The organism is Streptomyces sp. NPDC007808 (assembly GCF_042868655.1).
Lineage (GTDB): Bacteria > Actinomycetota > Actinomycetes > Streptomycetales > Streptomycetaceae > Streptomyces.
The window spans coordinates 1-114,975 of record NZ_JBIAEQ010000006.1 but is presented as its reverse complement, the minus strand read 5'-3'; the positions used below and the strand labels follow the sequence as shown (position 1 = coordinate 114,975).

General features: G+C 71.6%; 95 protein-coding genes and 3 pseudogenes (1 of these 98 only partly in view). 58 read left to right on the top strand and 40 right to left on the bottom strand.

What is annotated here, in order from left to right; translation table 11 throughout:
- Positions 1–400, top strand: partial view of an extracellular solute-binding protein gene (locus tag ACFYNL_RS22880; protein WP_388806443.1) — the final stretch only. 1,298 nt of this gene lie to the left of the window's left edge; only the last 400 of its 1,698 coding nucleotides appear in the window; the start codon falls outside the window, past its left edge; the stop codon is at positions 398–400.
- Positions 401–657: 257 nt separating this feature from the next.
- Positions 658–1,764, top strand: a complete 1,107-nt coding sequence (locus ACFYNL_RS22875) for a ricin-type beta-trefoil lectin domain protein (RefSeq protein WP_388806442.1) — start codon at positions 658–660, stop codon at positions 1,762–1,764.
- 230 nt (positions 1,765–1,994) lie between these two features.
- Here ACFYNL_RS22875 and ACFYNL_RS22870 read toward each other — a convergent pair whose 3' ends face one another.
- From ACFYNL_RS22870 to ACFYNL_RS22860, 3 genes are all read right to left on the bottom strand, one after another.
- Positions 1,995–3,641 carry a glycoside hydrolase family 27 protein gene (locus tag ACFYNL_RS22870; RefSeq protein WP_388806440.1) on the bottom strand — a complete coding sequence of 549 codons (1,647 nt, stop codon included), beginning with the start codon at positions 3,639–3,641 and terminating at the stop codon, positions 1,995–1,997.
- A 92-nt stretch (positions 3,642–3,733) separates the two neighbouring features.
- Positions 3,734–5,146, bottom strand: a complete 1,413-nt coding sequence (locus tag ACFYNL_RS22865) for a non-reducing end alpha-L-arabinofuranosidase family hydrolase (protein WP_388806438.1) — start codon at positions 5,144–5,146, stop codon at positions 3,734–3,736.
- A 146-nt stretch (positions 5,147–5,292) separates the two neighbouring features.
- Positions 5,293–7,602 (bottom strand): beta-L-arabinofuranosidase domain-containing protein, encoded by a 2,310-nt coding sequence (locus ACFYNL_RS22860; RefSeq protein WP_388806436.1) that lies wholly within the window; start codon positions 7,600–7,602, stop codon positions 5,293–5,295.
- A gap of 526 nt (positions 7,603–8,128) precedes the next feature.
- Between ACFYNL_RS22860 and ACFYNL_RS22855 the strand changes: the two genes are divergently transcribed.
- From ACFYNL_RS22855 to ACFYNL_RS22845, 3 genes are all read left to right on the top strand, one after another.
- On the top strand, positions 8,129–10,114 hold the full coding sequence (locus ACFYNL_RS22855) for a TIM-barrel domain-containing protein (protein ID WP_388806434.1): 1,986 nt from the start codon (positions 8,129–8,131) through the stop codon (positions 10,112–10,114).
- Positions 10,115–10,167: 53 nt separating this feature from the next.
- Entirely contained in the window at positions 10,168–10,704 is a 537-nt protein-coding gene (locus ACFYNL_RS22850; protein ID WP_388806432.1) for a cysteine hydrolase family protein, read from the top strand.
- A gap of 78 nt (positions 10,705–10,782) precedes the next feature.
- Complete coding sequence (locus tag ACFYNL_RS22845) at positions 10,783–11,223, top strand: hypothetical protein (protein ID WP_388806431.1); 441 nt, start codon at positions 10,783–10,785, stop codon at positions 11,221–11,223.
- Positions 11,224–11,254: 31 nt separating this feature from the next.
- Here the strand turns inward: ACFYNL_RS22845 and ACFYNL_RS22840 are convergent, their stop codons facing one another.
- Positions 11,255–12,553 (bottom strand): MFS transporter, encoded by a 1,299-nt coding sequence (locus ACFYNL_RS22840; protein WP_388806429.1) that lies wholly within the window; start codon positions 12,551–12,553, stop codon positions 11,255–11,257.
- Between the two features lie 162 nt (positions 12,554–12,715).
- Between ACFYNL_RS22840 and ACFYNL_RS22835 the strand changes: the two genes are divergently transcribed.
- Positions 12,716–14,767, top strand: a complete 2,052-nt coding sequence (locus ACFYNL_RS22835; protein WP_388806427.1) for a phosphocholine-specific phospholipase C — start codon at positions 12,716–12,718, stop codon at positions 14,765–14,767.
- An 18-nt stretch (positions 14,768–14,785) separates the two neighbouring features.
- Here ACFYNL_RS22835 and ACFYNL_RS22830 read toward each other — a convergent pair whose 3' ends face one another.
- On the bottom strand, positions 14,786–15,754 hold the full coding sequence (locus tag ACFYNL_RS22830) for a hypothetical protein (protein WP_388806425.1): 969 nt from the start codon (positions 15,752–15,754) through the stop codon (positions 14,786–14,788).
- Entirely contained in the window at positions 15,751–16,608 is an 858-nt protein-coding gene (locus tag ACFYNL_RS22825; protein WP_388806424.1) for a phosphatase PAP2 family protein, read from the bottom strand. Before ACFYNL_RS22825 ends, ACFYNL_RS22830 begins: the two co-directional genes overlap by 4 nt.
- 200 nt (positions 16,609–16,808) lie before the next feature.
- Between ACFYNL_RS22825 and ACFYNL_RS22820 the strand changes: the two genes are divergently transcribed.
- Positions 16,809–17,423: a TetR/AcrR family transcriptional regulator C-terminal ligand-binding domain-containing protein gene (locus ACFYNL_RS22820; protein ID WP_388806423.1), complete on the top strand. Its 615-nt coding sequence runs from the start codon at positions 16,809–16,811 to the stop codon at positions 17,421–17,423.
- 141 nt (positions 17,424–17,564) lie between these two features.
- Here the strand turns inward: ACFYNL_RS22820 and ACFYNL_RS22815 are convergent, their stop codons facing one another.
- Positions 17,565–18,569 carry a DUF2510 domain-containing protein gene (locus ACFYNL_RS22815; RefSeq protein ID WP_388806421.1) on the bottom strand — a complete coding sequence of 335 codons (1,005 nt, stop codon included), beginning with the start codon at positions 18,567–18,569 and terminating at the stop codon, positions 17,565–17,567.
- Between the two features lie 574 nt (positions 18,570–19,143).
- On the opposite strand from ACFYNL_RS22815, the gene ACFYNL_RS22810 reads away from it, so the two are divergent.
- A complete protein-coding gene (locus tag ACFYNL_RS22810) occupies positions 19,144–21,819 on the top strand; it encodes an ATP-binding protein (RefSeq protein ID WP_388806419.1) in 2,676 nt (891 codons plus the stop codon).
- A 15-nt stretch (positions 21,820–21,834) separates the two neighbouring features.
- Here ACFYNL_RS22810 and ACFYNL_RS22805 read toward each other — a convergent pair whose 3' ends face one another.
- The 8 genes from ACFYNL_RS22805 to ACFYNL_RS22770 all read right to left on the bottom strand — a co-directional run bounded on the left by ACFYNL_RS22805 (position 21,835) and on the right by ACFYNL_RS22770 (position 29,141).
- Positions 21,835–22,626 carry an SDR family NAD(P)-dependent oxidoreductase gene (locus tag ACFYNL_RS22805; RefSeq protein WP_388806418.1) on the bottom strand — a complete coding sequence of 264 codons (792 nt, stop codon included), beginning with the start codon at positions 22,624–22,626 and terminating at the stop codon, positions 21,835–21,837.
- Positions 22,627–22,689: 63 nt separating this feature from the next.
- A complete protein-coding gene (gene pcaD / locus ACFYNL_RS22800; RefSeq protein WP_388806416.1) occupies positions 22,690–23,823 on the bottom strand; it encodes a 3-oxoadipate enol-lactonase in 1,134 nt (377 codons plus the stop codon).
- Complete coding sequence (gene pcaB / locus ACFYNL_RS22795; RefSeq protein WP_388806415.1) at positions 23,820–25,133, bottom strand: 3-carboxy-cis,cis-muconate cycloisomerase; 1,314 nt, start codon at positions 25,131–25,133, stop codon at positions 23,820–23,822. The genes pcaD and pcaB overlap by 4 nt, the downstream gene beginning before the upstream one ends.
- On the bottom strand, positions 25,130–25,735 hold the full coding sequence (gene pcaG / locus ACFYNL_RS22790) for a protocatechuate 3,4-dioxygenase subunit alpha (RefSeq protein ID WP_388806413.1): 606 nt from the start codon (positions 25,733–25,735) through the stop codon (positions 25,130–25,132). Before pcaG ends, pcaB begins: the two co-directional genes overlap by 4 nt.
- A 6-nt stretch (positions 25,736–25,741) precedes the next feature.
- The gene (gene pcaH / locus ACFYNL_RS22785) at positions 25,742–26,515 is read right to left on the bottom strand and encodes a protocatechuate 3,4-dioxygenase subunit beta (RefSeq protein WP_388806412.1); all 774 of its coding nucleotides are present in this window, start codon (positions 26,513–26,515) and stop codon (positions 25,742–25,744) included.
- Positions 26,516–26,542: 27 nt separating this feature from the next.
- The gene (locus tag ACFYNL_RS22780) at positions 26,543–27,745 is read right to left on the bottom strand and encodes a thiolase family protein (RefSeq protein ID WP_388806410.1); all 1,203 of its coding nucleotides are present in this window, start codon (positions 27,743–27,745) and stop codon (positions 26,543–26,545) included.
- On the bottom strand, positions 27,742–28,386 hold the full coding sequence (locus tag ACFYNL_RS22775) for a CoA transferase subunit B (protein WP_388806408.1): 645 nt from the start codon (positions 28,384–28,386) through the stop codon (positions 27,742–27,744). Before ACFYNL_RS22775 ends, ACFYNL_RS22780 begins: the two co-directional genes overlap by 4 nt.
- Positions 28,386–29,141 (bottom strand): CoA transferase subunit A, encoded by a 756-nt coding sequence (locus tag ACFYNL_RS22770; protein WP_388806406.1) that lies wholly within the window; start codon positions 29,139–29,141, stop codon positions 28,386–28,388. Before ACFYNL_RS22770 ends, ACFYNL_RS22775 begins: the two co-directional genes overlap by 1 nt.
- Positions 29,142–29,352: 211 nt before the next feature.
- On the opposite strand from ACFYNL_RS22770, the gene ACFYNL_RS22765 reads away from it, so the two are divergent.
- Positions 29,353–29,817: a MarR family winged helix-turn-helix transcriptional regulator gene (locus tag ACFYNL_RS22765; RefSeq protein WP_388807282.1), complete on the top strand. Its 465-nt coding sequence runs from the start codon at positions 29,353–29,355 to the stop codon at positions 29,815–29,817.
- A 16-nt stretch (positions 29,818–29,833) separates the two neighbouring features.
- Here the strand turns inward: ACFYNL_RS22765 and ACFYNL_RS22760 are convergent, their stop codons facing one another.
- A complete protein-coding gene (locus ACFYNL_RS22760; RefSeq protein ID WP_388806404.1) occupies positions 29,834–30,838 on the bottom strand; it encodes a DUF3048 domain-containing protein in 1,005 nt (334 codons plus the stop codon).
- A gap of 217 nt (positions 30,839–31,055) precedes the next feature.
- Here ACFYNL_RS22760 and ACFYNL_RS22755 point away from each other — a divergent pair, with 217 nt between their 5' ends.
- Positions 31,056–32,246, top strand: a complete 1,191-nt coding sequence (locus tag ACFYNL_RS22755; protein ID WP_388806402.1) for a zinc-dependent alcohol dehydrogenase — start codon at positions 31,056–31,058, stop codon at positions 32,244–32,246.
- Between the two features lie 12 nt (positions 32,247–32,258).
- Here ACFYNL_RS22755 and ACFYNL_RS22750 read toward each other — a convergent pair whose 3' ends face one another.
- Positions 32,259–33,329 (bottom strand): ATP-dependent DNA ligase, encoded by a 1,071-nt coding sequence (locus ACFYNL_RS22750; RefSeq protein WP_388806400.1) that lies wholly within the window; start codon positions 33,327–33,329, stop codon positions 32,259–32,261.
- Positions 33,330–33,562: 233 nt separating this feature from the next.
- Positions 33,563–33,787 (bottom strand): hypothetical protein, encoded by a 225-nt coding sequence (locus tag ACFYNL_RS22745; protein ID WP_388806399.1) that lies wholly within the window; start codon positions 33,785–33,787, stop codon positions 33,563–33,565.
- 114 nt (positions 33,788–33,901) lie between these two features.
- Between ACFYNL_RS22745 and ligD the strand changes: the two genes are divergently transcribed.
- A complete protein-coding gene (ligD, locus tag ACFYNL_RS22740; protein ID WP_388806397.1) occupies positions 33,902–34,936 on the top strand; it encodes a non-homologous end-joining DNA ligase in 1,035 nt (344 codons plus the stop codon).
- Here the strand turns inward: ligD and ACFYNL_RS22735 are convergent.
- Together ACFYNL_RS22735 and ACFYNL_RS22730 are read right to left on the bottom strand one after the other, a co-directional pair.
- Positions 34,923–37,076 (bottom strand): OmpL47-type beta-barrel domain-containing protein, encoded by a 2,154-nt coding sequence (locus ACFYNL_RS22735; protein ID WP_388807281.1) that lies wholly within the window; start codon positions 37,074–37,076, stop codon positions 34,923–34,925. The genes ligD and ACFYNL_RS22735 overlap by 14 nt on opposite strands.
- 56 nt (positions 37,077–37,132) lie before the next feature.
- Positions 37,133–39,619: a ThuA domain-containing protein gene (locus ACFYNL_RS22730; protein ID WP_388806395.1), complete on the bottom strand. Its 2,487-nt coding sequence runs from the start codon at positions 39,617–39,619 to the stop codon at positions 37,133–37,135.
- 178 nt (positions 39,620–39,797) lie between these two features.
- Here ACFYNL_RS22730 and ACFYNL_RS22725 point away from each other — a divergent pair, with 178 nt between their 5' ends.
- The 4 genes from ACFYNL_RS22725 (at position 39,798) to ACFYNL_RS22710 (ending at position 42,947) form a co-directional block, all read left to right on the top strand.
- Positions 39,798–40,811, top strand: a complete 1,014-nt coding sequence (locus ACFYNL_RS22725; protein WP_388806393.1) for a multicopper oxidase domain-containing protein — start codon at positions 39,798–39,800, stop codon at positions 40,809–40,811.
- Between the two features lie 128 nt (positions 40,812–40,939).
- Positions 40,940–41,206, top strand: a complete 267-nt coding sequence (locus tag ACFYNL_RS22720) for a hypothetical protein (protein WP_388806391.1) — start codon at positions 40,940–40,942, stop codon at positions 41,204–41,206.
- 169 nt (positions 41,207–41,375) lie between these two features.
- Positions 41,376–41,678, top strand: coding sequence for a hypothetical protein (locus ACFYNL_RS22715; protein ID WP_388806389.1), 303 nt, complete (start codon positions 41,376–41,378; stop codon positions 41,676–41,678).
- Between the two features lie 231 nt (positions 41,679–41,909).
- On the top strand, positions 41,910–42,947 hold the full coding sequence (locus ACFYNL_RS22710) for a LacI family DNA-binding transcriptional regulator (protein WP_388806387.1): 1,038 nt from the start codon (positions 41,910–41,912) through the stop codon (positions 42,945–42,947).
- 137 nt (positions 42,948–43,084) lie between these two features.
- On the opposite strand, the gene ACFYNL_RS22705 is transcribed toward ACFYNL_RS22710, so the two are convergent.
- The gene (locus ACFYNL_RS22705) at positions 43,085–43,876 is read right to left on the bottom strand and encodes a VOC family protein (protein ID WP_388806385.1); all 792 of its coding nucleotides are present in this window, start codon (positions 43,874–43,876) and stop codon (positions 43,085–43,087) included.
- A 281-nt stretch (positions 43,877–44,157) separates the two neighbouring features.
- Here ACFYNL_RS22705 and ACFYNL_RS22700 point away from each other — a divergent pair, with 281 nt between their 5' ends.
- On the top strand, positions 44,158–44,418 hold the full coding sequence (locus ACFYNL_RS22700) for a WhiB family transcriptional regulator (RefSeq protein ID WP_388806383.1): 261 nt from the start codon (positions 44,158–44,160) through the stop codon (positions 44,416–44,418).
- A 408-nt stretch (positions 44,419–44,826) separates the two neighbouring features.
- Here ACFYNL_RS22700 and ACFYNL_RS22695 read toward each other — a convergent pair whose 3' ends face one another.
- The 5 genes from ACFYNL_RS22695 to ACFYNL_RS22675 all read right to left on the bottom strand — a co-directional run bounded on the left by ACFYNL_RS22695 (position 44,827) and on the right by ACFYNL_RS22675 (position 51,569).
- Entirely contained in the window at positions 44,827–45,801 is a 975-nt protein-coding gene (locus ACFYNL_RS22695; RefSeq protein WP_388806381.1) for an acyl-ACP desaturase, read from the bottom strand.
- A 218-nt stretch (positions 45,802–46,019) separates the two neighbouring features.
- Positions 46,020–46,796, bottom strand: coding sequence for a dimethylargininase (gene ddaH / locus ACFYNL_RS22690; RefSeq protein WP_388806379.1), 777 nt, complete (start codon positions 46,794–46,796; stop codon positions 46,020–46,022).
- 101 nt (positions 46,797–46,897) lie between these two features.
- The gene (locus ACFYNL_RS22685) at positions 46,898–49,153 is read right to left on the bottom strand and encodes an ATP-binding cassette domain-containing protein (RefSeq protein ID WP_388806377.1); all 2,256 of its coding nucleotides are present in this window, start codon (positions 49,151–49,153) and stop codon (positions 46,898–46,900) included.
- 10 nt (positions 49,154–49,163) lie between these two features.
- Positions 49,164–50,843 carry an ABC-F family ATP-binding cassette domain-containing protein gene (locus tag ACFYNL_RS22680; protein WP_388806375.1) on the bottom strand — a complete coding sequence of 560 codons (1,680 nt, stop codon included), beginning with the start codon at positions 50,841–50,843 and terminating at the stop codon, positions 49,164–49,166.
- Positions 50,844–51,152: 309 nt separating this feature from the next.
- Entirely contained in the window at positions 51,153–51,569 is a 417-nt protein-coding gene (locus tag ACFYNL_RS22675; protein ID WP_388806373.1) for an SsgA family sporulation/cell division regulator, read from the bottom strand.
- A 242-nt stretch (positions 51,570–51,811) separates the two neighbouring features.
- Here ACFYNL_RS22675 and ACFYNL_RS22670 point away from each other — a divergent pair, with 242 nt between their 5' ends.
- Together ACFYNL_RS22670 and ACFYNL_RS22665 are read left to right on the top strand one after the other, a co-directional pair.
- On the top strand, positions 51,812–52,927 hold the full coding sequence (locus tag ACFYNL_RS22670) for a WD40/YVTN/BNR-like repeat-containing protein (RefSeq protein WP_388806372.1): 1,116 nt from the start codon (positions 51,812–51,814) through the stop codon (positions 52,925–52,927).
- 48 nt (positions 52,928–52,975) lie between these two features.
- A complete protein-coding gene (locus ACFYNL_RS22665; RefSeq protein ID WP_388806371.1) occupies positions 52,976–53,299 on the top strand; it encodes a plasmid stabilization protein in 324 nt (107 codons plus the stop codon).
- 3 nt (positions 53,300–53,302) lie between these two features.
- Here ACFYNL_RS22665 and ACFYNL_RS22660 read toward each other — a convergent pair whose 3' ends face one another.
- Positions 53,303–53,599 (bottom strand): YciI family protein, encoded by a 297-nt coding sequence (locus tag ACFYNL_RS22660; RefSeq protein ID WP_388806369.1) that lies wholly within the window; start codon positions 53,597–53,599, stop codon positions 53,303–53,305.
- Between the two features lie 63 nt (positions 53,600–53,662).
- Between ACFYNL_RS22660 and ACFYNL_RS22655 the strand changes: the two genes are divergently transcribed.
- The 6 genes from ACFYNL_RS22655 (at position 53,663) to ACFYNL_RS22630 (ending at position 58,792) form a co-directional block, all read left to right on the top strand.
- Positions 53,663–54,358 carry an endonuclease V gene (locus ACFYNL_RS22655; protein WP_388806367.1) on the top strand — a complete coding sequence of 232 codons (696 nt, stop codon included), beginning with the start codon at positions 53,663–53,665 and terminating at the stop codon, positions 54,356–54,358.
- A 62-nt stretch (positions 54,359–54,420) separates the two neighbouring features.
- Positions 54,421–54,567: a morphogenic membrane protein MmpA gene (gene mmpA, locus ACFYNL_RS22650; protein ID WP_388806365.1), complete on the top strand. Its 147-nt coding sequence runs from the start codon at positions 54,421–54,423 to the stop codon at positions 54,565–54,567.
- Between the two features lie 99 nt (positions 54,568–54,666).
- On the top strand, positions 54,667–55,128 hold the full coding sequence (locus ACFYNL_RS22645) for a DUF6325 family protein (RefSeq protein WP_388806363.1): 462 nt from the start codon (positions 54,667–54,669) through the stop codon (positions 55,126–55,128).
- 60 nt (positions 55,129–55,188) lie between these two features.
- Positions 55,189–55,479: an SHOCT domain-containing protein gene (locus ACFYNL_RS22640; protein WP_388806361.1), complete on the top strand. Its 291-nt coding sequence runs from the start codon at positions 55,189–55,191 to the stop codon at positions 55,477–55,479.
- 16 nt (positions 55,480–55,495) lie between these two features.
- Entirely contained in the window at positions 55,496–56,893 is a 1,398-nt protein-coding gene (locus tag ACFYNL_RS22635; protein WP_388806359.1) for a chloride channel protein, read from the top strand.
- A gap of 1,059 nt (positions 56,894–57,952) precedes the next feature.
- A complete protein-coding gene (locus tag ACFYNL_RS22630; protein ID WP_388806357.1) occupies positions 57,953–58,792 on the top strand; it encodes an SDR family oxidoreductase in 840 nt (279 codons plus the stop codon).
- A gap of 38 nt (positions 58,793–58,830) precedes the next feature.
- Here ACFYNL_RS22630 and ACFYNL_RS22625 read toward each other — a convergent pair whose 3' ends face one another.
- Positions 58,831–60,669, bottom strand: a complete 1,839-nt coding sequence (locus tag ACFYNL_RS22625) for a glycoside hydrolase family 15 protein (RefSeq protein WP_388806355.1) — start codon at positions 60,667–60,669, stop codon at positions 58,831–58,833.
- Between the two features lie 289 nt (positions 60,670–60,958).
- Between ACFYNL_RS22625 and ACFYNL_RS22620 the strand changes: the two genes are divergently transcribed.
- A complete protein-coding gene (locus ACFYNL_RS22620; RefSeq protein ID WP_388806353.1) occupies positions 60,959–62,032 on the top strand; it encodes a YhjD/YihY/BrkB family envelope integrity protein in 1,074 nt (357 codons plus the stop codon).
- Here the strand turns inward: ACFYNL_RS22620 and ACFYNL_RS22615 are convergent.
- Together ACFYNL_RS22615 and ACFYNL_RS22610 are read right to left on the bottom strand one after the other, a co-directional pair.
- Complete coding sequence (locus tag ACFYNL_RS22615; RefSeq protein WP_388806351.1) at positions 61,959–64,397, bottom strand: FUSC family protein; 2,439 nt, start codon at positions 64,395–64,397, stop codon at positions 61,959–61,961. The genes ACFYNL_RS22620 and ACFYNL_RS22615 overlap by 74 nt on opposite strands.
- A gap of 487 nt (positions 64,398–64,884) precedes the next feature.
- Positions 64,885–66,063 carry a saccharopine dehydrogenase family protein gene (locus ACFYNL_RS22610; RefSeq protein ID WP_388806349.1) on the bottom strand — a complete coding sequence of 393 codons (1,179 nt, stop codon included), beginning with the start codon at positions 66,061–66,063 and terminating at the stop codon, positions 64,885–64,887.
- Positions 66,064–66,154: 91 nt separating this feature from the next.
- Between ACFYNL_RS22610 and ACFYNL_RS22605 the strand changes: the two genes are divergently transcribed.
- The 5 genes and pseudogenes from ACFYNL_RS22605 to ACFYNL_RS22585 all read left to right on the top strand — a co-directional run bounded on the left by ACFYNL_RS22605 (position 66,155) and on the right by ACFYNL_RS22585 (position 73,162).
- A complete protein-coding gene (locus tag ACFYNL_RS22605; protein ID WP_388806347.1) occupies positions 66,155–66,535 on the top strand; it encodes an MmcQ/YjbR family DNA-binding protein in 381 nt (126 codons plus the stop codon).
- Positions 66,536–66,774: 239 nt separating this feature from the next.
- Positions 66,775–67,896: pseudogene (locus tag ACFYNL_RS22600) on the top strand (CaiB/BaiF CoA transferase family protein); the annotation flags it as partial.
- A gap of 656 nt (positions 67,897–68,552) precedes the next feature.
- Positions 68,553–69,695, top strand: a complete 1,143-nt coding sequence (locus ACFYNL_RS22595) for an acyl-CoA dehydrogenase family protein (protein ID WP_388806346.1) — start codon at positions 68,553–68,555, stop codon at positions 69,693–69,695.
- A 40-nt stretch (positions 69,696–69,735) separates the two neighbouring features.
- Entirely contained in the window at positions 69,736–70,950 is a 1,215-nt protein-coding gene (locus ACFYNL_RS22590) for an acetyl-CoA C-acetyltransferase (protein ID WP_388806344.1), read from the top strand.
- 34 nt (positions 70,951–70,984) lie between these two features.
- Positions 70,985–73,162: a 3-hydroxyacyl-CoA dehydrogenase NAD-binding domain-containing protein gene (locus tag ACFYNL_RS22585; RefSeq protein ID WP_388806342.1), complete on the top strand. Its 2,178-nt coding sequence runs from the start codon at positions 70,985–70,987 to the stop codon at positions 73,160–73,162.
- Between the two features lie 110 nt (positions 73,163–73,272).
- On the opposite strand, the gene ACFYNL_RS22580 is transcribed toward ACFYNL_RS22585, so the two are convergent.
- Positions 73,273–73,992 carry a MerR family transcriptional regulator gene (locus ACFYNL_RS22580; RefSeq protein WP_388806340.1) on the bottom strand — a complete coding sequence of 240 codons (720 nt, stop codon included), beginning with the start codon at positions 73,990–73,992 and terminating at the stop codon, positions 73,273–73,275.
- Positions 73,993–74,238: 246 nt separating this feature from the next.
- Here ACFYNL_RS22580 and ACFYNL_RS22575 point away from each other — a divergent pair, with 246 nt between their 5' ends.
- The 3 genes and pseudogenes from ACFYNL_RS22575 to ACFYNL_RS22565 all read left to right on the top strand — a co-directional run bounded on the left by ACFYNL_RS22575 (position 74,239) and on the right by ACFYNL_RS22565 (position 77,143).
- Complete coding sequence (locus ACFYNL_RS22575) at positions 74,239–75,705, top strand: amino acid permease (RefSeq protein ID WP_388806338.1); 1,467 nt, start codon at positions 74,239–74,241, stop codon at positions 75,703–75,705.
- A gap of 39 nt (positions 75,706–75,744) precedes the next feature.
- Positions 75,745–76,235 (top strand): annotated as a pseudogene (locus tag ACFYNL_RS22570) (macro domain-containing protein).
- Positions 76,232–77,143, top strand: a complete 912-nt coding sequence (locus ACFYNL_RS22565; protein ID WP_388806336.1) for an adenosine kinase — start codon at positions 76,232–76,234, stop codon at positions 77,141–77,143. The pseudogene ACFYNL_RS22570 and the gene ACFYNL_RS22565 overlap by 4 nt, the downstream one beginning before the upstream one ends.
- 67 nt (positions 77,144–77,210) lie before the next feature.
- On the opposite strand, the gene ACFYNL_RS22560 is transcribed toward ACFYNL_RS22565, so the two are convergent.
- A complete protein-coding gene (locus ACFYNL_RS22560) occupies positions 77,211–78,752 on the bottom strand; it encodes a M1 family metallopeptidase (protein ID WP_388806334.1) in 1,542 nt (513 codons plus the stop codon).
- 208 nt (positions 78,753–78,960) lie between these two features.
- On the opposite strand from ACFYNL_RS22560, the gene ACFYNL_RS22555 reads away from it, so the two are divergent.
- The 5 genes from ACFYNL_RS22555 (at position 78,961) to ACFYNL_RS22535 (ending at position 87,056) form a co-directional block, all read left to right on the top strand.
- Positions 78,961–80,925 carry a Xaa-Pro dipeptidyl-peptidase gene (locus ACFYNL_RS22555; RefSeq protein WP_388806333.1) on the top strand — a complete coding sequence of 655 codons (1,965 nt, stop codon included), beginning with the start codon at positions 78,961–78,963 and terminating at the stop codon, positions 80,923–80,925.
- Positions 80,922–82,193 carry a M14 family metallocarboxypeptidase gene (locus ACFYNL_RS22550; RefSeq protein WP_388806331.1) on the top strand — a complete coding sequence of 424 codons (1,272 nt, stop codon included), beginning with the start codon at positions 80,922–80,924 and terminating at the stop codon, positions 82,191–82,193. The genes ACFYNL_RS22555 and ACFYNL_RS22550 overlap by 4 nt, the downstream gene beginning before the upstream one ends.
- A gap of 89 nt (positions 82,194–82,282) precedes the next feature.
- Positions 82,283–83,983, top strand: coding sequence for a BCCT family transporter (locus ACFYNL_RS22545; protein WP_388806329.1), 1,701 nt, complete (start codon positions 82,283–82,285; stop codon positions 83,981–83,983).
- Positions 83,984–84,130: 147 nt separating this feature from the next.
- Positions 84,131–85,153, top strand: a complete 1,023-nt coding sequence (locus ACFYNL_RS22540) for an oxidoreductase (protein ID WP_388806328.1) — start codon at positions 84,131–84,133, stop codon at positions 85,151–85,153.
- Between the two features lie 205 nt (positions 85,154–85,358).
- Positions 85,359–87,056 carry an ABC-F family ATP-binding cassette domain-containing protein gene (locus tag ACFYNL_RS22535; RefSeq protein WP_388806326.1) on the top strand — a complete coding sequence of 566 codons (1,698 nt, stop codon included), beginning with the start codon at positions 85,359–85,361 and terminating at the stop codon, positions 87,054–87,056.
- A gap of 73 nt (positions 87,057–87,129) precedes the next feature.
- Here ACFYNL_RS22535 and ACFYNL_RS22530 read toward each other — a convergent pair whose 3' ends face one another.
- The 4 genes from ACFYNL_RS22530 to ACFYNL_RS22515 all read right to left on the bottom strand — a co-directional run bounded on the left by ACFYNL_RS22530 (position 87,130) and on the right by ACFYNL_RS22515 (position 91,711).
- Positions 87,130–87,684 carry a putative glycolipid-binding domain-containing protein gene (locus ACFYNL_RS22530; RefSeq protein ID WP_388806324.1) on the bottom strand — a complete coding sequence of 185 codons (555 nt, stop codon included), beginning with the start codon at positions 87,682–87,684 and terminating at the stop codon, positions 87,130–87,132.
- 71 nt (positions 87,685–87,755) lie between these two features.
- Positions 87,756–90,128 carry a Tex family protein gene (locus ACFYNL_RS22525; RefSeq protein WP_388806322.1) on the bottom strand — a complete coding sequence of 791 codons (2,373 nt, stop codon included), beginning with the start codon at positions 90,126–90,128 and terminating at the stop codon, positions 87,756–87,758.
- A 104-nt stretch (positions 90,129–90,232) separates the two neighbouring features.
- Positions 90,233–90,364 (bottom strand): LPFR motif small protein, encoded by a 132-nt coding sequence (locus ACFYNL_RS22520; RefSeq protein WP_252100478.1) that lies wholly within the window; start codon positions 90,362–90,364, stop codon positions 90,233–90,235.
- Positions 90,365–90,841: 477 nt separating this feature from the next.
- Positions 90,842–91,711: a hypothetical protein gene (locus ACFYNL_RS22515; protein WP_388806320.1), complete on the bottom strand. Its 870-nt coding sequence runs from the start codon at positions 91,709–91,711 to the stop codon at positions 90,842–90,844.
- Positions 91,712–91,824: 113 nt separating this feature from the next.
- Here ACFYNL_RS22515 and ACFYNL_RS22510 point away from each other — a divergent pair.
- Together ACFYNL_RS22510 and ACFYNL_RS22505 are read left to right on the top strand one after the other, a co-directional pair.
- Positions 91,825–92,788, top strand: a pseudogene (locus ACFYNL_RS22510) (GlxA family transcriptional regulator).
- 25 nt (positions 92,789–92,813) lie between these two features.
- Positions 92,814–93,449 (top strand): DJ-1/PfpI family protein, encoded by a 636-nt coding sequence (locus ACFYNL_RS22505; RefSeq protein ID WP_388806318.1) that lies wholly within the window; start codon positions 92,814–92,816, stop codon positions 93,447–93,449.
- Here the strand turns inward: ACFYNL_RS22505 and ACFYNL_RS22500 are convergent.
- The gene (locus tag ACFYNL_RS22500) at positions 93,436–94,194 is read right to left on the bottom strand and encodes an enoyl-CoA hydratase/isomerase family protein (RefSeq protein WP_388806316.1); all 759 of its coding nucleotides are present in this window, start codon (positions 94,192–94,194) and stop codon (positions 93,436–93,438) included. The two genes, ACFYNL_RS22505 and ACFYNL_RS22500, sit on opposite strands and share 14 nt — an antisense overlap.
- A gap of 123 nt (positions 94,195–94,317) precedes the next feature.
- Between ACFYNL_RS22500 and ACFYNL_RS22495 the strand changes: the two genes are divergently transcribed.
- Both ACFYNL_RS22495 and ACFYNL_RS22490 read left to right on the top strand, forming a co-directional pair.
- Complete coding sequence (locus ACFYNL_RS22495) at positions 94,318–94,959, top strand: HdeD family acid-resistance protein (protein ID WP_388806314.1); 642 nt, start codon at positions 94,318–94,320, stop codon at positions 94,957–94,959.
- Positions 94,960–95,133: 174 nt separating this feature from the next.
- Positions 95,134–95,643: an ATP-binding protein gene (locus ACFYNL_RS22490; RefSeq protein WP_388807280.1), complete on the top strand. Its 510-nt coding sequence runs from the start codon at positions 95,134–95,136 to the stop codon at positions 95,641–95,643.
- 24 nt (positions 95,644–95,667) lie between these two features.
- On the opposite strand, the gene idi is transcribed toward ACFYNL_RS22490, so the two are convergent.
- The 3 genes from idi to galE form a co-directional block, all read right to left on the bottom strand.
- On the bottom strand, positions 95,668–96,261 hold the full coding sequence (idi, locus tag ACFYNL_RS22485) for an isopentenyl-diphosphate Delta-isomerase (RefSeq protein WP_388806312.1): 594 nt from the start codon (positions 96,259–96,261) through the stop codon (positions 95,668–95,670).
- Between the two features lie 187 nt (positions 96,262–96,448).
- Positions 96,449–97,390, bottom strand: coding sequence for a cation diffusion facilitator family transporter (locus tag ACFYNL_RS22480; RefSeq protein WP_388806310.1), 942 nt, complete (start codon positions 97,388–97,390; stop codon positions 96,449–96,451).
- A gap of 158 nt (positions 97,391–97,548) precedes the next feature.
- Positions 97,549–98,520: a UDP-glucose 4-epimerase GalE gene (galE, locus tag ACFYNL_RS22475; RefSeq protein ID WP_388806307.1), complete on the bottom strand. Its 972-nt coding sequence runs from the start codon at positions 98,518–98,520 to the stop codon at positions 97,549–97,551.
- A gap of 281 nt (positions 98,521–98,801) precedes the next feature.
- On the opposite strand from galE, the gene ACFYNL_RS22470 reads away from it, so the two are divergent.
- From ACFYNL_RS22470 to ACFYNL_RS22395, 16 genes are all read left to right on the top strand, one after another.
- Complete coding sequence (locus tag ACFYNL_RS22470; RefSeq protein WP_388806305.1) at positions 98,802–100,619, top strand: DUF5941 domain-containing protein; 1,818 nt, start codon at positions 98,802–98,804, stop codon at positions 100,617–100,619.
- Positions 100,616–101,368, top strand: coding sequence for a sugar phosphate nucleotidyltransferase (locus ACFYNL_RS22465; RefSeq protein ID WP_388806303.1), 753 nt, complete (start codon positions 100,616–100,618; stop codon positions 101,366–101,368). Before ACFYNL_RS22470 ends, ACFYNL_RS22465 begins: the two co-directional genes overlap by 4 nt.
- Positions 101,356–102,417, top strand: coding sequence for an iron-containing alcohol dehydrogenase family protein (locus ACFYNL_RS22460; protein ID WP_388806301.1), 1,062 nt, complete (start codon positions 101,356–101,358; stop codon positions 102,415–102,417). The genes ACFYNL_RS22465 and ACFYNL_RS22460 overlap by 13 nt, the downstream gene beginning before the upstream one ends.
- A complete protein-coding gene (locus ACFYNL_RS22455; RefSeq protein ID WP_388806299.1) occupies positions 102,395–103,174 on the top strand; it encodes a CDP-alcohol phosphatidyltransferase family protein in 780 nt (259 codons plus the stop codon). The genes ACFYNL_RS22460 and ACFYNL_RS22455 overlap by 23 nt, the downstream gene beginning before the upstream one ends.
- 5 nt (positions 103,175–103,179) lie before the next feature.
- A complete protein-coding gene (locus tag ACFYNL_RS22450) occupies positions 103,180–104,076 on the top strand; it encodes a glycosyltransferase family 2 protein (RefSeq protein WP_388806297.1) in 897 nt (298 codons plus the stop codon).
- Positions 104,077–104,172: 96 nt separating this feature from the next.
- A complete protein-coding gene (locus ACFYNL_RS22445) occupies positions 104,173–105,108 on the top strand; it encodes an ABC transporter permease (protein ID WP_388806295.1) in 936 nt (311 codons plus the stop codon).
- The gene (locus ACFYNL_RS22440; protein WP_388806293.1) at positions 105,101–105,883 is read left to right on the top strand and encodes an ABC transporter ATP-binding protein; all 783 of its coding nucleotides are present in this window, start codon (positions 105,101–105,103) and stop codon (positions 105,881–105,883) included. Before ACFYNL_RS22445 ends, ACFYNL_RS22440 begins: the two co-directional genes overlap by 8 nt.
- Positions 105,884–106,270: 387 nt before the next feature.
- Positions 106,271–107,170, top strand: a complete 900-nt coding sequence (hpnC, locus tag ACFYNL_RS22435) for a squalene synthase HpnC (RefSeq protein ID WP_388806291.1) — start codon at positions 106,271–106,273, stop codon at positions 107,168–107,170.
- Complete coding sequence (hpnD, locus tag ACFYNL_RS22430; protein ID WP_388806289.1) at positions 107,167–108,129, top strand: presqualene diphosphate synthase HpnD; 963 nt, start codon at positions 107,167–107,169, stop codon at positions 108,127–108,129. Before hpnC ends, hpnD begins: the two co-directional genes overlap by 4 nt.
- Positions 108,129–108,272 (top strand): DUF6380 family protein, encoded by a 144-nt coding sequence (locus ACFYNL_RS22425; protein ID WP_388806287.1) that lies wholly within the window; start codon positions 108,129–108,131, stop codon positions 108,270–108,272. Before hpnD ends, ACFYNL_RS22425 begins: the two co-directional genes overlap by 1 nt.
- On the top strand, positions 108,269–109,696 hold the full coding sequence (gene hpnE, locus ACFYNL_RS22420; protein ID WP_388806285.1) for a hydroxysqualene dehydroxylase HpnE: 1,428 nt from the start codon (positions 108,269–108,271) through the stop codon (positions 109,694–109,696). Before ACFYNL_RS22425 ends, hpnE begins: the two co-directional genes overlap by 4 nt.
- On the top strand, positions 109,696–110,832 hold the full coding sequence (locus ACFYNL_RS22415) for a polyprenyl synthetase family protein (protein WP_388806284.1): 1,137 nt from the start codon (positions 109,696–109,698) through the stop codon (positions 110,830–110,832). The genes hpnE and ACFYNL_RS22415 overlap by 1 nt, the downstream gene beginning before the upstream one ends.
- A 143-nt stretch (positions 110,833–110,975) precedes the next feature.
- On the top strand, positions 110,976–113,018 hold the full coding sequence (gene shc, locus ACFYNL_RS22410) for a squalene--hopene cyclase (protein WP_388806283.1): 2,043 nt from the start codon (positions 110,976–110,978) through the stop codon (positions 113,016–113,018).
- Positions 113,018–113,659 (top strand): 1-hydroxy-2-methyl-2-butenyl 4-diphosphate reductase, encoded by a 642-nt coding sequence (locus tag ACFYNL_RS22405; protein ID WP_388806281.1) that lies wholly within the window; start codon positions 113,018–113,020, stop codon positions 113,657–113,659. Before shc ends, ACFYNL_RS22405 begins: the two co-directional genes overlap by 1 nt.
- A 5-nt stretch (positions 113,660–113,664) precedes the next feature.
- Positions 113,665–114,687, top strand: coding sequence for an adenosyl-hopene transferase HpnH (hpnH, locus tag ACFYNL_RS22400; RefSeq protein ID WP_388806279.1), 1,023 nt, complete (start codon positions 113,665–113,667; stop codon positions 114,685–114,687).
- Positions 114,688–114,691: 4 nt separating this feature from the next.
- On the top strand, positions 114,692–114,975 hold a 284-nt coding region (locus ACFYNL_RS22395; RefSeq protein WP_388806277.1), incomplete at its 3' end, for a flavodoxin-dependent (E)-4-hydroxy-3-methylbut-2-enyl-diphosphate synthase.

Below are 114,975 nucleotides of genomic sequence, written 5' to 3'. Positions count from 1 at the left end.
CTACGGCGTCGAGGGCACCCACTACACGATCGACGACGGCGTCCCGGTCAAGAACGACCGGGGCAACTCCGAAGTGGTCAACGCCTGGTCGTCGCTGGCGGCGCCGGCTCCGTACTTCGCCCACCCGGACTTCCCGGACGTGGCCCGCAAGCAGGTCGAGTGGCAGCAGCGGATGGGCGTCTTCATGAAGAAGACGTCCACGTACGGCATGAACATCGTCGAGCCGAGCCGCTACGCCAACCTCCGGAGCCAGTTCGAGCAGCTCGAACTCGACTACGTACGGGGTCACAAGAAGCTGTCCGACGTGCAGGACGCCATCGCCACCTGGAAGTCCTCCGGCGGCGACAAGCTGCGTGCCTGGTACCAGGAGCTCCTCGACAAGAACGGCAGTGGCAATTGATGCCTCTGACGGCCGGGACAGGCCGGACGGGACACCACGGCACCACTGGACCGGAGCCGCCATCACCGGTGACCCACGCGTGTACAGCCGGGTCCACGTCTCCACCCACGGACGCGGCGTGCAGTGCGGAGACCCCGCCTGACGCCGCAGCCGGCAGCCGGCAGCCGAGGGGGCGTAGTCGCGCATCACACCCTGGTACGGCCGTGCGCCGATCAGCCCCGCCGATCAGTAATCACTCACGAAAGAGAGAGCACCGCATGAGAAAGTCCTGGGTTCTTCCCCTGATCACGCTCGTCGCCGCCACGCTCGGGGTGACAGCGGCAGGGGTGGCCCCTGCCTCCGCCGCCTCCGACACGCCATTGCGGGTGATGCCGTTGGGTGACTCCATCACGTGGGGTGTGGGAAGCAGCACGGGCAACGGCTACCGGGGGCCGTTGTGGAACAAGCTCGCGGCGGACGGTCATCCGCTGGACTTCGTGGGCACGGTGCGGGGCGGTTCGATGTCCGACCCCGACAACGAGGGCCACTCCGGGTACCGCATCGACCAGATCGCCGCACTCGCCGACGCCTCGCTGACCCGCTACCGGCCCAACGTCGTGACGTTGCACATCGGTACCAACGACCTCCAAGGAGCCTCGGAGGTCGACACCGCCATCGCCCGGCTGAGGTCGCTGGTCAGCCAGATCACCGCCGACGTCCCCGACGCGACCGTCCTCGTCGCCTCCCTGGTCGTGTCCACCAGCAGCTCGGAGGAGCAGTGGCGGGGCACGTACAACCAGGCCGTCCGCCGCATCGTCAGCGACGCCCAAGCCGCGGGCAAGCGGGTCGCGTTCGTCGACATGAGCAGCCTGACCACGGCCGACCTGGCCGATCCCCTGCATCCCAACGACTCGGGCTACGAGAAGATGGCCGAGGCCTTCCGCCGCGGGGTCCAGGCCGCGGACAGCGCCGGGTGGCTGAAGAACCCCGCCCCCGCCCCCGCCCCCGTGCGGTCCGGCATCGCCGGCAAGTGCATGGACGTCAACGGCGCCGGCACCGCCGACGGGACCACCGTCCAGACCTGGGGCTGCAGCGGCGGCCCCAACCAGATCTGGTCGCTCTACACCGACGGCACCCTGCGCTCCATGGGCAAGTGCCTCGACGCCGCCGGCGGCAGCACCGCCAACGGCACCAAGGTGCAGATCTGGTCCTGCCACGGTGGCGCCAACCAGGTCTGGCAGCCCTACAACGGCGGCTACCGCAACCCCGCCTCCGGTCGCTGCCTCGATGTCCCGGGCTCTTCCACGACCGACGGCACACAGCTCGTGCTGTGGGACTGCAACGGCCAGAACAACCAGAAGTGGACCGCTCTGACCGCCGGATGAACCCCGCGCCCGGGGTCTGAGCCCCCTCCGGGCTCAGACTCCGGCAGGACAACCTGCCTCAGTCACGGCCGACCGACCCCCTCCGATCGGCGGGGGTCGGCGACGGGCGCGAAGTCCCGGTCCCGGCGCAGGAGGGCAGTCCCCCCGCAGCCAACTGCCTGCGGGGGGACTGCCCTCCTTCCGGTCGGATGTCGTGCTGCGTGGTGCAAGGGGTGGCGCGGGGTGCGGGGTTACCGGAGCGTGGTCCACTTCTGGTTGTTCTGGCCGTTGCAGGTCCACAGGATGACCGGTGTCCCGTTGGCGGTGCCGGCCCCGTTGACGTCGAGGCACAGCCCGGCGTGGACGTTGCGGACCGAACCGTCGGCCTGCATGGTCCACTTCTGGTTGTTCTGGCCGTTGCAGGGCCAGATGACGACCGGTGTGCCGTTGGCGGTGCCCTGCCCAGAGGCGTCCAGGCACTTGTCGCCGTAGACGCGGATCTCGCCTCCGGCCCAGCTGGTCCACAGCTGGTTGGCGGAGGTGTGGCAGTCCCAGATCAGCGTCTTCGTCCCGGCCGCGGTGGCGGCGTTGTCCACGTCCAGGCAGCGGCCGGAGCCGGTACCGCGCAGGCGTGCGGTGGTGGCGGCCAGCGGGCTACCGCCGGTCATCCTGAACACGGCGACACCGTGTGCGGGGACGCTCGCGGATATCTGGCCGGAGGTGCTGGACGTGCCGCCGGTCCACAGGTCGGTGAGCGTGAACGGTCCGCCGGTGAGGCCGACTTGGGCGGCCGTGGCGGTGATGGTCGTGGTGCTCCCTCCCCGGTTGAACAGGCCGACCGCGACCGAGCCGTCGGACAGGGGCTTGGCGAACACCTCGGTGTCCCCGTCGTCGCGCACCCGTCGCCCGCCCGCGCCCAGGGAGTCCTGGTTCACCGCCAGCAGACGCGGGTTGCGCAGGATCGCGCTCACGTCGGCGGACATGGTGCGGATGTCGTTGCCGGCCATGAGCGGGGCCGAGAGCAGCGACCACAGGGCGAAGTGGGAGCGGGACTCGGTCAGGGACAAGCCGGGACGGCCGACGACGAGCATGTCGGGATCGTTCCAGTGGCCCGGACCCGACTGAGCGGCCAGCGGCGCGGTGATGTCCAGGACGTTGCCGACGCCCATCGGATAGCTGTTGGTGTTGTTGTTCTGCCAGATGTCGAGCAGGTCCTCGGTCGTCCGCCACAGGTCGGCGACCTCGCCCCAGTTGAACTTGTCACCGGTGGGAGCGTGGAAGCTGTTGGGGTTGATGCTGTAGACGATCGGGCGGCCGGTGGCGCGCAGGGCGTCGCGCATGAGCGTGAACTGCGCGACCTGCTCGCTGAGGGTGCCGCTGCCTGAGCACCAGTCGTACTTGAGGTAGTCCACGCCCCATGAGGCGAAGGTGTTGGCGTCCTGGACCTCGTGGCCCTTGCTGCCGGTGGAGCCGGGGTAGGTGCCCACGCCCTGCGCGCAGGTCTTTTCGTTGGGCGCCTGGTAGATGCCGAACTTCAGGCCCTTGCTGTGGATGTAGTCCCCGAGCGCCTTCATGCCGCTGGGGAACTTGGTCGGGTTGGCCCGCAGGTTGCCGGCCGCGTCGCGCTGCGGGTCGAACCAGCAGTCGTCGACGACGACGTACTGGTAGCCGGCATCGCGCATGCCCGAGGACACCATCGCGTCGGCGGCCTGGCGTACCTGGGCCTCGGTGATCCCGCATCCGAAGCTGTTCCAGCTGTTCCAGCCCAGCGGCGGGGTGAGCGCGGGGCTGCCCGGCGCGGCCTCGGCGGTCGTGCCGACCGAGGAGGTGACACAGGCGGTGAGCGTCAGTGCGGTGGCCGCGAGGAGGCGCACCAGTCGTCTGTGCAGGGGGGCCATGGGGGGTTCGTTCCTTCCTGGGAGACGGGGCGAGCGGCTGGTGACCGTGCCTGACAGGCACGGTCACCAGCTTCCGGTCGTGTGCTCGCGGGTCAGCGCTGCAGGGTCAGCAGGCCCGGCCGGTACGGCAGTTTGATGTAGTCGGTGCCCGACGGGGTGTCGGGGGACAGGCCCTGGTAGAGGAACTGCAGGTTGCAGGGGTCGACGGTCATGGTCTGGTCGGGGTTGTTGCGGACCAGGTCACCGTGGCTGATGCTGTTGGTCCAGGTGGCACCGCTGTTGGCCTTGCCCGCGAAGGGGTTGGACTCGGTGGCGGCCTGCGGCGTCCACGGTCCGTTCAGGCTGGAGGCGGTGAACGAGCGGAAGAAGCGGTCCTCGTTCACACCGCGAGCCTCAACGATCATGAGGTACTGGTTCTGGCCCTGGACCTTGTAGACCTCCGGCGCCTCGAACAGGTTCTTCACCGTGTCGGTCATGATCGTCGTGTACGAGGAGCCGAAGCTGGCCGGGAAGTTCCCGAGCGGCATGGTCGACTTGTAGATCTTGCCGTTGTCACCGGCGAAGAACATGTGCATGCTCTGGTCGTCGGCGATCAGAGTCGGGTCGATCGCGCTGCCGTCGGGGAGGCTGCCGGTGAACAGCGGTTGCGGGGCGGACCAGCCGTTGGGGTTGGTGGGGTCGCTCGACGTGCGGTAGACGAAGGGCCACTGGGTACCCCACCCGTTCGAGGCCAGCACCCAGATGTTCTTGGTCGAGAGATAGAAGAGCTTGGGAGCCACCGCGCCCTGGCTCATCCCGGTCTGGGTGGCCGATGCCATGTCCGACCAGTTCGTGAACGGGCTGAACGCCATCGACTTCCACGACGATCCGTCGGAGTAGGTCGCGTAGACGAGGTGCCGGCCGTTGTGCGTCACGGTGGTGAAGTCCTTCAGCGAGGCCCACCCGTTCGACGGTTGGGCCAGCGGACCGGTCGAGGACCAGCGGTACGTCGACGGAAGAGCACACGTGTTCGGCGTCCCGGTCAGGCCGGTCCACTTCTGGTTGTTGCCGCCGTTGCAGTTCCACAGCTGCACGGCCGTGCCGTTGGCCGTGGCGCCGCCCGAGACGTCCAGGCACAGCCCGGACTCCACGGCGACGATCGTGCCGTCGGAGTTGACCCGCCACTGCTGGTTGGTGCCGCCGTTGCAGGACCAGATCACCGGCCGCGTACCGGCCGTGTTGGCGTGGCCCGGAACATCGAGGCACTTGTTGCCGTACACGGTCAGCTGGTTGTTGTCCGTCAGCGTCCACCGCTGGTTGGTCCCGCCGTTGCAGTCCCAGATCTGCAGGTTCGTGCCGTCCGTCTGGCTGGCGTTCGGCACATCGAGGCATCGGCCGGAGCCGGTGCCGCGCAAGGTGCCGCTGGTGGCCGCCTGAGCCGGGTCGGCGATGAGCGTCGCCGCCGAGGCGACCAGGGCCGCGACCATCACAGGCAGATGCCTGCGGCTGAAAGTGCGTCTGAGCATGGGGACCTCATTTCTTGGGTGAGCGGTTCCGGTCGGCCCCGGCGGAGGCTGTCCGGACTGTGGTGCTGCGACCCGACCCAGTTGTTCGTTATGTCGAACAATGGTCGAAGCGTCGAGCAAACTGAAGGGCGGAGCGTGACCGGTTCTCAGTTCCTCAGCAGGCGCCACCGGTTGTCGGCGGTGCCGTCGTCCGAGTCCTGAACCGCGAACGCACCGACAGCGGTGGAGTTGTCCGCGATGGCGAGCAGCTTTCCACTGTGCTCGTTACGGATCTTGAAGGTGCCGTCCCCCTGGTCGAGCAGCGTCCATCGGTGGTCGGCGGTGCCGTTGTCCGACCACTGCAGTACGGTCGCGTCGTCGGCCGTGGACATGTTCAAGACGCCGAGCACCTTGCCGCTGTGGGCGTTGCGGAAACGGACCGCGTTCCCGTCGGTGATCATGTACCAGTCGTGGTCGGCGGTGCCGTTGTCCGACCACTGCAGGGCGCGGCCCCCGTCGGCCGTCGACATGTTCTGGATGCCCAGCAGAAGACCGCTGCCCACGTTGGCCAGGCGGACGCTGCCGCCGGCGTTCCAGTAGACGGTGTAGTTGTGGCCGTGCGCGTCGTGGAAGGGGCCCAGGTTGACGGTGGAGCCGTTGGCCGTGGCGGTGAAGGCGAGCGAACTGCCGCTGGACCGTCGAATCGAGGACGTCTCGAGCTTCGGCAGGGAACTGAGCGCGGAGTTGCCGTAGTTGCCGGACAGGACCACCGGGCCGTAGGTGATCGCGGCGACGTTCGCGTTGTCGTTGGCCGCTCGCATGACGACCCGCATGGGCAGGCGGACGGTCACAGTGTCGCCGGAGGTCCAGGACCGCGTCACGGTGGCGTAGCTGCCGGGGGTGGTGGTGATGTTCTGCGCCGCGCCGTTGACGCTGATGGTGGCCCCGGTGGTCCAGTCCGGGATGCGGATGCGCATCGCCCAGGTTCCGCTGACGTTGCCGGTGACCTGCAGGGTCGTGGTGTCGCTGACGGGGTACGTGGTGGTCTGGGTGACCGTGATTCCGCGCTCCGACCAGTTGAGCACCGAGGGCACGAACAGGTTCACGATCAGGGTGTCGTCACTGCGGTAGTAGATGGAGTCCATCAGCCTGGTGTGCATCTCCAGGCCGGTGCCCTGGCAGCACCAGAAGGTGCCGTAGTCCGTGCTCCAGGTGCCGCCGCCCCACGCCGGGCCCACACCGCGCCGGCCTCCCGGGTTGAGCGGCGTGAAGTAGGTGACATGGCCGTGGTCGTCGGCCGGGTTCTGCTGGCCGATCATCTGGTTCAGCCATGCCCGCTCGTAGTAGTCGAACAGCGCGGCGCGGTTCGGGTCCAGCGCGAACAGCTCCCGGGTGAGGAGGAGCATGTTGAAGGTGTTGCAGCTCTCGCACGTGTCGTTGTTCAGATAGCCGGCGATGGCGTTCGGGGCGCGGAAGTGCTCGGCCTGGCTGTTGCCGCCGATGGCGTAGGTGTGCGTGCCGACGCAGAAGTTCCAGGCGTTGGTGGCGATGTCCCGGTACCGGGTCGTGCCGGTGGCCTTGTACTCCCGGGCGGCCCCGATCCACTTGGGCACCTGGGTGTTGGCGTGCAGTCCGTTGAGCCGGTCCTGGTTGGAGGCCAGGGGGTCGAACACCGCGGCGTGGTCGAACCGCCGGGCGACGGTGAGCCACCGTGCGTCGCCGGTCTGCTGGTAAAGATCGGTCAGCACGGCGTTCATGCCGCCGAACTCGGTCTGCAGCATGGCCTGCATCTGCTGGCTGCTCAGCCGGCCGGTGCGCCGGTCCACCCATCCCGCGAGGGCGAGCAGGACGTCCCGGGCCTGCGTGCTGCCGATGTGGCGCCATACGTCCAGCAGGCCGGCGAGGGTCTTGTGGATGGTGTAGTACGGCACGTTGCCGTTGTTCAGGGTCCGCTGCTCCAGAGCGGTGAAGTCGGACTCGGGGTAGCCGGAGAGGTACCCGGTGTCGAAACCGGCGGCGCTGTTGTTGGCCTGGCACTTGGCCAACTCCGCGACCATGTACGTCGCCTTGTCCCGGCAGACGGTGTCGCCGGTCACCGCGTAGAGCTGCGCCCAGGCCGTGAGGAAGTGCCCCTGCACGTGGGTGCGGAAGGGGAACGACGGCTCGTCCCACCCGCCGTTGGCGGTGGCGCCGTTGGTGGAGAGCCGGTGGTTGGCGCGGAAGTTGTACAGCAGCCGGTCGACATCGACGAACCGCAGGTAGTTCCGCGTACGGTCCTGGTTGTCCAGCCACCGGCTCGCGGTGAGCCGGACCTGGCCGAGTTCGAAGGGGTGCGCCAGGGCCCCGATGTCGGCCCTGGCGGGGGGAACGGCCGCCGCGTGGGCGGCCGACGCCCCGACGAAGGACCCGGTGGCAGAGGCGGCGGCGGTGGCCCCGGCCACCTGCAGCAGACGCCGTCTGCTGAAGGAGGAAGACATCTTGAACCTTTCGGTGGGGGGAGAGGGACTGCTTGGCCGTCGATGCCTTCGCCCGCCAGTCGGACGGTCGGGCGCGGTGGGTCACGGGCTGGTCCGCTGCCGATGCGGCGCCGTACGTCGCAGGCCGACGACATCACAGCGGAGCCGTTGGCGGCCCCTGTCAGCCAGGCGGCAGCCCTGCTGGACAACGAGGCCTGGCATTCATAGGAGGTCTCGATCCCATCAGCACTCTCCACTGATACATGGGATGGATTAACGAATACGAACGTTGCCTCTGTCTAGTCTTGCGACACGAAGAACTTTATTACCTGCGGGTATGTGTTCGGCCGGTCGTCTGACGCTGTGTCAGACATTGGAGTGCTGTGACGAGTGTGAGGAGGGGGAGAGCTGGAAAAGGTCAGCTCGAACTGTCGACAGGGCTCCCGCCCCGCCTGCGCCGCTTCGGATGAAGGCGTGGACACCGACAGCAGCCCCTGCCCGCACGGACCATGTGCCCGGGCACTTGAGCCGAACCGAGGAATTCCCCTTGTCCTACCGTGTCCGTGAAGGCGGCTTGGAACGGCACACCGCCGAAGAAGTCCTCCGCATCGAGCCCTGGGGGCCGGACGCCGTCCGGGTCCGGGCCTCATCGGGGAGCATCGACCCCACCGCCCCGAGCGCGCTGGAGAGCCCGCCCTCGCCCTCCCCGCAGGCCGAAGTGCTCGTACCGGACGACGGCCGTGCCCGTCTCCGCAACGGCCGCCTCGCCGTCGAGGCCTCGGCCGACGGCCGGCTGAGGTTCTGCCACGCCGTCTCGGGCCGTGAACTCCTCGCGGACAAGGCGCCCTACACCCATCACGCCGGCCCTCGCGTCCACGCGGCGGGCGGCCGCACGGAGCAGCATTTCGAGGCGTACGAAGGGGAACGGCTGCACGGCCTCGGGCAGCATCTGCACGGGCGCCTGGACCAGAAGGGCTGTGTGATCGACCTCGTCCAGGGCAACACCGTGGCCGCCATCCCCTTCCTGCACTCCTCGCGCGGCTACGGACTGCTGTGGAACAACCCCGCCACCGGCCGCGTCGAGCTCGGCGCCGACACCACCCGGTGGACCGCCGACGGCGGCCGGCGGATCGACTACTGGATCACCGCCGGGGACACCCCGGCCCAGATCCTCGACGCCTACACCCTGGTCACCGGGCGCCCGCCCCTCCTCCCCGAGTGGGCGTCCGGTTTCTGGCAGTCGAGACTGCGCTACCGCACTCAGGACGAACTCCTGGCGGTGGCGCGGGAGTACAAGGAGCGAGGGCTGCCGCTGTCCGTCATCGTCTGCGACTTCTTCCACTGGCCGAAGATGGGTGACTGGCGCTTCGAGGAGAGCGAGTGGCCCGACCCCGCGGCCATGACCGAGGAGTTGGCGGGCCTCGGGGTGAAACTCGCGGTCTCGGTGTGGCCGACCGTCGAACCCGGCAGCGACACCTACGACGAGCTGCGCACCCGCGGACACCTCGTTCGGGACGCGGACGGCGCTCTGCTCACCTGCGCGTGGCCGTCCCGGGAGGCCGGGCAGGCGCTGACGCTCCCCATGGCGTACTACGACGCCACCCATCCCGGGGCCCGCGCCGCGCTGTGGCAGCGGCTGGCCGACAACTACCGTGCGCTGGGGGTGGGTTGCTTCTGGCTGGACGCCTGCGAGCCCGATCTGCCCCGGGAGGTCGCCGACCGCGCCGTCTACGCGGCCGGGCCGGCTGCCGAGGCCGCGAACCTCTACCCCCTGCTGCACACCCGCGCGGTGGCCGACGGCCTGCGCGCGGCGGGCGAGGACCGGCCGCTTTCGCTGGTCCGTTCCGCGTGGGCGGGCAGCCAGCGGCACGGGGCCCTGCTGTGGTCCGGTGACGTCCCCACCACCTTCGACTCCCTCGCACGCCAGATCAGGGCCGGGTTGAACGTCGCGATGAGCGGCATCCCCTGGTGGAACACCGACATCGGCGGCTTCGCCGGCGGCGACCCGGACGACCCCGCGTACCGCGAGCTGCTGATCAGGTGGTTCCAGTACGGCACCTTCAGCCCCGTCATGCGGCTGCACGGGGACCGCCGGCCCAACCATCCCGCGTTCTCCACGGACATGACCGGGGGTCCCAACGAAGTCTGGTCCTACGGCGAAGAGGCGTACGGCATCCTCCGCGACCACCTGATGCTCCGCGAGCGGCTGCGCCCGTACCTGACCCGGCTGTCCGAGGAGGCCCACCGCACCGGCGCCCCGGCGATGCGCCCGCTGTTCTTCGACTTCCCCGAGGACCCACGGGCGTGGGACGTGGACGACCAGTTCCTGCTCGGCCCCGATGTGCTGGTGGCACCGGTGTACGAGGCGGGCGCGCGGGCCCGCCAGGTGTATCTGCCGGTCGGCGCGCGGTGGCTCGACGCGATCACCGGGCGCGTGCTGACGGGCGGTACGCGGCTGGACGCGCAGGCCCCGCTGGAACGGATCCCCGTGTACCTAAGGGAAGGGGCCGACGTCGCAGCGTGGCTCCGGTGACCTCCTGGGGCCGTGTGAGGCGCGTCGGCGTGTTTCGGGGCACCCTGGAGAGCATGGGCACGACCGCGCTGATCGTCATCGACATGATCAACACCTACGATCACGCCGACGCCGACCTGCTTCTGCCCGCCGCGGCGAAAGTGGTGCCGAACGTCGCCGCACTTCTCAAACGGGCGCGCGGGAGCGGCGCCCCCGTCATCTACGTCAACGACAACTTCGGCGAGTGGCGCTCGCACCACGGTGAGCTCCTGGACAAGGCGCTCGCCGGGCCGCACGCCTCGCTCGTCGATCCGCTGCGGCCCGACAGCAGCTCCCTCTTCGTCGTCAAGGCCCGGCACTCGATCTTCTTCGAGACCCCCCTGGGGTACCTGCTGTCCCAGCAGGGCATCGACCGGCTGGTCCTCACCGGGCAGGTCACCGAGCAGTGCGTCCTCTACTCGGCGCTGGACGCGCACATCCGCCACCTCGACGTGACCGTCCCCCGGGACGCGGTGGCCCACATCCACTCCGACCTGGCCGACGCCGCGCTCCGCATGATGGAACGGAACATGGGCGCCCACGTCTGTGCGAGCGACGACCTGTGGAAGTGAGGGCGGCCGTCGGGGGCCCGGCGCACATGGGCCGGCCCGAACGTGTTTGGCGTCGAAGGGAGCGGCAACGCGTTGTCCATGAGCCCTTCGAACAACGACACGAATCAGCAGTCCGGATCGACGCGCGGGACGGCGTCCAAGGCCCGAAGCACCGCGGCGAAGGCGACCGCACCGGCGTCCAGGGCGGCGGAGAAGGCGGCCGACAAGACCGGTGACGCGGCGTCCGCGGCGGCGGACACGGCGGGACGTGGCGCGGGGCGCGCGGCCGAGGTGACCACCAAGGTCGCCCACACGGCGGCCGAGCGTGTCGAGTCCGGCCGGCAGGCCGTCGTCGCCGCATCGGGTCAGGCGGTGACCCTCGCCAAGACGGCCTGGACGGTCATTGCCCAGCGCAAGGTGCTCGCCGCGGGGCTGGGCGCGGGACTGACCGCCCTGGGCGCGACGTCGTACGCGGCCGGCCGGCGTGCGGGCCGCCGGACGCTGGGTCCGATCACCCGGCTGACCGGCGGACGGATCTGACGACCGGGTCCCGGACGGCGCGGAGGCGGGCTCAGCGCCGCAACGCCTTGTGCGCCGTCTCGGGAAGCCGCAGGTACACCAGCGAGGAGCCGAGGCACAGGGCGGCGACGTACCAGGGGAAGAGATCCGCGTGCCCGAGTTCCTTGAACTGCGTCCCCACGTACGGCGCCGTGCCCCCGAACAGCGCCACCGTCAGCGAGTACGGGAACCCGATACCGGCCGCCCGCACCCGCGGCGGAAACAGCTCGGCGTTCACGGCCGCGCTGATCGACGTGAACCCGGTCAGCAGCACCATGCCGGCGCACTGCACCAGCAGCAGCACCGTGAAGGAGTCGCGCAGGGCGTGCAGCAGGGGGACGGTCAGGAGGGTGAACCCCAGGCCGGAGAAGAGGAGCAGGGGACGGCGGCCGAAGCGGTCGGAGAGCAGTCCGCCGACGGGCTGGAGCAGGGCGAAGAAGGCCAGCGATATGGTGCCCGCGAGCAGCGCGTCGGACTTCTCGACGCCGGCGTTGAGTTCGGCGTACGTCGGCAGGTATGACGTCCACGTGTAGTACGCGATCGTGCCGCCCGCCGTGATCCCGCAGATCAGCAGGGACTGGCGCGGATGGCGCCGCAGCGCCTCCAACAGGCCGGGACGGGGAGCCTGTTGCTGCTCGGCGCTCCTCGTCTCCTGGGCGCCCTGCCGGATCCAGAAGCCGACCAGGCTCAGCACGGCCCCGAGGACGAACGGCACCCGCCACCCCCAGCCGTTCATCTGGTCCTCGCTCAACGTGTCCACCAAGAGGGCCGTGATGCCGGACGCCACCAGCTGCCCGGTGGTCGTCGACACGTACTGGAAGCTGGAGAACAGCCCGCGGCGGCCCGGTCCGGCCGACTCGACCAGGAAGGTCGTCGACGCCGCGAACTCGCCGCCGACGGACAGTCCTTGCAGGAGCCGGGCGAGGACCAGGATCACCGGGGCGAGGACGCCTGCCGACGCGTACGTCGGGGTCAGGCCGACCAGCAGGCTGCTGCCGCCCATCAGCAGGATGGTGACCGTCAGGGCGGTCCGCCTGCCGCGGCGGTCCGCGATCGCACCCATGAGCAGCCCGCCCACCGGCCGCATGAAGAAGCCCACCGCGAAGACCGCGAACGTCGACAGCAGCGGCACCAGGGAGTTGCCGGCGCCCTTGGGGAAGATCTGGGCGGCGATGAAGGTGGCCAGGAAGGTGTAGGCGTACCAGTCGTACCACTCCACGGCGTTGCCCACGGAGGCCGCGAGAAGCTGACGTGCGGGCCGGTTCGCGGGCGGGGAACCCGTGCGCGTCGTCTGTGTCATGGTCGCGACCATCCCCGTGGACCGGCGCCGGCACACCTCCCGTACCGGCGACTTTCACACGAGCGCCACCGGACCCTTCCCTGACGTTTGGTGCTCCTGGAACACTCCTTCCGCGCGCATTCCGTCACCAACGGCCGGTCACACCACCCCCCTATGGGAAGAGGGCCCTCACTCATGCCCGAAGTCAACCGGCGCAGATTCCTCCAACTCGCGGGCGCCACGACGGCGTTCACGGCACTGTCGAGCAGCATCCAGCGGGCCGCCGCCCTCCCGGCGAACCACCGCACCGGGTCGATCCAGGACGTCGAGCACATCGTCGTCCTGATGCAGGAGAACCGTTCCTTCGACCACTACTTCGGCAAGCTGCGCGGCGTCCGCGGGTTCGGCGACCCGCACCCGGTGAAGCACGGCAACGGCACGTCCATCTGGCACCAGTCGAACGGCACCAAGGACGTCCTGCCGTTCCACCCGGACGCCGACGACCTCGGGATGCAGTTCCTGGAGGGCCTGCCGCACGGCTGGAACGACGGCCAGCAGGCCTACAACGGCGGCAGGTACGACCAGTGGATTCCCGCCAAGGGCACCACGACGATGGCGTACCTGACCCGCGAGGACATCCCCTTCCACTACGCCCTCGCCGACGCCTTCACCGTCTGCGACGCCTACCACTGCTCCTTCATCGGCTCCACCGACCCGAACCGCTACTACATGTGGACGGGTTGCACGGGCAACGACGGCACCGGCGGCGGCCCGGTGCTCGGCAACGACGAGCTCGGCTACGGCTGGACGACCTACCCCGAGCGCCTGGAGCAGGCCGGCATCTCCTGGAAGATCTACCAGGACATCGGCGACGGACTCGACGCGGCCGGCTCCTGGGGCTGGATCGCGGACGCCTACCGGGGCAACTACGGCGACAACTCGCTGCTGTACTTCAACAAGTACCGCGAGGCGAAGCCCGGCGACCCCTGGTACGACAAGGCCCGCACCGGGACCGACGTCAAGAACGGCGACGGCTACTTCGACCGGCTGCGCGCCGACGTCAAGGCCGGCAGGCTGCCGCAGATCTCCTGGATCGCCGCCCCCGAGGCCTTCTCCGAGCACTCCAACTGGCCCTCGAACTACGGCGCCTGGTACATCGCCCAGGTGCTGGACGCCCTCACCTCCAACCCCGAGGTCTGGTCGAAAACCGCTCTGTTCATCACCTACGACGAGAACGACGGCTTCTTCGACCACGTGGTGCCGCCGCTCCCGCCGAAGGACGCCTCGCGGGGCAGGTCCACGGTCGACGTCTCCCTCGACCTGTACCCCGGCGACAGCAAGCGCCCGGCGGGTGCCTACGGCCTCGGCCCGCGCGTGCCCATGCTGGTCGTCTCGCCGTGGAGCAAGGGCGGCTACGTCTGCTCCGAGACCCTCGACCACACCTCGATCCTGCGGTTCATGGAGCGCCGCTTCGGCGTCCGGGAGACCAACATCTCGCCGTGGCGCCGGGCCGTCTGCGGCGACCTGACCTCGGCCTTCGACTTCTCCCGCAAGGACAGCCGCCCGGCCGCGCTGCCGGGGACCGAGGCGTACGAGCCGCCGGACCGCGAGCGTCACCCCGACTACCGGCCCACGCCCCCGGCCGACCCGGACATGCCCGGGCAGGAGCCCGGCCTGCGCCCGTCGCGCCCGCTGAAGTACGCCCCGCACGTGGACGGCTCGGTGGACGTGGCCGCGGGCGGGTTCACGCTCACCTTCGCCTCCGGCGCCAAGGCCGGTGCCGCCTTCCACGTCACCTCGGGCAACCGCGCCGACGGCCCGTGGACGTACACCACCGAGGCGGGCAAGAGCATCGCCGACACCTGGAACTCGGCGTACTCGAACGGCTCCTACGACCTGACCGTGCACGGCCCGGGAGGCTTCGTGCGCTGGTTCAAGGGCTCGAACAAGGTCGGCGGGCCCGAGGTCACCGCGCGGCACCGGGGCGACGACATCGAGCTGACCTGCACCAACAACGGGAAGGGGAGCGCCCGCCTGAAGATCGTCGACGGGTACGGCGGTCGCCCCACGACGGTGACGGTACGACCCGGCGCCACCGTGTGCCGCAGGATCGACCTCGCGGCGAGCAGGCGCTGGTACGACCTGACCGTCACCTCGGACACCGACCCGGCGTTCCTGCGGCGGTTCGCGGGGCACGTCGAGAACGGGCGGCCCGGGGTCAGCGACCCGGCGATCATCACGGAGTAGTCCCCACCGGAGGTCCGTTCACAGCGCGCTGAGGTGCCCCGGTTCCGGCTGCCGGGGCACCAACGCCGGTTCCGGGGCGGCCGACCCGGGCTCCAGGGCCAGGACCGCGGCCACGGGGTGGTCCGCCCCGGAGGCGGGGTCGATCGGCTCACCGTCCATGCCGGTCGGCTCCGGCGCGGCCCGGCTGAGCAGCACCACGCCCCAGGACGCGAGCCCCGCACCGGCCGACGCGAGGAGCACGCCCACCGCGCCGCCCTGTAGGCGCTCGCCGAGCAGGACGAGGCCGATCAGCGCGGCGGCCAGCGGGTTGGCGAGGGTCACCACCGCCAGCGGGGCGCCCAGGCCGCCCCGGTAGGCGGTCTGCGACAGCAGCAGTCCGCTCGCCGCGAAGGCCGCGACCAGCAGGGCCACCCCGACCACCTGCACGCTGAGCAGCGAACCGGCACGGTCGGACGCGGCCACCGTCACGGTCTGCGTGAGCGCCGAGGCGACCCCGGAGGCGATGCCGGACGCGGTCGCGTGCCGAAGGCCGGGCCGGGCGCCCGGCCACGAGAGCATGCCGATCAGCGCCGTCGTCACCGCCGCGACCGCAAGCGCCTGGGGCGCGCTCAGCACGTCCTGGGGGGCGGGTCCGGACGCCGTGACGAGGATCGCCGACAGCCCGGCCAGGGTCAGGGCCGTACCCCGCCACTCGACCGCGCCGACCCGCCGCCCCGCGAGTCGCGCGCCCAGCGGTACCGCGGCGACCAGGGTGAGCGCACCGAGCGGTTGGACCACGGTCAGCGGGCCGTAGGTGAGCGCCACGACGTGCAGCAGGGCGCCGGAGCCGTTGAGCAGGACCGACCCCCACCAGGCACCGGAGCCCAGCAGCCTTACGAGGCCCGTGCCGGGGGCGCGGGCGGCCAGCCGCTCCTGCGCGACGGCCGCGGCGGCGTAGGCGGCGGCGGAGAACAGCGACAGAGTGACGGCGAGGACGGTGGCGTTCATCGGGTCGCTCCCGCGAGTATGACGTCCTTCTCGGCGCTCTTCCCGCTGCGGGCCGCCTCGGCCGGGGCGAACCGGTCGGCGCCGCGCCCGGCCGTCGCGGCCGTGAGCCCGGGACGGCCGACCGCGGCGAGCGCCAGGCCGAGCAGGGCCGTCGCCACGATCGCGTCGAGCCAGTAGTGGTTGGCCGTGCCCACGATGACCAGCAGGGTCACCAGGGGATGCAGCAGCCACAGCGGACGCCACCGCGACCGGGTCGCCACGATCAGCCCGATCGCCACCATCAGGGCCCAGCCGAAGTGCAGTGACGGCATCGCCGCGAACTGGTTCGACAGATGGTCGGTCTCGGGGGAGCCGTACACGGAGGGGCCGTAGACCCGCCCGGTGTCGATCAGGCCGGTCGCGGCCGGCATGCGCGGCGGGGCCAGCGGGAACGCCAGATGGACCACGAGGGCGGCCGCGGTGACGGTGGCGAGGACGCGGCGGGACCAGACGTAGTGCGCGGGGCGCCGCAGCCAGAGCCAGATCAGGAAGGCGGCGGTGGCCGGGAAGTGGACGGTCGCGTAATAGGTGTTCGCGAGGCGTATGAGCGTGTCGCCGTGCAGCAGCAGGTGCTGCACCGAGCCCTCGCCGGGCAGGTGGAGGGCTCTTTCGAGGTCCCAGACGCGGTCGGCGTTGCGGAAGGCCTCGCCGGTGTGGCCGGTGGCCAGTTGTCGGCCCGACTTGTAGACGACGAAGAGCCCGGCGACCAGCAGGAGTTCACGGACGAGCGGGGGCCGCGTCGTTGGTGCGGTCTGCGTCGGTGCGGTCTGCGTCGGCGCGGTCCGCGTCGGTGCGGGCTCGGTGCGGCCATTCATTCCCCCGGCCCTTTCGCCGAACGGTTGGTGCGTGTGGCATCGATACGTCTGCGTACCGAAACGCATCTGTACCGATACGCCACTGTACCGATACGCGACCGTTCCGGTACAGTGGCGTATCGATAGACGTGCGACACACTGGAGTCGGGGCCACCCACCGCCGGTCGTACCGGTCGTCGCACCGAGTGAGGAGAAGAGTCATGACGTCCCAGGCAGCGGACGGACCGGAGACGGTCATCGCCTCGCGCCGCTCCAAGATCACGCCCGAGCGTGAGCGGGAGTTCTTCGACGCCGTGCTCGAACAGATCCGCGCGTGCGGCTACGACGCGGTCACCATGGAGGGCGTCGCCGCCAGCACGCGCTGCAGCAAGTCCACGCTCTACCGGCAGTGGAAGACCAAGCCGCAGTTCGTGGCGGCCGCCCTGCGCGCCAGCCGCCGGAGCCGCTTCGAGGGCATCGACACCGGCACGCTCGCCGGGGACCTGCGCCAGGCCGCGCGGGTCGCGGGCGCCTGGTCGGGCAAGGACACCCGGCTCTTCCAGGCACTCGGTCACGCGGCGACGCAGGACCCGGAACTCAGGTGCGCCCTGCGCGAGGCGCTCATCGAACCCGAGATCGACGCGCTGAAGGAGCTCCTGCGACGGGGAGTGGCCCGAGGCGAGGTGGCCGCCGACCACCCGGCGCTGGAGTACGTCCCGGCCCAGATCTTCGGTGTGTTGCGCGCCCGTCCCGTCCTGGAGGGCGAGGACGCCGACCCCGACTACTTGGTCGGCTTCGTGGAGGCGGCCGTGCTGCCCTGCCTGGGACTGACCTGAGACTCAGGCCGCCGTCCACGGGATGACTGGGCGGCGACCTGTTTCCGCGCCGCACCGTGGGGACGGGGGCGGCGCGCACCCCCCGGCCGGGTGGGGTTCCCCTTGAGCGGAGGGGCACCCCACCCGGCCGCCCGGGACTCCCTAGACCTCCTGGCCGTCGCCGCCGCCCGTGGACACCTTGATGCCCTTGGTGATCTCGTCCAGGACCGCCTGCCCCTCGTCGACGTCGACGCCGAACCGGACCACGACGAGCTGCTGTTCGTTGACGGGCGACGGGAAGGCGAGGGACTCGACATAGCCGTCGGCACCCTTGCTGGTGACGGCCTTCCAGCGGACCATGTAGCCCTTCTGCCCGGCCACCGTCACCGCCTTGGAGGCCAGCACCTGGTGCGAGGTGATCTCGCCGTACCCCTTGCCGTAGGACTGCTCCGCGTTCTCGGAGATGTCCGCCTTGGCGATCTCCTCGGCCGTGTCGCCCTTGGTGCCGAGCACGAGTGCGGGCGCCGAGTAGGCGCCGCCCTTCGTGCAGCGGTCGGAGGTGCCGTCGGGGCACTTGTAGCTGTCGTCGGACGACACCTGCGCACCCCAGTTGATCTTCTCGCCGTACCAGCCGTCCGGCACCGGCAGGCTGATCCCGTTCACCGAGTCCGTCACCGCGCCGCTCTCGACCCGCGGCCCTTGGGACCCGTCCGGAGAGGGCGAGCGCCCGCCGCCCCCGCCACCGCCGCCGTCCGGGTCACCGAAGGGCCCGCCGGGCCCACCGGGGCCCCGCCGCTGCGACTCGGCGCCACCGCCTCCCGAGCCGCCGTCGGCGGTCAGCGCGTACACACCGACGCCGATGCTCGCGAGCACCACGGCCGCCACGCCCACGGCTATGCCCGTACGCAGACCACGCCGCCCACCCGACTGCACCTGACCGGGATACCCCGGGTGCACCGGATACCCCGGGTAGGCCGCAGGCGCCCCGGGGGCCGTCGGCTGCCCCACGGGCGGGCCCGGCGGCTGCGGAGGGGCCCACGCCGCGGCCGACCCCGCGGGCCGGACCTGGTCCGTCCATGCCTTGCCGTCCCACCAGCGCTCGGTGGGCGGACCGTCACTTTTCCGGCCGGGGTCGGGGTACCAGCCGGGTGGAGTCACCTGCGTCATGGGCCCACCGTATGAGGTCTCGGTGAAAGCCGGATGAGAGGACCCGGGTCACGGGCCCGCGGATCCCGGCCGACCACACTCCACGACAGGCCGCACAGGCCACTGCCGAGCAGGTGGTGGCCGGGGTGCAGGGCGTCGCGTCCCGGCGTGATCACACGGCCCGCCACCCGAGGCGATCACCTCCGTCGCCCGCGGCGCCCGCACGGCCACGGCGATCGTGCGGGCCGTGGGCGAGGTCAGCGAGGCGACGACGTCATCCGCCGGCAGCGTCACGGACCCGGCCCGGGCCCCGTCCGCGCCGTGCACCGCCGACCCGCCGCTGGACCCCCGCGCCGCCCGTCGACCGGTGGGCCGGGCCACGGTCACGGACCGCGGGAATCGTGCACGCGCCTTGCCACCGACGGTTTTTGACTATGAGTAAGTTTCAGCCGGGCAGGTCGGGGACCCTGCGCGTCGCCCGTCCGACCCGCCGTCACCCTTCACGGCAACAGCTGCCCCGAGCACCCTCCGCTCGGTCGACCGGACGGCTACGCTCGACCTGAACGTCGTTCGGGCTACTTGGGGAGGGAGCGAGATGACGGAGGTACGGCCCACACCGGCCGCCTCGGCCGCCCTGTGGGAGCGTGACGAGGAACTCGCCGTCGTCGAGCGGGCGCTCGACACCCTGTGCACGGACAAGTCCTCCTCGGGCAGTCTCCTGGTGCTCCGGGGCGAGGCCGGACTGGGCAAGACCGCACTGCTGGCCGAAACCCGCCGTATCGCCGAAGCCCGTGGCTGCACGGTGTGGGCGGCCCGCGGCAGCGAGACCCTGAGCTCCGTCCCCTTCAACGTCGTACGGCAGCTGATGCAGCCCGCGCTGCTGTCGCTGATGCCGGAAGAGGCACGCGAGTACCTCGGCGACTGGTACGACATCGCCGGACCCGCCCTGGGCATCACGGACCCCGGTGAGCGCCAGGCCGATCCGCAGGGCGTGTGCGACGGCCTCGTGGCCGCGGTGCGCCGCCTGGCCCGGCGCGACTGGCCGCTGGTGCTGCTGATCGACGACGCCCACTGGGCCGACCAGGAGTCCCTGCGCTGGCTCGCCGCGTTCGCCGAACGGGTGGGCGAGCAGAACGTCCTGGTCATGGTGGCCCGCCGCCCCGGCGAGGTCGGCGGCGACAGCGCCCGCCACCTGGACACGGTCGCAGCCGCCGGCAGCTCCGTCGCCAACCTCAGCGCCCTCACCCCGGACGCCACCACCGGCCTCACCCGCGCCACCCTGGGCGCGCACGCCGACGCCCCGTTCTGCCGTGAGGTCTGGGCCGTCACCGGCGGCAACCCGTACGAGACCGTCGAACTCCTCGCCAAGGTGCAGGACAGCGAGTTCGAGCCGACCGAGTCCGCGGCCGGCGAACTGCGCGCCCTGAACCGCGCGGCACGCGGCGGCGGACTCGTCGCCCGCCTGGAGACGCTCGGCATCGACGCCACCCGGTTCGCCTGGGCGGCGGCGATCCTCGGCACCGGCATCTCCGTCGACCTGGTGGCCGAGCTGGCCACCATGAGCCTCGACGACGCCGTGCGCTGCGCCGACCTGCTGCGCACCGCGCGCATCCTCACCGAGCCCGACCCGGCGGGGGTCCAACCGGACGACGGCGAGCTGCAGTTCGTGCACCCCCTGATCGCCACCGCCGTGTACAACTCCATCCCCGACGCGCTGCGCACCGCGATGCACGGCATCGCCGCCCGGGTCGTCACCGACAACGGCCGGGGAGCCGCCGTCGCAGCCCGCCACCTGCTCGAAGTCCACCCGGACAGCGACGAGGAACTCGTCGAGCAACTGCGCGAGGCCGCCCGTGAACACCTGGCCGTCGGCGCGCCCGACGCCGCCCGCCGCTGCCTGGAGCGGGCCCTGCTCGAACCGCCGCAGCCCGAGGTCCACGCGCGCGTGCTCCACGAACTCGGCTGCGCCACCCTCCTCACCGCGCCCGCCACCACCATCGACCACCTCCAGACCGCCCTCGCCATGCCCGGCCTGGACGGCGACGAACGCATCGACGCCGTCTACCGCCTCTCCCAGGCCCTGCTCCACAACGACCAGTTGGAGGAGGCCGTCCGCACCGTCGAGGCGGAGGCCGCACGCCACCCGGCCGGGCCGGTCAAACTCCGGCTCCAAGCGGTGCAGTTCATGTGGGAGGGCATCCACGCGGGCGAGGCGACCGCCGCGGGACGCTCCGCACGCCTCGCCGAACTCGCCGCCACCTGCACCGGCCGCGACAACGCCGAGCGCGCCCTGCTCATCCTGCGCGGCTTCGACGCCATGGCCCGCGGCGAGAACGCCGAAGAGGTCGTCGAACTGTGCGACCGTGCCCTCATCAACGGCCGCCTCGCCCCCGGACTCGGCTGGACCGACCCCGAATGGGGCCTTGAGCTGCCGATGATGCTGGCCAGCTCCTACGCCTTCACCGACCGGCTCGACCGGGCCGAGACCCTCTACAACGAGGCCCTGCGCGCCTACGAGTCCGCCGGGTGGAGCGGCGGTCACCTCTCCCTGGCCCACGCCTACGTCGGCCTCGGGCACCGCAGACGCGGCCGGCTCCGCGAGGCCGAGGCGTCCCTGCGCAAGTCGCTGGCGCTCGCCGAGCGCGTCGGCCGCCGACTGCCCCTGCACTGGTCCGCGACCTGCAACCTCGTCGACACCCTGCTCGCCCGCGGTCATGTCGAGCAGGCGTGGCAGGTCGCCGAGGAGTACGGCTTCGCCCCGCCCTACCCGTCCACCATCGTCCTGCCCGACCCCCGCTCGGTCCGCGGTCGCCTGCTCCTCGCGGTCGGCCGCACCAAGGAGGGCATCAACGAACTGGAGGCGGCGGAGAAGGCGGCGGCGGTGCGCGGCCACCACAACCCGGTGCTGGTGCCCTGGGCCGTCGACCTGACCCGCGCCCTCGCCAACGAGGACCCGGCGCGCGCCGGCCGGCTCGCCACCGACGTCCGCCGCCGCGCCGAGCGCCTCGGCACCGACACCGCCATCGGCGAGGCTCTGCGCTGCGCCGCCGCCCTGGAGACCGGCCAGCGCGCGGTACGCCTGGCCGAGCAGGCCGTGACCTATCTGGAGGCATCGCCCTGCCAGTACGAGCACGCGGCCGCCCGTGTCGAGTTCGGCATCGCCGCCCGCTCGTCCGCGGAGCTGCGGCGAGGTCTGACACTGGCCCGCTCGTGCGGAGCGGACGCACTGGTGGCACAGGCGGAGGCGGCCCTGCTGGCGGGGCTGGTGTAGGCGGGGCCGGATCGCTCAGAGGGCCAGCAGCTGGGCGGTGACCGCCGCCAGCCGTTTGCGGACCTCGGGGTCGTACGTCCCCTCGTGCGCCCGTGCCGGACGGGTGCCGTCGAAGTACCGGCCCGTCCCCAGGTCCCGGGTGGCCAGTGCCAGGACACCGGGTGCGCCGTCGGCGACCGTGTGCCGGGGCGGGAAGCCGCCCTCGCGGACCATCGCCGTGTCCATGTGGGTCGCCGGGTGCACCACGTTCACCGAGACGCCGGTGCCCCGAAGCTCCTCGGCGAGGACGAACGTGTACGCGGCGAGGGCGAACTTGGCGCGGCAGTACGCCGAGAGTCCCGAGTAGCCGCGGGTCGACTCCGGATCGTCGAAGTCGAGGGGCTCCTGTCCGGCCGAGCCCACGTTCACCACCCGCGCGGGAGCGTTGGAGCGCAGCACCGGGAGCAGGGCGCGGGTCAGCGCGACCGGCGCCAAGTAATCCACGGCCAGCCGCAGTTCGTGCCCGTCGGCACTGAGTTCCCGCCCGGACCCGGGCGGCCCGGTGCCCACGGCCGCGTTGTTGATCAGCACATCGAGTTCGGGGTGCGCCCCGGCGACATGGGCCGCCAGCTCCCGGACCTGCCCCAGCGAGGCCAGGTCGGCGACGAACCCCTCGGCCTCGCCCTCGGCCCGCAGCTCCTCGACGAGCCCCTCGGTGCGGTCCGCGTCCCGTCCGTGCGCGAGGACACGGTGCCCGGCACGGACCAGCTCGAAGGCGACGTGGCGGCCGAGCCCCGAGGTGGCGCCGGTGAGCAGAACGGTCGGCATGTCTCCACCGTAGGCACGGGTGGAGACATGTGCGAGGCGCCGCCGAGCGTACGACCGCCGGGGTCACCCTGAGGTGCCGGCGTCTTCCTCGGACTCCTCGGCGAGCACGCGCTGGGCCGTCGCGAACGCCGAGTTCGCCGCCGGAACACCGCAGTACACGGCCGTCTGGAGCAGTACCGCACCGATCTCGTCGGGGGACAGCCCGTTGCGCCGGGCCGCCCGTACGTGCATGGCCAGCTCCTCGTGGTGGCCGTGCGCCACCAGCGCCGTCAGGGTGATCATGCTGCGCTCGCGCCGGCTGAGCGTCGGATCGGTCCAGATCTCGCCCCAGGCGTAACGGGAGATGAAGTCCTGGAAGCGGGCCGTGAAGGCGGTCTGCCGAGCCTGCGCACGGTCCACATGGGTGTCCCCGAGCACCTGTCGCCGTACCTCCATGCCCCGCCCGGCACTCCCGCCCAGGTGGGCACGCAGGGCCGTCAGCACGGCCTCCGGGCACTGCGCCGGAGCCAGATGCGAGGCGCCCGGGATCTCGACCAGCGCGGCACCCGGCACGGCGTCCGCGATCTCCCGCAGATGGGCCGGCGGGGTCGCGGGGTCCTCGCGTCCGGCGATCACCAGCGTGGGCGCGCGGATCCCGGCCAGCCGGTCGCGCACGTCGAAGGCGGCGAGCGCGTCACAGCATGCTGCGTACGCCTCCGGGTCGGCGTCCCGGTGGTCCTGGACCAGCTCGGGCACGGTGAAGCCGGAGGTGAACCAGCGGTCGTTCGCGGTCTCGGCGAGAGCCGCCAGCCCCTCGCGCCGCACCAGCGCGGCCCGCTCCCGCCACGGCTTCGCACCGTTGAAGTGGGCCGACGAGCAGATCACGGCCAGGGACTCGACGCGCTCGGGGTGGTGCACGGCGAGGTGCAGGCCCACCGCACCGCCCAGCGACACCCCGGCGTACGCGAACCGCTCGATCCCGAGCGTGTCGGCGAGCGCGAGCACCAGGCCGGCGAGGTCACCGACCGTGGCCCCCGCCGCGATGAGATCGCCCGCCGAACCGCCGTGCCCCGGCAGATCCCAGCGGATCACCCGATGCGTGATCGACAGCTCCGGCGCGACCTTCTCCCACAGGGCGTACGAGGTGCCGAGCGAGGGCCCGAGCAGCAGGGGAGGCCCGCAAGCGGGTCCTTCGGCACGGTGGTGCAGCAGTTTCAACGTCGCTCCAGAGCGCGGTCGGTGAGGGCTCCCGCGGAGCCGGTGTAGTGCGTGGGGTCGAGGTCGACGTCCGCCAACTCCGGTGCCCCGTCGAGTGGTTCACCCGCCAGGGCCAGTCTGGTGAGCAGCTCCTTGGCGTGGTCCCGGCCCAGCGCCGGGGCCAGCTCGGCGGCCAGCCGCTCGGAGACGATCAACCCATGGGTGAGGTCGAGGTGTTCGCGCATGGCGTGGTCCTCGACCCGTAGTCCCTCGGCCAGTTCGACGGCGTCCCGGGCGGCCCCGCCGACCAGCCGCAGCAGGTCCCTGAGAGGCTCCCACTCCGCGTGCCAGGCGCCGGCCGGCCGTTCGTCCTCCGCGGCCAGCGCGCCGTACAGGACGGCCGCGAGCTGGGGCGCGCGCCGTGCCGCGGAGGCGATGAGGGTGGAGCGTACGGGATTGGACTTGTGCGGCATGGCGGACGAACTCCCGCCGCCGCCCTCCGCGACCTCGGCGATCTCGGTCCGGGAAAGGGTGAGGACGTCCGCCGCGAGCTTGCCGAGCGCGCCCGCCGTGAAGGCGAGACACCCGGCGAGGTCGGCGACGGGGGTGCGCAGGGTGTGCCACGGCAGGGTGGGCGTCCGCAGGCCGAGTTCGAGGGCGTACGCCGCCGGCAGCGCGGTCGGATCACTCGCGCCGTACGCCCCGAAGGCGGCCAGCGTCCCGGCCGCGCCTCCGAGTTGGGCGGGCAGCGAGTCCCGTACGGCCGCGGCCCGGTCCCGGGCGTCGAGGACCAGCGACCGCCATCCGGCCGCCTTCAGTCCGAACGTGGTCGGCACGGCGTGCTGGGTCAGTGTGCGCCCGGGCATCACGGTGTCCCGGTGCTCGGCGGCCAGAGCGGCCAGTGCCCGTTCGGTGCGGCCGAGGTCGCCGAGGATCAGGTCGAGGGTGCGCACGGCGACCAGCATCAGGGCCGTGTCCATGATGTCCTGGCTGGTCGCGCCCCGGTGGACGTAGGGGCCGTACTCGTCGCCGACCGCCTTCGTCAGCTCCGCGACCAGAGGGATCACGGGGTTGCCGCCCGCGCGGGCCCGCTCGGCCAGGGACCGCATGTCGAAGGGGTGGCCGCCGGCCGCCTCGGTCACCGCCGTGGCCGCCTCGGCGGGGGCGAGACCGAGCGCCCCCTGGGCCCGGGTCAGCGCGGCCTCCGCGTCGAGCAGCGCCCGCAGGCAGGCGGTGTCGCTCGTCGCGGCGGCGGCGGGGGAGCCGACCCGCCCCGGGGCCAGCAGGCCGACGTCGGCTTCGGATACGGCGGGGTCGACAGGTGGTGTCACCGGAACTCCAGGAAGACCGTCTCGCCTTCGCCCTGAAGGCGGATGTCGAAACGGTATGTCCCGCGGCCCTGGTCCACCGCGATCAGCGTGTCGCGGCGTTCCGCGTCCAGCCGGGACAGCAGCGGGTCGGCGGCGTGCGCGGCCTCGTCGCCGGGCAGGTAGATCCGGGTGAACAGGTGCACCAGCAGCCCGCGTGCGAAGACGCACACGCTGAGATGGGGCGCGCTGCGCCCGCGTGCCCCCGGCCGCAGCGTCCGCGCGGTCCAGTGCCCGTTCGCATCGGTCTGGACGCGCCCCCAGCCGGTGAACTCCACGCCGTTGCGGCCCAGGAAGCCGCCGCTCGCCGGGTCGCGCCGCATCGAGCCGTCGACCCGCGGCAGGTTGCCGTCCGGGTCGGGACCCCACAGCTCCAGGAAGGCGTCCGGCAGCGGCTTGCCCGCGCCGTCGGTGACGTAGCCCTGCAGGGCGATCGTGTCCGGGTGGCCGACCGGCGCGATGTCACCGCCGCCGGGGAAGGGCAGGGCGTGTCCGTAGAAGGGGCCGACCGTGTGCGACGGAGTGGGGAGCACGGTCTCCGGACGGCTCGTGTCGATCTTCGTCATGGCAGCTCAGCGTCCTTCTTCGATCCAGGTGGCGTGCGGGCCGTCGAGCACGATGTCCCAGTGGTAGCCCATCGAGAACTCCGGCACCGACAGGCTGTGGTCGTAGGTCGCGACCAGTCGCTGCCGGGCCGCGTCGTCCGTCACCGACTGGATGATCGGGTCGTAGGGGAACAGCGGGTCGTTCGGGAAGTACATCTGCGTCACGAGCCGCTGGGTGAACGCCGTGCCGAACAGCGAGAAGTGGATGTGGGCCGGCCGCCAGGCGTTGACGTGCTGGCTCCACGGGTACGGGCCCGGCTGGACGGTGGTGAACGCGTAGCGGCCGCCGTCGTCGGTCAGGGTGCGGCCGACACCGGTGAAGTTCGGGTCGAGCGGGGCGTCGTGCTGCTCGCGCTGATGGGCGTAGCGACCGGCCGAGTTCGCCTGCCAGATCTCGATGAGCTGGCCGCGGATCGGGCGGCCGTCGCGGTCGAGGAGCCGGCCCGAGACGGTGATGCGCTCACCGATCGGCTCGCCGTCGTGCTGCCGGGTCAGGTCGTGGTCGATCTCGGTGATGTCGCGCTCGCCGAAGGCGGGGGAGGACAGCTCCACCAGCTCCGGGTCCTTGGTGACGTCGATGGCGATCGGCGGCTGCTTGGGGTGGCGCAGGACGGAGGAGCGGTACGGCGCGTAGTCGCGGCGCGGGTGGTGCTCGACGGGGGCGCCGTCGGCGATCCGCTTCTCGTACGCGGCGTGCTCGGCCGCGATCTCCTGGTCGATGTCGTGCTGGGTGAGAGTCATGGGGCTCCCTGCGGGTTCCTGGGTTTCTCAGCGTTCGAGGACGAGGGCGAGGCCCTGGCCGACGCCGATGCAGAGGGTGGCGACACCGACTCCGCCGCCCCGGCGGGCGAGTTGGTGGGCGACGGTACCGGCGAGGCGGGCACCGGAGGCGCCCAGCGGATGGCCGAGGGCGATGGCGCCGCCCTGCGGGTTGAGGATCGCCGGGTCGAGGTCGGGCCACTCGGCGACGCAGCCCAGCACCTGGGCCGCGAAGGCCTCGTTCAGTTCGAGGACCGACAGGTCGTCGAACGTCCTGCCCGCCTTGGCGAGGGCCCGGTTGACGGCCTCGACGGGGGCGAGGCCGAAGTAGTCGGGGTCGAGGGCGTGGACACCGGTGGCGCGGACACGGGCGAGGGGTTCGCGGCCGGTGGCCCTCAGGCCCTCCTCGTCGACGAGGAGCAGGGCGGCGGCACCGTCGCTGAGCGGGGAGGCGTTGCCCGCGGTGACGGTCCCCTCCAAGGTGCGGAAGGACGGTCTGAGCCCCGCCATCGCGGTCGGCGAGGCATCGGGCCGTACGCATTCGTCGGCGCCGAAGACGACCGGATCACCCTTGCCTCGCGGGATCGGGAAGGGCGCGAGCTCGGCGTCGAACAGGCCCTCCGCCTGGGCCCTGGCGGCCTTGCGGTGGCTGTGCAGGGCGAACTCGTCCTGCTGCTCCCGGCTGATCTTGTGCTTCTCGGCGATCAGCTCCGCGGACTCGCCCAGGGGGATGGTCCACCGCGGTTCCATCCTGGGGTTGACCATGCGCCAGCCGAGGGTGGTGGAGTACAGCTCCGTGTGCCCGGCCGGGAACGGCTTGTCGGACTTGGGCAGCACGTACGGTGCCCTCGTCATCGACTCCACGCCGCCCGCGACGGCGATGGAGGCGTCGCCGACCGCGATGGCGCGGGCCGCCTGGACGACGGCTTCCAGTCCCGACGCGCACAGCCGGTTGACGGTCACGCCGGGTACGGAGGTGGGCAGGCCGGCGAGGAGCGCCGCCATGCGGGCCACGTTGCGGTTCTCCTCGCCGGCGCCGTTGGCGTTGCCGAAGTACACGTCCTCGATGCGGGACGGGTCCAGGGCGGGCGTACGGCCGATGAGTGCGCGCAGGGTGTGCGCGGCCAGGTCGTCGGGGCGTACGGGGGCGAGAGCACCGTTGTAGCGGCCGATCGGTGTGCGGACGGCGTCGACGATGTACACGGTCTTCACAGCAGATTCTCCGCGACGGTGAGTTTCGCGTCGGTCCTCGCGGTGATCTCGTCGACACTCACGCCCGGCGCGGTCTCCACGAGCACCAGGCCTTCGCCGGTGACGTCCAGCACCCCGAGATCGGTGATGATCCGGTCCACGCACGCCGCGCCCGTCAGGGGGAGCGCGCACTCGGTGAGGATCTTGGCCGAGCCGTCCTTGGCGGTGTGGGTCATCACGACGATGACCGTGCGGGCGCCGTGGACGAGGTCCATCGCCCCGCCGATCCCGGTGATCATCTTGCCGGGGATCGCCCAGTTCGCCAGGTCGCCCTTCTCGGACACCTGCATGGCACCGAGTACCGCGACATCGATGTGCCCGCCCCTGATCATCGAGAAGGACAGCGCCGAGTCGAAGAAGGCGGCGCCCGGCAGGACGGTCACCGTCTCCTTGCCCGCGTTGATCAGGTCGGGGTCCACGGCGTCCTCGGTGGGGTAGGGGCCGGTGCCCAGGATGCCGTTCTCGGACTCCAGGACGACCTCGACGCCCTCGGGCAGGTGGTTCGGGATCAGCGTCGGCAGCCCGATGCCCAGATTGACGTACTGCCCGTCCCGGAGCTCGCGCGCGGCCCGCGCGGCCATCTCCTCACGTGTCCAGGCCATCAGCTGCTCACCGTCCGCTTCTCGATGCCCTTGTCGGCGGCCTGCTCCGGCGTGAGAGCCACCACCCGCTGCACGAAGATCCCCGGAAGGTGCACCGCGTCCGGATCGATCTCCCCGGGCTCCACGAGCTCCTCCACCTCGGCGATCGTCACCCGCCCGGCCATCGCGGCCAGCGGGTTGAAGTTCCGGGAGGACTTGTTGAACACCAGGTTCCCGTGCCGGTCGCCCTTCGCCGCCCGCACCAGCGCGAAGTCGGTGCGGATCCCGCGCTCCAGCACGTACTCGGTGCCGTCGAACTCGCGCACCTCCTTGGGCGGTGAGGCGAGCGCGATCCCGCCGGAGCCGTCGTAGCGCCAGGGCAGCCCGCCCTCGGCGACCTGCGTGCCCACCCCGGCCGGCGTGTAGAAGGCGGGGATTCCCGCCCCGCCGGCCCGCAGCCGCTCGGCCAGCGTGCCCTGCGGGATCATCTCCACCTCCAGCTCCCCGGCCAGGTACTGGCGGGCGAACTCCTTGTTGGCGCCGATGTAGGAGCCGGTCACCCGCGCGATCCGCCCCGCCGAGAGCAGGATGGCCAGCCCCGACTCCATCGCCCCGCAGTTGTTGGAGACGACCGACAGCCCGGACACGCCACGCTCGTACAGCGCCTGGATCAGCGCGTTCGGCACACCGCTCAGTCCGAAGCCACCCACCGCGAGCGACGCGCCCTCGCCCACATCGGCCACCGCCTCCAGGGCCGTGGCGACCACCTTGTCCATCCGAGGAGCCCCATCTCTTCCCGAGCGTCAGCACCCGAGTTAATCAGGGCACTGATTATTTGTGTGAGGTTGGCTCTCACGCTGCCACTGCTCTGGTAAACCGTCAAGACCTCGCCAAACGTGAACCCGCCTGGGGTGCTGGGACCCGAGACACGTCCTGCAGGGGCGAGTATTGTTCAGTGCACCGATGATGACGAGCATGGGAGCGCGGATGGCCGCCGTGGACCTCGCGACGCACCCCGGGCATCTGGCCCGGAGGCTCCAGCAGGCGCACTACCTGCTGTGGAACACGATGGTCTCCGAGGAGATCACCTCGCCCCAGTTCGCCGTCCTCAACACCCTCGTCGCCGAACCGGGTCTCGACCAGCGCACGGTGGGCGAGCGGGTGGGACTCGACCGGTCCACCATCGCCGAGGTGATCAGCCGGCTCGGCCGTCGCGGGCTGCTGGACAAGGTGCGCGACCCCCAGGACGGCCGCCGCTTCCTGCTGCGACTGACGGACGACGGGCTGCGCACCCACCGCAAGCTGACCGTCCGCACGGCCCGGATGAACCAGGTCTTCCTCGCTCCGCTGTCAGCCGAGGAGCAGACGCAGTTCTTCGCTCTCATCCGGCGCGTCGCGGACGCGGCCGAGGGGCTCCGCAACCCTGCGGAACCCCTCACCGGCCGGCCCTGACCCGCCTGCCGGACGCTCAGCGCGCCTGCGCGAAGACCACCCACACCTGACCGTGCTGGAAGAGCATCGGCTTGCCCGCGGCGGTGGTGAACCTCGTGCCGGACGTGGTCTTCGGGCGCTTCCATCTGGCGTCGTAGGCGAGCCCGTCGCGCAGCACCCGCGCCTTTCCCGCACCCACCGTCTCGGTGTACGGCGTGTTGTTGCCGAGGAAGTCGTGGAAGGCGGACGCGCGCACCTTGACGTACTGGACGATGACCGTCCCGGCCGTCACCCGCTTTCCGTCGGTCGTCCTCGCGGCCTTGCCGTCCATGGCGACCAGCCAGCGGTCGTGACTCCTGGACCAGGTGAAGGTGAAGCGCGCCGCCGGGTAGCGCACGGTCTGGGAGGCCACGGCCTTGCCGCCCGGCGGGGCGGCGCCGAAGCGGAAGCCGGTCGTCAGGACGTCGGTGCCCGGCGGGGAAGCCATCAGCCGGTGCGGGCGCAGGTAGAGGTTGTGCGGCGAGGGCCGCTTGGAGTAGCGGAAGTACGCGGGGTGTTTGTCTTCCGCCGGCCTCGCCTGCAGCGGGGCCTTGTCGATCAGCGGCTCCAGCTTCCTCTGCGCTCCCGAGTAGGCGAGCATCGGCCGGTCGAACTGGCGCAGCAGCTCCAGATCGGTCTCGCGCGCGCTGCGTACCGGCCCGACGTACTTCGGCAGCTGCTGCGCGTACACCGCCATCAGACGGCTCAGACCGCCTTCGACCTGCTCGACGTAGACGATGTCCGCGGCGTTCAGGCCCGTGTGGGGACGAGCGGCGCGGGCGTTGTCGATCTTGACGGCGAGCACCGCCTCCCCTGATGCGAGGGACTCGTTCGCGCGCTCGCTCGGCGACGGGGGGAGCACCTGGCCGCGGCCGTCGTCGCGAGAACCGTCCGACGTCGTGCAGCCTGCCGCCAGGGAGGCCGTCAGCGCGGCGGCCAGAAGGCCCGCCAGGGTCGTGACGCGTCTGGTGCGCGCCCCTCGTTGTCCGTGCGCTTTCGTCACCCGCACCCACCCGCCCGATCTGTGTCATCAATTGTGCGCTTATCAGTTAATAGATGCCCATACCCGTTCGGTTCCGACCCGTCTGCGGTGGTCCACCTATCGGCCCACGGGCCGGCGGCCGATCGGGTCCGTCGAGCGGTTCGGCCGAGGACCCCAGGGGTACCCGGCGCCCACCGTACGAACGGACGCGCACTGGCGACGGAGGGAGCACGGGGCGATGAGGGCAGTGACCTGGCAGGGCAAGCGTGACGTGCGCGTGGAGAACGTGCCGGATCCCCGGATCCAGGAGCCGACGGACGCGGTCATCCGCGTCACGTCGACCGGGCTGTGCGGCTCCGACCTGCATCTGTACGAGGTGCTCACCCCGTTCATGACCCCGGGGGACATCCTCGGCCACGAACCGATCGGCATCGTCGAGGAGGTCGGAGCCGCCGTGCCGGACCTCCAGGCCGGCGACCGGGTCGTGGTGCCGTTCCAGATCGCCTGCGGCAACTGCTGGATGTGCCTCACCGGGCTGCCGACCCAGTGCGAGACCACCCAGGTCAGCGGCGAGGGCATGGGAGCCGCCCTGTTCGGCTACACGCGGCTGTACGGCTCGGTGCCGGGTGCCCAGGCCGAGTACCTGCGGGTACCGCAGGCGCAGTTCGGCCCGATCAAGATCCCCGAGGGCCCGGCCGACGACCGGTTCGTCTACCTCTCCGACGTCCTGCCCACAGCCTGGCAGGCGGTCGAGTACGCCGGGATCCCGCAGGGCGGCAGCGTCGCGGTGCTCGGCCTCGGGCCCATCGGTGACATGGCCTGCCGGATCGCCCGGCTGCGGGGCGCCGGACGCATCTTCGGCGTGGACCTGGTGCCGGAACGACTGCGCCGGGTGCGGGAGCGGGGCGTGGACACGTACGACCTCACGTCCTTCGACGACGAGAAGGAACTGGTCGCCGCGATCCGCGACGAGACCGACGGCCGTGGCCCGGACGCGGTGATCGACGCGGTCGGCACGGAGGCCCACGGCAGCGCGGTGGCCCGGCTGGTGCAGAACACCTCCGCCCTGCTGCCGCGCAAGCTGAGCGGCCCGATGGCCGAGCGTTTCAGCGTCGACCGGCTCGCCGCCCTCTACACCGCCATCGACCTGGTACGGCGCGGCGGCACCATCTCGCTGTCCGGCGTCTACGGCGGTATGGCCGACCCGCTGCCGCTGCTCACGCTGTTCGACAAGCAGATCCAGATCCGGATGGGCCAGGCCAACGTCCGCCGCTGGAGCGACGACATCGTGCCGTACCTGACGGACGACGATCCCCTCGGCGTCGACGACTTCGCCACGCACCGGGTGCCGCTGAGCGAGGCTCCGCACGCGTACGAGATGTTCCAGCGCAAGGAGGAGGGCGCCATCAAGGTGCTGATGAAGCCCTGACGCTGCGGTGGCTCAGACCTGCGGCGCGAAGATCTCCGCGAGGTCGTAGCGCACCGGCTCCTCCAACTGCGCGTAGGTGCAGCTCTCCGGGGTGCGGTCGGGGCGCCAGCGGCGGAAGCGGGCCGTGTGCCGGAAACGCGCCCCGTTCTCCATGTGGTCGTACGCCACCTCGGCCACCCACTCCGGCCGCAGCGGGACCCAGGACAGGTCCTTCTTGCCCGACCAGCGGCTCGGCGCGCCCGGCAGCCGGGCCGACTCATGCGCCGCCTCGTCGGACCAGGCGGCCCACGGGTGCCCCCGCACCTCCTCCATGCGCAGCGGCTCCAGCTCCTCGACGAGTTCGGCGCGCCGCTTCATCGGGAACGCCGCCGACACGCCCACGTGCTGCAGGACGCCGTGGTCGTCGTACAGGCCGAGCAGCAGGGATCCCACCACCGGACCGCTCTTGTGCAGGCGGTAGCCCGCGACGACGACGTCCGCCGTCCGCTCGTGCTTGATCTTGAACATGGCGCGCTCGTCCTGGAGATAGCGCAGGGTGAGCGGCTTGGCGATGACACCGTCGAGCCCGGCCCCCTCGTACTGCTCGAACCATCCCTGGGCCGTCTCGATGTCGGTGGTCGCCGGGGCCACATGCACCGGAGCCGTCACACCGGACAACGCCGTGGTGAGCAGCGCCCGCCGGTCCGCGAGCGGGACGTCCAGCGTGGACCTGTCGTCCAGCGCGAGCAGGTCGAAAGCCACGAAGGACGCGGGGGTCCGCTCGGCCAGCATCCGCACCCGGGAGTCGGCCGGGTGGATGCGCTCGGTGAGCGCGTCGAAGTCCAGCCGCCCCTCCCGTGCGATCACGATCTCCCCGTCCAGGACGCACCGCTGCGGCAACCGCTCCTTCAGACCCGCCACCAGCTCCGGAAAGTACCTGGTCAACGGCTTTCCGGTACGACTGCCCAGCTCGACTTCGGCCCCGTCCCGGAACACGATCGCCCGGAACCCGTCCCACTTCGCCTCGTACTGCATGCCCGGCGGGATCCTCGCCACCGACTTGGCGAGCATCGGCTTCACGGGCGGCATCACCGGCAGGTCCATGCTCCGACTCTACGAGCGGTTCCCGAAGCCCGCCTGCCGCACGCCCGCACCACGGCACTCCCCGTCACCTGGGTGTTTGCCCCGTCCCGCCGGGCCCGGCCAGACCGCCCGGAACGCATGCCGCTGCCGACGCGCCCACCCGGGAATGCGCTACCGAGCGAGGCCGAGCCCGTGGGCGTACGACAGCGCTTCCTCAGCCGGTCCTGCCGAGGCGCCGAGTCGAGGTTCTGTCCTCACCCGGCGGTCCCGGTCCAGACCTGTGGGCCGCCGCCCCGCCACTCGATCCACGTGGCCGCCGCGACGTCCTCCGGCTCGACGTCCTCATGGCCGAAGCGGCGCAGGAACTCGACGATGTCCAGCAGCGTGTACGCCATCCCGAGGAAGTGATCACCGGCACGGACCCGTCGCCCGCCGTCCTCGGCGGGCGGGTAGACGATCACGGGCGGCGGCGTCTGCATGGCACCAGGATCATGCGGCGCCCCCGGGCCCGCATCCGGGCGCCCCGGCTCGGGCGCCCGGATGCACGGCCGCCCGGTGTGCGAGGTGTGCGCCGTCCGCCTACCGTGGCACGCATGGCAGAAGCGGTGGAGCTGGAGGCGGGCGGCAGGACCGTGCGCCTGTCCAATCCGGGCAAGGTCTTCTTCCCCGAGCGCGGCTTCACCAAGCTCGACCTCGCCCGCTACTACGTCGCCGTCGGGCCCGGCATCCTGCGCGCGCTGCGCGACAGACCCACCACCCTGGAGCGCTACCCGGACGGCGTCACCGGCGAGTGGTTCTTCCAGAAGCGGGCACCGAAGAACATGCCCGACTGGATCCCCACCGCCCACATCACCTTCCCCAGCGGCCGCAGCGCCGACGAGATGTGCCCCACCGAGGAGGCCGCCGTCCTGTGGGCCGCCCAGTACGGCACGCTCACCTTCCACCCCTGGCCGGTGCGGCGCGACGACGTCGACCGTCCCGACGAACTCCGCATCGACCTCGACCCGCAGCCCGGCACCGACTACGACGACGCCGTCCGCGCCGCCCACGAACTGCGTGCCGTGCTCGACGAGTTCGGTGGCCTGCGCGGCTGGCCCAAGACCTCCGGCGGCCGCGGCCTGCACGTCTTCGTACCGATCGAGCCGCGCTGGACCTTCACCCAGGTGCGGCGGGCCGCGATCGCCGTGGGCCGGGAGATGGAGCGGCGGATGCCGGACCGCGTGACGATCAAGTGGTGGAAGGAGGAGCGGGGCGAGCGCATCTTCCTCGACTACAACCAGACGGCCCGCGACCGGACCATCGCCTCCGCCTACTCCGTACGGCCACGCCCGCACGCCCCGGTCTCCGCGCCGCTGCGCTGGGACGAGGTGGGCGTCGCCCACCCCCGGGACTTCGACCTGGCCACCATGCCCGCCCGCTTCGCCGAACTCGGCGACGTACACGCGGACATGGACGACCACCGCTTCTCCCTGGAGGCCCTGCTGGAGCTGGCCAACCAGGACGAGCGCGACCACGGACTCGGTGATCTGCCGTACCCGCCCGAGTATCCGAAGATGCCGGGAGAACCCAAGCGGGTACAGCCGAGCCGCGCCAGAAAGGCACCCGAGGCGCCTCCTACAGCTCCTTGATCCGGATGTCCCGGTACGACACCACGTCCGTCGTGCCGTGCACCTGGAGCCCGACGTAGCCGGAGGCGAACCGGCGCCCGTCCGTGCCCGGGTCGTCCGAGCGCGGCGGCGTGAACGCCTGGCCGCCGGCGTTGTCGAACTCGTTGATCAGCACGCCGTTGCGGTACACCGAGTAGTGCTGGTCGACCACACGGATCTCGTAGTCGTTCCAGGTGCCCTTCTGCGTGACGCCGGCGCCCGCGAGCCCGACGCGGTCGAAGCCGTAGACCGAGCCCGTCTTGTACATGTCGCCGTCGGGCCGGTCGAGCACCTGCACCTCATGGCCGTACTTGATGGCGACCCACTCCGGACGAGGCTCCTCCGGGTGGTCGTGGATCCACGGGAAGCGGACGAACACGCCGGAGTTGGCGTGGCCCGTGCCCGGTGCGTCGTCCCGCCACTGGAGCCGCAGCGAGAAGTCACCGTACTTGCGCTGCGGGAACCACAGCATGCCCAGACCCGGCCTGGTCGTCCCGCTGGTGATCGACCCGTCGGCGTTGAGCCCGAACGAACCGCCGCCCACGTGCTGCCACTTGGCGAAGGACTCCGCGCTTCCGTCGAGGATCGGACGGTAGCCCTCGGTCTGACCCGGCTTGCCGATCCCCGACTGCCGGGCGGCCTTGCGGACGGCGTCGTACTCGCGCCGGTCGACGACGCCGTCCCTCAGGAGCTCGTCCAGGACCGTCGTGACGTGCTTGAGGAACAGCGCGTGGGACGTCCACTGCTTCTCGTCCTCGATCAACTCGTTGATCCGGCACCGGCTGTCGGTCAGGCGGTTCGGGACACCCGAGTCGACCGTGCCGACGATCACCGTCAACCGCTCGTCGAACTCGGGGCAGTTGGGGGCGGGCACCTGACCGGACACCACGGTGAAGGTCACCGTGCGCGCCGCCGACGTGTTGCCCGCCTTGTCCGTCGCCCGGTACGCCAGGGTGTGGGTACCCGCGCGGTCGACGACCACCGGGGCGCCGTACGCCAGGTACGGCCCGCCGTCCAGCGCGTACTCGATCCGGTCGATCCCCGAACCGTGCGCGTCGGTCGCCGTGAGGGTCACCCTGGCGTTGCCGACGTACGCCCCGTCCGAGTTCCTCGTGCCCTCGACCGTCACACCCGTCACCGGGGGCGTCGTGTCCGGGTCCGGCGTCACCACGACGGTGAACCGCACACTCTTCTCGGCGGCGACGTTGCCCGCCTTGTCGGTGGCCCGGTAGCGCACCGTGTGCGTACCGGCCTCGTGCACCATGACGGGCGCGGTGTACGGCCGCCAGGCGCCCGAACCGATCGCGTACTCGACGGTGTTGACGCCGGAACCGGTGTCGGAGGCGGTGACGGTGACGGTCGCCATGTCGATGTACGCACCGTCGGGGTTCTGCTCGCCGGTGACCGTCGCCGACGTCTCGGGCGCCGTCGTGTCGTCGGTCGGCGGCGCGACGACCGTGAACGCGACGCTCTTCTCCGCCGAGACGTTGCCCGCCTTGTCGAAGGCGCGGTAACGGATCCTGTGGTCGCCGACCCGGTCGACGACGACCGGGGCGGTGTACGGCTGCCAGACGCCCGCGTCACCGGCCGCGTACTCGATCCGGTCCGGTCCGGAGCCGCCCTCGTCGGTGGCGTGGATCGCCACGCTCGCCGAACCGACGTACTGGCCCTGTGCGTTCTGCACCCCGCTGACGTGGGCCGACGCCTCGGGCGCCGTCGTGTCCTCGCCGGTGCCCTCGGTCACCACGAGGATGCCCTGCATCTGCCCGTGACCGGGAATCGTGCAGTAGTAACGGTAGCGGCCGGGGGTGAGCGTGACCTCGGCGGTGTGCCGGCCGCCCTGGTCGTCGTTCGGGTTGGCGAGGAGGTTGAGCTGCACATCGCTGTTGAACTCGACGTCCGAGGTGTCGAAAGTCAGCGTGTGCGGCATCCCGGTGGTGTTCCCGGTCGCCGTGCTGTTCTCGAAGACGATCGTCGCCCGACCCGCGACGGCCGTCGTGGGCGCCGTCGTGTACTTGGTGATGTCGTCACCGGCGGTCCAGGTGAGCACCTGCGCAGCCGCGGCCGCGTCGGACGGGGCCTCGGGCTGCCCGGCGGCGGGCGCGGCCTGCAGGCCCAGCATCACCAGCAGCGCCGCCAGCAGCGTCGTCCAGACTCTTCGTTGCCGACTTCGGCGTATCACCGGCCTCCTCCTCTCGCCAGCAGGTCGGCGGCCGGAGTCGGCCCACCGCCCGTGTAGGTCACCCGCCACAGCGCCGACCTGGCGTCCGAGGTGAAGAAGCCGCGGCCGTAGTCGAGCACGTACAGCGCGCCGTCCGGGCCGAACTTCCAGTCCATGAGGTTCCTGATCCCCTCGTTGCCGGTCGGCACGATCTTCTTCAGCGACTCCGAGTGCACCGGCAGCCCGCCGTCCCCGTGCGTCTTGGGGTCGGTGATCACCGCGTTGCGGGGCTGGTCGCCGTCGTAGAAGTCGCCGACGAACCACTTGCCGTCCCAGTACGCCGGCCACCTGACGCCACTGTCGGCCGATGCGGCGTCGTCGTACCGGTAGACCGGCCCGTTCATCGCCGCCTGTCCGCCGCCCTTGAGCCAGGGCAGCCCGTACGTGGCCTCGTCCTGCTTGTACGACGGCACACCGTTCGCGTCGCGCGGGAAGTCCGGGGCGCCGCCCTGCGGCGAATACCAGATGTTGTTGCCGGTGACCGGCGGGAGGTTGACGAGGCCGTCGTTGTTCGGTGACTCGTTCTTCGGGTGGTCACAGTCGTACCAGCCCAGCGGCTTCGTCGGATCGGGCAGGTTGCGGTCCCGGTAGGGCTGCTTGTTGCCCATGCAGTACGGCCAGCCCCGGTTGCCCGCCTCGGTGATGACGGCGAACGTGTCGTACTTCGCCGGGCCCCAGGTCGGGGAGGGCGCCGAGGCGTCCGGGCCGACCCAGCCGGCGTACAGGGTGTCGGTCCGCTGGTCGACGAAGATGCGCGCCGGGTTCCTGACGCCCATCACATAGATCTCGCCGCGCGTCTTGCCTCCGCCCTCGGCGGTCTCCTCGCCGGTGAAGAGGTTGCCCTCGGGGAGCGTGTACGTCCCGTCCGGCTCCGGGTGGATGCGCAGGATCTTGCCGTTGAGGTTGTTGGTGTTGCCGGCGGTGCGGCGCGCGTCGGCGAAGGACACGCCCTTGTAGTTCGGTTCCGGGTTGTTGCCCGAGTAACCGTCGCTGAAGCGGCTGGAGTTGTTGTCGCCGGTCGCGATGTACAGGTTGCCCTCGGAGTCCCAGGCCATCCCGCCCCCCGCGTGGCAGCAGCTGTGGATCTGCACCGGCCACGAGAGCAGCACCTTCTCACTGCCCAGGTCCAGCTTGTCGGTGGCCGGGTCCAGGGTGAAGCGGGAGACCCGCCGTTCGGCCATCCGCGTGTCGCGGTTGATCCGCGAGTGCGGGGTGTAGTGCAGGTACACCCAGCCGTTCTGCTCGAAGCGCGGATCCAGCTCGATGCCGAGCAGCCCCTCCTCCACCTTGATCAGCTCGTCCCCGCCGCCCTTGTTGCCGAAGACGGTCAACTCGCCCGCGAGCGTGACCTTCTTGGTCCTCGGGTCGTAGACGTGGATCTCGCCCTTGCCCTTGCCGATGTCCGGGTTGTTCCAGTCGGTGACGACCGGCTGGGAGGAGTCGGCCCCGCCCCGCCCGATGTACAGCACCCGTCCGTCGGGCGCCGTGACCAGGCCGTGGGGCTCGCCGATCTGGTCGTTGCGGCCCGGCTGGTTGGCCTTGGTCAGGCGCTCGGCCTGGTAGTTGCCGGTGATGGTGGCCTTGCAGTCGGCCTGGGCGAGCCGGGTGGTCCACAGCAGGGCGCCGCGCAGATGCGTACGGAAGTCGGTCTCGTCGTACGACGACACCGTGCCGCCCATGCCGGTGTAGAAGGAGCGGCCGCCGTCGTAGTCGCGGCACCAACTCACCGGGTGGTCCCAGCCGTTGGCGCCCGTGCCGGGCCGGTACGACGCCTCCCGGACCCGGGCGACCGTGTGCACCGTGCCGGACGGGTTCTTGGCCCAGTTCAGCCACTTGTCCGGCCGCTTCCACTGCAACGGCAGGTCCTTGGTGGCCGGATGCCGCCGGTCGCCGACCTCGACGACCGCCCGCTGCACGTCCGCCGGGCCACCGGACGCCGGGCGGGCGCCGATCAATCCGCTGAACCAGTCCGAGTACGGTTCGGCGCGGGCCGCGTCATGGATGCCGACGAAACCGCCGCCCGCCTCCATGTAGGCCTCCAGGCCCGCCTCCTGCTCCGGGTCGAGTACGTCGCCGCCGCCCGTGAGGAACACGATCGCGTTGAAGCGGCCCAGCTTCGTCCCGTCGGTGAAGACCGAGGCGTCCTTGGTGGCCTCGACCTTGAAGCGCCGGTCGGCCGGCCCGGACAGGCCGATCTTCTCGATCGCCTCGATACCGGCGTTCACCAGGGGCGACTCCTCACCGGCCGCCGCCGACCCGTGGAAGATCAGCACCCGTACATTTGCGCCGCCCGGCGGCGACTTGACGGACATCGTTGTCAGGGATGGCTCAGGGGCCGGGCGTGCGTCGGCTGCCGGGGCCGACATCACTCCGGCGGCGACGGCCCCGGCAGCCACGGTGGCCACCCAGGTGCGTCTTCTCGCGCTCAGCCCTCGCACGTGCATGGGCACCTCCTCGGTCACAGCAACAGCGACAAGGAAGCTAGACCCCTTTGAGCGACTCGCCAATACCTATGACCGGACTGGGGCGAACTTTGTCCTGACAGTGGATGAACGGCGCGACGGCCGGTACCGTCTCACCGGTTCATCCCCGCAATGTCCGTACTGCCATGGGGAGTTCGGCATGGACAGAGGCAACAGACGCAACGTCGACAGGCGTACCTTCAACCGGCGCGTACTGCTGGGCGGCGCGACCGTCGCGACATCGTTGTCGCTGGGGTCGGTGCCCGAGGCCGCGGGCGCCGACGCCCCGCCCAGGACGGCCCCGGCCGGCGGCGAGATTCGACACATCAAGCTGTACGCCGAGAAACTGGCCGACGGGCAGATGGGATACGGCCTGGAGAAGGGCAAGGCGACGATCCCCGGCCCGCCGATCGAGCTCAACGAGGGCGACACCCTGCACATCGAGTTCGAGAACGCGATGGACGTACCGGTGAGCCTGCACGTCCACGGGCTGGACTACGAGATCACCAGCGACGGCACGAAGTTGAACAGGAGCCACGTCGAACCCGGCGGCACCCGTACCTACACCTGGCGCACCCACGCCCCCGGCCGCCGCAAGGACGGCACCTGGCGGGCGGGCAGCGCCGGTTACTGGCACTACCACGACCACGTCGTGGGCACCGAACACGGCACGGGCGGCATCCGCAAGGGCCTGTACGGGCCGGTGATCGTGCGCCGCAAGGGCGACGTCCTTCCCGACGCGACCCACACCGTCGTCTTCAACGACATGCTCATCAACAACCGACCGGCGCACAGCGGCCCCCATTTCGAGGCCACGGTGGGCGACCGCGTCGAGTTCGTGGTGATCACGCACGGCGAGTACTACCACACCTTCCACATGCATGGTCACCGCTGGGCGGACAACCGTACGGGCATGCTCACCGGGCCCGACGACCCCAGCCAGGTCGTCGACAACAAGATCGTCGGCCCTGCGGACTCCTTCGGCTTCCAGGTGATCGCGGGTGAGGGCGTCGGCGCGGGCGCCTGGATGTACCACTGCCATGTGCAGAGCCACTCGGACATGGGCATGGTGGGGCTGTTCCTGGTGAAGAAGGCGGACGGGACGATTCCCGGGTACGACCCGCACGAACACGGCCATGGATCGTCCTCCTCGGGGTCCGCGCACCGGCATTGACCCCCATGTGCGGGTGACCCTGTCCTGACGCGTGGCGAACTGGAAGCGGTACTGGCACCCGGACCCGGTCCGGAGGCGCTGCGGGACGGCTTCCTGCGCGCCCCGGACGCCGCGGTCACGGGCAACGGGTGCGGACCGACCTGCCGTTCCCCGGCACCGCCACCGCGCTGATCCCCGGTGTGCTGCCGGGCGTCGAGGCGTACACGGTGAAGGTGAACGCCAAGTTCCCCGGCGCGCGGCCCGCGTTGCGCGGGGTGCTCTGCCTGCACAGCGGGCAGGACGGGGAGTTGCCGGCGCTGCGGGTCTCCGGCGACCGTGGCGGCGTGGCGCACCGGGCTGTCGCCGGCGCTGGGGACCCCACCTGCTGGCCGGCCCGGCGCGCGTCCTCGGCGTGATCGGCGCGGGAGCCCAGGGCGAGTCGATGGTGCGGGGCTTGGCGGAGCTGCGGCAGCACCGCGCGCTCGTCGTCCACGACACGGACGCCGAACGGGCCGCCGCGTTCGCGCTACGGCATCGGGGCCGGGCCGTGTCCTCGGCGCGGGAGGCGCCGCGGCCGCCGACACCGTGCTGCCGGCGACCTGGGCCCGAGAGCCGCTGCTGCGGCTGCCGGACACATCGGAAGGCCGGGACCTGACGAGCCTGGGCGCCGACGAACCCGGCAAGCAGGTGCTGTCCGCCGATCTGCTGTCCGCCGACCTGCTGCGGGCCGCGCTGTTCATGGTGGACGAGCGTGAACTCGCCGCGAGTACGGAGGACCTGGCGGCGGTCGGCTCCCGCCGCGCGCCGCCCGCCGCCGACGCCACCTTGAGGGACGTGCCGCGGGGCGACCATCCGGGGCGGGTGAGCGCCCGGAGCCGTACGGTCTAAGCGCGCGTGGGGCCGCCAGGTCTACGCGCGCGTGGGGCTGCCCTGGCAGGACCTGGCGCCGAGCCGGCCGGCGTACCGGGCGGCGCGGCGGGAGGGTGTGGGGCGGACGGTGGACCTGCCGGCTTGAGGTCCAGGAGCGCCTTCGGTGATCCACGAACGACCCGAGAGCGCTCTCACCTCCGGCTTCCCGGCGGCTATCCTGATCCGCAACCGCCGACGAGGAGCCCCGAAGTGACCGACACCGCCCCGCGTCCCACCCTGGAGGCCGTGGCCGCACGGGCCGGTGTCTCGCGGGCCACCGTGTCCCGGGTGGTCAACGGCGGGGACGGGGTCAGGGAGCCACTCGTCGAGCGGGTCCGCAAGGCCGTCGACGAGCTCGGGTACGTGCCCAACCAGGCCGCCCGCAGCCTCGTGACCCGGCGGCACGACGCCATCGCGGTCGTCGTCGCCGAACCCGAGACCCGGGTCTTCGCCGACCCTTTCTTCGCCCTGCAACTGCGCGGCATCAGCAAGGAGCTGACCGCCCACGACAACCAGCTGGTGCTGCTGCTCACGGAGGGCCGCGACGACCACGCCCGGGTCGGCCGCTACCTCGCAGGCGGGCATGTCGACGGGGCACTCGTCTTCTCGCTGCACCTCCAGGACCCGCTGCCCGAGCTGATCCAGCGCGCCGGCGTACCCACCGTCTTCGGCGGACGCCCCGGTTGGCACGGTGACCGGGACGGCGTCGTCTACGTCGACAGCGACAACCGCGGCGGTGCCCGCGACGCCGTACGCCATCTCGCCTCCCTCGGCCGCACCCGCATCGCGCACATCACCGGCGCCCTCGACCAGACCTCGGCGGTGGACCGGCTCGACGGCTACCGGGACGTCATGGTCGGCGCCGATCCCCGGCTCGTCGTCGAGGGCGACTTCACGCCGGGCGGCGGGGAACGGGCGATGCGCGAGTTGCTGGAACGCTGTCCCGATGTGGACGCGGTGTTCGCCGCCAACGACCTCACCGCGGCCGGCGCCCTTCGGGTGCTGCGCGAGGCGGGACGACGGGTGCCGGACGACGTCGCCGTGGTCGGGTTCGACGACATGCTGCCTGTCGCGGAGCAGACCGACCCGCCCCTGACCACGGTCCGTCAGGACATCGAGGAGATGGGCCGGCTGATGGCCCGCCTGCTGCTGCGGGGCCTCGACCGGCACACGGCCGAGCCGGACCTGGACGCCATGCCGTCCGGCGTCGTCCTGCCGACCACGCTGGTGCGGCGGGCTTCCGCCTAGGGTCTGTCGTTCGGATCAGGTGGGCTGAGAGAGACTGCGCCTCTCAGCCCACCCGAACAGCAGACCGGGGCCCCTCGTTCGGGTCGGCCGGGGCGAACGGCTGCACGTAGCCGGCCCGAGCGGGCCCCCGGCGTTGCTCAGCCCTGCGGCGGCTCGCTCCTGATCACCGCGAAACGTGCCCCGTAGGGGTCGGCGAGCTTGGCCACCCGGCCCACGTCCGGCAGATGCGTGGCGGGCATCCGGACCGTGCCGCCCAGTTCCTGCGCCCTGGCGACCGTGGCGTCCGTGTCGGTGACCTCGAAGTACGGCAGCCAGTACGCGGGGCCGTGCGCCTCCGCCGGGTCGTCGGCCTTGTCCACGACCCCGCCGAACATGGCGTCCTCCCCTTCACCTCCGGGCGCGAACGTCGTGTACGTGCCGCCGAAGAAGTCGACCGCGAAGGTCTCCATCCCGAGCGTCGCGTTGTAGAACCCCGCCGCGCCCGGCACGTCCGTGGTGTACAGCTCCAGCCAGCACAGTGAGCCCGGCTCCTGGACGACGTCCATGCCCTTGTTGGTGCCGGGCTGCCACAGGCCGAAGCCGACGCCCGCCTTGTCGGCCAGGACGGCCATGCGGCCCAGGTCCATCACGTCCATGGGCTGCACCAGAACCGAGCCGTGCGCCTGCTCGGCGGCCTTGGCCGTGGCGTCCACGTCCGGCGTCCGGAAGTACACGGTGAAGGACGGCGGGCCCTGTTCCTGTGTGGTCTGCATGCCGCCGGCCACGGTCCTGCCGTCCAGCTGGAAGAGGCCGTAACCACCGGTCTCGGGCCCGCCAGGCTGGAAACGCCAGCCGAACAGCCCGCCGTAGAAGGAACTCGCGCCCTCGATGTCGGGCGTGCCGAGGTCGATCCAGTTCGGCGCGCCCGTGACATAACGGGTGGTGAGCATGATCGCCCTCCTCGGAAGGGTCCCGTTGCCTGCTCTGCCGAGTCTCGCACCGCCCACTGACAACCGCTGCCGGAAGCACGCAGTCGGCGGAGGCGACCTACGGTGACCGGGGTCGTGACCGGCTGCCGCCCTCCGGCGCCCGCTCCGCTCCCGCTCGCTCCCGCGCGCCGTCGTGCACCGCGACGCGCGGCAGGGGACCATCGGCTCGGCCCGGGGCCCGGCCGCGCCTCGTATATCGCGCGTTGATCGAACGTTTTTCGCCGACCGGCACGATCCCGGGCATGCACATCGAAACGATCGCAACGATCACCTCGCCCGATCTGGCCTGGCAGCAGGAGGCGTTGTGCGCGCAGACCGGAGCGGACTTCTTCTTCCCCGAGCCGGGCAGCTCCGTGCGGGAGGCGAAGCGGATCTGCGGCATGTGCCCGATCCGCTCCGCCTGCCTCGAGTACGCCTTGAACAACGACGAACGCTTCGGCGTCTGGGGCGGCCTCTCGGAGAAGGAACGACTCCAGCTCAGGCGCACCTCCCGCTGGACGTGAACCGGTGCGGCCGTTCGCCCGGTCGGTTCGCATCCGATTCCCGGGCGATGTCCGCCGGAACCGGAACACACTGGTTCGCAGCCGGCCGCCCCGCCCTCTTCGCGAGGGGGAGCCTGAGCACGCCAGACGATCGCGCCCGCCGTCCCCACGGCTTCCGCGTGTTCCCGTGGAACGTCCCCATCAGCGCCGGCCGGGCGTCCTCACGGTCACCCGTCACCCACGTGCTCATGCCGGTCCTTGCCTGACCCGCTGGGCGGTGTCCTCGCCGGCCGGGCCGGGCAGAAGCCCGACCGCCTTCCTCCACCCCGCTGTTCGCACGCGTACAGGGCGAGCAGGGGCCCGTACCGGGACGACGACGGCCGGCCCGCAGGTGAGCGGGCCGGCCGTCGTCTCGGCGGGTGCTACCGGTCAGCCGGCGGCGCGGGCCGCCATCCGGGCCTTGCGCGCCGCGAGCCTCTCGTCGAACTTCGCGGCCTCGGCGTCGAGGCCGCCCATGTACAGCCCCAGCTCCTCCTGCGCCTTCTGCCCCTCCGGGCCGAGTCCGTCGATCTCCATGATCTTCAGGAAGCGGAGCACCGGCTGCAGGACGTCGTCGTGGTGGATGCGCAGGTTGTACACCTCACCGATGGCCATCTGGGCGGCGGCGCGCTCGAACCCGGGGATGCCGTGCCCGGGCATGCGGAAGTTCACGACCACGTCACGCACCGCCTGCATCGTGAGGTCCGGCGCGAGCTCGAACGCCGCCTTGAGCAGGTTGCGATAGAAGACCATGTGGAGGTTCTCGTCGGTCGCGATACGCGCCAGCATGCGGTCGCAGACCGGGTCACCGGACTGGTGGCCGGTGTTGCGGTGCGAGATGCGGGTCGCGAGCTCCTGGAAGGCCACGTAGGCGACCGAGTGCAGCATCGAGTGCCGGTTGTCCGACTCGAAGCCCTCGCTCATGTGGGCCATCCGGAACTGCTCCAGCTTGTCCGGGTCCACCGCGCGCGAGGTGAGCAGGTAGTCGCGCATCACGATGCCGTGCCGGCCCTCCTCGGCGGTCCAGCGGTGCACCCAGGTGCCCCAGGCGCCGTCCCGGCCGAAGAGCGAGGCGATCTCGTGGTGGTAGCTGGGCAGGTTGTCCTCGGTCAGGAGGTTCACGACCAGGGCGATGCGGCCGATCTCGGTGACCTTGGACTGCTCCTTGTCCCAGGCCTCCCCGTCCTCGAAGTGGCCGGGGAAGTTACGGCCGTCCGTCCAGGGCACGTACTCGTGCGGCATCCAGTCCTTGGCGATCTTCAGATGCCGGTTGAGTTCTTGCTCGACGACTTCCTCCAGCGCGTACAACAGCCGGGCGTCGGTCCAGACGGCAGGACTGCCGAGGTGAGGGGAAGTGATCGTCACGGGTACTCCAGGGGGACGCACAACACAGGCAGGCCCCCGGCGAGCGGTCGCCGGGAACTTACGGGATCGTAGGCTACGAAGCCGTAGGTTACGAAGCCGTAGGTTAAGAGTGATGTAAAGGCCGCTGATCAGCGGCTGTTTTCGTCCCGCCTCACCGGGGACGCGAAAAGCCCCAGGACCCGCAGGTCCTGGGGCTGGAGAGTCTCGCGTTCAGCCGGTCAGGCGTACAGCTCCCGCATGCGGACCGAGAGACATGTCACACATCCTTCGAGCTTCTCGAACTCGCTGATGTCCACGACGACGGGTTCGTGGCCGAGGTCGGCGAGCAGTTCCGCCGTCTTCGGCGCGCTCGCGGCCATCAGCAGCTTGTCGCCCCCGAGGAGCACCACATGGGCGCCGGACTCCTCCGGAACCGGCAGGAAGCGCGGGAACAGTGACGGGACGTCCAGCTGCGGGATCCGGCCGAGGATCGTTCCGTCGGGCAGCGCCGTGATCGCCGACTTCAGGTGCAGCACCTTGCCGACCGGTACGGCGACGACCCGTGCGCCCAGCGGTTCGAAGGCGGCCCGCAGCTGCTGGATGCCGGCCGCGTTGGTACGGCCGCCGCGGCCTACGTAGATCGTGTCGCCGACCTTCAGGACGTCGCCGCCCTCCAGCGTGCCCGGTTCCCAGATCCAGTTCACGGAGCAGCCGAGCGAGGCGACGGCCTCCTCGACGCCGACGGTCTCCCCGCGCCGGGACTCGGCACCGGGCCGGGTGATCAGCGCGACGTTCCGGTACATGACGACCGTGTCCTCGACGAAGACCCCGTCGGGGCAATCGTCGGCCGGGTCGACCTCGATCGTCTCCCAGCCGTGCGTCCGCAGGGCCGCCACGTACGCCTCCCACTGCTCGACCGCGAGGTCGACGTCCACCTGCTCCCGCTCGATGTGCGTCACCAGCCCTTCGGCGAGGCGCGGGCTGGGGCGGCGGACGAGGGCCTTCTTGCTGGGCACGACGGGATCTCCGGATCGGTGGCGGGTGTCGGCGACCATGATGCATCGGCCACCGGTCCGCCATCATGCAGGGCCTACCCGCCGGTACAAAACCCTCGTGGTCAGGCTGTGGCCCTCCTGAGATGCTCCGCGGTGAAGGAGCCGTGTGCCGCGAGGAGCTGCCGCGGGGTCCCCTCGAAGATCACCCGGCCTCCGTCGCGACCGGCGTCCGGCCCCAGGTCGATGATCCAGTCGGCGTGCGCCACCACGTCCAGGTTGTGCTCGACGACCACCACCGTGTTGCCCGCGTCGACCAGCCGGTCCAGTAGCCCGAGGAGCCCGTCGACGTCCGACATGTGCAGCCCGGTCGTCGGCTCGTCGAGGACGTACACCGCGCCGGTGCGGTGCAGCCGCGTCGCCAGCTTGATGCGCTGCCGTTCCCCGCCGGACAGCGTGGACAGCGGCTGGCCCAGCGTGAGGTAGGTCAGCCCCACGTCCCGCAGGGCGCGCAGACGCCGCCGCAGGCCCGGATCCCGGAAGAACTCCAGTGCCTGGTCCGCCGTCATCTCCATCACGTCCGCGATGGAGTTGCCCCCGACGGTCAGCCGCAGCACCTCGTCCTTGAAGCGCCGTCCCTCGCAGTCGTGGCACGTCGTGGTGACCGGATCCATGAAGGCGAGGTCGGTGCAGATGATCCCGCGGCCCTCGCAGGTGCCGCACGCACCGGAGGAGTTGAAGCTGAACAGGCCCGGCTCGGCGCCCGTCTCGCGGGCGAAGATCTTCCGTACCGTGTCCATGATTCCCAGGTACGTCGCCGGAGTCGACCGCCCCGAGATCCCGATCGACGACTGGTCCACCACCACCGCGCCCTCGTGAGCCGTCGTGAACTGCGCGACGAGCGTGCTCTTCCCGGACCCGGCGACGCCGGTCACCACGGTCAGCACCCCGGTCGGGAACCGCACCGTCACCTCCCGCAGGTTGTGCCGGTCGGCGCCCTTCACCCAGAGCCCACCGTTCGTCGGCCGTACGTCCGCCTTGATCGCCGTACGGCGGCCCAGGCACCGCCCGGTCACCGTGCCCGACCCGGCCAGCTCGGCCGGCGTCCCCTCGAACACGACCCGTCCGCCGTCCGCGCCGGCCGCCGGTCCCATGTCGACGACGTGATCGGCGAGGGCGATGAGGTCCGGGTCGTGCTCGACCACCAGCACGGTGTTGCCCTTGTCGCGCAGTCGCAGCAGCAGGTCGCCGAGCCGTCCGACGTCGCGTGGGTGCAGGCCGACGCTGGGCTCGTCGAAGATGTAGGTCATGCCCGTGAGGCTGGAGCCCAGGTGGCGGACCGTCTTCAGGCGCTGTCCCTCGCCGCCGGAGAGCGTGGACGTCTCGCGATCGAGGCTGAGATAGCCCAGGCCGATGGCGTCGACGCGTTCGAGTGCGGTGACGGCGGCGCGTGCGACGGGGCCGGCTACCGGGTCGTCGATGTCCTTGAGGACCGCGATCAGGTCGGTGACCTGCATGCGCGCGCACTCCGCGATGTTCCGGCCGTTGATCCGGGTCGCGAGCGCCGCCGCGTTGAGCCGGGCCCCGTCGCAGGCCGGGCAGGTGCCCTCCGTCAGGTACGCCCGCACCAGGTCGCGGGTCTTCTGGCTCATCGCCGACAGGTCCCGCTTCAGGTACAACCGCTCGAAGCGGGTGGCCAGGCCCTCGTAGTCGGTGGTCCAGGTGCCGCCCGAGCCGGACACGCTGACCTTGCTGCCGGGGCGGCCGCGCATCAGGAACTCGCGTTCGGCGGCGGTGAAGCGCCCGACGGGTTTGTCCGGGTCGAGGTCGGCGCTGTTGGTGTACGTCTGCCCCTGCCAGGTGCCCGCGGCGAAGGGCGGGAAGCGCACCGCGCCGTCGGCCAGGGAACGGGACGGGTCGAGGATGCGGTCCCAGTCGGGCCGGACCGACCGCCCGAGGCCGTCGCACTCCGGGCACATACCGGACGGGTCGTTGAACGAGTACGCGGTCGCCGGTCCGGCGCTGGGGGCGCCGTACCGGGAGAACAGCACCCGCAGCACCGACTGGATGTCGGTCATCGTGCCGACCGTGGACCGGGAGTGCCCCCCGATCGGCCGCTGGTCGACGACGATCGCGGGGGAGAGGTCCTGGAGGTCCTCCGCGTGCGGGCGCTCGTACTTGGGCAGCCGGTTGCGCACGAACCACGTGAAGGTCTCGTTCAGCTGGCGCTGGGACTCCACCGCGATCGTGTCGAACACGACCGACGACTTCCCCGATCCCGAAACGCCGGTGAACACGGTCAGCCGGCCTTTCGGGATGCGGAGCGTGACGTCCTTGAGGTTGTTCTCCCGGGCTCCGGTGATGGTGATGAAATCGGGCATGCAGTCGAAGCTAGGCGGTATACCCGACAGCTTCTGGCGTGATTTCCTTCAGTTCTCCGTCCTCCAGCATCAGCCAGCGCGTGATGCCGATCGACTCCAGGAACGGCAGATCGTGGCTGGCCACGATCAGTGCCCCCTCGTACGACTCCAGGGCGGTGGTGAGCTGGCGCACGCTCGCCATGTCCAGGTTGTTCGTCGGCTCGTCCAGCATCAGCAGCTGCGGTGCCGGCTCCGCCAGCATCAGCGCGGCCAGCGCCGCCCGGAAGCGCTCGCCTCCGGAGAGGGTCTCCGCCTTCTGGTCGGCACGGGCGCCCCGGAACAGGAAGCGGGCCAGCCGCGCCCGGATCCGGTTGTTGGTGGCGCCCGGCGCGAACCGGGCCACGTTCTCGGCGACCGTCAGCTCGGCGTCGAGGACGTCCAGCCGCTGCGGCAGGAAGCGCAGCGGGACATGGGCCGTCACCTCACCCGCCACCGGCGCCAGCTCCCCGGCGATCGTCCGCAGCAACGTCGTCTTGCCCGAGCCGTTGCGCCCGATCAGCGCGATCCGCTCCGGGCCGTGCAGATCGAGACCACCGGTCACCCGGGCGCCGTACACGAGTTCCAGCTCCCGCAGCGTGAGGACGCTGCGGCCCGGCGGAACGGCCGTGTACGGCAGGTCGACGCGGATCTCGTCGTCGTCCCGTACGGCCTCCACCGCGTCGTCGAGCCGCTCCCTGGCCTCGGCGAGCTTCTCCTCGTGCATGATGCGGTGCTTGCCCGCGGACTCCTGCGCCGCGCGCTTGCGTGCCCCCATGACGATCTTCGGCTCGCGCTTCTGGTCCCACATCTTCTGGCCGTACCGCTTGCGGCGGGCCAACTTGACCTGAGCGTCGACCAGTTCACGCTTCTGCTTCTTCAGGTCGGCCTCGGCGACCCGCACCATGCGCTCGGCCGCCTCCTGCTCGATCTCCAGGGCCTGCTCGTACGCGGAGAAGTTGCCGCCGTACCAGGTGATCTCGCCCACCCGTCTGCCACCACCACCCTCGGCCGAGGCGCCTCGCGCCGCAGGACTCACTCGGCGCAGATCGGCGATCTGGTCGACGAGGTCGAGCAGTTCCCGGTCGTGGCTGACGACGACCATCACGCCCGGCCAGGACTGGACGGCCGTGTACAGCCGCCGGCGCGCGTACAGGTCGAGGTTGTTGGTGGGCTCGTCGAGCAGCAGGACGTCGGGGCGGCGCAGCAGCAGCGCGGCCAGGCGCAGCAGCACGGACTCGCCGCCCGAGACCTCGCCGATCGTGCGGTCCAACTCGACGTGTCCGAGCCCGAGTTCGCCGAGCGTGGCGAGGGCGCGCTCCTCCACGTCCCAGTCGTCGCCGACGGTCTCGAAGTGCACCTCGGCCACGTCGCCCGCCTCGATGGCGTGCAGCGCGGCCCGCTTGGCGGCGATGCCGAGCGCCTCGTCGACCTTCAGGCCGGTGTCCAGCGTGACGTTCTGCGGGAGGTAGCCGACCTCGCCCGCGACGCGTACGGCGCCGTCGAGCGGGGTGAGTTCACCCGCGATGAGCTTCAACAGGGTTGACTTTCCTGACCCGTTGATCCCGACGAGGCCGGTGCGGCCGGGGCCGAAGGCGACGTCGAGGTTCTCGAAGACGGGGGTGCCGTCGGGCCAGGTGAAGGCAAGGGACGTACAGGTGATGGAAGTAGACATACGGGGCCTCCGCGGATGCTCGAAGCGATCAAGGGCAAACGCGTTTCGAGACACCGGCGACCCACGGGGAGGCCTCAGGAGGGCATGAGAAAAGCCCTGTTTCCGGAGGACGGCTCGAACGCCGAGGTCGCACGCAGCGCACACACCTCAGGTGTGACGCGGTGTCTCAGGACCTCAGACGAGCAACGTCCTTCTCCAATCGACGGCAACAGGACCGTTCTACACCGTAGGAGCGGGTGCCGACGGTGTCAACGCATTTGACGGTCCTGCCGCGGAGGGCTCAGCGGGGCAGACCCCGGGCGGGACGCCTCAGCAGGCGTCCCGCATCAGCTCCGCGAGGTCGTGGTCCAGGTCGAGCTGGAGGTGCTCCAGCCCCAAGGGCACCAGCTCGCTCGTGGCCTGCAGGAAGCGCCGCACATCGCCGGAACGGATGTGCACGACCGCCGTGCCCTCGGGGGCGTGGAACTCCAGGACCGTGCGGTCGAAGCCGTACGGCCGCACCCGGACGTCCCCGTGGCCCTCGGGGCCCTCCAGGCCGGACACCAGCAGCTCACGGCTGAAGGTCCAGCAGACCTCGACACCCTCCAGGGTGGCCGGCGCCGGGAAGGTCATACGGACGGCGAAGGGGTCGCGCCGGTCGTAGTGAAGGGTCGCGGGAATGCTCGGCATCCGCGGCGCGGCGGCGACGAGACGGGCCTCGACGGGCTGCTCGATGACGGTGGACAACGCCTTGCTCCCTTGTGACGGCTGGACGACTATCCGGGCGGACGAGACGGGGCACTGGTAGAGACGATGGAATCGGCCAATCCGTGCACCCCGAAGCCGAGTGACCTCGGTCACCGCCTTCATGCACGGGAGGGATCCGTATGCCCCTGTGTGCCAGGAAAGTCACCTGTGTCTCCCGGTCCCTGCTGTGGCTCCCGAGGCCATCTGGACGCCGATACGGCACTGGACTAGCTTCGCCCGCCATGAGGCGTTCGGGGAACACGCGACGGTCGGGGTACTGGTTTCGGACAAGTGCGGCGGGGGTGGCCTGCGGTGCGGCGCTGACCGCGCTGACCGTCGTACCCGCACAGGCGCGGGCACAGACGGACCTGCCGGAGCGCAGGGCCCCGCACTGGGAACCCAAGGACAGCGGCGCGCCCGAGGTGCGCTTCCGCGGGCTGTCCGCGGTCAGCCGGAGCACCGCCTGGCTGGCCGGAACCCAGGGCACCGTCCTGCGCACCACCGACGGCGGCACGACCTGGCGGAACGTCTCACCGCCCGGAGCCGGCGAACTCCAGTTCCGGGACGTCGAGGCGTTCGACGCGCGCCGCGCCGTGGTGCTGGCCATCGGAGAGGGTGAGGCGTCCCGTGTGTACCGCACGGACGACGGCGGCGCGACCTGGACCGAGTCCTTCCGCAACACCGACGCGCGGGCCTTTTACGACTGCCTCGCCTTCTTCGACCACCGGCACGGCCTGGCGATGAGCGACCCGGTGGACGGCCGGTTCCGCATCCTGTCGACCAGTGACGGCGGCCGCTCCTGGACGGTGCTGCCGAACTCGGGGATGCCCGCCGCGCTGGAGGGTGAGGCCGGCTTCGCGGCGAGCGGGCAGTGCCTGGTCACCTCTGGACCGAAGGACGTCTGGCTGGCCACCGGCGGGGCCGCACGCGCGCGCGTGCTGCACTCCGCCGACCGAGGGCTCACCTGGACGGCCGCCGACACACCGGTCCCGGCCGGCGACCCGGCCCGCGGCGTCTTCGCCCTGGCCTTCCGCGACCGCACGCACGGCCTCGCGGTCGGCGGCGACTACCGCCCCGACCAGCCCTCCCCGCGGGCCGCCGCCCGCACCGGCGACCGGGGCGCCACCTGGCGGGCCGCCGCGAACCCGGTGCCCGCCTACCGCTCCGCGGTCGCCTGGCTCCCGCACAGCCGCACCGCCGCCCTCGCCGTCGGGCCCACCGGGACCGACCTGACGACGGACGGCGGCCGCACCTGGCGGACCGTCGACAACGGCTCGTACGACACCGTGGACTGCACGCCGGACCTCGGCTGCTGGGCGGCGGGGGAGAAGGGCAGGGTCGCGCGGCTGGAGAGCTGACGCCGGAATGTGGGTACTCGGTCGCGGACTGCGAGAGGAGTGACTCACATGCCAGCCGGTTCGAGCCCGAAGCGGGAACGCCAGTACGAGCACATCAAGAAGAGCGCCCAGGACCGGGGCGAGAGCGCCTCGCGCGCCGAGGAGATCGCGGCGCGGACGGTGAACAAGGAACGCGCACGGTCCGGCGAGTCCAAGTCCGCCAGCCGTACCTCCACCCAGGACATGTCCTCGGGCAAGCGGGGCGGCCGGCGGTCCGGCCAGGGCTCCCAGGGCCCCACCCGCGACCAGCTGTACGAGGAGGCCAAGAAGCGCAACATCCACGGACGTTCGGACATGAACAAGAGCCAGCTCAAGCAGGCACTGGGCAAGTGAGGCTCAGCCGGGCGTCTCACGGTACCGTGCCAGCTCCGGGGCCGTTTTCGTGGCGGCGAACTCGGTGACGCGGTACGCGCACACCCCGGCCACGACGAACGGATCCGTGGCGGCGACTTCCTCGATGAGCGCCCGGTCCCCCGCGACGGCGAGGATCACCCCGCCGTCGCGGGGGTTCTTGCGCCCGGACGCGAGGAAGAGGCCCTTGTCGTACTGCTCGTCGAGCCACGCCACATGCGCCTCCAGCACGGCGTCGACGGCAGCGAGCGGTGCGGTGTAGGTCAACTCCAGTACGAACATGATCGCGAGACTACCCCCGCGGCCCGCGCCCGCCGGCTCCGGCCCCGTACGCTCGTGCCCACCATGACGACCGTACGCATTCCCGCGGGCTGGCCCGCGACCGACGAAGAAGCCCGCGCCGTCCAGGACGAGTTGCGCGAGCGGGTGGTGCTCGACGAGCCGGGACCGCCGCCGGGCTCCGGACACGTCACCGGTGTCGACGTCGCCTACGACGACGAACGGGACGTGGTCGCCGCCGCGGCCGTCGTCCTGGACGCGGCGAGCCTCGACGTCGTCGCCGAGGCCACCGCCGTCGGGCGGATCTCCTTCCCGTACGTCCCCGGCCTGCTGGCCTTCCGCGAGATCCCCACGGTGCTGGCCGCGCTCGACGCCCTGCCCTGTCCGTCCGGACTCGTCGTCTGCGACGGCTACGGCCTCGCCCACCCCCGCCGCTTCGGCCTCGCCGCCCACCTCGGCGTTCTCACCGGCCTGCCGACCATCGGCGTGGCCAAGAACCCCTTCACCTTCACCTACGACGACCCCGGCGCCGCACGCGGCTCGTCAGCGCCCCTCATGGCCGACGAGGAGGAGGTCGGCCGCGCCCTGCGCACCCGGGACGGCGTGAAACCGGTGTTCGTGTCCGTCGGCCACCGCGTGAGCCTCGACAACGCCTGCGCCCACACCCTGGCGCTGACGCCCGCGTACCGGCTGCCGGAGACCACACGCCGCGCGGACGCCCTGTGCCGGCAGGCGCTGAAGGAGGCGACCCGCGCGATCTGAGTACGTGCCCTGAGTACCCGTACGGATGTGGCGGGACCGGCCCCGTCGGCAGGGTGGGCCGCATGACGACGCACCGCTCCCCGAAGCCCCTCGCCGACCCCGACCGCCCCGTCGAGCGCGCCGTGACGGCGGCGCTGGTTCTGGCCACACTGGCCGGGCTGGGCTGGATCGCCGGGATGATCTACACGCTCTCGGAATGGCCCCTCTAGGACCGCCCGGACCCGGCGGACCGGCTCGCGCCTGAACATGCAGACGGCCGTTCACAATGCTGCAATGGCTGAGGGGGCCCGTCCGGCTGAGGAGCGGCCATGCACCAGGACATCGGGGAGATGGGGCCCGTCGACTACCTGATCGTCGAGTTCCCCGGCAGCCGTATGACCGGAGAGGGCCTGCCTCTCCTCGTGGACCTCGTCGACAGAGGCATCATCCGCATCCTCGACCTCGTCTTCCTCCGCAAGGGCACCGACGGGTCGGTCGAGGCGCTGGAGCTCAGGAACATCGGGGACGAGGTCGATCTGACGGTGTTCGAGGGAGCCTCCTCGGGACTGCTGGACCAGAGCGACCTGGAGGACGCCGGTGGCGCTCTGGAGCCCGGAAACTCCGCCGCGGTCCTGGTGTACGAGAACGTGTGGGCCGCGCCCCTGGCCGGTGCGCTGCGGCGCGGCGGGGCCGAACTGGTGGCCAGTGGGCGCATCCCCGTGAACGCCCTGCTGGCCTCGCTGGACGCCGCCGAGGGGACTACCCCTGCGGGCGGGGTCACCGCCGGGTGAGAGCGGCTTCCGCCGGCCGGCAGCGCCACACCGCGCACGGATCGCAGGGAGATGAGTGACATGCCAGGACTCCTCCGCGGCGTCGCCCGCACCGCCGTCATCTCGGGTACGGCCACAGCGGTGTCCAACCGCGTCTCACGGCGCCAGGCGGGCCGATGGGCGCAGCAGGACCGCGAACGGCAGCGCACCTACGAGCAGGACGTCGTGCCGCCCGCGCCCGCCGCCGCTGCACCGGCTGCCGACGACATGACCAGCAAGATCGACCAGCTGAAGCAACTCGCCGACCTCAGGGCCGCGGGAGCGCTCACCGACGAGGAGTTCGCGGCCCAGAAGCGCCGGGTCCTCGGCTGACGCGGAGGCACGGGTCGTGCCCGAACCGGAGCACCCGGCTGCGTCCACCCCCGGCACGCAGCCGGAGACGGCCGAACGGCTGCGCGACCTGCTGCGGCAACCGGCCTACCAGAAAGCGCTCGTCCTCTCCGCGCTCATCGGCGCCCCGGTCGCCCTCATGGCGTTCTGGTTCCTGGCCGCGCTGCACGAGCTCGAACACGCGTGGTGGGACGAACTGCCCGCCGCACTGGGTTGGCACACCCCTCCCTGGTGGTGGCCGCTGCCCCTGTTGACCCTCGCCGGGGTCGCCGTGGGTCTGGTGGTACGGCACCTGCCCGGAGCCGGCGGCCACGTCGCCGCCGCCGGTCTGCACCCCCAGGGAGCAGCCCCCTCCGCCCTGCCGGGGATCCTCCTCGCGGCCCTCGCCGGCCTGCCGCTCGGTGCCGCCCTCGGCCCCGAAAGCCCGCTGATCGCCCTCGGCGGCGGTCTGGCCCCCCTCCTCGCGCGACTGGCCAGGGCGCCGGTGACACCGCAGGGCACCGCCCTCCTCGGCGTCGCCGGCGCCGCCGCGGCACTTCCGGCGATCTTCGGCAATCCGCTGGTCGGAGCGGTGATCCTCATCGAGGTGGCCGGCGTGGGCGGCCCGCGGCTGTTCGCCGTCATGCTTCCGGCACTCCTGTCCAGCGGGGTCGGCTCGCTCGTCTTCACCGGGTTCGGCCGCTGGACCGGCCTGTCCACGGGCGACCTGACACTGAAGGGGATCTCGGCGCCCCGCCTCGATGCCGGGGACATCCTCTGGACGGTGCCGATGGCCGTCGCCCTCGGTGCCGCGACGCACTACGTGCTGAACACCGGCCGCCTGACCGCGCTGTTCGTCCGCAGACGAACCGTCGTGCACACGGTGGTCTGTGCCCTGGCCGCCGGGGCGTGCGCCTCGGTGTACGCGCTGGCCACGGACCGCTCCCCGGCGGAGGTCGCCTCGTCCGGCCAGGCCACCCTCGCCCGCCTCGCCGAGGACCCGCACGCCTGGAGCGTCGGCGCGCTGATCGCCGTACTGCTGTGCAAGTCCGCGGCGTACGCGCTGTGCCTGGGCAGCCTCCGCGGTGGCCCGGTCTTCCCCGCGCTGTTCCTAGGGGCGGCGGCGGGCGTGCTGCTGGCCCCGCTCCCCGGCCTGGGCGTCGTGCCCGGGCTGGCCGCCGGCATGGCGGCCACAGGCGCCGCGGCCCTGCGGCTGCCGGTCAGCAGCGCGGTGCTGGTCGTCCTGCTCCTGGGCAGCGGGGCGATGACCTCCGTGGTGATCATCGCGGCGGTGGTGAGCTTCGTGACGGCCGAACTGCTGCCACCGGGCCGCGCCGTGCCGCCACCCGAAGAGCCGGAGCGGGCGACGGCCGTACGGGCCCCCGGCAGGCGGGACGGCGGGCCCGAGCGCGGCTGACCCGGCCGCGGGCTGGGGCGCCGGTGCGCCGGACCGGAGCGGCTGGCCCGGTCGCGGGCTGGGGCGCTGGTGCGCCGGACCGGAGCGGCTGGCCCGGTCGCGGGCTGGGGCGCCGGTGCGCCGGACCCGAGCGCGGCTGACCCGGTCGCGGGCCGCGGCGCTGGTGCGCCGGACCCCGAGACGCGTTCCCGTCCCGCCCTCGCGCCGCACCGACTGGGCATGCGCGCCCGCCGACGGCGACCCGCAGTCGGCAACCGGAGCCCTGCCGGGAAGGAGCCACCTGACCGGCTCCCCCGAGACCGCACGCACCGCATGTCCGACACGGACCACCGGGCCCGTGCCAAGGCTGTCCGCGCGGGCGGCCGCGGACACGGACCCCGGGCCCGCGCCAAGGCTGTCCGCGCGGGCGACCACGGACACGGACCCCGGGCCCGTGCCAAGGCTGTCCGCGCGGGCGGCCGCGGACACGGAGGGCCGGCCCGGGGCCATGGCCTCGCTCACGCCCGAGCGTGTGGTGGCCGTAGTGGGTGCCGGACGCGGTGTGCTGCTGACTTCCCCCGGCTGCGGAACGTGCCGTGGCTGCAGCCCGTCGATCAGGTGAGCGCCGGTGACCCGGTGGCCGCCCGGTCCGCCCAGGGGGCACGGTCGAGCCGGGCGACCTGCTGTTCGTGCGGGTGAGCACCGTCGTCGGCCGCCTCACCCGGTGACCAGGACCCGCTCGGGCCCGTGCCGGTCCGCATCCGCAGGCGATGCGGTTGCCGGCCCGAGCGGGGCGTGGCCGTCCTCGGGACGGACGGCGACGACGACACGGCCCAGCCCCGGTCAACCCATCCCTGACGGCCATGGGCGAACGCCCTGAGGGTGGGCGATCACCTCATGGAGCGGTTGACTTGACCGGGGGCGGGGGACCCGCCTTCGGGCGGGGGAAGATCCTCCGCCGGTCGGCGCAACACCGGTTCGTGCCGCGACGACGCGGCCCGCCCCCGGTGATTGGGTGGCGCTTCGACCTCCGGGCCACGGCCCGGGCGACCCGGCCCCGCAGTGCAGGAGACAGCCATCGTGAGTTCCCCCGAGGGCACGCCCCGCGACGTGATCCCCGCCCAACTGCTCAAGGGCCAGAAGGCCCTGGTCACCGGTGCGAACTCCGGCATCGGCAGGGCGACGGCCCTGGCCATGGGCCGGGCCGGGGCCGATGTGGTCGTGAACTACGTGGCCGGACGCGAGGAAGCCGAGAAGGTCGTCGAGGAGATCAGGTCCTTCGGCGTGCGGGCCGTCGCCCACGAGGCGGACGTCTCCGACGAGGACCAGGTCGTCGCCATGGTGAACCGGACGGTCGAGGAGTTCGGCACCCTCGACATCCTGGTGGCCAACGCCGGCCTCCAACGCGACGCCCCCTTCACCGAGATGACGGTCGCCCAGTGGCAGAAGGTCATCGACGTCAACCTCACCGGCCAGTTCCTGTGCGCCCGCGAGGCCACCAAGGAGTTCCTGCGGCGCGGCGTCGTCCCCGAGGTGTCGCGCGCGGCCGGGAAGATCATCTGCATGAGCTCCGTGCACCAGGTCATCCCCTGGGCCGGGCACGTCAACTACGCCTCCTCCAAGGGCGGCGTGCGGATGATGATGGAGACGCTCGCCCAGGAGCTCGCGCCGAAGAAGATCCGCGTGAACGCCATCGCCCCGGGCGCCATCCAGACCCCCATCAACCACAGCGCCTGGGAGACGGCCCAGGCCCGCGAGGACCTCCTCAAGCTGATTCCCTACGACCGCATCGGCGACCCGGAGGACATCGCGCGCGCGGCCGTCGCCCTCGCCTCCGACCTCATGGACTACGTGGTCGGCGCCACGCTCTTCGTGGACGGCGGGATGACCCTCTTCCCGGGATTCGCCACCGGCGGCTGACCGTCCCCGGTGCGCCGGCCGGGCCGCAGCCGGCAGGGCTACGCACGGTCCAGGGCCGAGTCGAGGGTGATCGCCGCGTCGATGAGGGCGAGATGGGTGAACGCCTGGGGGAAGTTGCCCAGTTGACGGCCCGTCGGGTCGATCTCCTCCGAGTACAGACCGAGATGGTTGGCGTACCCCATCATCTTCTCCAGCACCAGCCGCGCCTTCCCGGTCCGCCCCGCGCGGGCCAGGGCGTCGACGTACATGAAGGTGCACAGGGAGAAGGTGCCTTCCGAGCCTCGCAGGCCGTCCGGTGAGGCCTCCGGGTTGTAGCGGTAGACCAGGCTGTCGCTGACCAGTTCCTGTTCCATGGCGGCGAGCGTCGACGTCCAAAGGGGGTCGTCGGGCGTGATGAACCCGACCGTCGCCATACGCAGCAGCGAGGAGTCGAGGACATCGCCGCCGTAGTGCTGGACGAAGGCATGGCGCCCCTCGCTCCAGCCCTTGGCCATGACCTGTTCGTAGCAGTCGTCCCGGGCGCCGCGCCAGCGGTCGGCGGCGGCGGGCCGGCCGTTGGACTCGGCGAGCCGCAGGGCGCGGTCGAAGGCAACCCACGACATGACACGGCCGTACGTGAAGTCCTCCCGGCCGCCGCGGGTCTCCCACAGTCCCTCCTCCGCCTGGTCCCAGTGGTCCACCAGCCAGTCGAGGTTGGTCAGCAGCGCGTTCCAGCCGCGGTGCCCCATCTGCAGTCCGTGCCGGTGCGCGAAGTGGATGCTGTCCAGCGCCTCGCCGTAGATGTCCAGTTGGAGCTGCGCGGCGGCACCGTTCCCGATGCGCACCGGCGCCGAACCCGCGTAGCCCGCCCAGTGGTCGAGGATCTGTTCGTCCAGGTCGGAGGAGCCGTCCACCCTGTACATGACGTTCAGCGGACCGGTGTCGCCCTCCCTTCCGGCCCGCTCCCTGACCCGGTCCGAGAGCCACTGTATGAACGCCCTGGCCTCGTCGGTGAAGCCCAGCCCCAGCAGCGCGTACACCGAGAAGGACGCGTCCCGGATCCAGGTGAACCGGTAGTCCCAGTTGCGCTCCCCGCCCAGTTGCTCGGGAAGCGCCGTGGTCGGGGCGGCCACCACGGCGCCGGTGGGCGCGAAGGTCATCAGCTTCAGCGTGATCGCGGAGCGCTCCACGGTCTCGCGCCAGCGTCCCGTGTACCGCGACTGGCGCAGCCAGCCGCGCCAGAACAGCACCGTCTCGTCGAAGAGTTGCTGGTACTCCGGCAGCCGCATCTCCCTCGGCGGCCCGTCGGCGGCCCACTCCAGGGCCAGCCCCCGCTCCTGGCCCGCCTCCAGCCTCAGCGTGAAGTGCAGGGCGTCCCGGCGATCGGCAAGCACGTCCAGCAGCCGCTCGTCGTCCGGTTCGCGGATGGGGTGCACGGTGAGCTGCGCGCCGCCCTGCGCGGTGAACACCGCCCCGTGCGTGCTGATGTGCAGACGGTGCGGCCGCCGCCCGTAGTCGAACCTCGGCGCTATCTCCACCTCGAACGTCATCCTGCCGCGTACACAGCGGACCATCCTCACCAGCTGGTGGCGCTCGGTGACCGTGCGGCCGGTCACCGGCATGAAGTCGATGACCTCTCCGGCGCCCGCCTCGGTCATGAAGCGGGTGACCAGGATCGCCGTGTCGGGAAGGTACAACTGCTTGGTCGCGTACGACCGGTGCATCGGGCGGACCGTGCAGTGCCCGCCCTTGTCCTTGTCCAGCAGCGCGCCGAACACGCTGGGCGAGTCGAATCTCGGGGCGCAGAACCAGTCGACGCTTCCGTCGGTCGTCACCAGTGCGGCGGTCTGGAGGTCGCCGAGGAGGCCGTGGTTCTCGATCAGCGGGTAGTCGTGCATCGGGGCCCGCCCTTTCGGTGTGCGATTCACCCGAACGCCCCTGGATCAGACTAAGCCGAGGGGCCCGGAACGGCGCGCGGGCGAGGGCCGTCGCCACGCCGCGCGGGCCGTACGCGGCCGGTGCCGGACCGACGACCAGCCCCGCCGTGAGGTGCAGTGTCGACCGAGACTCCCTCGGCTCCGGGGCTGCCCGCCGGTCAGAGCCAGGACCCGGACGATCACCGGGAGGAGACGCGCCGAAGGCACGCCGCCCACGCGTGCGCCGTACGGGTCGAGGGTGAGCAGGGCCGTGGTCGCCGTATCCGCACGCGGCGGACCCGGGCGGCGCCTCGTGACGCGGCGTGCCGAGGCCCGCCTCGTCGCGCACCCTGGAGTCGGGAAGGAGCGGCTCGATGGAGACTTCCGCAGCTACGCCGCCGGCAGCGCGGGCAAGCCGCCGAGCCGGCCCGCCCGGGTGAGCCGTGCAGCCGGCGGCCACCGGCGGATCCGCGCCCTGCTGCGCCCGTCGTGGTGGCGTGGCCGCATCGAGAACCTGACGGCCTGGCAGAAGACCCTCCACGCGCGCGTGGAGACCCGCTTCCCGGTGGTCACCGCACTCGTGGACCGCCTGGTGTCGGTGAACATCTTCGACTCCGCCACCCGTATCGCCGCGCAGTGCTTCCTGACCGCGGTGCCCCTGCTGTTCGTGCTCGGCGCCTACGCCCCGGAGGCGGTGCAGGACCAGGTGGCCGCGTCGATCAGCTCCGTCTTCGGACTGACCGGGCAGACGAAGGCGCAGGTGGAGCAGGCGTTCGAGCCCCCGACCGAGGACCTGCGCCAGGCGACCGGCCTGGTGGGCGGGCTGATGGTGTTGCTGTCGGCCACCGCGGTCAGCCGCGCGGTGCAGCGACTGTGCAGACGCGCCTGGCAGCTGCCCCGGACAGCGGGCAAGGTCGCTCCGTGGCGCTGGGTCGCATGGATCCTCCTGTGGCTTTGCTCACTCGTCGTGCAGGGGCTGCTGCACAACGGGCTCGGGCTGGGGGCGTGGGCCGGGTTCCCGATCGTCCTGGCCATGCAGGTGGTGATGTGGTGGTGGACCCAGCACCTGCTGCTCGGCGGGGCGGTCCGCTGGGCGCCCCTCGTGCCGGGCGCCGCCGTCACGGCGGTCGCGGTCAGCTGTCTGTCGGTGACGGCCCACTTCTACATGCCGCGGGCGCTCGACCGGGCCTTGGCCGGCTACGGCTCCGCGGGTTCCGTCTTCGTGCTGCTGTCCTGGCTGATCGTCGTGTGCGTGGCCGTCGCCATCGGCCTCAGCGTGGGCGCCGTGCTGTCCCAGGAGCCCTTCCTGCGGCGCCGCCTGGGAACGCCGACGTCACCGCCCTGACCGCGGGCGCGGTGTCGTCGCCGATCGCCCGTAGGTCCGCACCGAGGGTGCCGAGCCAGTTCTCCACGTCCACCAGGACCGGCAGGAACGGGCCGGTCAGGGACGACTCGATCGCGTACGGGATGCGCACCGGCGGCACCCGCACGCCGCCCTGCGGGAAGCCGGCGGCCCGGTCGGCCGCGTCCGCCGTCGACTCGGCGGCCTCGCGCGCCCAGGCCGCCGCCGCGTCGGACACCTCGCCGTCCAGGTCGTGCGCGGCGATCCGCGGCAGCCAGTCGGCGGCGACCAGGGTGTGGATCGCGAAGTTCAGGGCGGCCGGCCAGTCGGGCGCCGCCTCGTGATGGCTCGCGGGTTCGCTGCGGTACTGGGCGTACGCCGCCTCGGCGAGCCGCAGCCGGTGCCGGGTCCGCCACCGGGCGTGCTCGTTGTCCTCCGTGGGCTGCGTGGGCTGCGTGGGCTGCGTGGGCTGCGTGGGCTGCGTGGGCTGTGTCGGCTGCGTGGGCTCCGTCCTGACGTCGGGCGGCTCGGCCTTGTCTTCGTGCGGTTTCGCCCTGCTGTCGTACGGCTGGGTTGTGCCGTCGTCCGGCCTGGTGCGGTCGTCGGGCGGTTCGGTTCTGTCGTCGGGGCGTACCGGGTGCGCCTTCGACGGCTCGGCGGCGCCCTCGCGGGACTTCGTGGGAGCCGTCGCCACGGCCGCCGCACGTGTGGGCAGCGTGGCCGCCACCGTCGTCCGGACCAGGGGTGCCGCCTCCACAAGCATCCTCGCCATGCTCCGCCGGACCTCGGCGGCCGCTCCGGCCGGCCACGCCACGACCCCGCACAGCAGACCGATGCAGCAGCCCGTGAGGACGTCCAGCGCCCGGATCTCCCCGAGTCGCCAGGTGACCGGTACGAGCTGGGCGAAGGCCGTGGAGACGACCAGCGTGAACAGGCCCTGCGCCCAGGCGATTCCGGCGACGGGCCCCACCGTGAAGGCCAGCAGCATGAGGGGGACCAGCAGCGCCGCGTAGACGTCGGTCGTCTCGCCCGCCCACAGGATCAGCGTGCCGGCCGTCAAAGCCCCCGCGAACGTGCCGATCACCGCCAGTCGTACGGCGGACCAGGTGGCGCCCGCCGTGGTGCGTCCGAGCGTCAGCACGGCCAGCAGTACCCAGAATCCGTGGGAGAGGTCCAGCGAACCGGCGACGAGACGTGCGACGCCCAGCCCGAGCGCCGTGCGTACCGCGTTCTGGAACACGACCGAGCGCAGCGTCAGGTTCCCGGTGAGCCGCCGCAGCCACAGGTCGATCGCGGGCGGCCGCGCGTACCAGAGCTGTTCGCGCGGCAGCCCGCGCACCACGCGCCTGCCGCCGAGCGCGACGGACAGGGCGGCCCGGGCGGTCACCGCCGAGGCGGCCTCGGCGAGAACGGCCGACTGGCGCCGCAGGACGGTCAACGCCGGGGGTTCACGTGCCCCGGCGGCACGCCCGCGAGCGAGGAGGAACTGTTCGACCATCTCCTCAAGAGCCTCGGGGCCGGCCACGGGACGCCGACCGCGCAGGTTCTCCGCCATGGCGGCGCACTCCGCGGCGATCTCGGTCAGCAGCGACGCCGACAGGGGGTCCCGGGCGCGTGGGGGCGCGGGGTGTTCCGCGGCGCGGGCCAGCTGGTCGAGGAGGCGCCGGGTCGCACCACCCACGTGCGCCAGCGCGCGGTCGGTGCGTCCCGCGCCGGTCGGTCGTACGGCGGGCGGCAGTCGCGACAGACGCAGGGACTGGCCGGCCGACCGCAGCTCGCGGACGCGAGCGGGTTCGGCCGTACCGCCGCCCGCCGAGGCTCTCGCGGCGCGGGCCGCCACCTCCAGGGCAGCGGCGACCCGTTCGCGGTAGGGGACCTCCGCGGGTGCCGGCAGCAGCAGTGTCTCGCACAGCACCGTCACAGCGCCGCCCAGGAGCAGGCCCGCCAGCCGCTGGGGGAGGGTGTCCGGCTGGTAGGGCGGGAAGCAGGCCAGGATGTAGAACAGCTGCAGACCGGGGGCGGCGCCGGCCGGGGCGGGCCCGCAGGCCCCGCCGAAGGACAGCACGAAGCCCACGAGGACCATCCCGGCGACCGCCGGGGCGGTGCCGACGGCGAGCGCGGTGCCGAGCGCGGTCAGGGCCGCGGCGACCGGGAGGGCGTACAGGACCACGCGTGCGCGGTCCCGGCCCGAGCCGGGCAGGGGGGACAGGATGCCGAGGGCGATCGGGGTGAACAGGGCGTAGAGCGCGACCACCGGGGCGTCCAGGACGTACACCGCCGGATAGAACCCGGCGGCGGCCGCCACGGTGACCCGCACCGCCCGGCGTGCGGCCTGCACACGGTCGGGTGACGACGCCCGCTGCGGCATCTCGCTCCTTCCCGCGGCCCCACCCCGGGGAGCATCCCACCGCCGTCCTTCCATTGTCCGCACGTGCGGACCGCCGGCAGCCCCGGCGACCTGGGGAGTGCGGGCGCTTCGGACCGGAGGGCATGGCTGTCGCTCCCCACCCGTGGGTCAGGCACCCGCGGGTCCGGCGCCCATGGGCGGACGCCTGGGCCGTCGGCGAGGCTTTCGGCCGCGAGACCGGCACGATCTGCTGACGGATCCGCTACGGCCGCCCCGGCGGGCGGTTCCGCAACCCGCCGCTTCCCGGCGGAGGGGGGCGTACGGCGAGCCCGTGCGCCCCCCTCCCGCCGTGTCCGAGGCCGGTCGAGGCGGTGTCCGAGGCCGCGCCCGGCCGTTCCCGGTGCGGTTCGCCCAGGGGTGGGCCGCCGACTGTCCGCCGGTGCTGTCGGCGTTCAGCGCCGCGCTCAGCGCCGCATGCAGCGCCGGTACGCGTGGCCGTGTCAGCGGTTCACCGACGTGCCGCCACCCGAAAAGTGATCCCCGCCCGCCGCAACCGCTCGATCAGCGCGTCCCCCATCGCGACCGCCGTGGTGACCTGCCCGGCCGTCGGCGGCAGGTCGTCGAAGGCCAGGGACAGCGCCGACTCGGCGAACATCTTCGCCGTCTCGCCGTACCCGGGATCACCGCCCGCGACCTCGGTGAAGACCCGTCGGCCCCCGCCCTCGCCGACGAAGCGGACGGAGAACCAGCTCCTCGCGCGCTTCTCCGGCCCAGGCCCGTCACCGGGCTTCAGCCGGTCGGACAACCAGCGCCGGGCGGGCGGCAGTTGGGCGGCCGTGAAAAGCGCGCCCATCGCCGCCACCCCACCGACGGCGACGGGCAGATGCCGTACGGCGGCGTAGTGGCGGTAGCGGAAGTCGGGGCCGTAGCGTTCCAGGGCCCGCGCGGAGCGCTTGACGATCTGCGGGTCGATGGTCGGCAGCGGCAGCGCCCACGCGCCGACCTCCTTGGCGAACCGGGGTGCGCCGGTCGGCGCCAGCGCCCTGCGTCCCATGAGCCGGGGCTCGTGGCGGGCACGGTCACGCGCGGCGGCCACCATCTGACGCCCGCGTGAGAACTGGTTGAGCGCCGACGCGAACGTACCGCCGGAGAAGGTGGCGTCGGCCGTCACGAACCCCTCCACGGTGAGGGGTACGCCTTCCGGCAGCTGCCGGACGGTGAAGTACGCGCCCAGGTCGTGCGGCACGGAGTCGAAGCCGCAGGCGTGCACCAGTCGCGCGCCGGTCTCCCGCGCGCGTGCGTCGTGCCGGACGTACGTCCGGTCCACGAACTCCGGCTCCCCGCAGAGGTCGAGGTAGTCGGCGCCGGTGTCCGCGCAGGCCGCGACCAGGTCCTCGCCGTACATCACGTAGGGCCCCACGGTCGTGGCCACCACGTGCGCCTGCTCTGCGAGACGGCGCATCGAGGCCGGATCGGAGACGTCCGCCTCCAGCACCGCGACCCCCTCGCCGCCGGGCAGCCGGTCGCGCAGCCGCTCCAGTTTCTCCCTGCTGCGGCCGGCGATCGCCCAGCGCAGACCCTCGGGCGCCTGCGCGGCCAGGTACTCCGCGGTGAGCACCCCGACGAAGCCGGTCGCTCCGAAGAGCACGATGTCGTACGGGCGATCCGCCCTGTTCAGCCTGCTCATGACACCCCTCGGTCTCGCAGCTCGCGCCGTTGTCGGTGGCCGAGGCTAGCGTGAGGGATGCGGAGCCCGACGACGAGCCCGGAGGTAAGCGGTGGCCGTGCCCAGGAATGCCCTGAAGAAGTGGGAGAAAGTGCGCGCGTTCGCTCTGGGCCTCCCCGGCGCCACCGAGGAGTTCCCCTGGGGCGAGACGGTCGCGAAGGTCAACAAGAAGGTCTTCGTCTTCCTCGGAGTCGACGACGGCAGCTACCCGCTGGGCATAACGGTGAAGCTCAAGGACGAGTCGGCCCACGCCCACGCCCTGACCTGCCCCGGCGCCGAGCCCGCGGGATACGGCCTGGGAAAGTCGGGATGGGTGAGCATCCCGTTGCAGCCGACGGGCGCTCCCACGGCGGAGCTGCTCTGCGACTGGGTCGAGGAGAGCTACCGCACCATCGCACCGAAGCGGCTGACGGTTGAGCTGGACGGGCGCTGACTCCGGCCGGCCCGGGGTGCCTCCACCCGTGCCACCCGACCTCGGGCGGGTAACTTCCTAAGCGCTTGCTCTTGTGTCCGGCGGAGCATGTTCCTAGCATCGTCGGTGTTACAGCAGTTGTGTCAAACCACAGGTCACGTGCCGTCGCGCTCCGTCATCCGGCGGTCGCATATCGTCACGCTTCGGTCGCACCGCTGACTTCCGCACTCTCACCTCGTGTCCGATCCCCTGGGGGCTGGATGGCAACGACGCCAGGACAGGGCCCGCTCACCGGCGTACGGGTGGTGGAGCTGGCCGGCATCGGGCCGGGCCCGTTCGCCGCCATGCTCCTCGCCGACCTCGGCGCCGACGTCGTACGCGTGGACCGCCCCGGCGGCCCGGGGCTCGCGATCGACGCCGCGTACGACATCACCAACCGCAACAAGCGCTCGGTGGTCATCGACCTGAAGTCGGCCGACGGCGCGGCCCGCGTCCTCGACCTCGCCGCTCGCGCCGACATCCTGATCGAGGGCTACCGCCCCGGTGTCGCCGAGCGTCTGGGAGTCGGCCCCGAGGACTGCCACGCCCGCAACCCCGCGCTGGTGTACGGCCGGATGACCGGCTGGGGCCAGGAGGGGCCCCTCGCCCACCGCGCCGGCCACGACATCGCGTACATCGCGGTCACCGGCGCCCTCGGCATGATCGGCAGCCCCGACGAGCCACCGGCCGTCCCCGCCAACCTGCTCGGCGACTACGCGGGCGGCTCCCTCTACCTCGTCGTCGGCGTGCTCGCCGCCCTCCTGCACGCGCGGGCCACCGGTGGCGGCCAGGTCGTCGACGCCGCCATCGTCGACGGCACCTCCCACCTCGCCGCGATGATCCACGGCATGCTCGCCGCCGGCGGCTGGCAGGACCGGCGCGGCGCCAACCTGCTGGACGGCGGCTGCCCCTACTACGGCACCTACGAGACGGCCGACGGCGGGTACATGGCCGTCGGCGCCCTGGAACCCCAGTTCTACGCCGAGTTCCTCGGCCTGCTCGGCCTCACGGAGTTCGCGGACGCCCGCAAGGACTGGACCCGCTGGGGCGAACTGCGCGAGGCGGTCACCGACCGCTTCAAGTCCCGTACCCGGGCCGAGTGGACGGCCGTCTTCGAGGACACCGACGCCTGCGTGGCGCCCGTCCTGTCGCTGCGCGAGGCCCCGCACCACCCGCACCTCGCCGCCCGCGGCACCTTCACCGAGCACGGCGGCATCACCCAGCCCGCCCCGGCCCCCCGCTTCTCCGTCACCCCCACCGCCGTACGCACCGGCCCGGCGCGGCCCGGCGCCGACACCGCCGAGGTGGCCCGCGACTGGGGCGTACGCGGGTTGCCGGGCGACCCTGGTGGGGCGGACACAGCGGCGACGGACGCCGAAGCGACGGACCGCCCGGACCTGCGAGGCGCCGAGGTGGTCGACCCGAACCCGACGGAGCCCGGGGGCACCGGCCCGGATCTGTGGGGCGCCGAGGTGGTCGCCCCGAGCCCGGCGGAGCCCGGGGGCACCGGTCCTGACCTGCGGGGCGCCGAGGTGGTCGCCCCGAGCCCGGCGGAGGCCGGGGGCGTCGGCCCGGATCTGCGGGGCGCCGAGGTGGTCGCCCCGAACCCGGCGGAGACCGGGGGCGTCGGCCCGGATCTGCGGGGCGCCGAGGTGGTCGCCCCGAGCCCGGCGGAGACGGGGGGCGTCGGCCCGGACCTGCGGGGCGCCGAGGTGGTCGCCCCGAACCCGGCGGAGACCGGGGGCACCGGTCCTGACCTGCGGGGCGCCGGGGTGGTCGACCCGTCTTCGGCGCCCGCCGCTCCGACGGCCCCGCTCGCCAGCAGCGGCGACGCCGCCACCTCGCATCCGGACGGCGCCGAGGCCCCGTACCCGGTCCCTGACGGGGCCGACGCCACACGCCCCCACAGCCCCACCCGCGCCGAGGCCCCGAATCCGCACCCGAAGGCCTCCGGCACGACCCGCCCCGACCCGTACGGCGCCGACACGAAGGGCCTCGAATGAAGCGGCAGATCTTCGCCCCCGAGCACGACGCGTTCCGGGAGACCGTGCGGGCCTTCCTCGCCAGGGAGGTGCTGCCCCACTACGAGCAGTGGGAGAAGGACGGCATCGTCTCCCGCGAGGCCTGGCGCGCGGCCGGCAAGCAGGGCCTGCTCGGCTTCGCCGTACCCGAGGAGTACGGAGGCGGCGGCACCCCCGACTTCCGCTACAGCGCCGTCCTCGCAGAGGAGTTCACCCGCGCGGGTGCCCCGGGCCTCGCCCTCGGCCTGCACAACGACATCATCGGGCCGTACCTGACCGGCCTCGCGACCGACGAGCAGAAGCGCCGCTGGCTGCCCGGCTTCTGCGACGGCACGCTGATCACCGCCATCGCGATGACCGAGCCCGGCGCCGGCTCCGACCTCCAGGGCATCCGCACCCACGCCGAGGACCGCGGCGACCACTGGGTGCTCAACGGCTCCAAGACGTTCATCTCCAACGGCATCCTCGCCGACCTGGTGATCGTCGTCGCCAGGACCACCCCCGAGGGCGGCGCGCACGGACTGTCACTGCTCGTCGTCGAGCGCGGCACGGACGGCTTCGAACGCGGTCGGAACCTGGACAAGATCGGCCAGAAGGCGCAGGACACGGCCGAGCTGTTCTTCCATGACGTCCGCGTGCCCAAGGAGAACCTCCTCGGCGAGCTGAACGGCGCCTTCGTCCACCTGATGACGAACCTCGCCCAGGAGCGCCTCAGCATCGCCGTCTCCGCGATCGCCGCCGCCGAGCACCTGCTGGAGATCACCACGGAGTACGTCAAGCAGCGCGAGGCCTTCGGGCGCCCGCTGGCCACCAAGCAGCACATCCGCTTCGAGGTGGCCGAGATGGCCACCGAGTGCGCCGTCACCCGCACCTTCCTCGACCGCTGCATAGAAGACCACGCGAACGGGGAGCTCGACGCCGTCCACGCCTCGATGGCCAAGTGGTGGGCGACCGAGCTCCAGAAGCGGGTCGCCGACCGCTGTCTGCAACTGCACGGCGGCTACGGCTACATGAGCGAACAGCCGGTCGCCCGTGCCTTCACCGACGGCCGCATCCAGACCATCTACGGCGGAACGACCGAGATCATGAAGGAGATCATCGGCCGTTCCCTGCTCGGCTGAAGCCCCCTCGCCGGGCCGACCCTCACCGAAAGGCCTCCCTGTGAGCACCGAAGCGTACGTGTACGACGCGATCCGCACCCCGCGCGGCCGCGGCAAGGCGAACGGCGCCCTGCACGGCACCAAGCCCATCGACCTGGTCGTCGGCCTCATCCACGAGATCCGCGACCGCTTCCCGAACCTCGACCCGGCCGCCGTCGACGACATCGTGCTGGGTGTCGTCGGCCCGGTCGGCGACCAGGGCTCCGACATCGCCCGTATCGCCGCCATCGCGGCCGGACTGCCGGACACTGTGGCCGGCGTGCAGGAGAACCGCTTCTGTGCCTCGGGCCTGGAGGCCGTCAACCTGGCCGCCGCCAAGGTGCGCTCCGGCTGGGAGGACCTGGTCCTCGCCGGCGGTGTCGAGTCGATGTCCCGGGTGCCGATGGCCTCGGACGGCGGCGCCTGGTTCAACGACCCGATGACCAACCTCGCCGTCAACTTCGTGCCGCAGGGCATCGGCGCCGACCTGATCGCCACCGTCGAGGGCTTCTCGCGCCGCGACGTCGACGAGTACGCGGCCCTGTCCCAGGAGCGCGCGGCCACGGCGTGGAAGGAGGGCCGCTTCGAGAGGTCCGTCGTCCCGGTCAAGGACCGCAGCGGCCTCGTCGTCCTCGACCACGACGAGCACATGCGCCCGGGCACCACCGCCGACTCCCTGGCCAAGCTGAAGCCGTCCTTCGCGGACATCGGCGACCTGGGCGGCTTCGACGCCGTGGCGCTGCAGAAGTACCACTGGGTGGAGAAGATCGACCACGTCCACCACGCGGGCAACTCCTCCGGCATCGTCGACGGCGCCTCCCTGGTCGCCATCGGCTCCCGGCAGGTCGGCGAGCGCTACGGCCTCACCCCCCGCGCGCGGATCGTCTCCGCCGCCGTCTCCGGGTCCGAGCCCACCATCATGCTCACCGGCCCCGCGCCCGCCACCCGCAAGGCGCTCGCCAAGGCCGGTCTGACCATCGACGACATCGACCTCGTCGAGATCAACGAGGCGTTCGCGGCGGTCGTCCTGCGTTTCGTGAAGGACATGGGCCTGTCCCTGGACAAGGTCAACGTCAACGGCGGCGCGATCGCCCTCGGCCACCCGCTCGGCGCCACCGGTGCCATGATCCTCGGCTCGCTCGTCGACGAACTGGAGCGCCAGGACAAGCGGTACGGCCTCGCCACGCTGTGCGTGGGCGGCGGCATGGGCATCGCCACCATCGTCGAGCGCATCTGACCCCCTCCCGACGGATCACACGGAGCACCTCCACATGAGCACTGAGTCCACCACCATCCGCTGGGAGCAGGACCGCGAAGGCGTCGTCACCCTCGTCCTGGACGACCCGAACCAGTCCGCGAACACCATGAACCAGGCGTTCCGCGACTCCCTGGCCGTGATCACCGACCGCCTGGAGGCCGAGAAGGACACCATCCGCGGTGTCATCATCACCTCCGCCAAGAAGACCTTCTTCGCCGGCGGCGACCTGCGCGACCTGATCCGGGTCACCCCCGAGACCGCGCAGGAGCTGTTCGACGGCGGCATGGCCATCAAGCGCGACCTGCGCCGCATCGAAACCCTCGGCAAGCCGGTCGTCGCCGCGCTGAACGGCGCTGCCCTGGGCGGCGGTTACGAGATCGCCCTCGCCTGCCACCACCGCATCGCCCTCGACGCCCCCGGCTCCAAGATCGGCTGCCCCGAGGTCACCCTCGGCCTGCTGCCGGGCGGAGGCGGCGTGGTCCGCACGGTACGCCTCCTCGGCATCGCCGACGCCCTGCTCAAGGTCCTCCTCCAGGGCACCCAGTACAACCCGCGGCGCGCCCTGCAGAACGGTCTGGTCGACGACGTCGTCACCACCCGGGAGGAGTTGCTCGCCAAGGCCCGCGCCTACATCGAGGCCCACCCCGAGTCGCAGCAGCCCTGGGACCGGCCCGGCTACCGGATCCCCGGCGGCACGCCCGCCAACCCCAAGTTCGCGGCGAACCTGCCGGCCTTCCCGGCCACCCTGCGCAAGCAGACGAACGGCGCCCCCTACCCGGCCCCGCGCAACATCCTCGCGGCCGCCGTCGAAGGCGCCCAGGTCGACTTCGAGACGGCACAGGTCATCGAGGCCCGCTACTTCGTCGAGCTGGCGGCCGGGCAGACGTCGAAGAACATGATCCAGGCGTTCTTCTTCGACCTGCAGGCCGTCAACTCGGGCGCCAACCGCCCCAAGGGCGTCGAACCGCGCAAGGTCCGCAAGGTCGCCGTCCTGGGCGCCGGCATGATGGGCGCGGGCATCGCCTACTCGTGCGCCCGCGCCGGGATCGACGTCGTGCTGAAGGACGTATCCCTGGAAGCGGCCCTGCGGGGCAAGGGCTACTCCGAGAAGCTGTGCGCCAAGGCGGTCTCCCGGGGCCGTACGACACAGGAGAAGGCGGACGCGCTGCTGGCCCGCATCACGCCGACGGCCGACCCGCAGGACGTGGCCGGGTGCGACGCGGTCATCGAGGCCGTCTTCGAGAACCCCGAGCTCAAGCACAAGGTCTTCCAGGAGATCGAGCACATCGTCGAGCCGGACGCGCTGCTGTGCTCCAACACCTCGACGCTGCCCATCACCTCCCTCGCCGAGGGCGTCGAGCGCCAGGCCGACTTCATCGGACTGCACTTCTTCTCGCCCGTCGACAAGATGCCGCTGGTCGAGATCATCAAGGGGGAGCGGACGGGCCAGGAGGCGCTGGCCCGCGCCTTCGACCTGGTCCGGCAGATCAACAAGACGCCGATCGTCGTGAACGACTCGCGCGGCTTCTTCACCTCCCGGGTCATCGGCCACTTCATCAACGAGGGCGTCGCGATGGTCGGCGAGGGCATCGAGCCCGCGTCGGTGGAGCAGGCGGCGGCCCAGGCCGGCTACCCCGCCAAGGTCCTCGCCCTGATGGACGAGCTGACGCTCACGCTGCCGCGCAAGATCCGGGGCGAGTCCAAGCGGGCCGTGGAGGAGGCCGGCGGCACCTGGACGGCCCACCCCGCCGAGGCGGTCATCGACCGTATGGTCGACGAGTTCGGCCGCACCGGCCGCAGCGGGGGCGCCGGGTTCTACGACTACGACGAGGACGGCAAGCGGGTGGCCCTGTGGCCGGGCCTGCGCGAGCACTTCACCGGCGAGGACGTGCGGATCCCCTTCCGGGACATGCAGGAGCGCATGCTCTTCTCCGAGGCCCTGGACACCGTCCGGCTGCTGGAGGAGGGGGTGCTGACCTCCGTCGCCGACGCCAACATCGGCTCGATCTTCGGCATCGGCTTCCCCGGCTGGACGGGCGGTGTCCTGCAGTACATCAACGGCTACGAGGGCGGTGTGGCCGGCTTCGTGGCCCGCGCGCGTGAGCTTGCCGACAGGTACGGGGAGCGGTTCACGCCGCCGGCGTTGCTGGTGGAGAAGGCGGAGAAGGGGGAGCGCTTCGAGGACGCGTGAGGCAGGACACGCGTCCCGTGCGGCGTGACGGATGACGCCCGGTGCCGGGCGGGGAGACCCCGCCCGGCACCGCGCCGTCGAGACGGGCCGGTCCGGCGCCGCCCGACGCGTCAGGCGGTGCCGCCGTCCTCCTCCGACATGCCGTTCAGCCAGTCCCGCAGCTCCTCCTTCAGCGAGCGCTGAAACGTCGTCAGCAGCGCCTGCATCACCAGGGGCTGCATGTGCGCGGAGAGCGACTTCACATCCCGCGCCGCCCGCTGGGACACCTCGCCCCGGAAGAGCTGCGACAGTTCGTGCGCGGCGGCCCGGGAGTGCTCGATGAGGACCGTGCGCGCCGCGAGGATCGCCTCCTGCGACAGCGGTACGTCCAGCAGCCCGACCCCGAGGCGAAGCAGCCCGAGGTCGACGCGGTAGCCGTCGTCACCGGCCGCGACGACCCCCATGGCCGCCAGCCGCTCCACGTCGCCGTCGCCGAGCGCCCGCCCCGCTCGTCGCTCCAGCTCCGCCCGCGGCACCGTCTCGACGGCGTCCGGCGCCCACGAGGCCACCACGGCACGGTGGATGGCGAGGTCATGGGCGTCCAGATCCGGGGGCAACTGCTGCAGATACCGCTCGATCGCCGCCAGCGTCATGCCCTGCTGCTGCAGTTCCTCGATGAGCGCCAGCCGGGCCAGGTGCTCGCGTCCGTAGTGGCCCACCCGGCGCGGACCGATCACCGGAGGAGGCAGCAGCCCCTTCGTGCCGTAGAACCGCACCGTGCGGACCGTCACTCCCGCCCGCGCGGCCAGCTCGTCGATCGTGAGGGTCGTCTCCCCGGCGTCGGTCGTCATGTGCAGCAGTATCGCTGTCTCACCAATGCTGTGACACCTCTCTGACACACACGGCCGGACAGCTCCGAGGCGCCGCGCACGGCCCGTGTGAGAAGCGACGCTCTGTGACATCCGCCACCGCGTGATCGACCCACGCCGGGGGAAGGTGGCCCCTTGGTCTGTGCCTTTACCGAGGGCGCAGGCCATACGCACGTCCGGCACCACCCGAGCGAGACCCGCTCGGGCGCACCAGAGAGTGGTACCCCCGTGAGCAAGGACGCCGTGAACACGGCAGTGGCCGCACCCCGTACCGACGCGGCCCAGGTGCCCGCGGACGCGGGCGACGCCGGTTACAGCAAGGACCTCAAGGCCCGCCACGTCAACATGATCGCCATCGGCGGTGCCATCGGCACCGGTCTCTTCCTCGGCGCCGGCGGCCGCCTCCACAACGCCGGTCCGGCCCTGGCGATCGCCTACCTGGTCTGCGGCATCTTCGCCTTCTTCGTCGTGCGCGCCCTAGGCGAACTCGTCCTCTACCGGCCCTCCTCCGGATCCTTCGTGTCGTACGCGCGCGAGTTCCTCGGTGAGAAGGGCGCCTACGTCGCCGGCTGGATGTACTTCCTGAACTGGTCGACGACCGGCATCGCCGACATCACCGCGATCGCGCTCTACACGCACTACTGGAGCATGTTCACCGACATCCCGCAGTGGGTGCTGGCGCTGATCGCGCTGGCCGTGGTGCTCGCGGTGAACCTGATCTCGGTGAAGATCTTCGGCGAGATGGAGTTCTGGTTCGCGATCATCAAGGTCGCCACGCTCGTCGCCTTCATGTTCGTCGGCATCTTCCTGCTCGCCACCCAGCAGGAGGTCGGCGGGCAGGCCCCGGGCCTGCACGTCGTCACGGACAACGGCGGTGTCTTCCCGCACGGTCTGATGCCCGTCGTCCTGGTCATGCAGGGCGTGATCTTCGCGTACGCCGCCCTGGAGCTGGTCGGTGTCGCTGCGGGTGAGACCGCCGAGCCGGAGAAGATCGTCCCCCGCGCGGTGAACTCGATCATGTGGCGGGTCGGTCTCTTCTACGTCGGCTCGGTCGTCCTGCTCGCCCTGCTCCTGCCCGGCTCGGTCTACTCGGCCGACGAGAGCCCCTTCGTCACGGTCCTGTCGAAGATCGGTGTCGAGGGCGCCGGCGACGTGATGAACCTGGTGGTCCTGACGGCCGCGATGTCCTCCCTCAACTCCGGTCTGTACTCCACGGGCCGCATCCTGCGCTCGATGGCGATGGCGGGCTCCGCGCCGAAGTTCACCGCCCGCATGAACCGCAGCCAGGTGCCCTACGGCGGCATCCTGCTGACCTGCGCGGTCTGCGTCCTCGGCGTCGGCCTGAACTTCCTGATGCCGGCCCAGGCGTTCGAGATCGTGCTGAACGTCGCCTCCCTCGGCATCATCAGCACCTGGGTGATCATCATGGTCTGCCATCTGGTCTTCGTCCGCCGCGCCAAGGCCGGCCTGGTCGCCCGCCCCTCCTTCCGCCTCCCGGGCAGCCCCGTCACGGAGATCGCCACGATCGCCTTCCTGCTGGCCTGCCTCGGCATGATGTGGAACGACCCCGAGGTCGGCCGCAAGACCCTCCTCCTCATCCCGGTCATCGCCGCGATGCTCGTCGGCGGCTGGTACGCGGTCCGCCACCGGGTGGCCCGTCAGGAGGACCGCGAGCTGACCGAGCTCACGAAGTAGTCGGAGGCCGTTGTCAGTGCGGCCCTCTACGGTGGCGTCATGTCGGAGATCACGTACATCCGGGGTGACGCCACCGCTGCGTCGGTGCAGGGCGTCAAGGTGATCGCCCATGTCTGCAACGACATCGGGGGATGGGGGAAGGGCTTCGTCCTGGCCGTGTCGCGGCGCTGGCCGGAGCCGGAGAAGTCCTACCGAGCCTGGCACCGCGACCGCGCCTCGAACGACTTCGGACTGGGCGCGGCCCAGTTCGTCCAGGTCGAGCCGTACGTCTGGGTGGCCAACCTGGTCGGGCAGCGGGGCCTCCGCACCAGGGGCAAGGGGGCGCGCCCGTGCGGTACGAGGCGATCGACGCGGCCCTGGAGCCGCTCGGTGAGAAGGCGGTCGAACTCGACGCGTCCGTGCACATGCCGCGGATAGGGTGCGGGTTGGCCGGTGGCACATGGTCCCGCATGGAGCCGCTCGTCGAAGAGCGGCTGGTGCGGCGAGGAATCGACGTCACCGTCTACGACCACGGGGGGAACCGGAGTTGACTCACGACATCGACGTGCTCGTGCTGGGTGGTGCCGGGGTGGACACCATCGTGCACGTGCCCGAGCTGCCGCTCCCGTACGCCGACAGCTACATGGTCGACAGCGGGATCCGCGCCCGCGCCGGGCAGACCGGGGACTTCGTGGCCCTCGGACTGAGCCGCCTCGGCCTGCGCACCCACCACCTCGACTTCCTCGGCGACGACCCGGAGGGCGACCTCGTGCGGGCCATGCACCGCGAGCGCGGCATCGCCCTGACCGCGATCCCGCAACCCGCCGGCACCAAGCGGGCGGTGAACCTGGTCGGACCGGACGGACGGCGGCTGTCGCTGTACGACACCAGCAGGGCCCACGCGGACGACCGGTTCCCCGAGGACACACTGCGCGCTCTCGCGGCGGTGAGCCGCCACGCGCACGTGTCGATCACGCACCCCTGCTCGCACGCCCTCCCCGTCCTGCGCGAGGCCGGCGTGACACTCTCCACGGACCTGCACAACTGGGACGGACACAACCCCTACCACGAGGCGTTCGCGTACACCGCCGACGTGGTGTTCCTCTCCGCCGCCGCCCTCACGGACCCGCCCCGGACCATGCGCCGCATCGCCGAGCGCGGAAGAGCCCAGGTGGTCGTCGCCACCGCCGGAGCCGACGGCGCGTACCTCCTGACCGACGGAGAGGTCACTCATGTCCCCACGGTGACGCCGCCGGCACCGGTGGTCGACTCCAACGGTGCCGGCGACGCCTTCGCGGCCGCCTTCCTCCACGGCTGGCTGTCCGGCGAGCCGCCGCACCGATGCGCCCTGTTCGGCGCGGTGGCCGGCGCCCACGCCTGCACGGTGCCTTCGACGGAGACGGACGCGATGGGCCGGGACGAACTGGTCGCGCGAGCGGCCGCGTTCGAGACCAGCTAGGTCGTGTCCGCAAAGTCCCGTCGACCGCCCGGAGGGCAGGCGGGTCTTTGCGACACGGCCTGGCCCGTCAGTGCCCGTGCGCGCGTCCGGTGTGCCCGCTCGCGTGCTCACGCCCGTGATCGTGCGCACCGTTCGTCGCCGCGATCTTCTTCCACGACTTCGGCTGCACCGGGGCGGTGCCGGCCGACCGGGCGATGGAGGCACCGCGCGCCGCGGCGGTGGTCGGCTTGGACGGCTGGAACAGCCAGGTGTCGAACAGTGCCGCCAGCGGCTGCCCCGACACCTCCTCGGCGTACCGCTCGAAGTCGGCCACCGACGCGTTGCCGTACGCGTACTTCTCGGTCCAGCCCTTCAGGATCGCGAAGAACGCCTCGTCCCCGATCTCGTTGCGCAGTGCCTGCAGGGTCAGCGCACCCCGGTCGTAGACCGCGCTGTGGAACTGGTTCTCCGGACCCGGATCCCCGGGTTCGACCTTCCAGAACGGGTCGTCGGCCGACCGTGAGGCGTACACGTAGTCGGCGATCTCCTGCGCCGTCCCCTCACCCTCGTGCTCGGACCACAGCCACTGCGCGTACCGGGCGAACCCCTCGTTGATCCAGATGTCCTTCCAGGACTCGACGGACACCAGGTCCCCGTACCACTGGTGGGCGAGCTCATGGACGACGAGGGAGGTGTTCGACCCGTTCGCGAAGTTCCGCGGGCTGTAGAACGGCCGGGTCTGCGTCTCCAGCGCGTACCCGGTGTCGGTGTTCGGCACGTACCCGCCGAGCGCGTTGTACGGATACGGCCCGAAGTACCCGGCCAGCCAGTCGGCGATCTCCCCGGTCCGCTCGATGCTGGCCCGCGCCGCGCCGGCGTGCCCGCCCAGGTCCTTGCTGTAGGCGTTGAGGACCGGGATTCCGCTCTCGCTCGTCCCGGTGGTGATGTCGAACCTGCCGACCGCGAGCGTGGCCAGATACGTCGCCTGCGGCTTGTCGGAACGCCAGTTGTAACGGGTCCAGCCCAGGCGTGAACTCGTCGACTGGAGCGTGCCGTTGGAGATCGCCTGCGTGCCGTCCGGGACGAGCGCCGAGACGTCGTAGGTCGCCTTGTCGAGCGGGTGGTCGTTGCTGGGGAACCACCACCAGGCGGCCTCGGGCTCGTTCGCCGCGACTCCGCCGTCCGGGGTGCGGTGCCAACTGGTGAAGCCGTACGCCTTCTTCGAGGACGGCACTCCGCGGTAGCGCACGACGACCGTGGCGGCCGTACCCTTGGCCAGCGGTTTCCTCGGTGTGATCTCCAGCTCGTGCTCGCCCGACGCCGTGAACGACGCCTTCAGGCCGTTCACCCGGACCTCGCTGACGTCCAGCAGGAAGTCCAGGTTGAAGCGGGACAGGTCCTGCGTGGTCTTCGCCAGCAGGGTCGCCGTACCCTCCAGCTCATCCGTGGCGGGCTGGTACTTCAGTCGCAGGTCGTAGTGGGAGACGTCGTATCCGCCGTTGCCGTACGCCGGGTAGTAGGGGTCGCCGATGCCCGGAGCGCCGGGGGAGTGGCTCGCGGCCGACGCCGGGATCACCAGCATCAAAGAGGCGGCTGCGAGTGCGCCCGGCGCCATGATTCTGCGGTGCACGAAAGCTCCAAGTCGTAGGGGCCCGAAGTCTGTCCGGAGCCTATTCACCACCCGGGGCCCGGGTGTGTCCATGACCACTGCCGTCACACGATCGCCATTCGGCCGACATGATGCGGCCCGCCCCAGGGACGAATATCGGCCACACTGGACCTCACACGCCGTCAGCCGCCCTCTTCTGCACCGGAGTTCACCGATGTACCGTCCGCGCATGCCGATACGCATGCGCTTCACGATCTGGAGACCGCTCGCGACGGCGGCCACGGTCGCTCTGCTGGCCGCGTTCCTCACCCCCCTGACGGCGCAGGCCGCCCCGCGGGAGAGCCGCCCCGTCCACTCGTACGAGAACGCCGTCCGCGAGGCCGTCTGGGTGGACACCGGACTCGACCTCGACCGCGACGGCAGGCACGACCGCGTCGCCGTGGACATCGTCCGGCCCCGCGAAGCCGCCCAGCAGGGCCGCAAGGTGCCCGTCATCATGGACGCCAGCCCGTACTACTCCTGCTGCGGGCGCGGCAACGAGAGCCAGAAGAAGACGTACGACGCGAACGGCGACGTCGACCGGATGCCGCTGTTCTACGACAACTACTTCGTGCCCCGCGGCTACGCCGTCGTCGGCGTCGACCTCGCCGGCACCAACCGCTCCGACGGCTGCGTGGACGTGGGCGGACGCTCCGACATCCTCTCCGCGAAGGCCGTCGTCGACTGGCTGAACGGCCGCGCCACGGCGTACACGACCCGCACCGGAACCACCGAGGCCGACGCGTCGTGGACCGACGGCCGCACCGGCATGATCGGCAAGAGCTGGGACGGCACCATCGCCAACGGGGTCGCCGCCACCGGCGTCGAGGGTCTGGAGACCATCGTCCCGATCAGCGCCATCTCCTCCTGGTACGACTACTACTTCCAGCAGGGCGCCCCGCTGTACGACTCCGGTCCGGACTGGCTGTCCAACTACGTCGACAGCCCCGACGCCCGCGCCAAGTGCGGTGCCGTCCAGCAGACGCTGGTCGAGGGAGCCCCGCGCAGCGGCGACTGGACGCCGCTGTGGAGCGAGCGGGACTACGTCAAGGACGCGCGGAAGGTCAGGGCGAGCGTCTTCCTGATCCACGGCATGCAGGACCTCAACGTCCGGATGAAGCACGTCGGCCAGTGGTGGGACGCCCTGGCGAAGCACGGCGTCGAGCGCAAGATCTGGCTCTCCCAGACCGGCCACGTCGACCCCTTCGACTTCCGCCGCGCCGCATGGGTGAAGACCCTGCACCGCTGGTTCGACCACGAACTCCTCGGCCACGACAACGGCATCGACCGCGAGCCGATGGCCGACATCGAACGCCACCCCGACCAGTGGGTCACCTCCAAGGTCTGGCCGCCGCGCGGCACCGCCGGCACCACCCTGCGTCCCGCCGACGGCCCCCACCCGGGCGTGGGCACGCTCGGCCTGCGCAAGGACAAGGGCACCGAGACCTTCACCGACGACCCGCAGCACAGCGAGGCCGACTGGGCCGCGCACATCGACACGCCCACCCCCGACAAGGCGGGCTTCGTGACCGGTCCGCTCAGCCGCGACCTGCGTCTGTCCGGCTCCTCGAAGGTCACCGTGACCGCGACCCCGAGCACCTCGACGGCCCACCTGTCGGCCGTCCTGGTCGACCTCGGCCCCGACACCATCCGCGACTACGCCGCGAGCGGCGAAGGCATCAGCACCCTCACCGAGCGCACCTGCTGGGGCGAGAGCACCACGGGTGACAGCGCCTGCTTCAAGGAGACCAGGGCCAGGACGGCCGACGTCGACCACACGGTCGTCAGCCGGGGCTGGGCGGACCTCGGCAACCACGCCTCCGACCTGCGGGGCGAACCGCTCACCCCGGGCAGGCCGTACACCATCACCCTCGACCTGGCGGCCACCGACCACGTCGTCCCGGCCGGTCACCGCCTCGCCCTGATCGTCGCGGGCACGGACAAGGACCTCATCGACCCCCCGTCGACCAGGCCGACCCTCACCCTCGACCTCTCCCGTACGAAGGCCCGCGTCCCGCTGGTCGGCGGCGCCCACGCGTTCGCGCGCGCCACCGCCGGCTCGCCGTCCGCCGCTGCCACCCCTCTGCACGGCGCTCCGCTGCACGGCGTCGGCGCACCGCACACCGTCCACCGCATCCCGGAGGGAGGCCGGTGACCACCATCCGAACCCTCACCGTGACCGCGGCGGCCGTCGCCGCAAGCCTCGTGGCCGTCCCCGCCCACGCCACCGACTCCCCGCCCCGCACCGGCTTCGAGACGTCGAACGGCGCCCGCTGGACCAGCCAACCCGAGGAACAGCAGTTCCTGGCGGCCGTCGACCGGGCGAGCGAGCGGGTCTCCGTCGCCCGCATCGGCACCACGAAGCAGGGCCGCCCGCTCCAGGTCGTCCGCATCGGCACCCGGCCCAGCCCCCACAAGGTGCTGCTGGTGTGCAGCCAGCACGGTGACGAGCCCTCCGGCCGCGAGGCCTGCCTGTCCACCGTCCGCGACCTCGCCCACACCGAGGACCGGCGCACCCGGCACTTCCTGGAACACACCACCCTGCTGGTCGTGCCCACCGCCAACCCGGACGGCCGGGCCGCCGACACCCGCGGCAACAGCGACGGCGTGGACATCAACCGCGACCACCTCGCGCTGCAGACCGCCGAGGGTCGCGCCATGGCCGCCCTCATCCGCGACCAGCGCCCCGACGTCGTCTACGACCTGCACGAGTACGGCGCCACACCCCCGTACTACGACAAGGACCTGTTCGACCTGTGGCCGCGCAACCTCAACACCGACGCGCACGTCCACGAGGAGGCGCAGACCCTGTCCGAGTCGTACGTACGCCCCGCCGCCGCGCACGCCGGCCACACCACCGGCACATACGGGATCTGGACCGACCCGGTCACCGGTGAACCGATCAGGCAGGTGGCCGGTGACGGCCAGGAACGCATCCTGCGGAACATGTCCGGAATCAAGCACTCGGTCGGCCTGCTCATCGAGAGCCGCGTCGACCCGCTCACGGACGCCGAGAAGGCCGACGAGGCCCTGAACAACCGGCGCCGGGTGAACTCCCAACTCGCCGCTCTCAAGGGACTGTTCCGGTTCAGCGGCGAGCGAAGGGGGCAGGTCGAGGCGGCGACCGGCCTGGCCCGCCTCGCCGGATACACCGACACCGGGCCCGTCCACCTGGGCGGCGCGGACAACGACCCGCCCGACCCGGCCGAGGTGATCCAGGACCCGCCCTGCGGCTACCGGCTCACCGCCGACCAGTACACGCAGGTCAGGGATGAACTGGCCCTGCACGGGGTGAAGGCGAGACCGACCGCCGCGGGCGCGCTGGTCCCGCTCCGCCAGTCACTGCGCGCGCTCGTCCCGCTCCTCCTCGACGAGCGCGGCCCGTACCACATCACAGCAGGTGAGCCCGACACCGACTGCTGAAACGGATCTGATCGGCGGAATCTGTGGTAGGTCCTGGGAGACGACGTGAGGCCCGGCGTATCCAGCGTTTTCCCGGGAAGGTGCCGCAGATGACTGACGACCTGAAGAAGAGAGGTGGCCGGGAAGGTCCGTCGGACGTTTCCGGCCACCAGACGGACCGTGTGGTCTTCGGCGTCACCGCCGTGATCACCCTGGCCTTCGTGATCTGGGGCTGGGCCGCCACGGACTCGCTGGAGAGCGTGTCCACGAAGATGCTGAACGGCCTGATCCACAACGGCGGCTGGGCCTTCATGCTGGCCGCCTCGGGATTCGTGGTGTTCGCCCTGTGGCTCGCGATCAGCCGCTACGGCCGCATCCACCTCGGCGCCGAGGGCGAGGAACCCGAGTTCAAGACCGTGTCCTGGGTGGCGATGATGTTCAGCGCCGGCATGGGCATCGGCCTGATGTTCTACGGTGTCAGCGAGCCGCTCTCGCACTACAACGCCCCACCGCCGGGCACCAGCCCCGCCGACTCCGCCGAGCGCATGGAGACGGCGATGGCCACCACCCTCTTCCACTGGACCCTGCACCCCTGGGCGATCTACGCGGTCGTCGGCCTCGGCATCGCCTACAGCACCTACCGTCGCCGCCGTCGCCAGACCATCAGCGCGGTCTTCACCCCGCTCATCGGGGAGAAGCACGCCAACGGCGCCGTCGGTCGGGGCATCGACGTGCTCGCGATCATCGCCACCGTCTTCGGCTCCGCGGCCTCCCTGGGGCTCGGCGCACTCCAGATCGGCTCCGGCTTCCAGGAGCTGAACTGGATGGACGACGTCAGCACCGGCCTGCTCGTCGCGATCATCGCCGTGCTGACCCTGGCCTTCGTCGCCTCGGCGGTCTCCGGCATCGAGCGGGGCATCCAGTGGCTGTCCAACACCAACATGGTGCTCGCCCTGATCCTCGCCCTGTTCGTGTTCGTCGCCGGTCCCACGATCATCGTGCTCGACCTGCTGCCCACCTCGATCTTCTCCTACCTGGGCGACCTGCCCCAGCTCGCCGGCCGAACCGAGGCCAGCGGCGGCGAGGGCGTCGCGGACTGGCTCGGCAGCTGGACCGTCTTCTACTGGGCCTGGTGGATCTCCTGGACGCCCTTCGTCGGCATGTTCATCGCCCGCATCAGCCGCGGCCGCACCATCCGGCAGTTCGTCGGCGGCGTCATCCTCGTACCCAGCACGGTCAGCCTCGTCTGGTTCGCCATCTTCGGCGGTACGGCGATGAAGCTGAGGGAAGGCGGCGCGCTCGGCGGCGAGGACACCGCGGAAGGCCAACTCTTCGGCGTGCTGCAGGAGTTCCCCATCGCCACCGTCACCAGCCTGCTCGTGATGATCCTGGTCGGCATCTTCTTCGTCTCGGGGGCCGACGCCGCCTCCATCGTGATGGGCACGCTCTCCCAGCGGGGCGCCCTCGAACCCGGCCGTTTCGTCGTCGTCTTCTGGGGCGTGGTCACCGGAGCCGTCGCCGCCATCATGCTGCTCGTGGGCAGCGGCCAGGGCGACGCGCTCACCGGACTGCAGAACCTCACGATCCTGGCCGCCGCGCCGTTCGTCCTCGTCATGATCGGCATGTGCGTCGCCCTCATGCGCGACCTGCGCCGGGACCCCATCATCGTGCGCAACGAGATGGGCTCGGAGGCCGTGGAACTCGCCGTGATCGAGGGCCACAAGAGGTACGACGGAGACTTCGAGATCAGGGTCGGCCCGGGCCCCGGCACCGAGACGGAGGGCGACCCGCTGGGCCACGAATACAGCTGAGCGCGCGCCCGCAGGCGGGAGGAGGCGAACCCGGCGCCTCCTCCGCGCCCCGCACGCCTCCCCGGCGCCTGCTCGCTCCCCATGCCCGATGTAGCGGAATATGTCATGCCGCGCTCATATCGGTCCCGTCCTGGGGATACTCACACCATGTCTGCCGAGTACGCGACCTTCGGCCTGGCACCGGCGATGCGTGCCGGTGGCGTCCTCGCCAACGGTGACTACCAGGTGCACCGGGACTTCGTGGACTTCATCGTCGACGGACGCCCGCTGCTGTTCCAGCTCTCCGACCTCGACGCCGTCTCCCCGCTCGCCTCCGACGTCCCGCCCGCCATCTTCACCGCACAGGTACGCAGCCTGCTCCTGGAGGCCCACGCACCGCTGCCCGGCGGCCGATACGTGATCTACGGCTGCCCGGACTGCGAGGACCTCGCCTGCGGCGCCGTCACCGCCGTCATCGACAAACAGGGTGACGACTACATCTGGCGGGACTTCGCCTGGCAGACCGACGAACGAGCCGACCTGGAGCTCAACGGCTACCACGGCATCGGACCCTTCCGCTTCCACGGCGCCCAGTACCGCGCCGCGCTCGGCTCCCTCCTCGACCGCGACTCCGGGCCGCCGCGCCGCCGGGTGCTCCTCATCGGGGCCCGCGTCGCGCTCCTCGCCAAACTGGCCGCCGCCCTGCGCACCATCGGCATCGGCGCCGACATCACCCATGACGTGGGCGGCGTCCCCGCCGACGAGCTGCGCGCCTACGGCGCCGTCGCCTTCGGCCGCGCGGTCGAAGACCAGCAGCGTGCCGCCGTACGCCGTGCCTTCGCGGACGCCGGCGTCGACGTGGCGTACGTCGACGGCCTCGCGCCGATCGTGCCGCTGCTCGTCGCTCAGATCGAACACGCCCTGGACCGCAGTCCGGTGGAGCAGCGCCGGCTGACCCGCCTGGTGGCCGCCGACGGCGAGGCGGGCGTCGAGGTCACCTCGCCCTGCCGGGTCCAACTCACCGCGTACCGCCTCGACCGCCTGTACCGCACCCACACCCACGAGATCTTCGACGGCATCCTGGAACCGGGCCGCCACCGCATCGCGCTGGACGCCAGAACGGTGAAGGGGGAGGCGTTCGTGGTGGCCCGGACGTCGGGGAGCGTACTGGTGGAGGCGGTGGCCCCCTAGGGGATGGTACGAGGAGGGGCGCGGCGCCGTGCCGTCGGTCGCCCGCGGGTTCGTCGCCGCTGGTGGCGAGGGTTCTGGTGGGTTCGTAGCGGGCGGGTGGCGCGGCTGCCGTGCTCCTCACGGGGCGCCGAGCGCCCTGCCACGGGGCCCCGCGCCCCGGAACCCCGACGCGGCCGAGGCGGCGCGGCCACTAGGATCGCCCTCTGTGACCGCCACCCTCGTCGTCAAGAACCTCGCCGCCGGCCACGGCGACCGCTCCCTGTTCAGCGGGCTCGATCTCGTCGTCGCGCCCGGTGATGTGATCGGCCTGGTCGGGGCCAACGGCGCGGGCAAGTCCACGCTCCTCAGGATGCTCGCCGGGCTGACCGCACCGGAGGAGGGCGAGCTGCGGCTCTCTCCGCCGACCGCGACCGTCGGTCACCTGCCGCAGGAGCCGGAGCGACGGCCCGGCGAGACCGTGCGGGGGTTCCTGGCCCGCCGCACCGGCGTCACCGAGGCGCAGCGGGTGATGGACGAGGCGACGCAGGCCCTCGTCGACGGGGCGCCGGGCGCGGACGACGCGTACGCGACCAGCCTGGAGCGCTGGCTGGACCTCGGCGGCGCGGACCTGGACGAGCGTGCCGAGGAGGTCGCCGACTCCCTGGGCCTCGCCGTCGACCTCGACCAGCCGATGACCTCCCTGTCGGGCGGCCAGGCCGCCCGCGCGGGCCTCGCCTCCCTGCTCCTGTCCCGGTACGACGTCTTCCTGCTCGACGAGCCGACGAACGACCTCGACCTCGACGGCCTGGAGCGCCTGGAACGCTTCGTCACCGGGCTGCGCGCCGGCACCGTGGTCGTCAGCCACGACCGCGAGTTCCTCAGCCGCACCGTCACCAAGGTCCTCGAACTCGATCTCGCCCAGCGGCAGATCAACCTGTACGGGGGCGGCTACGAGGCCTACCTGGAGGAGCGGGAGGTGGCCCGCAGGCACGCCCGCGACGACTTCGAGGAGTACGCCGACAAGAGGGCGGCCCTCCAGGACCGGGCGCAGATGCAGCGCGCCTGGATGGACAAGGGCGTCAAGAACGCCCGGCGCAGGGCGGGCAACGACAACGACAAGATCGGCCGCAAGTTCCGCAGCGAGGCCAGTGAGAAGCAGGCCGCGAAGGCCCGCCAGACCCAGCGCATGATCGAGCGCCTGGAGGTCGTCGAGGAGCCCCGCAAGGAGTGGGAGCTGCGTATGGAGATCGCGTCGGCACCCCGCTCGGGCGCGGTGGTCGCGACCCTGCGGGACGCCGAGGTCCGACGCGGCGACTTCACCCTCGGCCCGGTGTCCCTCCAGATCGACTGGGCGGACCGGGTGGCCGTCACCGGCGCCAACGGCGCGGGCAAGTCCACACTGCTGGCCGCTCTTCTCGGCCGCGTCGAGCTCACCGCGGGCCAGGCGTCGCTCGGCTCAGGCGTGCTGGTCGGCGAGGTCGACCAGGCCCGCAAGCTCTTCCACGGCGAGGAGTCCCTGCTCGACGCCTTCTGCGCTGCCGTCCCGGACACGGAGCCCGTCGAAGTCAGAACCCTCCTGGCCAAGTTCGGCCTGACGAGGGACCACGTCCTGCGTTCGGCGGCCACTCTGTCGCCCGGCGAACGCACCCGCGCCGCCCTCGCCCTCCTCCAGGGCAGGGGCGTCAACCTGCTGGTCCTGGACGAGCCCACCAACCACCTCGACCTGCCCGCCATCGAGCAGTTGGAGTCGGCCCTGGACGCCTACGAGGGCACGCTGCTCCTGGTCACCCACGACCGCCGCATGCTCGACGCCGTCCACGTCACCCGCCGCCTGGAGGTCGCCGACGGCAAGGTGACGGAACGCCAGGGGTCTGGCGTTCACGCACCCCGGGCCCGCGGCAGCCGCTCGCCCAAGGTGTCGTGAAGGCTCGGTTCGCGGCGGTCGACGAGGGACAGCGCGCCCCGGCGCCGCTGTACTGCGGGACGGCCGGAACGGCTCAGTCGCCGAGCCGGGTCGCCAGCCCCGGGTAGTCGACGACGAACCCGTCGTCGTCGAACGTGATGTCGCTGCGGAAGTCACCGGAGACGAAGCGGATGCCGCCCTGTTCCAGCCGTGTGTACGTCTGCCGTGACGGCAGCACGGCCAGGTCCGGCACGGACACCCACGCCATCAGGAACGAGGCTTCCCCGGGCGCCCCGTGCAGGCCGTGCCGCAGCACCGGCATCGTGTTGGTGAGCGGACACCGGCCGAGGTCGCAGTCGAGGGCACCGTCGACGTCGGGCAGGTGCGCGCCGTTCGCCGTCCAGCGGCCGGCTCCGTCGTGCCGCAGATCGAGCGTGCGGACACCTGCCGCCGACTCGGCGGTGACCCGCAGCCGACGTGTCACGAAACCGTCGGCTGTGTCCAGTTCGTACGAGATCCAGTAGGGCTCCGGCACCGTCCCCACGGCCCGGCCGCGGCCCTTCAGGAAATCCTCGCCGAACTCGACCCAGGCGGTCTCGAGCCCTCTGCTCCCCGCCACTTCCCAGGTGATGACACGCGTTGTCGGCATCCCGCCACCTTACGGGCGAAACGGCCCGGACCCTCCATGTCGCACCGGAGGGGCCGGGCCCGAGTGTCGGCTCAGCGCCTGCCCTTGTCGGGGTTGAGAAGCCCCGCGCGACGCAACGCGTCGGCCATCGCGCTGTTGGCGGGCGGCGGCGCCTGGCGGGAGCCGCCCCCGCCACCTCCGCCGCCGCGCCCCTGCCGCTGCTGCGGCGGCCGTCCGCCCCGCTGCCGGCGCTCACCGCCGCCGCCCTGCTGCCCCTGCGGAGCCGCGTCGTCGTCGAGGCGCAGCGTCAGGGAGATCCGCTTGCGCGGGATGTCGATGTCGAGGACCTTCACCTTGACGATGTCACCGGGCTTCACCACGTCCCGCGGGTCCTTGACGAAGGTCTTCGACATCGCCGAGACATGCACCAGCCCGTCCTGGTGGACACCGACGTCCACGAACGCCCCGAAGGCGGCCACGTTCGTCACCACACCCTCCAGGACCATCCCGGACGCCAGGTCGGAGATCTTCTCGACGCCCTCCTTGAAGGTGGCCGTCTTGAAGGCCGGCCGCGGGTCGCGCCCGGGCTTCTCCAGTTCCTTGAGGATGTCCGTCACGGTCGGCAGACCGAAGGTCTCGTCCACGAAGTCGTCCGGCTTCAGCGAGCGCAGCACGCCCGTGTTGCCGATCAGCGCGGCCACCTCCTGGCCGGAGGTCTTCACCATGCGCCGGACGACCGGGTACGCCTCGGGGTGCACGCTGGAGGCGTCCAGCGGGTCGTCGCCGCCGCGGATGCGCAGGAACCCCGCGCACTGCTCGTAGGCCTTCGGGCCCAGCCGCGCCACCTTCTTCAGCTGCGTACGGGACTTGAAGGGGCCGTTGGCGTCCCGGTGCGCCACGATGTTCTCGGCCAGCCCCGAGGTGATGCCGGAGACCCGGGCGAGCAGCGGCGCCGACGCCGTGTTGACGTCCACGCCCACACCGTTGACGCAGTCCTCGACCACTGCGTCCAGCGAGCGCGACAGCTTCACCTCGGACAGGTCGTGCTGGTACTGGCCCACACCGATCGACTTGGGGTCGATCTTCACCAGCTCGGCGAGCGGGTCCTGGAGCCGGCGGGCGATGGAGACCGCGCCGCGCAGCGACACGTCCATGTCGGGAAGCTCCTGCGAGGCGAACGCGGACGCCGAGTACACCGAGGCGCCGGCCTCGGACACCATCACCTTGGTGAGCTTCAACTCCGGGTGCTTGGTGATGAGTTCACCGGCGAGCTTGTCGGTCTCGCGAGAGGCCGTGCCGTTGCCGATCGCGACCAGTTCGACCGCGTGCTCCTTCGCCAGCCGGGCCAGCTTCGCGATCGCCTCGTCCCACTTGTTGGCCGGGACGTGCGGGTAAATGACGTCCGTCGCGACGACCTTGCCGGTCGCGTCGACCACCGCCACCTTCACACCCGTACGGAATCCGGGGTCCAGGCCCAGCGTCGCGCGCGTGCCGGCGGGGGCGGCGAGCAGCAGGTCCCGGAGGTTGGCCGCGAACACCCCCACGGCCTCGTCCTCGGCGGCCGTGCGCAGGCGCAGCCGCAGGTCGATGCCGAGGTGCACCAGGATCCGGGTCCGCCAGGCCCAGCGGACCGTGTCCGTGAGCCACTTGTCGCCGGGGCGGCCGCGGTCGGCGATCCCGAACTTCGAGGCGACGATCCCCTCGTACGACGACGGGCCGTCCGTGGCCTCCTCCGGCTCCAGGACGAGGTCGAGGACCTCCTCCTTCTCGCCGCGCAGCATCGCCAGGATCCGGTGCGAGGGCAGCTCGGTGAAGGGCTCGGCGAAGTCGAAGTAGTCGGCGAACTTCGCGCCCGCCTCCTCCTTGCCCTCGCGCACCTTGGCCGACAGCCGTCCGCGCACCCACATGCGCTCACGCAGCTCGCCGATCAGGTCGGCGTCCTCCGAGAACCGCTCCGTGAGGATCGCCCGCGCGCCCTCCAGGGCGGCCTGCGGATCGGCGACCCCCTTGTCGGCGTCGACGAACGCGGCGGCGGCCGCCAGCGGCTCGACGGTCGGGTCGCCGAGGAGCCCCTCGGCGAGGGGCTCCAGCCCGGCTTCCCGCGCGATCTGCGCCTTGGTCCTGCGCTTGGGCTTGTACGGGAGGTAGATGTCCTCCAGCCGCGCCTTGGTCTCGGCCCCGCGGATCTGTGCTTCCAGCTCCTCGGTCAGCTTGCCCTGCTCGCGCACCGAGTCGAGGATGGCCGACCGCCGCTCCTCCAGCTCCCGCAGGTAACGCAGCCGCTCCTCGATCGTGCGCAGCTGCGCGTCGTCGAGCATCTCGGTCGCTTCCTTGCGGTAGCGGGCGATGAAAGGCACCGTCGAACCGCCGTCCAGCAGCTCCACGGCAGCCTTCACCTGCCGCTCCCGTACGCCGAGCTCCGCGGCGATCCTGCCTTCGATGGACCCTACGAGGGGTGTCGTCACGATCCCGTCCCGCCTTCTCACTGAGGTTGCGCGGCAATTGTGGCAGGTGACACCGACAACCGGGGATCAGGGCGGCTCCCCGGCCGGTCGCGGCGGGGACGGAATCAGGCCCTGCGGCTGCGCGTACTGCTGGAGGCACCGCCGAAGAGCCGGGCCAGCGCCCGGAACGGCAGTGTCACCACGGTCGCGATGGCGCCGCCGATCTGACGCAACACGTCTGCTATTGCACGGAACACGTGATCCACCTTTCCTCTCCCCGGCCACGACGGCCGGCTGAGGACCGGGTACCGCAGTGCACGCCGGCCATGCGGGAAGGCGGTCACGGGTTCCTTTTCGGCCAACTGAGCCGTGCCCGCCCCCGGCTCGCCCCGGCCGCCCCCGGCTCGCCCCGGCCGCCCCCGGCTCGCCCCGGCGCGGGCCCGCGCTTGGCATCCGGGCGCCCTTCGCCGATGTCCATGGGCTTGGCGCCTGGCATCCGGGCCTCCGTCGTCGGCCGTTCATGGGTTTGGCGCCTGGCATCCGGGCCTCCGTCGCCGGTCGTTCATGGGTTTGGCGCCTGGCATCCGGGCCTCCGTCGCCGGTCGTTCATGGGTTTGGCGCCTGGCATCCGGGCCTCCGTCGCCGGTCGCCCATGGGCGTCGCGCCCGGCATCCGGGCGCCCGGCCCCGGCGTCATCGAGCCCCGCTCCTGCGCCCAGGCGCCCGCGCCGACGCTCAGCCCTTCCCGATCAGGTCCGCCGGGAAGGCCCCCGCCACCGCCGCCGCCCGTGCGAAGCCCGCACCGAGTTCCGTGAGCCGCGCGACCCCCTCCGCGCCGAGGTGCTCGTACGGTGCCCGGTCCAGCCGGTCCGTCTCGGCCTCGATCTCCTCGCGCAGGGCGACGCCCTCCGGTGTCAGCTCACCCTCCTCGTCCAGGAGCCCCCGGGCGCGCAGCCTCCCGGACGCCGCGTCCCAGTCCTCCTGGGTCCAGCCACGCGTGGTGTACACCCACTTCGGCGTCATGCCCTTGCCGGTCGCGGTGTGGGTGACCACGGCTTCCAGCCCGTCGAGTCCCGCCGACACCAGCACGGCGAGGTGCCCGTCGCCCCGGTGCTCGCGCAGCAGGGTGGCCGCGTGGAAGTACGCCAGGTGCGGCTCCTCGGGGACCGGCAGGTCGGCGTGGGCCGAGTACAGCGGCCGGGCGCTGCGGGAGCAGGCCTCGGCGGCCCGGAGCGCGAGCCGTGCGGCCTGAGCCATCTCCGGGGAGCTGAGCGCGTCCGCGCCGAGCAGGCGCCGCATCGAGGCGTCCACGGCACGCGCGCGTGCCGCCAGTACGTCCTCGGGCGAGGCGATCGCCCAGACCGCGGGGACGTGCCGGGCCACCAGCTCGTGCTTGTAGTTGTAGAACGCGGCCGTCACCGCGCCCGCGCCGACCGGCCCCAGCGCGGCGGCGCGCACCGCGAAGTTGACGGCCCGGGGGTGCGTGATGCCGAGTGCGGCCGCTTCCTGGCCCAGTTCGGGGGCGAAGTAGGAGGTCGCGTGCAGGGTGTTGAGGGCGTTGTGGCAGCGGCGACCGGCTCGGGGCTCAAGGGCTGCAGAAGTCATGAGCCGGAGGTTACCAACCGCTTGGTACGTAACGGGAGGGCCTGCGGGGCATGGCAGGAAAGGTGGGCCACCCGTCATTGCGGCCGTCCCGTGAGCCGCGAAGAATCGGTGCCATGGCGCAGCGGACCGTTCTCTTCGTGCTCTTCGACGACGTGCAGAGCCTCGACGTCACCGGGCCCCTGGAAGTGTTCATGGGGGCCGAGAAGCACATGCCGGGCACCTACGGCGTCCGGACCGCCTCCCTGGACGGCGGTCCGGTCCGCACCTCCAGCGGCCTGACCGTCGTACCGGACGCACGCGCTCGCCGACGTCCCCGAACCGCCGCACACCCTCGTCGTCCCGGGCGGTGCGGGCACGCGCAGCCCTCGACCCGCCCTGGCCGACTGGCTGCGCGAGCACGGCCCCCGCGCGGAGCGCCTGGTCTCCGTGTGCACCGGCGCGATCCTGCTGGCCGCGGCCGGGCTGCTGGACGGTCGCCGGGCCACGACCCACTGGGCGTACTGCGACAAGCTCGCCCGCGACCACCCGGCCGTCGAGGTCGACCCGGAACCGATCTATGTGCGCGACGGACATGTCGCCACCTCCGCCGGTGTGACCTCGGGCATCGACCTCGCTCTCGCCCTGGTCGAGGAGGACCTGGGCCGGGACGTGGCCCTCGGCATCGCCCGCCACCTGGTCGTGTTCCTGCGCCGCCCCGGCAACCAGGCACAGTTCAGCGCCCAGCTCGCCGCCCAGACCGCCCGGCGCGAACCCCTGAGGGAAGTCCAGCGCTGGATCACCGAGCAGCCCGACGCCGACCTCACCGTGGAGGCGCTCGCCGCCCGCGCGAGCCTCTCCCCGCGCCACTTCGCCCGCGCCTTCCGGGCCGAGACCGGCATGACGCCCGGCCGGTACGTCGACCGCGTCCGCCTCGAACACGCCCGGCGCCTGCTGGAGGACACCGGCGACGGCGTCGAGGAGATCTCCCGCGCCAGCGGCTACGGCACCCCCGAGGCCATGCGGCGCGCCTTCGTCAAGAACCTCGGGACGCCCCCGGTCGAGTACCGCCGCCGGTTCCGCCCCGCAACCGCCCAGTGAGCCCCCGCCGAAAGGGAAGCCGCCCATGCAGATCGCGATGGTCCTCTACGACCGCTTCACCGCTCTCGATGTCGTGGGGCCCTACGAGGCCCTCAGTCGCATCCCGGACACGACTGTCCACTTCGTCGCCGCGCAGGCCGGTCCCGTGCGCGCCGACACCGGGTTCCTCGCTCTCACGGCGGACAGGACACTGGCCGAGGTGCCGCACCCCGATGTCGTCGTGGTGCCGGGCGGCCCGGGAACCTTCGCCGAGATCGAGAACGAGGTCCTCCTGGAGTGGCTGAGGACCGCCGACGCCACGAGCACCTGGACGACGTCCGTGTGCAGCGGCTCGCTGCTCCTGGGCGCCGCGGGCCTCCTGAGGGGCCGCCGCGCCACCTCCCACTGGCTCACCCTGGACTTCCTGCCGCAGTACGGCGCCGAGCCCACCGGCGAGAGGGTCGTGTCCGACGGCAAGTACGTCACCGCAGCCGGGGTCTCCTCCGGCATCGACATGGGTCTGGCACTGGTAGGGAAGATCGCCGGTGACGAACACGCCCAGGCCGTGCAGCTGTTGACCGAGTACGACCCGCAGCCGCCCTACGACGCGGGCTCCCCGCAGAAGGCCCCCGCCCACCTCGTCGAGGAGTTCCGCACGAACAGCCGCTTCAGCTTGATGTAGCGCCCGTGGTCCAGGTGAAGCGCGGCTGCCTGCGTTCCAGGAACGCGGCGACACCCTCCGCGGTGTCGCCGCTCGCCCGTGCCTGCCCCGCCCAGTGGTCGTCGCGATCGGTGCGCCCGTTCGCGAACTCCTTCGCCGCGGCCTGCGTCAGCTGCGAGCGCGACACCAGGATCCGAGCGAGCTCCGCGACCCGCTTGTCCAGTTCGCCCTCCGGCAGCACCTCGTCCACCAGACCGGTGCGCAGCGCCCGTTCCGTGTCGATCAACTCGCCCGAGAACAGGAGGTACTTGGCGGTTGCGGGCCCCACCAGCGACACCAACCGCCGGGTGGAGGAGGCCGGATACACGATCCCGAGCTTCGCCGGTGTCACCCCGAACAGCGCCCCCTCCCCGGCGAACCGCAGATCGCACGCCGCCGCGAGCTGCGACCCGCCTCCCACGCAGTGCCCCTTGATCGCCGCCAGCGTCGGCTTGGGGAAGGCGGCCAACGCCTCCTCGGCGGCCACGGCGAGCCCCTGCGCCTCCCGGGGCGACCCCTGGAGCGTGGAGATGTCGGCGCCCGCGCAGAAGGTTCTGCCCTCACCGGTGACCACCAGTGCCCGTACGGCAGGGTCGGCGGCCAGTGTGTCCAGCAGCGGCGGCAGCGCCCGCCACATCGCGGCCGTCATCGCGTTGCGCTTGGCCGGGTGGTGGATGACGACGGTGGCGACCGAGTCGGCGACGCTGTGCAGCAGCTGGGGCTCCATGGCCCGGATGCTATCCGGCCGCGTCGAACGGCCGATCAGGGAGGGTCGAACCGTCGAGTTACGACACACGGCGCAAAGGGGACTCGGAGGGAGGGGCCGACGGGGGTCGATCGAGGAGGCGCGATGGGCAGGTCCAGGTCCACCAGGCCCACGGGCGAGGCGGCGAAGATGCGGCGGGGCTTCAGCTGGCTGGGCGCGCTCGGCGTCCTGCTGGTCCTCGCCGGTCTCGTGGGCCTCGTCTACACCGGCTTCGCCACCCTGACCTCGATGATCCTGTTCGGCTGGCTGCTGCTGATCGGCGGTGTCGTGGGGCTGCTGCACGCGGTCCAGGCGCGCGGCAGCAACTTCTTCTGGCTGGGCGTGGTCGTGGCGGCGCTGAACATCGCGGCGGGCGTCGTGGTGATCCGCCGGCCGGAGGCGGCGGCCGAGGCGCTGGCCATGTTCGCCGCCCTGCTGTTCCTCACCGGAGGGCTGTTCAGGCTGGTGGGCGCCCTGGTGGTACGCGGCCCGCAGTTCGGCTGGACCCTGGTCCAGGGTGCCTTCGACCTGCTCCTCGGCATCCTGGTGCTCAGCACGTGGCCGAGCAGCCGGTACGTCATCGGCGTGCTCTTCTCGCTCGTGCTGCTCTTCGACGGACTCGGTCTGATCGCGACCGGCTTCGGCGGACGCCATATCGTCGGCATGGTCTCCGAACGCCTCGCGGACGAGGCCGAAGCGCGGCGGGCGCCTGACGCAGAGCCTGTCAAACCCGTACAACCCGAATAGTTCGTCAAGTCGGCAGGAGCGGGACAGGAGCGGTCCCACATCTGACGGTGTCATACGCCAACGATCAGAAACGCTCGATACCTGCTGACTTGTGTTCAGTGCCATGGTCCGGCCCTGCGCGTTACCAACACTCGACGTGTGGTGACAATCGAGCGCGAGGGTGGCGACCGGACGATGGAGAACCACGGGCGCGGGTCCGGCCCACGCCCAGCAGGCGGCGCGGACGAGCCCCTCGATCAGCGGCCGCCGAATCCACTGCCGTACGAGGGCGTCTGGCGGTTCACCGCCCCGGCCGTGGACGCCTCCGTCCCACAGGCACGGCACGCCGTGCGGGACCTGCTGTACCGCCAGGGGGTGCCGGTGCCGGACGACCTGGTCCAGGGGCTGCTGGTGATCGTCTCGGAGCTGGTCACGAACGCCGTCCGGCATGCGGCGCTGCTGTCACCGATGCTCGCCGTGGAGGTCGCCGTGGGCGCCGAGTGGCTGCGGGTCTCCGTGGAGGACAACCACCCCTACCGCCCGACCGCGCTGGAGGCGGACCACGGCCGGACGGGCGGCCGCGGCCTGCTCCTGGTGCGCGAGATCACGCGGGAGGCGGGCGGGGTGTGCGATGTCGAGCACACGGCGAACGGCGGCAAGGTGATCTGGGCCGCCGTTCCGCTCAAACCCGTGCACGTGCCCTGACACCCGCCCGCCGGGCCCGGCTCGTCACCAGCCGGCCGACGGGCCCGTCAGCTCCCTGATCGCGGGGCGGGCCGCGTCGAGCACGGTCATGAACCACGAAGAGAAGGTGTCCTTGGCGTGCCGCTCCGCCAGTTCGGCGGCGGTGACGAACGCGACCTCGCCCACCTCCTCCTGGTCCGGCCGCACCGGGGCCTGCACCATGCCGACGAAGAGGTGGTTGTACTCCTGCTCCACCAGGCCCGAGTCCGGGTCGGGGTGGTTGTAGCGGACCGTCCCCGCCTCGGCGAGCAGCGACGGGGAGACGCCGAGTTCCTCGTGCGTCCGCCGGGCCGCGGCCGCGAAGGGCGCCTCGCCGGGGTAGGGGTGACCGCAGCAGGTGTTGGACCACACGCCGGGGGAGTGGTACTTGCCGAGCGCCCGCCGCTGGAGCAGCAGCCGGCCGTACTCGTCGAAGAGGAACACGGAGAAGGCGCGGTGCAGCTGCCCCGGCGGCTGATGGGCGGCGAGCTTCTCCGCGGTGCCGATCGTCACACCGTTCTCGTCGACCAGTTCCAGCAAAATCGCGTCTGCGGCGCCGTTCGACGGGCTGTGTGTCGCGGTCGCAGGTGTGATCGGCATAGCCATCCTTCACGTCGGTCTTCGCGCCCCAAGTGTGCCGTACGAATCCGGCACTCCCGGCAGTTGATCGTGCCCGGCGCGGCGGGCACGGAACCGTCCGAAGGGGCGCTGTGGGCATGAGGACGCGACCGACCACCGGATCGCTGCATTCCGACCGTACTGGCGTCTTGTCGGACCGTACGGATGTTCAGTGACAGAGCCGCGCCTCGTGCTCGGCGTGCCCGCTCGGCTCCAGCTGGAAGGTGCAGTGCTCCACGTCGAAGTGGTCCCCGAGACAGCCCTGGAGCTCGTGCAGCATCTTCTCGTGGCCGATCGCGTTGAGGATGTCGGAGCTGACCACCACGTGCGCCGACAGCACCGGCATGCCGGACGTGATCGTCCAGGCGTGCAGATCGTGGACGTCCTCGACGCCGTCGAGAGCGAGTATGTGGGACCGCACCTCGGCCATGTCGACGCCCTTCGGAGCCGACTCCAGCAGCACGTCGAGGGTCTCGCGCAGCAGCTTGAAGGTGCGCGGCACGATCATCAGGCCGATGACCAGCGAGGCGATCGGGTCGGCGGCCTGCCAGCCGGTGACCAGGATGATCGCCGCCGAGACCAGCACCGCGAGCGAGCCGAGCGCGTCCGCCGCCACCTCCAGGAACGCGCCGCGTACGTTCAGGCTCTCCTTCTGGCCCCGCATCAGCAGCGTCAGCGAGATCATGTTCGCGACCAGGCCGATCGCGCCGAACACGATCATCAGGCCGCCCTCGGTGTCCGCCGGCGTGAAGAACCGCTCGACGGCCTCGTACAGGACGTAGCCACCTACGCCCAGCAGGAGCAGGCAGTTCGCGAGGGCGGCGAGGATCTCCGCGCGGGCGTAGCCGAAGGTGCGCTTCGTGCTCGGCGGGCGGTTCGCGAAGTGGATCGCGAGCAGGGCCATCCCCAGGCCCACCGCGTCCGTCGCCATGTGCGCCGCGTCCGCGACCAGGGCGAGCGAGTCGGCGACGGCGCCCCCGACGATCTCGACGAGCATGACGGCGAGCGTGATCGACAGCGCGACGCGCAGCCTTCCGCGATACGCGGCAGCAGCCGTACCGCTCGTCGGCACGTGCGTGTGCCCGTGCCCGTGGTCGTGCCCAGCCCCCATGAGAAAGCCGCCCTTCTGCGGTCCGTCGGATGATCGGATGTGCGTTCCGGGATCACAGTCAACTACGGGTGGGGGGTATCGGGCAACGCGGCACTGAACACCGTTGTCATGTGCCCTGACCTGCGGAAACGAGTCCGCAGGTCAGAGCTTTCGGGCGGTCAGCCGCCGTGGTGCAGCAGCCAGCCCCGCCACGCCGACTCGACCATCTCGCGTACCCCGCGCCGGGCCGTCCAGCCGAGTTCCGCGGCGGCGAGCGAGGCCGAGGCGACCGCGCGGGGGGAGTCCCCGGGACGCCGCGCCTCGACGAGCGCGGGCCGCCGGTCCCCGGTGACCTCGCCGATCACCGTGATCAGCTCGCGCACGGACACCCCCTCGCCGCGACCGATGTTGACCGTCAGGTCGCCGCCGATGTCCGGGTCCGTCAGCCGTCGAGCCGCCGCCAGGTGCGCCTCGGCGAGGTCGGCCACATGGATGTAGTCACGGACGCAGGTGCCGTCCGGCGTCGGATAGTCGTCGCCGAAGATCCGCGGGGCCTCGTCCCGGGTGAGCCGGTCGAAGACCATCGGGACGATGTTGAAGACGCCCGTGTCGGCCAGCTCGGGCGAAGCGGCCCCGGCGACGTTGAAATAGCGCAGGCACACCGTCGCGATGCCGTGCGCCCGGCCCGCCGCCCGCACCAGCCACTCCCCGGCGAGCTTGGTCTCGCCGTACGGGTTCACCGGCGCGCACGCGGTGTCCTCCGTGATCAGGTCGACGTCCGGGGCGCCGTAGACGGCCGCGGACGACGAGAACACGAACCGCTTGATCCCGGCCTCGGCCACCGCCTCCAGGAGCGTGCCGAGACCGCCCACGTTCTCCTGGTAGTAGCGCGTCGGCCGTGCCACGGACTCACCGACCTGCTTGCGCGCGGCGAGATGCACCACCCCCGTCACCGCGTGCTCGGCGAACACCCGCTTGAGCAGCTCGCCGTCCAGCGACGAGCCCTCGACGAGCGGGATCCGCGACGGGAGCCGCGCGGGAACCCCGGCCGAGAGGTCGTCCAGTACGAGAACGCGCTCGCCGGCGTCGGTCATGGCCCGCGCCACATGTGCCCCGATGTAGCCGGCTCCGCCTGTGATCAGCCATGTCATGGTGGCCCACCCTATGTCGAGGCACCGGCGCCGGATGCAATGTCCCCGATGCCCCGGTCTGCGGGCGCGGGTTTGTGGGCCGGCCCCCGGATCCCCGATGATGATCGCGGCGAGGCGCCGGGCGAACCACGTTGATCGCTCCGCCGAACGGGTGGTGAACGCAGGCTTCCAACCATCCGATAGCCTCTGCCGACATGCCGCTCGGCCGTCACCGGCAAGGGGCGCCCCCACACATGCACATGACCGGCGCGGACACGCCGGCACCCAGGGAGTGAGTTCGGTTGTCGACCGCCATCCTCACCGGTCAGCCGGTCCCCGGATCGTCGATCGAGGGCGATCTGCGGTCCCTCGGCTACGACGTGCGGGTCGCCACCGACCCGGCCGACGCCGAGACCCTCCTCGCCCAGGTGCCCGGCGACCAGCGGGTCGCCGTCGTCGACGCCCGTTTCGTCGGCCACCTGCACGCCCTGCGCCTAGGCCTGACCGACCCGCGCTTCCCGCTCGCCGCGATCCCGGGCGCCGTGACCGCCCAGGCCGCCGGACGGCAGGCCCTGACCCGTGCCATGGCCCGCGAGACCTCCGCGGACGGCGGCGCGGCGGTCGCCGTGGACAGCCTCGCCGACCGCGTCGTCACCGCCCTCGACGCCGACGGCACCGACGTGCACCGCCCCGAGCTCGGCAGCCTGGTCGCCGTGGTCCCGGCCGACCCGCAGACCCGCAACGAGGCCCGGCAGTCCGTCGCCTCCGTCGACGACGAGGCCGTACGCCTGAGGTCGGCCGTGAAGGCCCGCGACGGCTTCTTCACGACGTTCTGCATCAGCCCGTACTCCCGCTACATCGCCCGCTGGTGCGCCCGCCGGGGTCTGACCCCGAACCAGGTCACCACCGCCTCCCTGGTCACCGCCCTCATCGCGGCGGGCTGCGCGGCCACCGGCACCCGGGGCGGCTTCGTCGCGGCCGGCGTCCTGCTGATCTTCTCCTTCGTACTCGACTGCACCGACGGTCAGCTCGCCCGCTACTCCCTGCAGTACTCCACGCTCGGCGCCTGGCTCGACGCCACCTTCGACCGGGCCAAGGAGTACGCCTACTACGCGGGCCTCGCCCTGGGCGCGGCCCGCGGCGGCGACGACGTGTGGGCCCTCGCCCTCGGCGCGATGGTCCTGCAGACCTGCCGGCACGTCGTCGACTTCTCCTTCAACGAGGCCAACCACGACGCCACGGCCAACACCAGCCCCACCGCCGCCCTCTCCGACAAGCTCGACAGCGTCGGCTGGACGGTGTGGGTGCGCCGGATGATCGTCCTGCCGATCGGCGAGCGCTGGGCGATGATCGCGGTGCTGACGGCGCTCACCACCCCCCGCATCACCTTCTACGCGCTGCTCGTCGGCTGCGCCTTCGCGGCGACGTACACCACGGCGGGCCGTGTGCTGCGCTCGCTCACCCGCAAGGCACGGCGCACCGACCGCGCCGCCAAGGCGCTGGCCGACCTCGCGGACAGCGGAGCGTCAGCGGCCGGCCTGGCCTCGCTGCTGCGCAAGCTGCCCGCCAGGGGACCGCTCGGCTCCCGCGCCTTCGTCGCCCTGCCCGGCGCCGCCCTGGTGGTGCTCGCCGCCGCCCTGGAGGGCTACGGCAGTGCCCTGCCCGCGGCCCTCGCCGTGCTGTACGTGCTCACCTCCGCGGCCGCCGTCGCCCTGCCGCTCAAGGGCGCCCTCGACTGGCTGGTCCCGCCCCTCTTCCGCGCCGCCGAGTACGGCACCGTCCTGATCCTCGCGGCCAAGGCGGACGTGAACGGAGCCCTTCCTGCGGCTTTCGGGCTGGTGGCCGCGGTCGCCTACCATCACTACGACACGGTGTACCGCATCCGCGGCAACGCCGGAGCGCCCCCGGCCTGGCTGGTGCGCGCCATCGGGGGGCACGAAGGACGGACGCTGCTCGTCACCGTCCTCGCCGCGGTGCTCTCCGCCTCGCAGTTCACGGTCGCGCTCACGGTCCTCGCCGTGGCCGTGGCCCTGGTGGTGCTCGTCGAGAGCATCCGCTTCTGGGTGTCCGCCCACCAGGGTGGCGCACCCGCCGTACACGATGAAGGAGAACCCGCATGATCGGCCTCGTGCTGGCGGCCGGCGCCGGACGGCGTCTGCGCCCCTACACCGACAGCCTTCCCAAGGCTCTGGTGCCGGTGGGCCCCGCGGGCATAGAGGGCGAACCCACGGTTCTAGACCTCACGCTCGGCAACTTCGCCGAGATCGGTCTCACCGAGGTCGCGGTCATCGTCGGCTACCGCAAGGAGGCCGTGTACGCGCGCAAGGAGGCGCTGGAGGCGAAGTACGGCCTCAAGCTCACCCTCATCGACAACGACAAGGCCGAGGAGTGGAACAACGCCTACTCCCTGTGGTGCGGCCGTGACGCCCTCAAGGACGGCGTGATCCTCGCCAACGGCGACACCGTCCACCCGGTCTCCGTCGAGAAGACGCTGCTCGCCGCCCGCGGCGACGGCAAGAGGATCATCCTCGCCCTGGACACGGTGAAGGACCTCGCCGACGAGGAGATGAAGGTCGTCGTCGACCCCGACCGGGGCATGACGAAGATCACCAAGCTGATGGACCCCGCCGAGGCCACCGGCGAGTACATCGGCGTCACCCTCATCGAGGGCGACGCCGCCCCCGAGCTGGCCGACGCCCTGAAGACCGTCTGGGAGACCGACCCGCAGCAGTTCTACGAGCACGGCTACCAGGAGCTCGTGAACCGCGGCTTCCGGATCGACGTGGCGCCGATCGGCGACGTCAAGTGGGTGGAGATCGACAATCACGACGATCTCGCCCGCGGACGGGAGATCGCGTGCCAGTACTGACCCGGCTCATCCCCTCGCCGGTCGTCGTGGACATCCGCCCGGGTGCCCTCGACGACCTGGCCTGCGTGCTCGCCGACGAACGCATCTCGCACTCCGGAAAGCTGGCCGTCGCCGTCAGCAACGGCTCCGGGGCCCGGCTCAAGGAGCGGCTCGCTCCCGCGCTGCCCGGCGCCAGCTGGTACGAGGTCGGCGGCGGCACCCTCGACGACGCGGTCCGGCTGGCCAGTGACATAAAGGCCGGCCACTACGACGCGGTCGTCGGCCTCGGCGGCGGCAAGATCATCGACTGCGCCAAGTTCGCCGCGGCACGGGTCGGCCTGCCCCTGGTCGCCGTACCGACGAACCTCGCGCACGACGGCCTGTGCTCGCCGGTCGCCACCCTCGACAACGACGCGGGCCGCGGCTCCTACGGTGTGCCGAACCCGATCGCCGTCGTCATCGACCTCGACGTCATCCACGAGGCACCGGCCCGCTTCGTGCGCGCCGGCATCGGTGACGCCATCTCCAACGTCTCCGCGATCGCCGACTGGGAGCTCGCCCACCGGGTCACGGGCGAGAAGATCGACGGCCTCGCCGCCGCGATCGCCCGCCAGGCCGGTGAGGCGGTGCTCCGGCACCCCGGCGGCATAGGGGACACCGACTTCCTGCAGGTACTGGCCGAGGCGCTGGTGCTGAGCGGTATCGCGATGTCGGTGTCGGGTGACTCCCGCCCGTCCTCCGGGGCGTGCCACGAGATCAACCACGCCTTCGACCTGCTGTTCCCCAAGCGCGCGGCCGCGCACGGCGAGCAGTGCGGTCTGGGCGCGGCCTTCGCGATGTACCTGCGCGGAGCCCACGAGGAGTCGGCCTTCATGGCCGAGGTGCTGCGTCGGCACGGGCTGCCGGTACTGCCGCGTGAGATCGGCTTCACGGACGACGAGTTCGTCCGCGTGGTGGAGTTCGCTCCGCAGACCCGGCCCGGCCGCTACACGATCCTCGAACACCTCGACCTGACAACCGACCAGATCAAGGACATCTACGCCGACTATGTCAAGGCCATCGGTAGCTGAACTCCGCCCCGTCGTTCACCCCGCGGGGGTGAAGGACAGGCGCAGCGGTGAGCACTGGATGGGACGCCTCTACATGCGTGAGGTGTCCCTGCGGGTCGACCGCTACCTGGTGAACACCAGGGTCACGCCCAACCAGCTCACGTACCTGATGACCGTCTTCGGCGTGCTCGCGGCCCCGGCGCTCCTCGTGCCGGGGATCCCGGGTGCCGTGCTCGGTGTGGTGTGCGTCCAGCTCTATCTGCTGCTGGACTGCGTCGACGGCGAGATCGCCCGCTGGAAGAAGCAGTACTCCCTCAACGGTGTCTACCTGGACCGCGTCGGCGCCTACCTCACCGATGCCGCCGTGCTCGTCGGCTTCGGCCTGCGCGCGGCCGACCTGTGGGGCAGCGGCCGTATCGACTGGCTGTGGGCGTTCCTCGGCACCCTGGCCGCGCTCGGCGCGATCCTGATCAAGGCGGAGACCGACCTCGTCGGTGTCGCCCGCCACCAGGCCGGCAAGCCCCCCGTCAAGGAGGCCGCCGCCGAGATGCGCTCCTCCGGCATGGCGCTGGCCCGCAAGGCCGCCGCCGCGCTCAAGTTCCACCGTCTGATCCTCGGCATCGAGGCGTCCCTGCTGATCCTGGCCCTGGCCATCGCCGACCAGGTCCGCGGCGACCTGTTCTTCTCCCGGCTCGGTGTGGCCGTGCTCGCCGGTATCGCGCTGCTGCAGACCCTGCTGCACCTGGTCTCCATCCTCGCCTCCAGCAGGCTGAAGTGAGCGGCATGGGCTCCTCACCGGCAACCTCGCCGAAGGTCGGCGCGGTCATCATCACCATGGGCAACCGCCCCGACGAGCTGCGTGCCCTGCTCGACTCGGTCGCCAAGCAGGACGGCGACCGGGTCGAGGTGGTCGTCGTCGGCAACGGCTCGCCGGTCCCGGACGTCCCCGAGGGCGTCCGCACCGTCGAGCTGCCCGAGAACCTCGGCATCCCCGGCGGCCGCAACGTCGGCATCGAGGCCTTCGGCCCCAGCGGTCGCGACGTCGACATCCTGCTCTTCCTCGACGACGACGGCCTCCTCGCCCACCACGACACCGCCGAACTGTGCCGCCAGGCGTTCGAGGCCGACCCGAAGCTCGGCATCATCAGCTTCCGCATCGCCGACCCGGACACCGGCGTCACCCAGCGCCGGCACGTCCCGCGGCTGCGGGCCTCCGACCCGATGCGCTCCTCCCGGGTCACCACCTTCCTCGGCGGCGCGAACGCCGTCCGTACGAAGGTCTTCGCCGAAGTCGGCGGGCTCCCGGACGAATTCTTCTACGCCCACGAGGAAACCGACCTGGCATGGCGGGCCCTCGACGCGGGCTGGATGATCGACTACCGGTCCGACATGGTGCTGTACCACCCCACGACCGCGCCCTCGCGGCACGCGGTCTACCACCGCATGGTCGCCCGCAACCGTGTCTGGCTCGCCCGCCGCAACCTCCCGGCCCTCCTCGTCCCCGTCTATCTGGGCGTCTGGATGCTGCTCACCCTCGCACGCCGGCCCTCCCGCCCCGCCCTGAAGGCATGGTTCGGCGGATTCCGGGAAGGGTGGACCACTGCCTGCGGTCCACGCCGGCCCATGAAGTGGCGTACGGTGTGGCGGCTGACTCGACTGGGCCGGCCTCCCGTCATCTGACAAGCTCGGTCCTGAGAGCCCCCGGGCCCCATCCGGGCCCCAGGTTCATGCCATGCCCGCACAGGCTGCGCATCTCGAAGACGAAAGTTTCAACTGGTGAGTGAGACAACGCACGACGGCGGAGTCGCGGTGAGCGCGGCTCCGTCGCCCGACGAGGGCCTCACGGCGGCACAGCTCGCCGCCAAGTACGGGCTGTCCGTGAGCGGCGCCCGCCCCTCGCTGTTCCAGTACGTCCGCCAGCTCTGGGACCGGCGGCACTTCATCCTCGCGTTCTCGCGGGCGAAGCTGACCGCCCAGTACAGCCAGGCGAAGCTCGGCCAGCTCTGGCAGGTGGCGACCCCGCTGCTGAACGCGGCCGTGTACTTCTTCATCTTCGGGCTGCTGCTGGGGGCCCGGGAGGGCATCCCGCACGACATCTACGTGCCGTTCCTGGTGACCGGGGTGTTCGTCTTCACCTTCACGCAGAGCTCGGTGCTCGCGGGCGTGCGTGCCATCTCCGGAAACCTCGGCCTGGTGCGCGCGCTGCACTTCCCCCGGGCCTCGCTGCCGATCTCGTTCGCGCTGCAGCAGCTCCAGCAGCTGCTGTTCTCGATGGTCGTGCTGGTCGTGATCATGGTGGCCTTCGGCACCTACCCCGACCTGTCCTGGCTGCTCGTGGTGCCCGTCCTGGTCCTGCAGTTCGTCTTCAACACCGGGCTTGCGCTGATCTTCGCCCGGATGGGAAGCAAGACGCCCGACCTCGCTCAGCTGATGCCGTTCGTGCTGCGCACCTGGATGTACGCGTCCGGCGTGATGTTCAGCATCCCCGCGATGCTCGCGGACAAGGACGTGCCGGGCTGGCTCTCGGACGTCCTGCAGTGGAACCCCGCCGCGATCTACATGGACCTGGTCCGCTTCGCGATGATCGACGGCTACGGCTCCTCCTATCTGCCCCCGCACGTGTGGGCCTTCGCACTGGGCTGGGCGCTGCTGGCCGGTGCGGTCGGCTTCGTCTACTTCTGGAAGGCGGAAGAGAGGTACGGCCGTGGCTGAGCCGAAGAAGGACGGTCCGCGCGTCCCCACCGTCATCGCCGACGAGCTGCACATCGTCTACCGCGTCAACGGCGCCAAGTCCGGCAAGGGCAGCGCCACCGCCGCGCTCAGCCGCATCCTCAAGCGCGGCGAGGAGCGGGGCGTGCGCAAGGTGCACGCCGTCCGCGGTGTCTCCTTCGTCGCCTACCGCGGCGAGGCCATCGGCCTGATCGGCTCCAACGGCTCCGGGAAGTCCACCCTGCTGCGGGCCATCGCCGGTCTGCTGCCCGCGGAGAGGGGCAAGGTCTACACCGACGGCCAGCCCTCGCTGCTCGGCGTGAACGCGGCCCTGATGAACGACCTGACCGGCGAGCGCAACGTCATATTGGGCGGGCTCGCCATGGGCATGTCCCGCGAGGAGATCAAGGCCCGCTACCAGCAGATCGTCGACTTCTCCGGCATCAACGAGAAGGGCGACTTCATCACGCTGCCGATGCGGACGTACTCCTCCGGCATGGCGGCCCGGCTGCGGTTCTCCATCGCCGCCGCCAAGGACCACGACGTCCTCATGATCGACGAGGCGCTGGCCACGGGCGACCGCAAGTTCCAGAAGCGCTCGGAGGAGCGCATCCGCGAGCTGCGCAAGGAAGCCGGCACCGTCTTCCTCGTCAGCCACAACAACAAGTCGATCCGCGACACCTGCGACCGCGTCCTGTGGCTGGAACGAGGCGAGCTGCGGATGGACGGCCCTACGGACGAGGTCCTCAAGGAGTACGAGAAGTTCACGGGCAAGTAGTCCACCCCGGCATGGGCCATGTGGCCCAGAACGCTTGACCGGGCCCCGCCGGAACTGCCCCCGCGGGGCCCCGCGTCTGCAAAGGAAACGTCAACTCCGGCTGGCGGTAGGAATCTTGACGCCAATCGGTGCGTTGTTGTGATGCGCAGGACACCCTCACAGGCCCCGCCCCGTTGTACAACGTAAGCTGTACCGGTACCGAAACGCGGCAAGTGTGGCGATAAGGAACGGCGCCCTCCCCCAGGGCTGCGCCGCGGACGGCCGGGCGGCGTGTCCGAAATAGTATGCATTGGGTCGGCGGTGTAGAACGGGAGATGTGACGGCAATGGCTACGGAAACTCCCCAGCTCCACGCAGCATGTGCCGTCCCCGCCCCGGGCAGTCCACGGTGACGGGAACGCGCACACGCGCAGGTGACCCAGAGCGCGACACGCTCGACAAGGCCGCCGCGGAGAACTTCCCCGTGGCGCCGTTCTTCCTGCCCAGGGCCTGGCGCGCCGACCTCATGGCCGTATACGGATTCGCCCGTCTGGTGGATGACATCGGCGACGGCGACCTCGCTCCCGGCGGCGCCGACGCCCGGCTGCTCGGTGTGTCGCCCGAGGACGCCGAGGAACCCCTCGTCCTGCTCGACGCCTTCGAGGCCGACCTGCGCCGGGTCTTCGACGGCACCCCGCGCCACCCCCTGCTGCGTCGCCTCCAGCCGACCGTCCGTCGCCGCTCGCTGACCCCCGAGCCCTTCCTCGGCCTGATCGCCGCCAACCGCCAGGACCAGCTCGTCGGACGGTACGAGACCTACGACGACCTCCTTGCCTACTGCGAACTGTCCGCCAACCCCGTCGGCCGTCTGGTCCTCGCGGTCACCGGTACCGCGACGCCCGAGCGGATCCGCCGCTCCGACGCGGTGTGCACCGCGCTGCAGATCGTGGAGCACCTTCAGGACGTCGCCGAGGACCTCGGCCGTGACCGGATCTATCTGCCCGCCGCGGACATGAAACGCTTCCACGTCCAGGAAACCGATCTCGCCGCCCAAAGGGCGGGCGCATCGGTGCGCGCGCTGGTGGCGTACGAAGCCGAACGTGCCCGGGACCTCCTGAGTGAAGGCACCCCCTTGGTGGGTAGCGTCCACGGCAGGCTCAAGCTGCTGCTCGCGGGTTTCGTGGCGGGGGGAAGGGCGGCGATCGGTGCGATCGCCGCCGCCGAATACGACGTACTTCCCGGCCCGCCCAAAGCCAGCAGGTTCCAGTTGCTGCGCGAGGTGGGCGTGACTCTGCGAGGAGAGGGGTGATCCGGAGCGTGGAGTCCGCACCACACGCGTCCGCACCGGTACTCGCCGCCTACAGCTACTGCGAGGCCGTCACCGGGCGGCAGGCCCGTAACTTCGCGTACGGCATCCGCCTGCTGCCCACGCCCAAGCGCCGCGCGATGTCGGCGCTGTACGCGTTCTCGCGCCGCGTCGACGACATCGGCGACGGCGCCCTGACCGACGAGGTCAAGGTCGCGAGGCTGGAGGACACCCGGGAGCTGCTGACCCGGATCCGTGACCGGGCGGTCGACGAGGACGACATCGACCCGGTGGCTGTCGCCCTCGCCCACGCCGCCGACACCTTCCCGATCCCGCTCGGCGGCCTGGACGAACTCATCGACGGCGTCCTGATGGACGTACGCGGCGAGACCTACGAGACCTGGGACGACCTCAAGGTCTACTGCCGCTGTGTCGCAGGCGCCATCGGACGGCTCTCGCTCGGCGTGTTCGGCACGGAACCGGGGGCGCGTGGCGTCGAGCGCGCGCCGGAGTACGCCGACACGCTCGGGCTGGCGCTCCAGCTCACCAACATCCTGCGTGATGTACGCGAGGACGGCGAGGGCGGGCGTACCTATCTGCCCTCCGACGACCTCGCCAAATTCGGCTGCTCGGTCGGCTTCAGCGGACCGACACCACCGGAGGGCTCCGACTTCGCGGGCCTCGTGCACTTCGAAGTGCGACGGGCCCGCGCTCTTTTCGCCGAGGGCTACCGGCTGCTCCCCATGTTGGACCGGCGCAGCGGCGCCTGCGTCGCCGCCATGGCCGGCATCTACCGCCGCCTCCTCGACCGCATCGAACGCGACCCGCAGGCGGTGCTGCGCGGCCGGGTATCGCTGCCGGGGCGCGAGAAGGCGTACGTCGCCGTGCGCGGCCTGAGCGGGCTGGACACCCGGCATGTGACCCGCCGAAGCGTCAGCCGTGCGGTCAGGAGGCGTGCCTGATGGACATTCCGGTCCGAGGTGATGCCACGGGTGAGAAGCGGTGGGCAACCCTCCGCCGTCCGGCCGCGTCCCTGACTGAGACGACCGGCCGTACGGCGTTCACCCACCGGCACGACGGTCGCGCAGGGGAGGGTGCACGATGACCGACGGCACACGGCCCGACGAGGCGCTCGCGGACATCCCCGGCCGCTCCGGGAAGCACGCCGTGGTGGTCGGCGGCGGGCTCGCCGGCATCACCGCCGCGCTCTCGCTGGCCGATGCCGGGGTGCGGGTCACCCTGGTCGAGGGCCGGCCGAGGCTCGGCGGCCTCGCGTTCTCCTTCCAGCGCGGCGAACTCACCGTCGACAACGGACAGCACGTGTACCTGCGCTGCTGCACCGCCTACCGGTGGTTCCTCGACCGGATCGAGGGGGCCGCGCTGGCCCCGCTGCAGGATCGTCTCGACGTGCCCGTGCTGGACCTCGCGCGGCCCGAGGGGCGGCGGCTCGGCAGGCTGCGGCGCGACGCGCTGCCCGTACCCCTGCACCTGGGCCGGAGCCTGGCGTCGTATCCGCATCTCTCCCTCGCCGATCGCGCCAGGGTCGGACGTGCCGCGCTCGCGCTCAAGGGTCTCGACCTCGGCGACCCCGCCCTGGACGCCCGGGACTTCGGCAGCTGGCTCGCCGAGCACGGCCAGTCGGCGCGTGCCGTCGAGGCCCTGTGGGACCTGGTCGGGGTCGCCACCCTCAACGCGGTCGCGGGCGACGCCTCGCTGGGGCTCGCCGCGATGGTCTTCAAGACCGGTCTGCTCTCCGACCCTGGCGCCGCCGACATCGGCTGGGCACGCGTCCCGCTCGGCGACCTGCACGACCGGCTGGCTCGCAAGGCGCTCGAGTCCGCGGGCGTGCGCGTCGAGGTCCGTACCCGCGTCACCGCCATCACCCCTGAGGGGAACGGAGACTGGAGCGTCCAGGTTCCCGGCGAGACGCTCAAGGCGGACGCCGTCGTCCTGGCCGTGGCCCAGCGCGAGGCGTACGACCTGCTGCCCGGCGGTGCCCTCGACGCTCCCGAGCGGCTGCTGGAGATCGGCACCGCCCCGATCCTCAACGTCCATGTCGTGTACGGCCGCAAGGTGCTCAGCAGGCCCTTCTTCGCGGCCCTCGGCACCCCGGTGCAGTGGGTGTTCGACCGCACCGAGGCCTCGGGACTGCGCCAGGGCCAGTACCTCGCCCTGTCCCAGTCGGCCGCCCAGGACGAGATCGACGAGCCCGTCGCCGCGCTGCGCGAGCGGTACCTGCCGGAGCTGGAGCGGCTGCTGCCCAAGGCGCGCGGCGCGGAAGTGAAGGACTTCTTCGTCACCCGGGAGCGCACGGCGACGTTCGCCCCCACCCCCGGCGTCGGGCGGCTGCGGCCCGGCGCCCGTACCAAGGCACCCGGCCTCTATCTGGCCGGAGCGTGGACCGCCACAGGGTGGCCCGCGACCATGGAGAGTGCGGTCCGCAGCGGCGTGAGTGCGGCCGGCGCCGCGCTGAGCGCCCTGGGCCGGCCCCGCCCCGGTCACCTCTTCGACGTCGAGGAGGCGGCCTGATGCTGAACCAGCACACCGAGGCAGGCCCCCGCACCCCCGGTACCGCAACAAGAGGAGAGACTGTGCCCACTGTGCCCCCGGCCGAGAAGGCCGCTCGAGAGACCGCGGCGGACGTGGCCGCGCTCCTGGAGCGCGGGAGGACCCTGGCCACACCGGTACTGCGGGCGGCGATCGACCGCCTGGCCCCTCCCATGGACACCGTTTCCGCCTACCACTTCGGCTGGATCGACGCCGACGGCAACCCCACGTCCGGCGACGGCGGCAAGGCCGTACGCCCCGCCCTTGCGGTGCTCTCCGCCGAGGTCACCGGCGCCGCGCCCGAGGTCGGCATCCCCGGCGCCGTCGCCGTCGAACTCGTCCACAACTTCTCCCTCCTGCACGACGACCTGATGGACGGCGACGAACAGCGCCGCCACCGCGACACCGTCTGGAAGGTGCACGGCCCCGCTCAAGCGATCCTCGTCGGCGACGCCCTGTTCGCCCTCGCCAACGAGGTCCTGCTGGAGCTCGGCACCGTCGAGGCCGGCCGTGCCACCCGCCGTCTGACCACCGCCACCCGCGCCCTGATCGACGGCCAGGCGCAGGACATCTCCTACGAGCACCGCGACCGCGTCAGCGTCGAGGAGTGCCTGGAGATGGAGGGCAACAAGACCGGCGCCCTGCTCGCCTGCGCCAGCTCCATCGGAGCGGTGCTCGGCGGCGCCGACGACCGTACCGCCGACGCCCTGGAAAGGTACGGCTACCACCTGGGCCTGGCCTTCCAGGCCGTCGACGACCTGCTCGGCATCTGGGGCGACCCGGTGTCCACCGGTAAGCAGACCTGGAGCGACCTGCGCCAGCGCAAGAAGTCCCTGCCGGTGGTGGCCGCGCTCGCGGCGGGCGGCGACGCCTCCGACCGGCTCGGCGAGATCCTCGCCGCCGACGCCAAGAGCAGCGACTTCGCCACCTTCTCCGAGGAGGAGTTCGCGGCCCGCGCCGCCCTCATCGAGGAGGCGGGCGGCCGCGAGTGGACCGCCGAAGAGGCGCGCCGCCAGCACACCGTCGCCGTCGAGGCCCTCGACGCCGTCGACATGCCCGAGCGGGTGCGGGCGCAGTTCACGGCGCTGGCCGACTTCGTCGTCGTACGGAAGAGATGATCACCACCGGGCGAAAAGAGATGATCCATATCGGTCGAATAGCCCTCGCGTAGTCGCCGGCCGGTGCCGCTGTAAGCAGCGCACCGGCCGACGGCGGACCCACAGCAGACGCACTACCAGGAGCACTGCACGAAGGGGAAGCCATGACAGCGACGACCGACGGAAGCACCGGGGCTCTCCCGCCCCGGGCAGCCGCGGCCAGCGACATCGACATCGAGACCCCCGTGGCGGCCGGGGCCCACGAAGCCGCCGTGTACGCGGTCCGGCGCGCCACCGACTTCCTGCTCTCCAGGCAGGACGCCCAGGGCTGGTGGAAGGGCGACCTCGAAACGAACGTCACGATGGACGCCGAGGACCTGCTGCTCCGTCAGTTCCTGGGCATCCGCGACGAGAGGACCACGCAGGCCGCCGCGCTCTTCATCCGCGGCGAGCAGCGCGAGGACGGCACCTGGGCGACCTTCCACGGCGGCCCCGGCGAGCTCTCCACCACCGTCGAGGCGTACGTCGCCCTCCGTCTGTCCGGCGACGCGCCCGACGCCCCGCACATGGCGCGAGCCTCCGCCTGGATCCGCGAGCGGGGCGGCATCGCGGCCGCGCGCGTGTTCACCCGCATCTGGCTCGCCCTGTTCGGCTGGTGGAAGTGGGAGGACCTGCCCGAACTCCCGCCGGAACTCATCTACTTCCCGAAGTGGGTGCCGCTCAACATCTACGACTTCGGCTGCTGGGCCCGGCAGACCATCGTCCCGCTGACGATCGTCTCCGCCAAGCGGCCGGTGCGTCCCGCGCCCTTCCCGCTCGACGAGCTGCACACCGATCCCGCGAACCCCAACCCGCCCACACCCCTTGCTCCGGCGGCGACCTGGGACGGCGCCTTCCAACGGCTCGACAAGGCGCTGCACCAGCTGCGCAAGGTGGCCCCCCGCAAGCTGCGCAGGGCCGCCATGAACAGCGCGGCCCGCTGGATCATCGAGCGGCAGGAGAACGACGGCTGCTGGGGCGGCATCCAGCCGCCGGCGGTGTACTCGATCATCGCCCTGCACCTGCTCGGCTACGACCTCGAACACCCCGTGATGCGCGAGGGCTTGGCCTCCCTGGACCGGTTCGCCGTCTGGCGCGAGGACGGGGCCCGGATGATCGAGGCCTGCCAGTCACCGGTCTGGGACACCTGTCTTGCGACCATCGCGCTGGCGGACGCCGGAGTGCCCGCCGACCATCCGCAGCTCGTCAAGGCCGCGGACTGGATGCTGGGCGAGGAGATCGTGCGCCCCGGCGACTGGGCGGTCAAGCGCCCTCACCTTCCGCCGGGCGGCTGGGCGTTCGAGTTCCACAACGACAACTACCCCGACATCGACGACACCGCCGAGGTGGTCCTCGCACTGCGGCGCGTCAGGCACCACGACCCCGAGCGGGTCGAGAAGGCGATCGGCCGCGGGGTGCGCTGGACCCTCGGGATGCAGTCGCGCAACGGGGCGTGGGGCGCCTTCGACGTCGACAACACCAGCCCGTTCCCCAACCGGCTGCCGTTCTGCGACTTCGGCGAGGTCATCGACCCTCCGTCGGCCGACGTCACCGCGCACGTCGTCGAGATGCTCGCGGTCGAGGGCCTCGCCCACGATCCGCGTACCCGGCGCGGCATCCGGTGGCTGCTCGCCGAACAGGAGCCGGACGGCTCGTGGTTCGGGCGCTGGGGCGTCAACTACGTCTACGGCACCGGATCGGTCGTACCCGCCCTGGTGGCCGCGGGCTTCCCGGGCTCGCACCCGGCGATCCGGCGTGCGGTGGCCTGGCTGGAGTCCGTCCAGAACGACGACGGCGGCTGGGGCGAGGATCTGCGCTCCTACAAGTACGTCAGCCAGTGGAGCGGCCGGGGAGCCTCGACCGCCTCGCAGACCGCGTGGGCGCTGATGGCCCTGCTGGCCGCGGGCGAGAAGGACTCCAAGGCGGTCGAACGGGGCATTCAGTGGCTCGCGGCCACCCAGCGCGAGGACGGCTCCTGGGACGAGCCGTACTTCACCGGTACCGGGTTCCCGTGGGACTTCTCGATCAACTACCACCTCTACCGCCAGGTCTTCCCGCTGACCGCGCTCGGCCGGTACGTGCACGGGGAGCCCTTCGCCGAGAAGCCCACCGCCTCCGAGGGGTCGGCGACCTCCGGAAAACCGCTCGCCGAGGCCAAGGGGAGCTGATGAGCGCCAAGCCCGCCCCGGCCCCGCTGCTGATCGCCTGCGCGCTCGGCATCGAGCAGTTCGCCCTGCGCACCAGCGACCGCGGCGGCGCCGGCGGGCCCGTCACCGTGCTCCGTACGGGCATGGGGCCCAAGGCGGCCGAGCGCTCCGTCACCCGGGCCCTGGCCGAGCCGGCGCTCAGCGGGGCCGCCGTGCTCGCCACGGGGTTCTGCGCCGGTCTCGCCCCCGGGATGCACCCCGGCGACCTGGTGGTCGCCGAGGAGACCCGGGATCCGGGAGGAACCACCATGTGCGTCGGGACCGAGCTCCTCGTCAAGGAACTCGTGCGGACCGTCCCGGGCCGCACCGTCCACACCGGCCCGCTCACCGGCTCCGACCACGTCATCCGTGGTCAGGAGCGCTCCGAGCTGCTGGCGACCGGCGCGATCGCGGTCGACATGGAGTCGGCGGCCACGCTCCTGAGCGCCGTGCGCGCGGGCGAGCGCCCGGTTGCGGCCGTCCGGGTGGTCGTGGACGCTCCAGAACATGAACTCGTCCGGATCGGCACGTTGCGCGGTGGAATATCGGCTTTCCGCGTTCTTCGTTCCGTCCTGCCCGCTTTCTTCGAATGGCACCGTTCTTTGCTGCTCCCCAGGAGGTGAGCCAGATGGCCATGCCACTGCGTCAGTCCATCAAGGTCGCTACTTACTTGGCCGAACAGAAGCTGCGCAGGCGGGAAAAGTTTCCGCTGATCGTCGAGCTGGAGCCGCTGTACGCCTGCAACCTCAAATGCGAGGGCTGCGGCAAGATCCAGCACCCTGCCGGAGTCCTGAAGCAGCGCATGCCGGTGGCCCAGGCCGTGGGAGCGGTGCTCGAATCCGGTGCGCCGATGGTGTCCATCGCCGGCGGCGAGCCCCTGATGCACCCGCAGATCCACGAGATCGCACGACAGTTGGTGGCCAGGCGGAAGTACGTCTTCCTGTGCACCAACGCCATGCTGCTGCGCAAGAAGATGGACGACTTCACGCCCTCGCCCTACTTCGCCTTCGCCGTGCACATCGACGGCCTGCGCGAGCGGCACGACGAGTCGGTGGCGAAGGAGGGCGTGTTCGACGAGGCCGTGGCGGCCATCAAGGAGGCCAAGAGGCGCGGCTTCCGGGTCACCACCAACTCGACCTTCTTCAACACGGACACCCCGCAGACGATCGTCGAGGTCCTCAACTACCTCAACGACGACCTCAAGGTCGACGAGATGATGATCTCGCCCGCCTACGCCTACGAGAAGGCCCCCGACCAGGAGCACTTCCTCGGCGTCGAGCAGACCCGCGAGCTGTTCAGAAAGGCCTTCGCAGGCGGCAACCGGCGCCGCTGGCGGCTCAACCACTCGCCGCTCTTCCTGGACTTCCTGGAGGGCAAGGTCGACTTCCCGTGCACCGCGTGGGCGATCCCGAACTACTCCCTCTTCGGCTGGCAGCGCCCCTGCTACCTGATGGCCGACGGGTACGTCCCGACGTACCGCGAACTGATCGAGGAGACCGACTGGGACAAGTACGGCCGCGGCAAGGACCCGCGCTGCGCCAACTGCATGGCGCACTGCGGCTACGAGCCGACCGCCGTCCTCGCCACCATGGGCTCGCTCAAGGAGTCGCTGCGCGCCATGCGCGAGACGGTCTCCGGAAACCGGGAGTGACGCCATGACCGCCGTCCCCTTGGGCGTCCCGGAGGTACCCCTTCGGCCGATCGCCGAGAGGCGTGTGTCGCGGCAGATCCAGGTCGGGACGGTGGCGGTGGGCGGTGACGCCCCGGTCTCGGTCCAGTCGATGACGACGACCCGTACGTCGGACATCGGCGCCACCCTCCAGCAGATCGCCGAGCTCACGGCCTCCGGCTGCCAGATCGTCCGCGTCGCCTGCCCCACGCAGGACGACGCCGACGCCCTGTCGACCATCGCCCGCAAGTCCCAGATCCCGGTGATCGC

What these genes read in the sequence shown, in the direction of transcription:
- ACFYNL_RS22465 (WP_388806303.1), top strand. Translation starts at nt 100,616, where the DNA reads ATGATCGGCCTCGTGCTGGCGGCCGGCGCCGGACGGCGTCTGCGCCCC.
- ACFYNL_RS22670 (WP_388806372.1), top strand. Translation starts at nt 51,812, where the DNA reads ATGAGGCGTTCGGGGAACACGCGACGGTCGGGGTACTGGTTTCGGACA.
- ACFYNL_RS22865 (WP_388806438.1), bottom strand. Translation starts at nt 5,146, where the DNA reads ATGCTCAGACGCACTTTCAGCCGCAGGCATCTGCCTGTGATGGTCGCG.
- ACFYNL_RS22540 (WP_388806328.1), top strand. Translation starts at nt 84,131, where the DNA reads ATGTCTGCCGAGTACGCGACCTTCGGCCTGGCACCGGCGATGCGTGCC.
- ACFYNL_RS22835 (WP_388806427.1), top strand. Translation starts at nt 12,716, where the DNA reads ATGCCCGAAGTCAACCGGCGCAGATTCCTCCAACTCGCGGGCGCCACG.
- ACFYNL_RS22870 (WP_388806440.1), bottom strand. Translation starts at nt 3,641, where the DNA reads ATGGCCCCCCTGCACAGACGACTGGTGCGCCTCCTCGCGGCCACCGCA.
- ACFYNL_RS22585 (WP_388806342.1), top strand. Translation starts at nt 70,985, where the DNA reads ATGAGCACTGAGTCCACCACCATCCGCTGGGAGCAGGACCGCGAAGGC.
- ACFYNL_RS22745 (WP_388806399.1), bottom strand. Translation starts at nt 33,787, where the DNA reads ATGCAGACGCCGCCGCCCGTGATCGTCTACCCGCCCGCCGAGGACGGC.
- ACFYNL_RS22425 (WP_388806287.1), top strand. Translation starts at nt 108,129, where the DNA reads ATGGACATTCCGGTCCGAGGTGATGCCACGGGTGAGAAGCGGTGGGCA.
- ACFYNL_RS22730 (WP_388806395.1), bottom strand. Translation starts at nt 39,619, where the DNA reads ATGCACGTGCGAGGGCTGAGCGCGAGAAGACGCACCTGGGTGGCCACC.
- ACFYNL_RS22660 (WP_388806369.1), bottom strand. Translation starts at nt 53,599, where the DNA reads ATGTTCGTACTGGAGTTGACCTACACCGCACCGCTCGCTGCCGTCGAC.
- ACFYNL_RS22825 (WP_388806424.1), bottom strand. Translation starts at nt 16,608, where the DNA reads ATGAATGGCCGCACCGAGCCCGCACCGACGCGGACCGCGCCGACGCAG.
- pcaH (WP_388806412.1), bottom strand. Translation starts at nt 26,515, where the DNA reads ATGACTCTCACCCAGCACGACATCGACCAGGAGATCGCGGCCGAGCAC.
- ACFYNL_RS22530 (WP_388806324.1), bottom strand. Translation starts at nt 87,684, where the DNA reads ATGCCGACAACGCGTGTCATCACCTGGGAAGTGGCGGGGAGCAGAGGG.
- ACFYNL_RS22495 (WP_388806314.1), top strand. Translation starts at nt 94,318, where the DNA reads ATGGGCAGGTCCAGGTCCACCAGGCCCACGGGCGAGGCGGCGAAGATG.
- ACFYNL_RS22480 (WP_388806310.1), bottom strand. Translation starts at nt 97,390, where the DNA reads ATGGGGGCTGGGCACGACCACGGGCACGGGCACACGCACGTGCCGACG.
- ACFYNL_RS22490 (WP_388807280.1), top strand. Translation starts at nt 95,134, where the DNA reads ATGGAGAACCACGGGCGCGGGTCCGGCCCACGCCCAGCAGGCGGCGCG.
- ACFYNL_RS22640 (WP_388806361.1), top strand. Translation starts at nt 55,189, where the DNA reads ATGCCAGGACTCCTCCGCGGCGTCGCCCGCACCGCCGTCATCTCGGGT.
- galE (WP_388806307.1), bottom strand. Translation starts at nt 98,520, where the DNA reads ATGACATGGCTGATCACAGGCGGAGCCGGCTACATCGGGGCACATGTG.
- ACFYNL_RS22505 (WP_388806318.1), top strand. Translation starts at nt 92,814, where the DNA reads ATGCAGATCGCGATGGTCCTCTACGACCGCTTCACCGCTCTCGATGTC.
- ACFYNL_RS22830 (WP_388806425.1), bottom strand. Translation starts at nt 15,754, where the DNA reads ATGAACGCCACCGTCCTCGCCGTCACTCTGTCGCTGTTCTCCGCCGCC.
- ACFYNL_RS22765 (WP_388807282.1), top strand. Translation starts at nt 29,353, where the DNA reads ATGGCCGCCGTGGACCTCGCGACGCACCCCGGGCATCTGGCCCGGAGG.
- ACFYNL_RS22680 (WP_388806375.1), bottom strand. Translation starts at nt 50,843, where the DNA reads ATGTCTACTTCCATCACCTGTACGTCCCTTGCCTTCACCTGGCCCGAC.
- ACFYNL_RS22610 (WP_388806349.1), bottom strand. Translation starts at nt 66,063, where the DNA reads ATGAGCAGGCTGAACAGGGCGGATCGCCCGTACGACATCGTGCTCTTC.
- ACFYNL_RS22415 (WP_388806284.1), top strand. Translation starts at nt 109,696, where the DNA reads ATGCTGAACCAGCACACCGAGGCAGGCCCCCGCACCCCCGGTACCGCA.
- ACFYNL_RS22455 (WP_388806299.1), top strand. Translation starts at nt 102,395, where the DNA reads ATGTCAAGGCCATCGGTAGCTGAACTCCGCCCCGTCGTTCACCCCGCG.
- ACFYNL_RS22615 (WP_388806351.1), bottom strand. Translation starts at nt 64,397, where the DNA reads ATGCCGCAGCGGGCGTCGTCACCCGACCGTGTGCAGGCCGCACGCCGG.
- ACFYNL_RS22515 (WP_388806320.1), bottom strand. Translation starts at nt 91,711, where the DNA reads ATGACTTCTGCAGCCCTTGAGCCCCGAGCCGGTCGCCGCTGCCACAAC.
- ACFYNL_RS22850 (WP_388806432.1), top strand. Translation starts at nt 10,168, where the DNA reads ATGGGCACGACCGCGCTGATCGTCATCGACATGATCAACACCTACGAT.
- ACFYNL_RS22580 (WP_388806340.1), bottom strand. Translation starts at nt 73,992, where the DNA reads ATGACGACCGACGCCGGGGAGACGACCCTCACGATCGACGAGCTGGCC.
- ACFYNL_RS22405 (WP_388806281.1), top strand. Translation starts at nt 113,018, where the DNA reads ATGAGCGCCAAGCCCGCCCCGGCCCCGCTGCTGATCGCCTGCGCGCTC.
- ACFYNL_RS22875 (WP_388806442.1), top strand. Translation starts at nt 658, where the DNA reads ATGAGAAAGTCCTGGGTTCTTCCCCTGATCACGCTCGTCGCCGCCACG.
- ACFYNL_RS22655 (WP_388806367.1), top strand. Translation starts at nt 53,663, where the DNA reads ATGACGACCGTACGCATTCCCGCGGGCTGGCCCGCGACCGACGAAGAA.
- hpnE (WP_388806285.1), top strand. Translation starts at nt 108,269, where the DNA reads ATGACCGACGGCACACGGCCCGACGAGGCGCTCGCGGACATCCCCGGC.
- ACFYNL_RS22625 (WP_388806355.1), bottom strand. Translation starts at nt 60,669, where the DNA reads ATGCACGACTACCCGCTGATCGAGAACCACGGCCTCCTCGGCGACCTC.
- ACFYNL_RS22840 (WP_388806429.1), bottom strand. Translation starts at nt 12,553, where the DNA reads ATGGTCGCGACCATGACACAGACGACGCGCACGGGTTCCCCGCCCGCG.
- mmpA (WP_388806365.1), top strand. Translation starts at nt 54,421, where the DNA reads ATGACGACGCACCGCTCCCCGAAGCCCCTCGCCGACCCCGACCGCCCC.
- ACFYNL_RS22820 (WP_388806423.1), top strand. Translation starts at nt 16,809, where the DNA reads ATGACGTCCCAGGCAGCGGACGGACCGGAGACGGTCATCGCCTCGCGC.
- hpnH (WP_388806279.1), top strand. Translation starts at nt 113,665, where the DNA reads ATGGCCATGCCACTGCGTCAGTCCATCAAGGTCGCTACTTACTTGGCC.
- ACFYNL_RS22815 (WP_388806421.1), bottom strand. Translation starts at nt 18,569, where the DNA reads ATGACGCAGGTGACTCCACCCGGCTGGTACCCCGACCCCGGCCGGAAA.
- ACFYNL_RS22805 (WP_388806418.1), bottom strand. Translation starts at nt 22,626, where the DNA reads ATGCCGACCGTTCTGCTCACCGGCGCCACCTCGGGGCTCGGCCGCCAC.
- ACFYNL_RS22545 (WP_388806329.1), top strand. Translation starts at nt 82,283, where the DNA reads ATGACTGACGACCTGAAGAAGAGAGGTGGCCGGGAAGGTCCGTCGGAC.
- ACFYNL_RS22770 (WP_388806406.1), bottom strand. Translation starts at nt 29,141, where the DNA reads ATGGACAAGGTGGTCGCCACGGCCCTGGAGGCGGTGGCCGATGTGGGC.
- ACFYNL_RS22705 (WP_388806385.1), bottom strand. Translation starts at nt 43,876, where the DNA reads ATGCTCACCACCCGTTATGTCACGGGCGCGCCGAACTGGATCGACCTC.
- ACFYNL_RS22725 (WP_388806393.1), top strand. Translation starts at nt 39,798, where the DNA reads ATGGACAGAGGCAACAGACGCAACGTCGACAGGCGTACCTTCAACCGG.
- ACFYNL_RS22735 (WP_388807281.1), bottom strand. Translation starts at nt 37,076, where the DNA reads ATGCTGGGCCTGCAGGCCGCGCCCGCCGCCGGGCAGCCCGAGGCCCCG.
- shc (WP_388806283.1), top strand. Translation starts at nt 110,976, where the DNA reads ATGACAGCGACGACCGACGGAAGCACCGGGGCTCTCCCGCCCCGGGCA.
- ACFYNL_RS22775 (WP_388806408.1), bottom strand. Translation starts at nt 28,386, where the DNA reads ATGGCCTGGACACGTGAGGAGATGGCCGCGCGGGCCGCGCGCGAGCTC.
- ACFYNL_RS22500 (WP_388806316.1), bottom strand. Translation starts at nt 94,194, where the DNA reads ATGGAGCCCCAGCTGCTGCACAGCGTCGCCGACTCGGTCGCCACCGTC.
- ACFYNL_RS22700 (WP_388806383.1), top strand. Translation starts at nt 44,158, where the DNA reads ATGCACATCGAAACGATCGCAACGATCACCTCGCCCGATCTGGCCTGG.
- ACFYNL_RS22555 (WP_388806333.1), top strand. Translation starts at nt 78,961, where the DNA reads ATGCCGATACGCATGCGCTTCACGATCTGGAGACCGCTCGCGACGGCG.
- ACFYNL_RS22860 (WP_388806436.1), bottom strand. Translation starts at nt 7,602, where the DNA reads ATGTCTTCCTCCTTCAGCAGACGGCGTCTGCTGCAGGTGGCCGGGGCC.
- ACFYNL_RS22845 (WP_388806431.1), top strand. Translation starts at nt 10,783, where the DNA reads ATGAGCCCTTCGAACAACGACACGAATCAGCAGTCCGGATCGACGCGC.
- ACFYNL_RS22450 (WP_388806297.1), top strand. Translation starts at nt 103,180, where the DNA reads ATGGGCTCCTCACCGGCAACCTCGCCGAAGGTCGGCGCGGTCATCATC.
- ACFYNL_RS22645 (WP_388806363.1), top strand. Translation starts at nt 54,667, where the DNA reads ATGCACCAGGACATCGGGGAGATGGGGCCCGTCGACTACCTGATCGTC.
- idi (WP_388806312.1), bottom strand. Translation starts at nt 96,261, where the DNA reads ATGCCGATCACACCTGCGACCGCGACACACAGCCCGTCGAACGGCGCC.
- pcaG (WP_388806413.1), bottom strand. Translation starts at nt 25,735, where the DNA reads ATGACGAAGATCGACACGAGCCGTCCGGAGACCGTGCTCCCCACTCCG.
- ACFYNL_RS22665 (WP_388806371.1), top strand. Translation starts at nt 52,976, where the DNA reads ATGCCAGCCGGTTCGAGCCCGAAGCGGGAACGCCAGTACGAGCACATC.
- ACFYNL_RS22755 (WP_388806402.1), top strand. Translation starts at nt 31,056, where the DNA reads ATGAGGGCAGTGACCTGGCAGGGCAAGCGTGACGTGCGCGTGGAGAAC.
- ligD (WP_388806397.1), top strand. Translation starts at nt 33,902, where the DNA reads ATGGCAGAAGCGGTGGAGCTGGAGGCGGGCGGCAGGACCGTGCGCCTG.
- ACFYNL_RS22685 (WP_388806377.1), bottom strand. Translation starts at nt 49,153, where the DNA reads ATGCCCGATTTCATCACCATCACCGGAGCCCGGGAGAACAACCTCAAG.
- ACFYNL_RS22750 (WP_388806400.1), bottom strand. Translation starts at nt 33,329, where the DNA reads ATGGACCTGCCGGTGATGCCGCCCGTGAAGCCGATGCTCGCCAAGTCG.
- ACFYNL_RS22595 (WP_388806346.1), top strand. Translation starts at nt 68,553, where the DNA reads ATGAAGCGGCAGATCTTCGCCCCCGAGCACGACGCGTTCCGGGAGACC.
- ACFYNL_RS22810 (WP_388806419.1), top strand. Translation starts at nt 19,144, where the DNA reads ATGACGGAGGTACGGCCCACACCGGCCGCCTCGGCCGCCCTGTGGGAG.